The organism is Actinopolyspora xinjiangensis (assembly GCF_900104475.1).
GTDB classification, from domain to species: Bacteria; Actinomycetota; Actinomycetes; order Mycobacteriales; family Pseudonocardiaceae; genus Actinopolyspora; species Actinopolyspora xinjiangensis.
Window position 1 is genome coordinate 1 of record NZ_FNJR01000016.1, and the last position, 113,104, is coordinate 113,104.

Here is a 113,104-nt window from a genome sequence, read left to right on the forward strand (position 1 = left end):
GTGATCATGGTCTCCATCGCCACACGCGAACGCGGGTCCTGCGCCAGCATCGCGTCCAGGATCGCGTCACTGATCGAGTCGGCCATCTTGTCCGGGTGGCCCTCGGTCACGGACTCACTGGTGAACAACCTGCGGTTCATCTCAGTCACGGCTGATCTTCACCTCACTGCTTGTTGCTTCGATTATTCTTCGTACTCGACGGCCTGTCATGCCTTGGCGTGGATGATGCCCCAGGCAAGGTTCCCGCCATTTCCGCCCTGCACCCAGTTGCGCAGGCCGGTCTTCATGCGAGTCCGGTATTCCTCGCCGATGAAGTCGGCGAGTTCGTTCTCCCGGCTTTCCAGCACTTCCAGCACCCGGCCGTAGTGCAGCGGCAGGTACTCGCTGAGGTCCTCGAACTCGACGTTCTGCAGCCCGAGCCTGGCCAGCTCCTTGCGGTAGAAGCCGGGAGACCCGAGCGAATCCAGGTGCAACCGGTCCAGGATCGGCCCGAGAGCACTCTTGTCGGCCGAGTCGGCGGCCATAGGATCGGTGAACAGCACCGAGCCCTTGGGCTTGAGGACCCTGGAGATCTCCTCCATGACCCTGGTGCGGTCACCGCTGTGCAGGAAGGAGTCCTGCGACCAGACGATGTCGAAGGCATTGTCCTGGTAGGGAATGTCCTCGAACGATCCGTCGGCCACCTCGATTAGGTGATCGAGCCCCTCGGCACGGCTGATCTCACGGTTGCGCTGGTTCTCCACCTCACTGAGGTTGAGGCAGGTCACCTTGCAGCCGTAGGTGCGCGCCAGGTAGCGCGCGGCACCGCCGTAACCGGCACCCAGGTCCAGGATGGTGGTGTTGGCGTCGATGTCGACCTTGCTCGCCATCCGCTGGACCGTGCGCTCGCTCGCGGCGGCGATGTCCTCCTGCGGGGTCTGGTAGAGCCCGACGTGGATGTCGTTGCCCCCCCAGACGTGATAGTAGAAGTTGTCCGCGTCCTCGGAGTTGTAGTAGTCCCGCGCGGTGTGCACCGCGTTGGAGTACATGTCCAGGAACTCGTCCTCGGTACGGTAGGTCTTCTCCGCCACGTGGATGAAGAAGTCCGGCTCCGTGTCACCGTAGGTTTCCTGAAAGTCACCGTAGGTGTCAATCCGCTGGAAGCCGACCTCCCGCATGAGCCGCCGCATGTAGTCCTTCCGCAGCGGGTACATGTTCAGGAAGAATTCGGACTTGTCCGGGAAGGTGTACTTGAACCGTGCCAGACCGTCATCGATGTGGTCCGGCTCGGCGGAGACGTCCTCACCAGCGTAGTAATAGGTGTGCTTGCTGGAGAAACCGGTGTCCAGAATGGAATCGTAGTTACGCTGATCGATGATCAGAACACCGTCGTGCTTGAGCATCGCGTAGAACTCGGCCAGTGTCTTGCGGCGGTCCCGCTCCGAGAACAGGTGGGTAAAGGAGTTGCCCAGGCAAATGATCGCGTCGTATTCGCCGTGCACGTCGCGGTTGAGCCAGCGCCAGTCCGCGTTGACCACGCGCAGAATGTGGCCACCGTACTCCAGTCCGTTACTGAAGGCCTTGGCCAGCATCTGCGGGCTGCCGTCCGCGCTGACGGTCTCAAACCCCTCTTCGAGCAACCGGACCGAGTGAAAACCGGTCCCGGTGGCCGCGTCCAGCACGGTCTTGACACCGCGCGCACGCAATTGATCGATGAAGAAGGTCCCCTCGCTCTCGTAGCGGGCCTTCCAGTCGATCAGATCATCCCACTTGTCGACGAAACCGCCGACGTACTCCTGGGTGTAGTGATCAGTGTCGCGTACTTCCAACGGATTGTCGCCGAACGCCTGCTCCTCGAGGTGCACCGGGTCCTGATCGTTCGGCCCCTGGTCACCACGGGCAAGATCGTCCACGCTCTTGGTCATACTCAGCTCCCACTCGCGTTGGTCAAGCGCCACTGCATCGCTCGGAACCGCGGCGAATTCGCCGCCCCGAGCCCTCACGGGCGCGCCGGGTACCTCGCACAAGGGGCACACCGCACCGGTGCGGGCAGCCGGACAAACGGGCCGCGCACTGGCACCGGTCAGCACACTCGGTCGGCACCTTTGCCGCCCGATCCCGACGCAGATTCCGTACGCCGAGAACCCAACTTATTCGTATTCACGAGAAATGCAAGCACATTCAGCTGTGACCCTAATCATACAAATAGGATGATCGCGTGATTCGCGCGGTTACCCTGGGTAAAAAAATACACCCTCACCAGGAGTAATTCCGTTTTTCGACCCACGAGTCACGATCCGGCAAAGGCAATCACGCCAAAGATCCAGTATAATGCGCGTGCGCCACATACCACAGCCGGCGCGAACAATGCAAGGGTGCGATCCGATGAAATGAACAACTCGACCGCGGGGCGCGCCCATTCTCTATTCCCCTGTGCCCCTTCCATCGACGGCGGGGCTCTGGATGTTACGCCCTCCACCACGGCCGAGGTGTGATACCCCACTCACGAGCTAGAACGCCCCGTCGCCCCAGGTCAGTGCCATTTTTCGACAAGAATGATGATCAATACCTCATCGACTTGCCGAGCACGCTTCACCTGATCCGCGAAAACGGCCCTTTTTCCACTTTATTATTGTCGACAATCAGGATAATCGATTGTGCTGGATTCTTGTTCCGCCGTCCGGGGATCGTGCGGCCACGGGAAAGCGCCCCGACGGGCACCGAGCGAGCGGAGGTGACGCGTCCCGCCTCCGACAGCGGGCCCCACGCGGACAGCCCGAGAAACCCGGGCGGATCGACACCCGGTCTCGGCTCGCCCGAACGTGGAAGACCGCACCACCCTGCGGTCGCGCGAAAAGCAACGCCTGCCGCGATGCTCGCGGGGACCTCACGAGGGGCCGCGCCTGCCGCCGGTCCACAACCGCTCCACTTCGCCAGGACCTTTCGTCACCGCCTGCCGACTCGGCGCGTCTCGCACGGCTCGCCACGGAACACGGGACATACTGACGGTGTGACCTTCACCGGACCCACAGTGTTACGTCGGACGGAGCAATCTGGCGCACCAGTGTTGACGTGAGATGTGCTCTTGCTCATTAATGTTCGCTGATGGTGATTCAAGTCCGTTTGTGTTGCTATTTGTGGCCATATGTGCCCGCCTGTGACGGGCTGAGTATTCGCCGCGGACGCGGATCACCACATGCCGTGTGAGGAGGATCGATGCAGCCCCGACCATCGTGCCGCTCGCCGGTGCGGCACCTCGGTGCCCTCTCGATGGCCGCCGCGCTCGCGCTGGGTGCCGCACCGGCTGCGGCAGCTCACCCCGCGAAGAGGTGGGAACCCGTCGAGCCGCCGCTGGCCACCCCGTGGACGGAACAGGTGGGACCGAACAACGCGCTGCCCGAGTACCCCCGCCCTCAACTGAGACGACACCGGTGGAAGAACCTGAACGGGGAATGGGCGTACGCGGGCGGGACCACTCCTCCGGACCGGCAGCGGCGATTGGACGAGCGGATACTGGTCCCCTACCCGGTGGAGTCGGGACTGTCCGGCATCCAACGGCACGACGACCACATGCTCTACCGGCGAAGTTTCGAGCTGCCTTCGGACTGGCGCGACGACGAGCTCCTGCTGCACTTCGGCGCCGTCGACCAAGAGGCCACGGTCTGGGTCAACGGTGAACGCGTCGGCTCGCACCGGGGCGGTTACACCTCGTTCACGCTCGACGTCACCGACGCGCTGCGGCCTGGCTCTCGCCAACAGGTCACGGTGGCCGCCGAGGACATCAACGAACGGGGCGAGCATCCGATCGGCAAGCAGACCGACACCCCCGGAGGCATCTTCTACACCGGTTCCTCCGGGATCTGGCAGACCGTGTGGATCGAGCCGGTCTCGCGGACCCACTTGACGGAGCTGAACATCACGCCACGCCTGGACTCGGAGACCTTCCACCTCGCGCCGGAGATCAGCGGCCCGGACGCCGCCGCCGTGGAGACGGTGGTCTCACGCCCGAACGGTGAGGTGATGTCGACAACCACCACGGAGGTGGGGACGGCGGTCGAGGCGCCGGTTCCCTCTCCCAGGACGTGGAGCCCCGACGATCCCTACCTCTATGACCTGACCGTGCGTCTGCTGGACGCCGAGGGACGCGAACTCGACCGGGTCGACAGCTACGCGGGCATGCGCTCGACAGGGCTGGTCGAGGACTCGCGGGGCAGACAGCGCATCACCCTCAACGGGAAGATCCTGTTCCAGCAGGGGATGCTGGACCAGGGATTCTGGCCCGACGGGTTGCACACTCCGCCCACCGACGAAGCCATGCGCCACGACATCGAGCAGGCCAGACGGATGGGCTTCAACATGCTGCGCAAGCACATCAAGGTCGCTCCGAAACGCTGGTACTACTGGGCCGATCGGCTGGGCATCCTGGTCTGGCAGGACATGCCCTCCCTGACGGCCCGGATCGGGGGCACCAACGGCGCTCCCGCCGAGGAAGCGCGGACCAACTTCGAGGCCGAGACCAAGACCATCGTCGACCAGCTCGACAGCGTGACCTCGCTGGTGACCTGGGTCCCGTTCAACGAGGGCTGGGGCGAGTTCGACACCGCCAGGATCACAGAGAGGATCGAGCGGCTCGACCCGAGCAGGCTGGTCGACGCCTCCAGCGGAGTGAACTGCTGCGACTCACTGCCGGACACCGGGGCGGGCGACATCTACGACGACCACACCTACGTGGGCCCGGGAACACCGCAGGCTACCGCCGAGCGCGCGGCGGTCAACGGTGAGTACGGCGGTCTCGGCCTCGTCGAACGGGGACACCTGTGGCCGGGTGAACCGAGCGCCTACGAGATGATCGACAGCCCCGCGCTACTCACCGAACGCTACGGCCAGCTCAGCGAGGCCCTGATCGGCACGATCGAGCGCAACGGGCTCTCGGCCGCGATCTACACCCAGGTCTCCGACGTGGAGAACGAGGTCAACGGTCTGATGACCTACGACAGGAAGATCACCAAGCCGGATGTCGCCTCGGTTCGAGCGGACAACGAGGCGATCATCGACGCGGGTACCCCGTAACCCACTGATCACCGCACACCGGACGAACGAGCCGTGCCATGATCCACCCGGCGCGACGAACCGGGAAACGACGTCTCCCGATGCTCACGCCGTGCGGGTCCCAGCGACTGCGTTCCGCCGTCCAGCGGTTCACCGCCACAGGCGATGGGGCGATTCCGGCGGAGAACGAGTTCGGGCCCACGGGGCGGGAACGAGGATTCACGAGGAAAGGACTCCCATGAACGATGCCGGATTCACGGAGCGTGCCTGGAGCAGGCGCGGCGCGTTGACGACCCTCACCACTACGGCCGCCACCGCCGCGCTGGGCGCCACCGCCGAGGCACGATCTACCGGACACGGACACCGCCCTCCCCTGCACGACCGTGCCGAGCAGACCGCCAGCGGCAGGCTCTACGAACTCCGTTCGGGCCACCACCGCGCCGTGGTGGGCGGAGTGGCGGCGTCGCTGCTGTCCTGGCAGGTGGCGGGCACCGAGATGCTGCTGACCCACCCGCCGGAAGATGTCGGGGAGGGGTTCCAGGGCAAGACCATCCTGCCCTGGCCCAATCGGATCGACCAGGGCACCTACGAGTTCGACGGAGAGCGGTTCCAGGTGCCGATCAACGAACCTTCCAGGCAGTCGGCGCTGCACGGACTGATGAACTTCGTCGAGTGGGGACCGGTGCGCCACCGCTCCGACAGCGTGACACTGCGGTACCTGCTGCACCCGCAGTACGGCTACCCGTTCCGGATGGAGTTCCTGATCGAGTACACCCTCGACCGACACGGTCCACGGTGCACCCTCACCGCCGAGAACACCGGCGACACCCGGGCCCCTGTGGGCTGGGCCAATCACACCTACATAGCGGCCGGAGCGGGCGGTACCGACGGCATGGATCTCCGGTTACCCGCCAAGACCTACTATCGTACCAACGACCGGCTCATTCCGACGGGTACCGCTTCGGTCTCGGGCACCGAGTACGACTTCCGCGACGGTCGCACCATAGGTTCCACCAGGATGGACACCGCGTTCACCGACCTTTCCCGGAACAGGTGGGGTCACGCCACCGTCCGATTCGGAGGCACTCCCGGCCCCGACGTGCTGCTGTGGGTGGACGAGTCCTACGGCTACCTGCAGGTCTACACCGACGACTCTCCCAGTGAGCGGCGTCCGCAACCGGCCCGTTCGGGGATCACGGTGGAACCCAACACCTGCCCGCCGAACGCTTTCGTGACGGGTGAGTCCGTGCTCGTCCTGCGGCCGGGACAGCGACACACCGCGACGTGGGGACTGCGGGTGCTCGGCTGAGGCCGGAAACGCACCACCGGTCCCGCTGATGTACTCGGACGGGCGTGCGTGAGCCGGTGGCTCGGCGACGGCGCGCCCACCCCATAGCCCGGAGGGCGCGCGGTCGAGTCATCCCGCCGTGGCATCCCGGGCCGACGGCGAGATCACCCGAGCGGAGACGACACCGATCCCACGACGCGGTCCCTCTCCCGTCGGCCCGACCACAGCTCGGTCTCGTCCCACCGACTTCCAGGAAGGCTCCGGTCGCACATCAGCCTTCCAGGGGAGTACGGCCCCCACCCCCGACGGCCTGGAACGGGCAGCGGGGCGCTCCGGGTGCCCTGAGATCACCGGCAGCGATGATCAACTCGCTTGGTGGAATCGGCGAGAGCGCCCTCCGCCGCTGTTCCCACAGCACGGAAACAATTCTTCGCTGTCGTGCTGTTCACGATTGGACACCACTAGTACGACATTCGGTTCCCGACACGAATCGACACCGCGAAGAACGCACCAGCCGAATCGACGATTCCTCTCCGCTCACTTCTGGTATTTATTCGACGCGAGGCGGATACCGGTACCGTTGCCGAAGCGGGACGTGCCCCAGGGCGCGTCGGCCGTGCCATTCGAAGAACCGTTGCGCCGATGAGTTCCGGGAAACGAGAATCTTCCCGCTGAGCCGCTGAGCGGGCACTGGCCGAGGAACACTGTCCTGGAGCTGCTCCAGGGGCGCCTACAGCGTCAACGGCGCGTTCCCCACGGCACCGGGGAGCCTCATCACCTTCGCCGCGCCGGTGATCGCGACCTCAGCAGCGGATCCGGGAACCCCGCACGGCAAAGCACTCGATCACCCGAAGGAACCGGGAGGTTACGTGAAGGGCCTCGTGCCGGAGTGCCGCGCATCGCGTGCCCGCGCCTGTGGATGGTTCGCGTGCATCGGCCGCGCCTATGCTCTCCCGCAGCGGCACCGTGGTCTCCTCCCGGTCCTGCGCGAACGAGGTGTGCGCCGGCCGCGAGTGCTACCGCACGGGAAGAAGGCACAACGGATTCCCGCCGGATCTGCTGCGGCTCCCGGAAAAACGGGAAGCATGGGCCGCGGTTCCGGCACCATCGTCGTCACCGTCGGGGCGAACACTCCGAGACAGCAGGCAGTATTCTGGGAGTGGTGCGGAATTCTCGACGGCGCCGTGCTCGCGATGGAAATCCTGCTCGAGTTCTACCTCACGTCGAGAACGGCGAGACGTGGCAACGGCTGACCGAGAAAGATCGAGGTACGGCGCCGGGACCTTTCCTCACCGCACGAACGCGCACCGGCCGTGCTGCGCGGAAGGGGTGAGGGGGTCCGAGTTCCGCGCCGCCGCCCGTAGCATGGAGCGCTAACGCTCGGGAGTGGCCGAGACGATCCGAGGACGAGTTCACTTCCCAGAGAAGCGAGATCCGGAGCCTCCGGGGAGGAGTCCCCGGACCTCGGGCCTGGAAATCGGACGGGGGGCACGCCCCGGGATCCGTACTCACGTCCGTCCGGGTCTGTCAACCGGACCTCGGGTTGGACTCGCCGTTCGTTCGGTCTCACTCCCTCCGACAGCGGCGCGGCCGAACGAGGTGCTCGAACGACGCACTACCACGACGGGTCCCCCTCCGGGGGATCCAGCAGGCTGTGCCGCACCGCGAAAGTGGCCGCCTCCAGTCGGGAATGCACCCCCAGTTTGCTCAGTAGTGCCTGCACGTGGGTTCGCACCGTCGTGCTGGAAACCCCGAGTCGGTTGGCCATCGTGGTGGTGCGGGCCCCGGCGACGAGCAGCCGCAGGCAGTCGTGCTCCCGGGGAGTCAGCGACATCCGCAGCGGTGCCGGCGCACGTGCGGTCCTCGCGCTCGCGGTGCTCGCGCGACCGTCGGGGAAACGGGGAAGCCTGGTGACCGGTTCCCCCATGGCGGCCTTTCCCACAGCCTCAACCAGGGCGGTGACTCCGCACATCTTGGTGACGTAACCGATCGCTCCCGCTCGCATCGCACGACGCATGGCCGCGGCGTCGGAGTCGGCCGTGAGCAGCAGCACGCGCATTCGGGGTCCTCCGGCCGCCACGATCTCGTCCATACGTTCCAGTGAGTCACCGTCGGTGAAGAACCTCTCCAGCACGCAGACGTCGGGCTTGTTGCGTCGCACGCAGCGCACTGTCTCGGTGATGCTGTCCGCGGTGTCCAACACGTTGAGCCCCCGCTGTGGGAGCACGGTCACCAACGCGTCCACGAAAACGGCATGATCGTCCCCCAGCACCAGATCAGCCATCGTCCCCCCTAGTAGCCAACTCGTGAGACCGCCGGACCCGTGCACCGTCAACCCCGGAGTGTGATCACACCTCGCGGTCTCGAACCGAACGACGCGGACACGCCCCCCACGTGTCCACGGGAGTCCCGTTCGGCGGGGTCCGGAACGCCTCTCGTCAGGTCGTGCTCGAAAAAGCGCGACACTCGCCACACTGGTGTTATACCCGCCCCACCGGCAGCACGCACGTGCTGTCGCATTGACACAGCAAAGAGTAGTGGCCATTCATTCCCCGAGGTACACGGAGCGCAGCTCGCCCAGCACGGCGTCGATGCCGAACCTGTCACGTTCGACTCGGCGATGGCCCGCGCGTCCCATCCTGGTGCGCTTGGCGGGGTCGTCGAGCAGTGCGGCGACCGCTTCGGCCAGTAGGTCCGGACGCCGAGGCGGCACCAGCACGCCGGTCCGTCCCGTCGCGACGAGGTCGGGAACGGCGTTGACGGCCGTGGCCACGACCGGCAGGCCGCACAGCATCGCCTCGATGACCGCAAGTGGCAGTCCCTCGTACCTGCTGGGCAGCACGAACACGTCGAGCGCGGGAAGCAGCTCGATGACGTCCGAACGCTGGCCCGCCAACACGAAACGGTCACCGAGCCTGTCTCGTGCCAACCGCTCGACCTCTCGTTCACGTTCCCCCGTACCGATCCAGACCCCTCGGAAGTCCCGACGCGGCAATCTGGCCAGCGCGTCGACGAGGTCCTCGGGGGCCTTCTGGTAGGTCAGCCTGCCGACCGCACCCACGAGCAGGCAGTCCTCGTCGACACCGAGTTCGCGACGGGCACGTCGCCGATTCCCGGTGTCGGCGAGCGGGGCGTCGAGCGGGACCGGTACTCCGACCGCTCGGATCCGGTTCGGGGACGCCAGACGACGCCGGACGGCCTCCCCCGCCACCCCGTCCCCCACGCACAGCACATTGTCGGTGACCCTGCCCAGCAGGCGTTCGACAGCCACGTAGCAGCGCCGCTTTCCCCACCGCTGGAACCGGTGGAACGGGAACCCGTGGTAGGTGTGCACCACTCGCGGGACGGCCGACAGTCGTGCGGCCATCCTCCCGAGCGCCCCCGCCTTGGCGGTGTGCGTGTGGACGACGTCGAACCCGCCGCGGGAGAACAGCACGACGAGCCGGAACAACGCGAGCAGGTCCCACCAGGGCGTGATCGGCTTGCGCAGCGCCGGTTCCACGACGACTTCGACCCCGGCACGCTGCGCGCGTCGCACCAGTGGCCCGTGAGCGCCGGTGACGAGGGTGACGGAGCACGAGTCCTCTCGCAACGCGACCGCGCACCGCAGCACCACCACCCCTGCCCCACCTTCCAACCGCGTGATGACGGTGGCCACTCGCGGGGAAGCACTCATACCGTCTTTCGGGGCAACGCACGTACGGTGGCGCCCGAGGGCTCGGGCAGCGAGCCCGCCGACCGGGCGAGCATCACCGCTTCGAGCTGGCTGTGCACGTTGAGCTTGGTGAGGATGCCCCTGGTGTGCTTGCGAACCGTCTGAACCGAGATGAACAGCTCGGCGGCTATCTGCCAACCGCGCTTGCCTTCCGCCATGGCCGCCAGCACTTCCCGCTCGCGTTGGCTGAGAGCCGCCAGCGGGTCGTCATTCCGGGTGTCCGCGAGCCGGATGTCCTGACGCAGGGCGCGCAACACGGTACCGAGCACTTCAGGGGGATACCAGGCGTTTCCCCGAGCGACGTCCCTGATGATCCCGACCAGCTCGGTGACCCCGCGCTCCTTGGGCAGCCAGGCGGCCGTCCCCGCGCGCGCCGCCTCAACTGCGAGCTCCGGACTGGCCGTGGAGGCCAGCACCACGATCCGGACCGGGGGACAGCTCTCGTCGAGTCTTCGTAACGCTTCGTGAACACGGTCGCCCAGCACCGCGAGATCGATCACCATCACCTCCGGTCTGGCTCTGCTGATCCGCTCGACCAGCTCCGCGTCGGCGCGATCGGCGCTGTCGGCCACCCACAGGTCCGGCTCGGTACACAGGTACTGCGAGAGAGCCTCGACGAACATGCGCTGTTCGCCCACGAGCAACAGGCGCAGCATGATCCCCCCAGAACGACGAACGCTACTACCGCCCCATACCGGCGGATTCTCCAGCAGCTCCGCGCACCACGCAGCGCGGAGCCGCGTCGTGACGTGTTCCGCGCGAGTGCTCCGGAGAGCGAGAACCGGTCAGCCACCGGAGCCACCCGAGGTGGTCGCGTCGGGCTCGGTCGAGGGGGCCGACTCCACCGGCTCCGCCCCCCGCGCGCGGCGCCCCGGGCTTCGCCAGCGTCCCGTGGACCTGGTCAGCCAGGCCATCGGCAGGGTGTACAGCGACAGCGCGGCGTCCAGAAAACGCAACGCGAGGAAGAACGCACCGAAAGCGAGGAACCTGGCCCTGCGCTGCGCCACCGCCACCAACAGGGTCAGCAGCAGATCCACCGCCACCACCCCGAACAGCAGCGAGAAGAGACTCACGTACGTCGACAGGGCCTCGTGCAGTGGGCCCAACACCAGCAGCTCGGCCGTGGCCGGGACCAGCAGCGGAAGCAGCAGCACCACGAGAACCAACGGCAGCGCGACCATCAGCAGGCTGCTGGTCAGCAGTTCGAGCAACAACAGCGAGACCATGCAGGTGAACAGGTTGGCCCTGGGCCGGTGTCTGCGCACGGTCTGCCACCAGCCCAGCGCCCAGCGCCTGGTCTGGCGGACGTAGTCGCGCAGGTTGTCGGGGTCCTGGGTCACCGCCACCGCGGCAGGAGTGAAACCGACTTTGCCGAGACGCTTCTGGTACACCTCGAAGGTCATGTTGAAGTCCTCTATGACCAGCCCCGGTGGGTTCATCTCGATGTGCGGCAGCACGGAGGTGCGGTACATGCTGGCGAAACCGGGGACGATGTGCGTGGCGTTGCACTTGGGCCACGTCTGTCCGAATTTGAGCAGGTACTGGCCCAGCGCGTAGATCCGCTGTCTGTGGCAGACCAGCAACTTGCCCAACCAGGACATCCCCTGCCGATCCCAGTCGGTGCGCACGAAACCGGCGACCGCGACGATCCCGGGGTCGGTGAACAACGGCAGCGCCGCCCGGAAGTAGTTCCTGTCGAGCCGGGTGTCGGCGTCCAGCAGCAGCACGGCCGGATAGCGTTCGACGAGCCGGAAACGTTCGATCGCCTGCCGCAGCGCCCCGGCCTTGCCCACGTTGCTCCAGGTACTGATCACGTTCACTCCCGCACGCTCCGCGAGTTCGACGGTGCGGTCCGTCGAACCGTCCGAGACCACGTGCACATTGCCCGGCGGGACGAGCTCGGTGACCGACTCCAGGCTTTCGGTGATCACGAGCTCCTCGTTGTGGGCGGCCATGAGCACCGCGACACGGTCGGTGCCGAACGGGGCTTCGGCCGCCGGAGACCCCCCGGCGAGCTCGGTGTCAGTGGGAAAGCACCCGAATCCCCGCACCGGGCGTCGCGTGAGGAAGAGGTGCCGGCGCCGCGACCACCGCCGCGTCCGGCGGTACGCGGCGGCGCAGCTCGTCGCGGTAGCCCGGAGCAACCCCACACCTCCCCAGAGGATGAAGTTCGTCCCGAAAACCAGCACGGCTACAAGCCACCACGGAACCACCTGGTCACCTCCTCAGTGCCCCGACGGTGCCGACCCGCTCGGCCCGGGCCCGACCCGAGCGGTGCGCACGGGATCGCACGGACCGTCGTCATCCCCGCCGCCTGCCGGAACGGCGCGCCACCGGAAAGCTCTCGCGGAGTCGTGGCCAGGTGGCGGGATCGGCTGGGCCGTACATCCACAGGTAGACACCGCCGATGCCGGCCCGGTCGGCAACCTCGAACTTGGCTCGCGAACTGGCCGCGTTCTCGAACCACACCTCGTGCCGCGTCCCGTCCGAATCGGTGTAGGCAAACCACGGGCTCCGGCTGTCCTCGTCGAACCTGACGCGTACGTCGTGCCGTTGTGCGATGCGCGTGGCCTCACCCCAGGTCACCGGTTGCCCTTTTCCCTCCGACCAGTCATAGCCGTAGAGCGGGACACCGAGCACGATCTTGTCGGGGGGTATCGTTCCGCGCGCGTAGGCGAGTACGTCTCGGATCCAGTCCACCGGTGCCACGGGTCCCGGCGGGGAGGTCGACCAGTGCCGGTCGTATCCCATCAGGCGTACCTGGTCGGCGGCACGACCGATGGCCGCGTAGTCCTGCGCGGCGTTGCGTTCGTCGTAACCGCGTTCGCTGGCCTTGGCGAACAGCGCCACCGACAGGGTTCTGTCGTGGGCGTGCAGGGCATCGGCCAGTTCCCGGACCAGTGCGGTGAACTCCTCGCGGTCCTCGGCCCGGAGTTCCTCGTAGTCGATGTCGATGCCCGCGTAGTCGTTGGACAGTACGAGATCGACGATCTCGCGCACGTGCCGCTTCCGTCGTTCGGGGTCGTGCAGCAGGGGCGCGACCGAGTCGTAGGACCAGGCACCGTGAGTCATGTTCGCGATGCTGGGAGTGAACCGCAGCTCCGTGCCGCGCAGGGAGTTCATGGCCGCGCGGGTCCGGCCCGCTCGGTCGGACGGGATCTGGCTGACGACACGTCCCGCCGGGTCGAGTCCGTACATCCAGGGCGATACCTCGGTGAACGCCTCGGTATGACTCATCAGCGCCGAGGTGCCGTCCTCGAAGTTCCAGAACGGCAGGGCTGCCACCACCTCCCTGGACTCGGAGGCGGGACGCGGGACGGGATCGGGTCGCACGGAAAGCACCACCAGCACCAACGCCAGACAGAGCACCGTCGCGCCGGCCGCCAGGGCGAGGCGCCGCGTCCTGGCTCCGAACGGGGTGAACCGTCGCCGGGCTCCGGGTTTCTCACGCATGAGCGTGCCCCCATCCTCGTCTCAGCCGGTGTCCGTCCGGCCGGACGCCACGGTGGTGCCGCTCCTGTCCGCGCGGGTGTGCTCGTCCACGATCGACCTGATGATCGAGTCCAGGTCGTGTTCGGGGCGGAAACCGACCAGTTCCCTTGCCAGTGAACAGTCGGGAACCCGACGCAGCATGTCCTCGTAGCCGGATCCGTACACCGCCTCGTAGGGACGGTGCACGATGTCGCTGGGTGAACCGGTGGTCGCGATCACGCGGCGGGCCAGCTCCTCGATCGACACCTGTTCGGTGCTGCCGAGGTTCACCGCACGGCCTCGGGCGGGCTCGCTGCGCACCAGGGCGGCCAGCGCGGGAACCACGTCGTCCACGTGGCAGAAGCACCGAATCTGCTCGCCGGTTCCGAACACCGTCAGCGGATGCCCGCGAAGCGCCATGGACACGAAACGTGGCAACACCATGCCGTAACGACCGCTCTGTCCGGGCCCGACCGTGTTGAACAACCGCACGATGACGGCCCACAGGCCCTGTTCGTCGACGTAGGACCTGGTCATGCTCTCGTCGACGGCCTTGGCTTCCGAATAGGACCACCGGGACTTCAACGGCGAACCCACGATCCTGTCGTCCTCCTCGGTGAGGCCGATCTTGTCGTTCTTGCCGTAGATCTCGCTGGTGGAAGCGATCAGCACGCGGCTGCGGTTCCGGTGGGCGGCCCGCAGCACCTGGTGGGTGCCGTGGATGTTGGTGAGCAGGCTTTCCAGGGTGCGGTCGCGGATCACGAAGGCACCGACCGCCGCGGCCAGGTGAAACACCACGTCGCAGCCCTCGGCGGCACGCTCCACCGTGTCCTGCTCGACGACGCTGCCCCGAACCAGGCGCAGCCGTTCGTGCCGGGCCACGCCGGCCAGGTTCTCCCAGTCGCCGGTACTGCCGTCGTCCAGACCCACGACCGTCTCCCCTGCGGCGAGCAGGTGTCGTACCAGGTGCGAGCCCACGAAACCCGCGGCTCCGGTGACCAGCGCTCTCATCGCTTCACCCCCGAACCGGCGGTGTCCTCCAGGGTTCCGCGCTGCCGAGCACGTCGTCCGCCGCGCCGAGCGGCCAGCAGATCCTCGTAGAGCTGGTCGATGCGTTCGGTCACCGCGTCCATACCGTAGAGCTCCCGCAACGCGGGGACCTGAGCCCGAGGTCGGGCGGCGGCCAGCTCACCCCGCAGAGCGGTACGCAGCGAACCGACCTCGCCCGCAACCTCGAGCGCGCGGTCGGTGTCCACACCGTCCAGTGCCGGGCACGTGGTGTAGAGCGCCACCAGGCCGTTGGCCAGGGCCTCCAGCACGGACAACCCGAAGGTCTCCTGCTTGGAGCAGGCGACGAAAAGATCCAGCGCGGACAGCACAGCGGCCACGTCACTGCGCTTGCCCGCGAAGATCACGCGGCCCGAGACCCCGTGGGCCGCGGCCAGCTCCTCCAGCCGCTGCCGATCGGGACCGTCGCCCACCAGCAGCAGCCGGGTCCCCTCGTCCAGCAGCGGCGCGGCGGACTCGATCAGCAGGTCGAACCGCTTGTTCGGGTCGAGCCTGCCGAGCGCCCCCACCACCCGGTGCCGTTCGGAGAGGCCGAGTTCCTCCCTGGTCCGCGCACGGGCGGCCGGGTCGAAGGCCACCCTGTCGAAGTCGAGCCCGTTCGGAATGACACGGAGCTTGCGCTCCGGGACTCCCCAACGGCGCAACCGGGTGGCCACGGTGTCCGAGACCGCGATCGTGGTGTCGGAGAACAGGTCGCTGCCCAGGTACAGCATTCGCACGCCCGTGGTCATGCGCCTGCGTTCGAGGTGGGTCTCGCCGATGGAGTGCTCACTGGCGACCACCACGGGAACCCCGGCCAGCCGCGCCGCGACGCGCCCATAGACGCAGGATCGGTAGAGGTGGGTGTGCACGGCGTCGAACCCGCCGTCGCGCATCAGGGAGCGAAGCCGGAACAGCGCACCCAGCTCGGTGTTGCTGCTCATGCCGAGGTCGTGGACCGCGATCCCCGCCTCGGAGATCATCTTCGCGACCTCGCCCGCGTTGTACAGGGTCGCGACCTCGCAGTCGTGCCCGCTACGACGTACCAGCTCGTGGAGTTGCAGCTCGGCTCCGCCTATTCCCAGACCGGTGATCACGTGTAGGACTCGCACCATTCCCCCCTTGCCGGTTGTGCCGGGATCCGAGAACTCCCGTGAGCACGACACCGGCCGTGCGCACGAGGATCACCAGATCCAGCCACGGTGACCAGTACTCGACGTACTGGTTGTCGAAACGGGCCCGCTCGACGATCGAGGTGTCACCGTGCAGCCCGTGGACCTGCGCCCAGCCGGTGAGACCTCCCGCGACGCGGTGCCGGTCCGCGTAGCCCGGGATCGCGGCGGCGAACCGCACCGCGTAGTACGGCCGTTCGGGACGCGGTCCCACCAGGGACATCTCGCCCCGCAGCACGTTCCAGAACTGTGGTAACTCGTCGAGATGATTGCCGCGTAGCCAGTTACCCAGGCGATCGCACTGATGAGGGGGCGGCGTCCAGGCATCGTGCCCACTATCAGTCACGGTACGTAGTTTTGTCACGCGGGTAAGAGCACCTGCTCTGGTGATCCGCTCCTGCCGGAAGAACGCGGCCGGGTTCCGCGAACGCACCGCGAGGCTCAGCGGCAGCAGCACCGGCAGCGCCAGCAGCGCCAGCACCGGCGCGAGCAGCAGGTCGAACGTCCGCTTGGCGAGACGTCCCCCGGCCGCGCCCGCCCCCTGACGCAGCGGTAGCAGCGGTGTCCCCCACACTTCGTCCATCGAGGTCCGCGACGCGGCGAGTCCCAACCCGGGCAACCGGGGCAGGACGCAGATATCGATCTTCGGGGAACGACAGCGACGCACCACCTCGGTGATGCCGGGACTCGTCTCGTCGGTGCAGCACAGCAGCACGCGGGTCACGCGGTACCTCCGGACGACCTCGGCCAGCTCCGCCGGTGCCGCCAGCACCTCTTCCCCCGGCGTCTCCGCCGGGCCGCGGTGGTCGAGGAATCCCACGAACCGCAGCCCCGGGACGCGGTGTTCCGCCAAGGCGCGGGCCAGGTCCCGTGCGGCGCCGTCACGCCCGACGATCACCACCGACTCGACCAGCCTCCCCCTTCCGCGCGCGTGACGCAGCACCACCACGGTCAACAGCCTGCCGAGCAGCAGACCGGCCGCCGAGCAGCCTCCCAGCAGCAGCACCCGGGATGCCGGTACCCAGGCGAGCAACATCAGCAGAGGCAGCCCCGACGCGGCGACCAGGCTTCCGACCCGGTCGGAGACCCGCCCGCACAGCGGGAGCCGCTGTGCTCCGCGAACGGCCAGCACCAGCAGCACGGCGGGCACGTAGATCGCGGCGGCGGGGCCGGGAAAACCCAGCGCGAACGCCACCACGCAGAGCACGAGCAGGTCGGCCGAGGGGAACAGCCAGGTGAGCAGCGACGGCGTCCAGCTACCGGACGGCACTGCCGCCACTCCTGATCCCGCCGAGAGCTCGGCGGACCCGCCGGGACGGCGCGTCCCCCACGAAGCTGGCTCCCGCGGCAGGGGCACCGACCGGTGCGGTTCGCGGACCTGCTGCCAGTTCATCTGCCCACCCCCGGCAGCGCGAACGCGCGACGTTCCCTGGCGGGAGCGACCCGGCCCGTCACGGCCCGCGCCGCGTGGTCGGCGCCGTAGACGAACCGCATGACCGGACCGAACGTGGCGGCGACGGCGGGTCCGACGAAGAACAGCCCCGGCACGGTGGACTGGTAAGCGGCGTCGACCCTCGGTGCGCGGTCCAGCGTGCCCACCCTGCCGCGCAGCTCGGGGGCCAGGAAAGGCAACCGTCCCAGGTCCGGCCGATAGCCGGTGGCGCTGATGACGTGATCCAGCGAAAGCGTGGAGGTCTCCCCGCCGCGACGCAGTCCCAGTCGCACCCGGTCCCCCGTCGGGTCGGCCCAGTCCAGCTGCCGCTCCAGCAGCATCGGGATGCGTCCGTCCACGCGATCCCGCAGCCACCAGGCCCCGGCGGGACCCAGCGCCGTACGGGCCAGCCTCACCCTCGTCGCCACCGGCAGCCTGCGGAACAGCTCGGGGTGTTCGGAGTAGAACCACGTCGCCCAGCCGGTACCGAGTCCGGCCTCGGGTTCACGGAGTCTCCGGCGCAGTGACCTGTCCTCGGTGGGAGGCAGACCGTTCCACACGATGCGCCCCGAACGGGCGATGATCCGGACCGAGGCCCCGGACTCGCGCAGCAGGGCGGCGGTTTCCAGTGCGGACTGTCCGGACCCGACGACGGCCACCTCGCGGTCGCGGAAGACCCCCAGGTCCACGTGCGCGCTGCTGTGCGATGCCAGGTGGGCGGGTAGCTGGGCCAGCACGTCGGGCACCCGGGCGAAGTGCTCCACCCCGGTGGCGATCACGACGTTCCGGGCGGTGGCACTCCTGCCGTCGGTCAGCTCGAGCTCGTAGCGATCACCGACTCGGCGGACGTCGTCGACCAGCACCTGTTCCACGTCGGGTGCCTGGTTGCGCTCGAACCAGGTCCCGTACTCCAGGAAGGTGTCCAGCGAGACCGGGATCCCGATGTCGGCATAGGCCCGCCCCGTTTCCCGGCAGAACTTCTCGAGCGTGTGACTGGCGTGGGGGTCCGAGAGGCTGCAGGCGAATCCCTGCGACTTGAGGTACATCCCCCGTGGCATGGCGGTGCGCCACAGGTTGAGCGGCACGCCGAACTGCCGGTGGCTCACGCCGGCCGCTCGCAGGTGGGCCGCCAGCGACAGTCCGTACGGACCCGCTCCGACAATGGCGACGTCGACTGTTTCGTTCATCGTTGGACCCCCTCAACTCGGTACTCGGTTCGTCCGGTTCGGTGGCCGGGCCGAGGTCTCCTGCCGGTTCCCGGCACGTCCGGTGTGAAACTCGGGGGGACGTGCCCGCCGTGCCCGTCGTGGCAGCGGAATCCGGCGCGACAGCGCCCGCCACCCCATGCGCAGGCACATCAGCCCGAACGGAGCCAGGTCGTCCCGTGCGAACCAGGCCGGTTCCTCGGCGCCACGCAGCGAGTCGACCCACTCCCGGACTCCGAGGCGACCGCTGCGCCAACCGTCGAACGCGGCCAGCGGGTCGTAGTTCTCCACCACGAACCGGCGTTCGGGGCAACGGGCTATGTTCGGCACCCGCTGACCGGTCAGTTCGAGATAGGCGGCCACTGCCAGGTCGATTCCGGCCCAGTCGCTGAACAGCCGGAACTGGGCACCCAGCCGCGGGTTGCAGTCGAGCAGCTTGTAGCGGTCGTCCCTGGGGTCCCAACGCCAGTCCATGTCGACGATGCCGCGGAAACCGGTACTTCGCAGCAGCTCGATGGCGCTCCGCTCGATCTCGTCGTTGACCACCCAACGGCCGAAACTGGTCAGACCGGCCGAGGACGGGTAGGAACGTTCCTTGACCCCGGTGCACACCGGACTCCGCGCCGGTTCGTCGGCCAGGTAGCCGTGGAGGAACCAGTCCTGTCCCCGCCCCGGTTCTTCCGCGGCGCGGGGCAGGAACTCCTGCAGCACGATCGGTTGCCCCGCCGCACGATGCAGTTCGGCGAGCTGGTTCGGCGTGTGCACCAAGCTGGTGCTGGCCACTCGCGAACCCCGCCGAAGCCAGGGAGCGGCGAGCTTCGCCACCAGCGGATAACCGGCCGAGGCAGCGAACGCGCGCGCCCTGGGCCAGGTGGTGACCGTCTCGGTCACGGGGCCGGGTACACCGTGGGCACGGCAGAGCCGGTGCAGCGAGTCCTTGCCCGCCAGTTTCCTCGGCAGGTCGGCCGGGGGGCGCGGGAACAGCAGCCAGGGGTGCAGCTCGGCGGCGCGCTCGGCCAGCAGGATCGCTCCCGCGTCGTCGGTGGGCAACACCACGGTGGGGCCACCGAGCCGTTCGGCGATCCGCGCCAGCCCGTCCACGATGTCCGGTTCGGTGCCCGCACCGGCGCGCCACTGCCAGCGGCCGTGCAGGTAGCGGGAGTGAGCCGCGGGCGCGAGCGGATCCTCGCAGACACCGTAGACCGGCACACCCAGCCTTCCCAGGCCGCGAATGACCCCGAGGCCACCGTGGTGCAGCGGGTTGCTGTCCAGTTTGAGCACCACGGCGGGTGTGGTGGTGTCGAACGCCCCGGCCGCGGGCGAAGGTGTGTTCCGTGGACCGCGCACGGCGTCCTCCCTCACACGAGCCTGCGATGTGGTGCGTGTTCGAACCGGTAGGTGGCGTCGAGCACGAGCGGAAAACGGCCGACCCAGCGGTAGTCGAACTCCGGGTGGGGCGTGTGCACCAGCACGAGGTCCCACTCCCCTGCCGCCGGGCTCTCCCGGCTCGTCAGCTCGATGCCGTCGGGGAGCCGGACTCGCGGAACCAGCGGATCGTAGTAGCCGATCTCGGCCCCCAGGTCCGCGAGCCCGGCCAGGATGGGCAGCGCCGGCGACTCGCGCAAGTCGGCCACTCCGGCCTTGTAGCTGACCCCCACCACCAGGACGCGTGCGCGCTCCACACCGACCTCGGTCTCCTTCAGCAGTTCGGCGGCACGCGTGACCACCTGCTGCGGGCGGTCCCGGATCACGCGCATCACCTGTTCCAGCAGCGGAGCCGACCTTCCCTGACCACGCAGCTGCCACAGCAGGTAGTAGGGGTCGCAGGGAATGCAGTGGCCGCCCACCCCGGGGCCGGGGAAACCTCCGAGGAAACCGTACGGTTTGGTCCCCGCCGCCAGGGTCACCTCGATCGGATCCAGCTCCAGCTCGCGGCACACCTCGGCGAACTCGTTGGCCAGCGCGAGCGTGACGGCGCGGAATATGTTCTCGTACAGCTTGGTCAGCTCGGCGGCCTCCGGCGAGCTGACCAGGAACACGGACCCCGTTACCTGGTTGATCACCTCGGCGGCCAGGATCGAGCAGCGCCCGGTGACCCCTCCGACGACGCGCGGCGTGTCCTGTTGTCGGTGGTCGGGGTTTCCCGGGTCGATCCGCTCAGCGCTGAACGCCACGTGGACGTCCTGCCCCGGGGACAATCCGCGACGCCGCAGGGGTTCGACCAGCAGTTCGCGCGTGGTGCCCACGTACGTGGTCGAGGTCAGGATCACGGTTTGGCCGGGACGGGCGTGTTCGGCCACATCGGTGCAGGCGGCGCGCAGGGCCACCAGGTCGGGAGTGCCGTCCTCGCGCACCGGTGTGGGCACGCAGACGACGACCGCCTCCGTCTCACCGAGGGAACCGCTGTCCGAAGTGAGCCGGATTCCGCCCGTAGCGATCCCGTGGCGCAGTGCGTTCCGATCGGGCTCGGCCAGCTCGACCTCGCCGTCCAGTATGGTTCGCAGCCGTTCCGGGCTGGTGTCCACACCGATCACGTCGATCCCCTTGGCGTGGAACTCCACCACCGTCGGCAGTCCGACGTAACCCAGCCCGACCACCGCCACCGACCCCAGAGCGGAGGGCACCACGCCGTTGTCGGTGTCCCTGATCGACGAATAGCTCACGAGCCGGTCGTTGAACTCGTACTCCCGGCCGTTGACCGCCAGTGAGAGCGGAAGTTCCCCCACGGTTCCTCCCCGGATAGACGGTGCCGCATCGCTGCCGACGCGGTTCGACCATCCCACCGGAAGAGCCCGTTCTCCTCATCCGCAGTGGTGAAAAGCGTCTACCCCTTCGGGGGTGTGCCGCACCCGTTCACGGGGTTCTCGACCGCCGTCCCCGCCCCGCCGGTTCGACGGGTCGAAGGCGGTCGCGAGAAGCGTCCCGGGGTCACTGGACGGGGCGCAGGCGTGCGCGCCACCTCTTGGCTTCCAGCCGGAGCTCGTTGTCACGGTCTCCCACGTGGATGCGCGGTATGGCGAGTCCGCACGCCAGTGAGGCCGGACGCACCGCGCAGGCGTAGGAGTACCCGGCCTGGTCGACCTCCCGCATCGTCCGCCGGTCGAGGTCCCCGTAGGGATAGCAGAACCCCTCCACGGCGACCCCCAGCAGCTCGGTGAGTTCGGCGCGGCTGCGGTGCACCTCGTCGACCATCTCGGTGTGCGGGAGCTCGGACAACGGGCGGTGCAGCAGACCGTGCGAGCCGATCTCCATGCCCTGTCGCGCGACGCGTCGGACCTGTTCGGCGTTCATCAGGGACTTGCGCGGGCCGTCGCCGTCCCAGGCGTTGTACCCGCCGAGCCGGTGGGCGAGCACGAACACCGTGGCGGTGAAACCGTGCTCGCGCAGCGTCGCCACCACGGTGTCGTCGAAGTCGGCGTAGCCGTCGTCGAAGGTGAGTCCCACGAGTCCCCGGGCACGTCCCCGCCGGTGCGCGCGCAGCAGTTCCCCCATCCCCACACCGGTCCAGCCGCGCAGGCGCAGCCAGCGCAGCTGCCGCGCGAACCGCTCCGGACGCACCGTCACCCGGTAGGGATCGCTCACGTAGTCCTGCACGGAGTGATACATCAGCACCGGCGGTGCGCCGCCGGGCAACCGCTGATCAACACCCGCCAATTCCGAGCCGATCATCGTCCACCCCCGCTACGACCACTCGCGCGGAGTTGACGGTAACCGGTCCCCAGCCGGGACGAATCCCTCAAGGCGGGTATCGGGACTACCTCAGATTGTCCAGGTGTCGCGCCCGGTGAGCAGCTGTTGCAGGTCGGCGGGACGTTGCTGGGCGGCTTCGTCGAGCTGCTGCCTGGCCTGGTCGTCGTAGGTGGGGCGATCGACGGCGCGGAAGACGCCGGTCACGGTGGGGTCGAGGTCCTGGCCGCCGAGCCGTGAGAGAGCGAAAGCGTGGGAGGTGTCGGCACGCTGGGCGTCGTGCACCACCAGGTCCCGCTCGTCCACCTCGGCGAGCTTGGCCACCCGGAGCTCGCCCCGTTCGTCACGAACCACCCCGAAGCGCTCGTCCTCCGGTCCGAACGTGACGGGCTCGCCGTGTCGCAGCTGGATCAGCCTGCGCTGCTTCTCGTCGGCGTCCTTGAGCACGTCGAAGGCACCGTCGTTGAAGATGGGGCAGTTCTGGTAGATCTCCACCAACGCCGAACCGCGATGCTGGGCGGCGGCCCGCAGGGTCTCGGTCAGGTGCGCGCGGTCGGAGTCCAGGGTGCGGGCCACGAAGCCGGCCTCGGCCCCCAACGCGAGCGAGACCGGATTGAACGGGGTGTCCAGGGAACCGGCTGGGGTGGACTTGGTGACCATACCCTGGTCCGAGGTCGGTGAGTACTGCCCCTTGGTCAACCCGTAGATCCTGTTGTTGAACAGCAGGACGGTGATGTTGACGTTGCGCCGCAGCGCGTGGATCAGGTGGTTGCCGCCGATGGACAGTCCGTCACCGTCCCCGGTGACCACCCACACCGACAGGTCGGGGCGTGTGGTCGCCAGACCGGTGGCGATGGTCGGGGCCCGGCCGTGGATGGAGTGCATCCCGTAGGTGTTCATGTAGTACGGGAAGCGGGCCGAGCAGCCGATGCCGGAGACGAACACGGTGTTCTCCCGCTTGATGCCGAGTTCGGGAAGAAAACCACGAACGGCGGCCAGCACGGCGTAGTCACCGCATCCGGGGCACCAGCGGACCTCCTGGTCGCTGGTGAAGTCCTTGGCCGAGTACTCCTCGTCGGCGGCGGGTACCCCGGCCAGTCCACCCATCGTGGGAAGTCCCAGATTCGTCGTCACAGCTCGACTCCCTGCACCACATCGGACAGCACGTTTTCCAACTCCTCGGCCTGGAACGGCAATCCCGCCACCTTGGTGTAGGACTGGGCGTCCACCAGGTACCGCGACCGCAGCAACATCGCAAGCTGCCCCATGTTCATCTCCGGCACCACGACCCTGTCATAGCGGCGCAGCACCTCACCGAGATTGCCCGGCATGGGGTTGAGATGCCGCAGATGCGTCTGGGCGACCGGCATGCCGCGCGCCCGCAACCTGCGGCAAGCGGCACCGATCGGCCCGTAGGACGAGCCCCACCCGAGCACCAGGACCCGAGCGTCCCCGTCCGGGTCCTCGACCGGCACGTCGGGCACCTCGATGCCGTCGATCCTGCGCTGCCGGAGCCGCACCATCGCGTCGTGGTTGTCCGGGTCGTAGGAGATGCTGCCCTTGCCGTCCAGTTTCTCCAGTCCACCGACCCGGTGCTCCAGGCCGGGAGTACCGGGGACCGCCCACTCGCGCGCCAGGGTCCGCGGATCGCGTTGGTAGGGCCAGAACTCCTCGGAACCGTCCGGGGCGTTGGGGGAGTCGGCGAAACTCACGCGCAGGTCCGGGAGTTCGGAGACGTCCGGGATCAGCCAGGGCTCGGAACCGTTGGCGGTGGCTCCGTCCGACAACAGCAGCACCGGGGTGCGGTAGGTCAGCGCGATCCGCGCGGCGTCCATCGCGATGTCGAAGCAGTCCGCAGGGGAGCGCGGCGCCAGCACCGGCACCGGTGACTCTCCGTTACGCCCGTACAACGCCTGCAGCAGGTCGGCCTGTTCGGTCTTGGTGGGCAGTCCCGTCGAAGGGCCGCCGCGCTGGATGTCGCAGATCAGCATCGGCAGCTCCAGGGCCACCGCCAGCCCGATCGTCTCGGACTTCAGCGCCAGCCCGGGCCCGGAGGTGGTCGTCACCCCCAGGGAACCGCCGAAGGAGGCTCCCAACGCGGCTCCGACTCCCGCGATCTCGTCCTCGGCCTGGAAGGTGGTCACGCCGAAGTTCTTGTGCTTGGCCATCTCGTGCAGCACGTCCGAGGCCGGAGTGATCGGATAACTGCCGAGGAACACCGGCAGCTCGCTGCGCTGTCCCGCCGCCACCAGACCGTAGGCCAGGGCCAGGTTGCCGGTGACCTGCCGGTAGGTTCCTTCGGGCAGGCTGGCGGGCTCGACCTCGTAGGCCACGGCGAACGACTCCGTGGTCTCCCCGTAGTTCCATCCCGCCCGGAACGCCAGCAGGTTGGCCTCCGCCACCTGGGGCTTACCGGAGAACTTCTCGCGCAGGAAGCGCTCGGTGTTGTCGGTGGGACGGTGATACATCCAGGACAACAGCCCGAGCGCGAACATGTTCTTGCAGCGCTCGGCCTCCTTGCGGGTCAAGCCCGTCTCGGCCACGGCCCCCTTGGTGAGTTCACTCATCGCGACCCGGTGGACCGTGAACCGCTCCAGTTCGTCGGTCTCCAGCGGGGACTGCTCGTAGCCCACCTTCTTCAGGTTCCGCTTGGTGAACTCGTCGGTGTTGACCACCACGGTCGCTCCGGCCGGGAGATCACCGAGATTGGCCTTGAGCGCCGCCGGGTTCATCGCCACCAGCACGTCCGGCCGGTCACCCGGGGTGAGGATGTCGTAGTCGGCGAAGTGCAGCTGAAAGCTCGACACCCCCGGCAGGGTCCCGGCCGGGGCCCGGATCTCAGCCGGGTAGTTCGGCAGCGTCGCCAGATCGTTGCCGAACGCGGCCGCCTCCGAGGTGAACCGGTCGCCGGTCAACTGCATACCGTCACCGGAGTCCCCGGCGAACCGGATCACGACACGGTTCACCTTGCGCAGCGTGTCCGGCTGCTGCCCCTCAGGATCGGACTCCGTCCGCTGCCCGTTCGTCGCCACCACTTGACCAGTTCCCTTTCACCGTGCGAGGAAGCACCCATCGCGGAATGGGCCACTCGTCCACCGCCGCTGTTCGTACCGTGAACCGCGTCCGGCGATCAAGTCGCGGCCCGCCCGCAGCATACTCGTAGTACGACGAGTTCGGCAGTCGTCGTATTCCGTTCCGCAGCTGGCATTCCGCAGAGCGATCGGAAGAAAACCGCATTCGACGGAAGAATCGGAAACACCCCCGCACATCGCACGGACGTCCTCCACACGGCTGGGGAATCCCGACAAGCACCGCACCGACGTCCAGCACCCCTCGTCGTTGGCCGCTCGCCCGAGGAGGCCCGGAAAGAGCGGTTCCCCGGAGTAGATCTCGCTCATCGGAATTGAGGACGGCCACGCCGCGTCCCCGGAAACGAGGGCACGGGCACGGTCGCGCGTCTCCGGGGGGCGACGCGCCCCGCTTCCGGGCCGCCCGGGGGCCGCCCCGGTCGGCTGATCGCTGTGGGACACTCCGCGACCACGGCACTCACCGCCGAGCACGTCTCGAGGGGTGCACTCCACCACGGGGAAATTCCGGCGGAGACGGACATTCGCCGTCGGACTCGTCGTTTTCCGGGAAATTCCTGATCGCGGTTCCGAATTCCCGAAACAGCCACAAAACGATGAATGTGACTTCGGCCATATCGCGCTTCCACCGTTTTCGCGCCACGGTGCGGCACTCGCGATCTCCGCCCGGCAGGGGTGCTCGTACCGATTTTCCCACGATCCGGGAAGCGGCGCCGTCATTCCCGACTCGGGGGACGGTTTCGGAACTCCCCGACATCACTCCCCTCCCGGAGCGACCATGCCGTCGCGGAAGATGCGGGTGTACTGCTCGGCGATCCCCCGAACGCTCATGCGCCCGCTCGGGTTGTACCAACGTACCGAGGCGGAGACGGAGTCCCTGATGAAGCGGTGCGCCAGCCGAGGACTGAGCCCCGCTCGAAACACCCCGTTTCGTTGCCCCTGCCGCAGCACCCGGACCCAGATGCGCTCGAACTCCCGGTTCGCGGACTCGATGTAGCCGAACCTGTCGAACTCGGCGAGGCGCCCCGCCTCGTTGTGCAGGATCGCCATGGCCCAGCGGTGACGGTGCAGCGCCGCGAACGACTCGTGGATCAGCTCGCCCACCGTCGTATAAGGCTCGTAACCGGCCTCGACCACTCGCCGGAACCGCTCGAGCTGGGCACTCAGGTAGCCGCGCAGGATCTCGTCGACCATCGCCTCCTTCGACTCGAAGTGGTGGTAGAGACTGCCGGACAGGATCCCGGCCTCGTCGGCTATCTCACGCACCGTGGTGGCCGCGACTCCCCGAACCGCGAACATCTCCGCGGCTATGGACAGCAGCTCCGCCCTGCGCCCCGAACCGCGCTCTCCCCCGCTCACCCGATTCCCGCCGGTCATCACCGACATTGTCCGGCCTCGAACGCGAGTTCGCCGGGAGCACCGCCGATCCGCCCACAGCGCTCGGACCAGCCCGCCACGCTGTCCCGAACGGGTGCCTAAGCTGATCGAGGTCGAGCTCACCGGGAGGAGAGTCAGTAGTGCCCGCCTTCTTACCCGCCGTCGAACAGCACGACGTGCGACAGCGCACCGCGACCTCGGTCGCCCCGCTGGCGCGAGTGCCGGTACTGCTGCTCGCCGGCACCACCGCGGTGTTGTTGCTGCTGCTCAGCGGACGCTACGGCTATCTCTCCGACGAGCTGTACTTCCTCGCGGCGGGCAAGTACTACCTGGACTGGGGCTACATGGACCAGCAACCGCTGGTCCCGTTGCTGGCCCGGTGGGCCGATGCGGTGGCACCCGGGTCGCTACTGGTGTTCCGGTTCGTCCCTGCCCTGGTGACCGCCGCCGGAATCCTGCTCACCGCACTGATGGCCAGGGAGCTCGGTGGGGATCGCCGCGCGCAGACCCTGGCCGCCGCCGCCTACGCGGTCTCGCCGTGGCTGCTGCTCAGCGGGCACTGGTTGGCGGCGGCGACGCTGGCCCCGCTGGAGTGGGGACTGGTCCTGTGGCTGCTGATCCGCTGGACCCGCCTGCACCACACCGGTTCGGGCGGGGACCGGCTGCTGTGGGGCGCGAGCGCGGTCGTCGCCGTGGGGGTGCAGACCAAGTTCCAGGTGGTGCTGTTGTGCGTGGCCGTACTCTCGGCCGTTGCCGCCGTGGGACCGCGCCGGCTGCTGCGCCGTCCCGCACTGTGGGGCGGCGCGGGGCTCGTCCTGGGCACAGCCGTGCCGACCCTGCTGTGGCAGCACCGGAACGGATGGCCCGCCCTGGACATGGGGACAGTGGTGGCGGGCGAGACGCGGCGCTGGCTGTTCGTGCCGAACGCGCTGCTGTTCTCCGGCGTCGTGGTGGGAGCCGTGCTGTGCTGCTACGGCCTGTGGCAACTGCTGCGCGCTCCCGAACTGGCCCGGTACCGCTTCCTCGGTTGGACGGTGGTCGGCCTGGTGCTGTTCTTCGTCGTCGCCAGCGGCAGGCCGAACTATCCGGCGGGACTCTTCGGGATGCTGTTCGCGGCCGGGGCCGTCGGGCTCCAGCACCGCCGAGAACGGCGCGGGAAGAACCGCAGGCGGTGGATACCCTGGGTGGCCTACCCGTTGTCGGCGCTGCTGCCGATCGCACTGCTGCCGATCTACCCACTGCCGCTGCTGGCCGCCCACCCGGAACTGACCAACTACAGCAGGATGTACGAGACGGGCTGGCCGGAACTGGCGCGAACCACCGCGGCCGCCTACCGCGGGCTTCCCGCCGAACTCCGCGAGGACACCGTGGTGGTGGCGGAGAACTACCCGCTCGCGGCGGCACTGGACGTGCACGGGAGGGAGCTCGGGATACCCCGGGTCTACAGCCCGCACCGGGGCTACTGGTTCTTCGGCGCCCCGCCCGACTCGGCGAGGGCGGTGCTCTACGTCGGCATCGAGCAGCCGCTGGCGCCCTACTTCGGGGAACGTGAACAGCTGGACACCGTGCGCACCGAGCACGACGTGGTCAACATAGCGCGCGGCGTCGCCGTCACGCTCCACACGGAGCCCGAGCTGAGCTGGTCCGAACTCTGGCCCCGGATCCGGACCGCGTGATCCGGGGCGCCGCCCCGCCGACCGGCGCTCAGGCCACCACGGGCCTGCGGCAGACGTAGGTCCGGGCGGGCGGGACATTGCGCCACACGGTGCGTGTGGTGATCACCTCGTCGAACGCGTCCCCCAGTCGACTGCGGAACCGCCGGGCACCGGACATTCCGAGTGCGTGCGCATAGGCGATGGTGGTGAACCCGCCGCCCGGGGCGAGCACGGAGCCGACCTCGCGCAGGATCCGCCGCTGCGACTCGGCGGTGAACAGCGACCAGGGCAGTCCGCTGACCACCGCGTCCACCGAGTCAACCCCGTTCTCGGCGAGCAGTTCACCCAGCCGCATCGCGTCCCCCCGCACGACCTCCAGCCAGGGCGCTGTGCTGCGCAGGTGCTCGCACATACCGGGATCGACCTCCACGGCGATGTGGCGGCCTCCCTCGGGGACACGTTCGGCGATGGCCCCGCTGAGCGCGCCGGTTCCGGGCCCCAGTTCGACGACCACCGGTCGTTCGGTGCTCGGCACGATGGCGGCCATCTCCCTGGCCAGCACCGGCGAGCTGGGCAGGACGGCACCGACGGTGGAGGGTTCGCGCACCGCACGGGTCACGAAGGTGCGGTACTCGGACAGCATCGTGCTGCCGCGCGATACGAGCCCGGCGGCACCGGGGCGGGACTGCGAGGATCGTGTCAAGGGTGGCCTTCTCGTCCGGTTCGGTCCGTGCCGTGCCCACCGACCGTGACCGGCTCTTCGGTCATGGACCACGGCGCGAAGTCTGATTCCGAGCGTCGCTGGGGCGGGCAGTCGCCCCGAATCCGGAACGCACGCCCCACTCGATAACAGCCTAGCTGCCGGGGAGAACCGCTCCTCCCACGCCCGGCGACAACGCGCCCCTACCTCGCCTCGGCGTGCGGGGATCACACGGACGAGTCGGCGGCACGCAGCGCCTCGACCAGCGCGCGGGCACCTTCGACCGCTTCCTCTTCGGTGAGGCTCAACGGAGGCGCGACGCGCAGCACGTTGCCCTCCAGTCCCCCCTTGCCGATCAGCAGACCGCGCTCGCGCGCCCGTTCGGTGACCAAGGCCGCCGTCTCGGGAGCGGGACCGCCGTCGGAACGAACGAGCTCGACCCCGAGCATCAGCCCCTTACCCCGGATCCCGCCCACCGAGGCCAGGGACTCCGCCGCCCGGAGTTCGGCACGCAGCACCGCACCGACCCGCCGCGCGTTCCCCCGCAGATCGTGACGTTGGTGGTAGTCGAGGTTGGCCAGTGCACCGGCGGCCGTCAGCGGACTTCCCCCGAAAGTGGAGATCGAGTTCGCCGCCACGCTGTCCATGACCTCGCCCCGGGCGACGACCCCGGCTATCGGCAGACCGTTGCCGATGCCCTTGGCGAAGGTGACGACGTCCGGAGGCCCGTTGTCGGCGTGCGCCTGCCAGCCCCAGAAGTGCTCGCCGGTGCGTCCCCAACCGGTCTGCACCTCATCACTGACCCAGAGGATGCCGTGCCGGTCGAGCACTTCCCTGAAGCGCGCGAACAGGCCGTCGGGGGGAGCGGCGAAACCGCCGACGCCCTGGATCGGCTCGGCGATCAGACACGCCACGTTGCCGTGGAGCTGGTCGAGCGTGTCCTCCAGGTCGCGTACGCAGGCCTCGGTGAACTCCTCGTCGGTCAACCCCTCCAGCACGGTGCCGCGCCTGCGGCTGCCGTGGACGTAGCTGGTCTGCACCGGCGACAGGCTGCTCGGTGACCAGCTCCGGTTACCGGTCACGGCCAGCGAGGCGAACGAACGGCCGTGGTAGCTGTTGCGCAGCGCCAGGATCTGGTTGGAGGAACGGTAGCCCGTGGCCAGCAGCAGGGCGGTGTCGTTGGCCTCGGTTCCGCTGGTGGTGAAGAAGACCCTCGGGTCGTCCAGGCCCGACAGCTCGGCGATCCGCTCGGCCAGCTCCACCATCGGCCGGTTCAGGTACAACGTCGAGGAGTGCAGGATCCTGCCCGCCTGCTCGGACACCGCCTTGGTCACTTCCGGTACGGCGTGCCCGGTCATGGTCGTGAGGATACCGCCGAAGAAGTCGAGGTAGCGGTTGCCCTCGGCGTCCCACACGTGCCGGCCCGACCCGCTCTCGATGTCGATCGGCTCGGAGTACATGGTCGACAGCCAGGACGGCATCACGGCGGCACGTCGCCGCGTCAGCCGCGCGTGCTCCCCGCCGTCGTCGAAGCCAGCTTCGGTGCTCATCGTCGCTCCCATCCTCCGCGCCGCCGGTACGGCTGGCCGAACCACCTCTTCGGACCAGCGTGGTGTCGAACCTATGGGCGAAGCGGGGGCGGAGCAACACCGGGGCGGCGCGTCGAGCGGCCGGGAACGGCACGAGTTATTCGGGGGGTCGGCGCCTGCGGACCTCGTCCCGGGTGGCCCTGCGGACCTCGCGGTACATCGCACGGGTCTCGCGCCCGATCCCCGGCGGGTAGCCGTGCTTGATCACGCGGTGTTCGCAGCTCTCCCCCATGGCGCTGATCGAGTAGAACAGCCCCACGAGCAGGCCGAGCGTCAGGGAGGAAAGCCGGATGTGGAGCGGACCGGGCAGCAACAGCACCACCACGCAGAAGGGGGCGAGCTGTGTCAGCGCCCTGAGGAGATGGCGAAGCACCCAGGTACGACAGGTCACGTCGTGCAGCACCCACTCGGCCAGGTGAGCGGGTAGCCTGCCACCGAACGTGTACCAGACCCACTGCGGGGCGTTGGGTCGGTGCTTGCCCATCGCCCCGACGATAGCCCGCTCTCGAGGAAGCGCTCGTGACCGGAGGGGCGGGCACGAGCACCACCCCCGTTTTCCGGGGCCGTGAGAGGTGGTGTAAGCTGATCACAGTTCAGCAGGAAACGGGACGTGGCGCAGCTTGGTAGCGCACCTGACTGGGGGTCAGGGGGTCGTGGGTTCGAATCCCGCCGTCCCGACCAGCGGTGAGGCCCGCTGATCCGGCAAGTGGTGTCGGATCAGCGGGCTTTTTCGTTGCCTCCCGCCCACAGCGGTGTCGGTCCGGGCAGGCACGTCACGGTGTCCGGAACCCGCGGAAGGTCACCGGCTTGCGGATCACGAAGCCGAGCCGCTCGTAGAGCGCGACGGCACCGGTGTTGGACGCGACCGCGTGCAGGAACGGACGCTCGCCCCGGGACTCGATACGCACCACCAGCGCACGCACCAACCGGGCGGCGTAACCCCGCCCGCGCCCTTGGTTTCCAATCAACCTCGCAACACCCGACATGTGGGTAGGTGATGAAGCACAGGAGAGGCACTGTCGGGGACGCCCTAACGGCAAGAGGGCGCCCCCGGAGGTGAAGCAGAGGTTTCTCGGGCTGATAGACGAAGCATCAGTGAAGCCAGCCGCGTTGTCGGCATCAACCGCAGAACCGAACAAGAGTGGATCAGTGGGGGTAGTGAGCGCGTAAGGACTACGAAGCCGGGCCGAAATGCAGTTCTGACTGCGGTTCAGCCGCTCGTTGGCACGCGAGCCGGCGCATCCGGAGATCTTCAAGTGAGAAGACCGTCCCCTTCTTATCAGTGCAACCACGTCTTATTACTGTAGTCCGTATCATCGAAATCTTCATCGTCTTGCACGCCAGAAGCAGTTTCCCTCGAGAGATCCTTCCCTAGCTCCGAGAGTTGATTCTCACCAGCGCGCGCGAGCCTATCGAGCTCCTCGCTGTCCATCGAGGAAATTTCCATTGAAGCTTTTTCGACCTGAGAGTCCAGCACCCTTGAGAACAAGTCGGATTGACTTGCCTCACGCAGGCTTCGCTTTCCTGCGATAACCTCATCGGCCATTTCTTTAAATTCACTGTCGTTAGTCTTGTCACGAATAATTCGCAACGAATTCCTGAGGTGTCGCGACAGCCCGACATCACCGCGGGCTACGTCCATCATCGGCTCTTGGTCTTGACCTGACAACTCACACTCCAGGGTGATCGTAATCATTTTCAGGAAGTACGTGCTTCTCAATATCCTTGAGCGCTGAGGCGTAACCGGCGACCACACCTACGGTGGCTTGAACAGAATTCCATGCAACGGTGTGAGCCTGGAGTGCTTGCCCCGCCACTCCCATCGCTTTCGTCAAAGTAGCAGCAAACGCCGCTCCAGCAGCTACCGATCCGACCACGTTCCATCCGTTCAACGCTGCAGCAGCAAGTTCTAAACCCATTGCGATAGCATAGTCGAGAAGCATGTCCAAAAATCCTTTAATGGCCTTTGCTGTCTCGTACATTCCAGTGGCCATCTGATCGAACTGCTGACTCAGACCGTCAAGTGTCTCTTGTTGCTCCTTTACCGTTTTAGCCAGATCCTCAAAATAAGTTCTGGCCTGATCCGCAGCAACACCTTCCCAATCATGGGAAACATCCTGCATCGCATCATTAATCTCTTGGGCAAATTCAGCATTGAATTTTTTCAGATTTCCGAGTGCGATACCGGCTTGCTGAACAACCTCCCAGTCGCCGGAGAACTGCTCGGAAACCCACTCTCCAGGGTTAAACCCGAGCGCTAAATCAAAAGCTCTGCCGGTCCAGTATGAAACGCTTATGTACTGACTAGCACCTATGACGTTTTCCGCAAGATCAGGAATCGGGTCGGACGGTGTCGGTTCAGACAGGGCAGATGATGGTTCCCTAACCATAGAAGTGACCTCAGTCGGTTTTCCTGTAGGAGCTGTCCAGGCGTGCCGCCTCGCCCCGATCTGTCTGTTCATATAAATTAGCGGCCTTTTCTACCTGGGCAGCCGCAGAGCGTTGAACTTCCGCCAACCGCTGATAATTGCTGACCAATGACCGCTTAGCGTCTTCTGCGGCTTCAACCGCAGCGATAAACATCCTGCCTTCGGAGTACCCAAACGATAGCCATTCTTCACAATACGATTGAGCGATCCGAGAATCATCAACCAAGCTGTTCAATCTTTCACTGAACCCTTGAACACTTTCAGGGTTGACCCTAAAGTTCATAAACTTTCCCATGTTTCCTGCTGACAAGAAATATACATCATTGGCAACCTATCACACACCTGGTACTCTCCTACAGAGAACCCCACCAGGAAACAGTAACGGTTTGGTGACACCGGAGGAAAGATGGAGCGACGACAAGAAATAGCCTTGCCAGCGGATACAGTGGAAAAACCAGACAGTTTACCATCGTACTGCGTTCGGCATGGACGCCATATGGTCCAGCGGCGAGACTTTGTGCTCCAGTCACGCGCTAAGCCGCAAGGAAATCGTTTCATGAGCGCCAATCCTCTCGGCATGGCTGGCCGGCTGGGCGAAAAAGCAAGAAAAACGCAGATCATAGGAGTGCGGGACTGGCCACTCTGCGACCGGTGCATGCGAACGCGCAAGATCCTGTTCGTGCTTACGCAGCTCATGTTCTGGCCTGCTCTCGTGTTGATTCCCGGTGTACTCATCGCACGTCTTGTTATCGGCCACCCGAGCGGCGTGCTCGGCGGATTTCTAGGACTCGGATTCGTCCTGCTTTTCAGTTCACCTTTCGTTTTCTACGCAGCTTCCATGACTCGTTTGGTGCAAGCCCGTGCTTCCGAAGACGGAGCATCAGTAATCGTGAACCGACCTCATCGAAATTTTTCTGACGAGGCCGTGGACAGCTGATTGAAACAGAAAAAGAATAAACACTGACAACGCGCTGGCAACAGTGATCTACCGACTAACAGTCAAGGCTCACCCCACAGGACTGCACAGGTGTATTGGCACGATATCCTTCGAAGCGCTAAGTGAAACCGATCCGCACACAGATTCTGAGAAGGTTTCGGTGACGGCCACTACCAGTCATCATCTGGGACTGCGCTCCAAACACCTCCCATGACCACACAAAATACTCAAGGCAGGGCAAGGGAGAAGTTTCTGTACACCTTCGAATCGCCCTCCGCCCTGTCCAAGCCTCGGGAGACCCGATGCACTACTTCACAGGCTCTGCCCTGAGAGACAGTGAAAGAGTACAATGTTGGTGCACGCGACCAGCGACTGATTGATTCCATCCTGGATGGGATTCCGCTCCCGCCGCCGGATACTCAAAACCGAGAACATTGGATTGTCAGAGCTACTTGACAATTTAATTCCTGCTGTGCGCGCACTGGTTCTGGGTGCCCACCGATCCCCCTGACAAAACAAGGACCACGGGACGGAGGACGAGTGCGCGTCGATCGTCTGAGAACCATGACGCGCCAGGGCAGCGGGCTTCTTTCGTTGTTCTTATCCCCTCGGCGCTGGTGCCGATCCACCACGCTTCAGTACGTGGACAGTGCGTAGACCGCTGTTTTCCGAGTACTGACAGGGCTGTCCGGTTTCTCGTCTCGACCTCTGCTGACGATCGCCGATTCGGCGGCCAAACCGCGGAGCCCCCGGTGCCCCGGACCGCTCTCAGTAGCACTGGTTTCGGGAGCACGGCCCCTGGGCTGATGTTCCGCCGAGATACGACAAGGACTCACGGTGTCCGGAACCCGCGGAAGGTCACCGGCTTGCGGATCACGAAGCCGAGCCGCTCGTAGAGCGCGACGGCACCGGTGTTGGACGCGACCGCGTGCAGGAACGGACGCTCGCCCCGGGACTCGATACGCACCACCAGCGCACGCACCAACCGGGCGGCATAACCCCGCCCGCGCGCCTCGGGAGCGGTGCAGACCGCGCTGATCTCGGTCCAGCCCGGTGGGCGGAGCCGTTCGCCCGCCATCGCGACCAGAGCGCCGTTCTCCCGAACTCCCAGGTAGGTGCCGAGCTCGTGGGTCCGGGGCCGGAACGGCCCCGGAGCGGTCCGCGCGGTGAGGTCGAGCATCTCCGGAACGTCCTCGGCACCCAGCTGCAGCACGGCCGGGTCTCCTTCGGCACCAGCGCGCTCGACTCGACCGTCACCGGGCCGGATCATCTGGAGACCTTCCAGTGAGAAGACCGGCTCCCAGTCGGCGGGTGGAGCCGCCGGGCAGCTGAACATGTCGGCCAGTCCCTCGCGACCGAGCAACCGCGCCAGGTCCGCCCACGCCGCCTGCCCCGGATCGGGAGGTAACGCGCAGAAGGTGGCGACCTCCGGCTGGTAGGTGGCGGCCCGGCCGACTCGACGGGCCAGGTGCGCGTGATGCCCGCGCAGCGACTCACCGACCGGGTCGTCGAGTACCTCCGCGTCGTGGTCGACCATCGTGATGCCCCTCCTCAGTGTGAGCCGGGAACCCGCGGCCCCTTCCCCGGAGCATCCCACTGGGCGCTCCCCTCCCCTCCGGAGCCCCGGGAAGCTGGTCGTGGCGGAAATCGTCGTGCTGGGGGCGACGAATCGGAAGGGGTGAACACGACGACAGCCTGACCGGAGTGAACGACCTCACCCCCGATTCGCCGATGCCACCGCCCGTCCCACCCCACGAGATTGACTTCGAGTTCGATCGAAGTCCTAACCTCGGTCCGATTCCGTTCGAAGGAGCAGCGCATGACCACGAAGATCCGCCCACGACTGGACGATCCGGCAGCACGGGAAGTGGCCGAGCAGGCGGTGGAGCGATTCACCGCCCAGCTGCAGCGGGGCCTGGACACCTACGACGCCGAGCTCTACGACAGCGACTTCGCGGCGGACGTGCTGTGGGGCAGTCCCTACGGGGAGACCCTGGACGATGCCGAGGAGCTGCTCGACACGCATCGCGTGCTCATGGCGACGGAGGCGGCGCCACCCTCGCGGTTCGAGGTCGTGCGGGTCACCGCTCCGGCTCCCGGCGTGGCGATCGCGCACATCCGCCGCCGGGCGCTCGACGAGACGGGCTTCTCCGAGATGGCGCTGTACACCCTGATCGAACGGGACGGGCGGTGGTGGCTGGCCGCCGCGCAGAACACGCCGATCGTCGAGCCGCACGCCTGAGCAATCACCGCACTCCGACCGAGGGAACGGACAACCGCGCGGTCACGACCGCTGTGGACCGAACAGCGATTTTCCGAAAGGTTCCCTGCGGCTGTCCGACCCCAGGTGAATACCGGTGAACGCGTCGTCGAGCACGAATCCGCGGCGACGACGCGTTACTCCGGGCGACGCCGCATCGGCTCACGTATCCGACAACCAGACCAGTCGGAGCTCGCGAGCCATCCCCAACACCTCGCACGCGCTCTCGGCGGAGCCGAAACTTCCCCGCATCCGCCCCGACGCGCCGAACACTTCGGCGTGCTCCTCCAGGGCGATCCCCCACGCGAAGATCTCGGCGTCGCCACGCTCCCCCATCTCCTCGACCAGCGCGAACACGCGCGGCGCCTGCTCGCGAACAAAGCTCTCCACCAGCGCGGCGAACTCGGCTTCGTCTCCCAGCGGCTCAGCCGGTGCGTGCTCCGCCGCGAGGATCTCGTTGTCGCTCATGACTACCTCCTGACCTGAGAAGTCTTCTGACGTGCACCGAAGCGGACGGTGATCACCGCTTCGGTTGTTGTTAACTATATTTTTTGAGTTAACATCATGCGATCACTCGATCGAGTACTACCGCGATCGGGCAGACTACGGGGCGGTGAAGCACATCGGAGGAGTCAGCGAGTGACGGAGACATCGAGCCCGACCGTGTGGCGACGGTGGCTGGCCTTCGAACTGGTCCGACTCCGCAGAGAGAACGGTCTCGAACAGAAGGACGTGGCCAAGGCACTACGCTGCACCAAAGCGAAGGTTTCCTACATCGAGACCGCCGAACGCCCCGTCGTGCTCCGGGACCTGGAAGAGGTCCTGCTTCCGCTCTACGGAGTTCCGGAGGAACGCTGGCCGACTTACCTCGAAGCTGCCAGTAACTCCCGCCGGAAAGGTTGGTGGGAAAGCTACGGCTCGGAGACGTTGCCCGACTGGTTCTCACTGTTCGTCGGGCTCGAACAGGGCGCTTCCCGGATACGAACCTACGAGGCCCAGCTCGTGCCCGGACTTTTGCAAACCAGCGATTACGCGAATGCACTGCTACGCCGCAGTACGATGGAGCGCAGTGAGCACGAGCTGGAAACCTCGGCCCGGTTTCGGCTGTCTCGCCAGTCGGTCTTCGGTCGCGAGAACCCGCCACGTCTGTGGGCAATATTGGACGAAGCCGTCCTGCGACGCCTCGTAGGCAGCCGGGAGACCATGCGATTCCAGCTCGAACGTCTCGCGAACGCCACCCGTGATCCCAAGATCACCATCCAGGTGGTTCCTTTCACCACTGGAGCGCATCCGGGCATGACAGGCCCCTTCACCATGTTGGGGTTCCCCTGGGAACACGACCCCGGCGTGGTTTTCCTGGAATACCGTTCGGGTGCGCTCTACCTCGAGGAAGCTCATGCGATCGAAAGTCACACCGTGGCTTTCGAACATCTCTGCGCTCTCGCTCTACCGCCGGACGAATCGATCAGCATGATCCGAACCATCGCGAAGGAGTTCTCGGATGACGAGCACTGAGTTATTCGACGTGGATTCATTGTATTGGCGTAGGTCGAGCCGCAGCTCGGACCAGGGCGGCAACTGCGTCGAGGTCGCCTACCCGACCGGCGGCGTGGCGATGCGGGACTCGAAGAACCCGCACGGCGGCGTGCTGGTCTTCGACCGCTCGCACTGGAACAGCTTCCTGGACACCGTGCGGCGGGGAGCGCTGGAGCGCGGCTGAGAGCGGGAACCGGTTCTGGTTGGATCGGGGCATGGCGACCGAGAACGAACCGGTGCTCGAATTCGCCTCCGGCGAGGAGTGGCGGGACTGGTTGGCGGACAACCACGCGGACTCCACGGGAGTGTGGCTGCGCATCGCGAAGAAGAACGCGGCGACGAACTCCGTCTCCTACGCGCGAGCCCTGGACGAGGCGCTGTGCTTCGGCTGGATCGACGCTGTCAAGCGCTCCTACGACGACAGCTCCTGGTTGCAGCGCTTCACCCCTCGCAAACCTCGGAGCAAGTGGTCGCGGATCAACCGGGACAATGCGGAGCGCCTCATCGCGGAAGGACGGATGCGCGAGCCCGGACACCGCCAGGTCGAGAGGGCCGAGCAGGAGGGCAGGTGGCAGGCGGCCCACGAACCGCAGCGCACGGCCACGGTTCCCGACGACCTGCGGCGTGAGCTGGACGCCGACCCGACGGCCGGGGAGTTCTTCGACAACCTCGACAGCCAGAACCGGTACGCGATCCTGCACCGGGTGGCCGAGGCCAAGCGCGCCGACACCCGCGCTCGCCGGATCTCGCGGTTCGTCGCCATGCCGGCCGAGCACCGCGGGTTGCGCTGAACCAGACCGCCCCACCCCCTTCCGCGTGGTTCCGGGGCCGCCGATCAAGCCAACGAGTCGTCGTAGGACGCCGTCAGCGAGCTGTCCGCCGCGTCACCGGTGTTGACCACTCCTCGCGGCTCCATGAGAACCGCGTGCACCTCTCCCTCGGCCACGGGGCAGTGCTCCACACCGCGAGGAACGACGTACAACTGCCCGGGGCGTAGTCGAACGTCGCCGTCGGGCAGCTGAATGGTCAGTTCGCCGTCGACGACCAGGAACAGCTCGTCGGTGTCCTCGTGGGAGTGCCAGACGAACTCGCCCTGGACCTTGACCACCTTGATCTCGTAGTCGTTGAGCCGTGCCACGACCTTGGGCGCCCAGTGCTCGGCGACCCGGGACAGCTTCTCGGCGATATCCACCGGTTGATCGCTCATGCCCGGAGTCTGGCACGGCGACCCCGTCGGATCGAGCGGTTTCGGACGAGCGCCACCGCACGACTCGTGAGCACGGGGACGGCGAGCTCCGCTACAGGACCAGACGTTTCGGCTGCGAGGGCACCACCGGCCGAATACGGTTGTCGCGTGACGGTCTGGATCTGCGGCACCTGCGGCGTGGAGCACCCCGACTCCGAACGACCACCGGAGTCGACCTGTGTGATCTGCACCGACGAGCGGCAGTGGGTCCCCGAGTCGGGGCAGTGGTGAACCACGGCGGCCGAACTCGCCGCCGGTGGTCGACAGCTGCGGCACGAGCGCCCGGAACCGAACATTCACCGCTTCCGCAGGGAACCCGTCTTCGCCATCGGGCAGTGGACGTACCTGGTGCGTACGCGGGAGGGCAACCTGCTGTGGGACCCGCCGAACCACCTCGACCGGGCGTTGCTCGACAGGAGCGAGGAGCTCGGCGGCATAACGGTCGTCGTGGCCAGCCACCCCCACATGTACGGCACGCAGGTGGGGCTGAGCCACCTGTTCGACCAACCGCCGGTGCTGGTGCACGCGGCGGACGAGCGATGGGTCCGCCGCCCCGACCCGGTGATCAGGCAGTGGCGGGACACCGAACGAGTGCTGCCTGGGGTGACCCTGGTCGAGACGGGAGGACACTTCCCGGGGTCCGCCGTGGCCCACGTCGCCGACGGCGGCGAGGGCACGGGCAGCCTGCTGGTCGGTGACACCGTGATGCCCGTGGCCGCCACGGGACGGGTGACGTTCATGCGCAGCTACCCCAACCAGATCCCGCTGTCGGCGCGGCTGGTGCGGCGGATAGTCGAGCGGCTCGAACCGTACGAATTCGAAAGGCTGCACGCCCTGACGGGCAGAACGATGCACGGCGACGCGAAAAACGCGGTGCGCCGTTCGGCGGCGCGCTATGTCGAATGGGTCAACGGCGCGTACGACCACCTTGGCTAGGCACGCCCCACCGGTTAGGTTCACCGGAACACGGCTCCTCGCCCGCGGCATCCGGCGGCAGTGCTCTTGAGCAGCGGGAACAGTATCGATCCGCTCCACGGCAGCTCGTGACGACCCTCTTCGTGCGACTGCGGACGCACATTTTTTCCGGACACAGAAAAAACCGAGCCGATCCCGAATCAGCCCGGCTGTCACATATCGCCAATAATCGGAACAACGTCCTCACCCGAACGGGCTATTAAGCACATTGGGAATCTGTCACTAGAGTGATTACTCATCAGTAGCACGAAACACGGAGCAAGAACCGTGTTCACGAACCGGTTCTCCTCGCCTCCGTTCCACGAGGGAGGGTTATGCCGAGACTGGCCAACAGTACCGAGTCCACCAGACTGTGGGCAGCACTCCCCGACAATCTCGCGACCCTGCTGCGCCCCGAGATCCCGAGCCTGGCGACTCAGATCCTCACCGAGATCCAACGGCGGATCCCCGAGTACGCCCGCCCGATGGACCAGCACTACGTGCACGCCATACGACGCGGTATAGAGGAGGCGCTGACCAGGTTCGTCGACCGGATCGCCGAACCCGGCACACCGCCGCGGCGCTGCGCCGAGGTGCACCGCGCACTGGGCAAGGCCGAGATGCGGGAGGGGCGCAGCCTCGACAGCCTGCAGGCCGCCTACCGGATAGGTGCCCGGCTGGCCTGGCGACGGGTCGCGGGCATCGGCGAGCGGGTGCGCCTGGCACCGCGCACCACGCTGCTGCTCGGTGAGGCGATCTTCGCGCACATCGACGAACTGACGGCCCTGGCGGTGGAAGGCTACGCCGCCGCGCAGGCACGCGCGGCCGGAACCCTGGCACGCAGGCGCAGACGGCTGCTGGAACTGTTGGTCTCGGAGCCGCAACCCGCACAACGGGCCATCGAGGAGTCCGCGGTCACCGCGCAGTGGCACCTTCCGCGCCAGGTGACCGTGGCGGCGCTGGAGCGGTACGACGAGCCCCACACCGGAACCAGCAACCCGCTGTCGCGCTGGAACGCCCTGGTCGATCTGGAGTGCGTCGAGCCGCACGTGCTGTTGCCCAGCGACCACGGGGAACCGGACGAGATCGACTGGGAGACGGAACTGGCCGGATGGCGGGTGGTGGTCGGTTCACCGGTCCCGCTCGACCAGGCGGGCAAATCGCTGCGCTGGTGCCGCAGGATGATGGGACTGATCCGCTCGGGTGTGTGGCCGGACCAGCACGTCAATCGCTGCCACGAAGACCTCTCCAGCATCCTGCTGCTGCAGGACGAACACCTGATCAAGGAGCTGGCCAGGCAACGACTGTCCCCCCTGAACGGACTGCGCCCGAAACAACGCGCCCGACTGGCCGCCACCCTGCTGAGCTGGCTGCAGACCCGCGGCGGAGCTCCCGAGATCGCCCAGCGGCTGCGGGTGCATCCGCAGACGGTTCGCTACCGGTTGCGACAGCTCGACGAGCTGTTCGGCGAGGCACTGCACGACCCGGAGTCGCGCTTCGACATGGAGATAGTGCTACGAGCCTCGAACATGCTCTCCGGTGACACCGAGGACTGGCTGGCCGACTGAGCGAAGCTTTCCGGCCGACTCGCCCGGGAAAAGGTGGGCGCGACCCCGACGAGCTCCACATACCGGGCGGACTCGCGGACCGGGGGCGACTTCCCGCGAAACCGTCGGACGTTCGTCGAGGATCCGCGCGGCGAGGCCGCCGGGGTCCCGCCCGCTTCCGAGCGGCGGTTCGGAGACGGCCGGGACCTCCGGAGGCGACAACGGGTCACGGCGGCGGGGTCACAGCGGCATCGTGCCGTGCTTCTTCGGCGGGGACTCCTCCCGTTTGGCCTCGAGCATCCGCAACGCCTCGACCAATCGTTCACGTGTCCGGGACGGTCTGATCACCGAATCCACGTAGCCGCGCTCGGCGGCCACGTAGGGGGTCGTCATGGTGGCGCGGTACTCCGCCACGAGTTTCGCCCGCACCGTGTCGCGGACCCCGTTGGCTGCGGCCTCGGACAACTCGTCGCGGTGCAGCAGCTCGACCGCCCCCTCCGCGCCCATGACCGCTATCTCGGCGGTGGGCCAGGCCAGGTTGACGTCGGCGCCGAGGTGCTTGGACCCCATCACGGCGTACCCACCACCGTAGGCCTTCCTGGTCACCACGGTGACCTTGGGAACGGTGGCCTCCGAATAGGCGTAGATCAGCTTGGCGCCGCGTCTGATGACACCCCGCTGCTCCTGCTCCCTGCCGGGGAGGTAGCCGGGGACGTCGGCGAAGGTGAGCAGGGGGATGTTGAACGCGTCGCAGAACCGCACGAAACGCGCGGCCTTCTCGGAGGCGTCGATGTCGATTATCCCCGACTGCCACAGCGGCTGGTTGGCGACCACGCCCACGCTGTACCCTCCCAGCCTGCCGAAACCGCACAGGATGTTGGGCGCGAACGCGGAGTGCACCTCCAGCAAATCTCCCTCGTCGAGCACGGCCGCGAGTACCCGCCGCATGTCGTAGGACCGATTGGGGGAGTCGGGCACCACGGCGTCGAGGTCGGCGGCGGGAACGGTCGTCTCCGCTGCCGGGCACTCGGGCGGGGCGGTCAGGTTGTTGGGGGGCAGAAAAGTCAGCAGGGCGCGGACCCAGTCGAACGCGTCGGCCTCGTCCGAGGCGACGTAGTGGGCGTTGCCGGAGACGCTACCGTTGACCTCCGCCCCGCCGAGCTCCTCGGCCGAGACGCTCTCCCCCGTCACGGAGCGGACCACGTCGGGGCCGGTGACGAACATGCGCGAGGTCCGGTCCACCATCACGGTGAAATCGGTCAGTGCGGGCGTGTAAACGGCGCCACCGGCGCATGGCCCCATGATCACCGATATCTGGGGCACCACGCCGGACGCCTTGGAGTTGCGTCTGCTCAGTTCCGCGTAGTAGGCGAGCGAGACTACCCCCTCCTGGATCCGCGCCCCACCGGAGTCGTTGATGCCGATGACGGGGCAGCCCGCTTTCATGGCCATGTCCATGATCCTGAGGACCTTCTCCCCGAAGACCTCTCCCATGCTTCCGCCGAAAGTGGTGAAGTCGTGCGAGAAGAGGCAGACCCGCCTGCCGTCCACCGTGGCGTACCCGGTCACCACGCCGTCGCCGTGGGGAGGGTTCCCCTCGGCGCCGAACGAGGCGCCGCGACGCAGCGCGAACTCGCCCACCTCGACGAACGAACCCTCGTCCACCAGCATCCTGACGCGTTCCCGGGCGGTGTGCTTGCCCCTGGGATGCTGCTTGGCCGCCGCCGCCTCGTCGGTCTCGGAGACCGCTTCGGCGCGCCTGCGTTCCAGATCGTCGATACGTTCCGCCGTGCCGCGGGGTTCGTCGGCCATCGTGGATCACTCCCTGCCTTCTCCGCTGTCGCCGGTGCCGAGCAGTCGGCCGAGGTGATCGCCCACGACGTCGACGTGGGGTGGGTCGATCATCGAGAGGTGGTCACCGGGCACCCGCACGACCTCCAGGTCGTCGACGAACTCGTCCCAGCCGAGCGCGTCGTCCGTACGCAGGTAGCGGGGGTCGAGCGCGGTGGTGGTGCTTTCGGCCTCCTCGGCGCGGTAGAGCACCACGGGGCCTTCGTAGCGGCCGGGCTCGTAGCGCTCCGCGATCCTGGCGTCCACGTAGGAGGTGTACTGGTGCCGCAGCACCCCCTCCCCGATGCCGAGTTCCTCGTCCGCCAACGCCGTCATGACGCGCCGCATCTGCTCGTGCTCGTCGAACTCGGCCAGTTCCTCGGTCGAGACCGGGAGCGGAACCCCGTAGGTGTGCTCGATGTGCTCGACGAACCGGCGGAAACGCCCGGTGACCAGTTCCCCCTCGGAGAGCTCCGGGGCGGGCAGCGGCAGGATGGAGTCGATGAGCACCACCGCTTCCACCTCGGCTCCCCGGTCGGCCAGCTGCCGTGCCGTCTCGAACGCCAGGCACCCGCCGAAGGACCAGCCTCCCAGGCGGTAGGGCCCCTCAGGTTGGATCTCACGGATCAGACTCGTGTAGTGGGCGGCCTTCTCCGGAACGGTGTCGTACTGGTCCAGCCGCTCCATGCCGTAGCAGGGCTGCTCCTCGCCGAGCCGCTCGACCAGGGGTTGGTACACGCTGGTGGGTCCACCCGCCGGGTGAAACAGGAACAACGGGGTGGCACTCCCACCTGCGCGGAGCGTGCGGACGGGCCCCTCGGAGGTCTCGAACGGCTCACGGACGAGGTCCGCCATCCGTTCGATCGTGGGTCGCTCGAACAGTCCGGGGATCTCGGTGCCGAGTCGTTCCCGGACGGCCGAGGCGACCTTCTCCGCCAGGACCTCGTCACCGCCCAGCCGGTAGAAGTCCCACTCGACCCCCACGTGCTCCAGTCCCAGCACTTCACGCCACAGGTGTGCCAGCCAGCGTTCGGTGGCGTCCCTCGGTCCGACCTCGCGCCGGGGCGGTGTCTCGGCGGAAGGCGTGGACGGTGGAGCGCCGTCGATTCCGAGAGCGGTGAGCAGTCGCGCCGCCAGCTCGCTCGTGCTGCACCCGCGCAGCAGCACGGCCGGGGCGACGCTGGTGCCGAACTCGCGCTCCACCGCGTTGCGCGCCCGCATGGCCATCAGCGAGTCGAGCCCGAACGAGGTGAGCGGACGTTCGGGGTCCACCTCGTCCGCCGCCGTGCCGATGATCTCCCCGAGCAGCTGTGACAGAGTCGAGGTCACCGTGCGCAGCGCCTCCTCCGGTTCGAGCTCGCGCAGCCGTTCCGGATCCACCCCCTCCGCCGGAGCGGACCGCTCTCCCACCACGTGCCGGAAGAACGGGCGCGCGGTCAGCTCCGGAAACATCCGGCCCGCCTGGTGCGCGTCGAGCCAGGCGATTCCCGTCACCGGTTCGTCCGCCCCCAGCACCGCCTCGAACGCCTCGGTCCCGGTTTCGGTGGACAACGGCCGCAGCACACCGGTGAACGTCTCGCTGGCCGCCCCCGCCTCGCCCCACACTCCCCACTGCACACTGGTCCCCGGCAGGCCCAGTTCACGACGCCACCGCACCAGGTCGTCCAGCGCCGCGTTGGCGGTGGCGTAGGCGGCCTGCCCCGGCGACCCGAGCAGCGCCGCGGCCGAGGAGAAGGCGACCCACCAGTCCGGGGCGAATCGCAGAGTGGCCTCGTGCAGCCGCAGGCCGCCCCGGACCTTGGCGTGCCAGACCCGTTCCACGGCCTCCTCGGTCGTCCCGGTGAAGGGACCGTCCTCCAGCGCCCCCGCCGCGTGCAGCACGCCCCCAAGCTCGGTTCCACCCGAGGTGGCGGCGTTCACCAGCCGTTCGGCCGTTCCCCGCTTCCCGATGTCGCCGGTCACCACGAGCACCTCGGTCCCGGACCGGCGGAGCCGTTCGATGTCGTCCTCGACGGCCCCGGAGGGATCACTCCTGCCGTTGAGCACCACGCGCGCGGCGCCTCGTTCGGCCAGCCACCTGGCGAAGGTGTAGCCGAGTCCGCCCAGCCCACCGGTGATGACGTAGGCCTCCGGGCGCACCGCGGTGGTGGTCTCCGCCCGTTCCAGCGGGACCCGGCGCAGTCTGGCCACTCGGCGACGTGGCCCGTCCCGGTGAACATCGTCTTCGGGGGTGTCGGCGCACAACTCGTCGGCCAACGAGTCCGCATCCGCCCCCTCCAGCAGCGAGACGCGTGCACAGGGATGTTCGAACGTCAGTACCCGGACCAGCGCCCGCAGTTCAGCACCGGCGGGCGAAGGGCTGACCAACCACAACCTGGCGGGAGGACCGTCGTGCTCGGCCAGCACGCGCAGCAACCCGGCCAGTCGCGGCAGCCGCCGCCGGGCCGCCGCGAACCGTTCGTCGAGGCTCTCCGACGCCCTTTCGACGGCGACCACCACCCCGGCGGGAGCGGTGGCTTCGCGCAGGAACCGCTCCAGCTCGTCGAACCGCTCCGGCAGCCCGCCGTCCTCGCCCAGCGCGGCGCGGACGACTCGCCGTCCACGACCTCGCAGCCGTTCGGCCAGCTCGGCGGACTCGCCGAACAGCAACCAGTCACCGTCCCCCCGGGGCGCGTCCGGTACGGAGGAGTCCTCCCAGCAGAGCCGCAGCCCCGCTCCGGACGAGTCGCGCGGTACCGGAGTGGCGCCCATGCGACGGGCTCTGACCAGGCCGATCCGCAGCACCGCACGGTCGTGCTCGTCGGTGACCAACAACGATCCGGTCACCTCCGGCCCGGTCGAAGTCGTGGCCAGCGCACCGTGGCAACGAACCCGGGAGGGTACCCGGCGGAACAGCCGCACTTCCCGCAACTCCACGGGCACGAAGAGCTCGACCCCCGCGGGTCCGTTCGTCCCGATCGCCGCGGCGACCAGGGTCTGCAGGCAGCCGTCGGTGAGCACCGGATGCGCGAGGAACTCCAGCGCGCTGCCCGCCTCGGCGGGCAACGCGAGTTCCGCCACCGCCGTGCCCTCCCCCGCACTCACCCGCCGCACGGGACGGAAGGCCGGACCGTACTCCTGCCCGGCCGCGCGCAGCGCGGGGTACAACCGCACTGGTTCGGTCCCGTCCCGACCGGACTCACCCCCCCGGACGAGCTCTTCGTACGCGGGTTCGTCGGAGGGGACGAGCGCCACCTCGGCGACGGCGTGGCGGTGCCAACCGCCCGTGGTGGACCGGCTGTGCAGCTCGACGGTCGCCCCGGATTCATGGGGCGTCGCCACCGTGGTGACCGTCAGCTCCGGGGCGAGCACGAGCATGTCCCGCAGTTCGAGCCCGCCGACCGCCAGGCGGTCCGGCTCGACGCACAACGCCCGGCCCGCGGCGGCCAGCGCCATCTCCAGACAGGCGGTACCGGCCAGGACCGGTGTGTCGTGCACCCGGTGGTCACCCAGCCAGGGAAGCGAGTTCGTCCCGATCTCGCCCTGCCAGGCGTGCCGCCCGTCCGGCAGTTCCACGTGGTGCCCCAGCAGCCTGTGCTCCCCCGACGCCGAACTCGTCCTGTCCACGGGGATCCAGTACCGCTCGTGCTGCCAGGCCGGCAGCGGCAGCTCGGCGATCTCGCCCGTCGGGTACCCGAGCGGTTCGGGGATCCGTCCGTTGACGTACAGCCGGGCGAGGTTCTCGCGGAAGGTGGCCGTCTCGTCGCTGTCCCGCCGGGAGGTGAACACCAGTACCGGTTCCAGCGCCCCGGCGTCGAGGACCGACTCCTCGATCCCGCCCGTGACTATCGGGTGCGGGGACACCTCGACGAAGGTGTCGAATCCGTCGGCCACCGCCGCTCGCACTGCCCGGTCCAGCAGCACCGGGCGGCGCAGGTTCCGCGCCCAGTAGTCGGCGTCGAACGTCGGGCCGTGCGTCGGGTCCCGCTCGACCGTGCTGTACACGGTGGTTCGCGGAACGGCGGGCGCGAGGTCGGCGAGCTCGGCACGCAACCTGTCCAGCAGTGGATCGACGGCGGCGGTGTGCCCCGCCCCGGAGACGTCGAGCACCCGGGCCACGCGGTCGTGGCGTCGGAAGTGCCCGGCCATCAGCTCGACCTCGTCGGCCGGACCGGCCACCGTGCACCGCCGGGAGGAGGTGTGCACGGCCACCACCACGCCGGGGAACCAGTCGGACAGTTCGTCGATCTCCTCCGGCGAGCCCTCCAGCACCGCCATCGCTCCCCCGCCGGAGGACTCCATCTCGGACAGCAGCCCGGTGCGGGTCGCCATGACCCGCAACCCGGTCCCGTGGTCCAGGGCTCCGGCGACCACGGCGGCGGCCACTTCACCCATGGAGTGCCCGATGACGGCTCCCGGGCTCGCTCCCCGGGAACGCCACAGCTCCGCGAGCGCGAGCTGGGTACCGAACAGTCCGAGCTGGGTCCGGTACAGCCCGTGCAGCTCCTCGCCCGCCGCCAGCGTCTCGTACAGCGAGAATCCGGCCACGGCGCGGAACTCGGTGTCGTTCCGCCGCAGCGACTCCGCGAAGGCGGGTTCGTCGCGCAGCAGTTCGCGGCACATCCCCGGCCACTGCGAGCCGTAGCCGGAGAACACCCACACCGGGCCGCTGTCTCCCCCCACGTGACCACGCACCACTCCGGAGGCGGTGTCCCCGGTGGCGAGCGCGTCCAGCCCCTCCGCGAGGTGCGCGCGGTCCCGCCCCACCACCGCACCGCGTCGCCACCGCCGGCCGCGGTGACGCAGCAGAGTGTGGGCGATGTCGGTGAGGGGCGTGTCGTCCTGCCCCGGGTCCCGCAGCCGTTCGGCCAGCCGTGCCGCCGTCTGCCGCAGCCGGGATTCCGTGTCGCCGGACAGGAACAGCGTGTGCGGCCCGGTGTCCTCCGCCGCACCGTCGGGTGCTTCCGGCCAGGACTCCAGAACCACGTGCGCGTTGGTCCCCCCGAAGCCGAAACCGGACACCCCCGCACGGGCGACGCCGGAGTACTCCGGCCAGCCACGGGGCGAATCCACCACCCGGAGCCTCTCCCGCTCGAAGGAGATGTGGGGATTGGGGGTGCGGTAGTGCGGTGTGGCTGGCAGCCGACCGTGCCGCATCGCCAGCACGACCTTGATGATTCCGGCGATGCCCGCCGCGGCCTCCAGATGCCCCAGGTTGGACTTGACCGAACCGAGCAGCAGTGGCCGGTCGGACGTGCGCCCGCCCCCCAACACGGTTCCCAGGGCGGACGCCTCGATGGGATCTCCCAGCAGGGTTCCCGTCCCGTGGGCCTCCACGTAGTCCACCACTCCCGGGTCGAGCTCGGCGGCGGCGTAGGCCGAACGCAGCAGCTCCACCTGGGCGGAAGGGTTCGGTGCCATCAGCCCGTTGGAACGACCGTCCGAGTTGACCGCTGAGCCGCGGATGACCGCGTGCACCCGGTCGCCGTCCCGGTTGGCCTCGGACAGCGGCTTGAGCACGACGACGCCGCACCCCTCGCCCCGGACTATGCCGTCGGCGGCCGCGTCGAAGGGTTTGCACCGCCCGTCGGCCGCGAGCGCGCCGGCGCTGTGGAAGTTGGCCGTGACCGCCGGGGACAGCAGGAGGTTGACCCCGCCTGCCAGGGCGGTGCGACTCTCCCCCGAGCGCAGGCTCGCGCACGCCTGGTGCAGCGCGACCAGCGAGGAGGAGCACGCGGTGTCCACGGCCATGCTCGGCCCGCGCAGGTCCAGCAGATACGACAGGCGGTTGGCGATCACGCTCATGGCACCGCCCGTACCGGTCCACGCGTCGACCGAACCGAGGTCCCTGGTGGTCAGATGGCTGTACTCCGTCGAGGAAGCACCGACGAAGACGCCGGTGTCCGAACCGCGCAACCGTTCGGGCACCACCCCCGCGTGCTCCAGCGCTTCCCAGCTCACTTCGAGCAGCAGCCGCTGCTGCGGGTCCATGACCTCGGCCTCGCGCGGGGAGATCTCGAAGAACTCCGCGTCGAAGGCGGCGACATCGTCCAGGTACCCGCCGGAGGTGGGAAGCTCGTCCAACACGATCCCCTGCCCGGGGGCGAAGTCCCGCCAGCGCTCCGGAGGGACCGTTCCGATGGCGTCGGTGCCGGAACACAACAGCTCCCAGAAGCGTTCCGGGCCGGTCGCTCCCGGGAATCGGCAGCCGAGGCCGATGACGGCGATCGGTTCACCGGGGTCGGGGCCGGGCGCGGTGGAGGTGCTGGACCCGGTTCCGGTGAGCGCCTCGGTCAACCGCTCGATCGTCGGGAACTCCCACAGCAGCGTGGTGGGAAGCGACCTGCCCAGCAGGGTTTCCAGTTCACCGGACAACTCCACGACGTCGCGAGAGGAGAGTCCGAACTCGTCGAACGGTCTGTCGGTTTCGACGTGCGTGGGATTCAGGCCGGCGCGTTCGGCGATGCGGTGTATCAGCCACTCGCCGAGCTCCGAGTGCTCAGTCATGTGTGTTCTCCGGTCCCAACTCGCCGTCCAGGTAGTACTGCCTGCAGGCGGAGCGCGCCACCTTGCCGCTCGAGGTCCTTGGAACGGTGTCCGGTTCGAGCAGCAACACCTCGTGCACCCGCACGCCGTGCGCGGCGGCGATCTCGCCGCGCAGGGCAGCGCTGATTTCCGGGGAATCCCGTTGTTCGGGCGGCAGCGAGCGAGAGTACTCGGCGGCCACCACCACTCGTTCGGTCTCGTCGACGGTGACGGCGAACACCGCCGTGTGGTGTTTGCGCACCGCTGGATGCAGCTCCACCGTCTGTTCGAGGTCCTGCGGGTAGTGGTTCCGACCGTCGAGGACGATCAGGTCCTTGATCCTTCCCGTCACGAACAGTTCGTCGTCGTAGCGCACGCCGAGGTCCCCGGTGCGCAGCCACCCCGTTTCCGGCAGTTCCCCGGAACCGCGCAGTCTGGCCCGGAAGGCCTCGGCCTCCTCCGAGCCTGTCCGGTTCCAGTAGCCCTGGCCGGTGTTGGGGCCGTGCACCCAGATCTCCCCCACGGTCGTGTCGGGGAGTCTGTGGTGCGACTCGGGGTCGACTATCGCTACCCGCTGCCCGAGCGGCCGACCGCAGGAGACCAGCGTGCTCGACATGGCGTTTCCCGCCGCGGCCACCGCGATGCCCTTCCCGAGGGAGTCCCGGTCGAACCGAACGCCGCGAGGCGGGGAACCGGCCGGGGTGGTGGAAACGAACACCGTCGCCTCCGCGAGCCCGAACGAGGAGCGGTGCGCCTCCGGACGCAGACCACAGGGTTCGAAGGCCCGGTTGAACCGCTCCACCGTCGACGGCAGCACCGGCTCGCTGCCGTTGATCATCGAGATCACTCGGTCCAACCTCGTGCGGGCCTTCTCGCGCTCGGTCACCCTGGCCGCGGTGTAGTCGAAGGCGAAGTTGGGGGCGGCCGTGATGCAGCGCGGGTTCGCCGAGAGCTGGTGCAACCAGCGCACCGGCCGCCGCAGGAACGCGGTGGGATCCATGAGCACGGACCTGATTCCGCCCACCACGGGCGCCGCCACGGAGAGCACCAGCCCCATGTCGTGGAACAACGGCAACCAGCTGACGGTGGCGCCGCCCTCGACGCGGTCACCGAAGTAGGCGGACAGGGCTTGCCGAGCGTTGGCGACCACATTGGCGTGGGTGATCCGCACGCCGGCTGGTACCCGGGTGGAACCGGAAGTGTACTGCAGGTAGGCGACGTCGTCAGCCGACACCGGGGCGGGAAGTCGCTCGGGGAGCCAGTCCCGCTGAGAGGCGTCGACCGCCAGGCATTCGGGTGGTGCACCGCCGCCACGCCGCCCGGTCACCTCGCGGACTCGGTCGAGCACCTCCTCGGTGGTGAGCACACCCGCCGGTTCGCAGTCGTCGAGCACGGCTTCGAGCCTGCCCCGCTGACCGGGCATGTCGGGCTGGAACAGCGGGACGGCTATCGCCCCGGCCCGGATGGCTCCCAGGAAACCGACCACGTAGTCGATCCCCTGCGGAGCGAGGATCGCCACCCGCTCCCCCGGTCCGCAGTGGTGTGCGGTCCAGGACGCCACCGCACGGACCCGACGGTGCAGTTCGGCGACGGTCAGCGACCTGGCCAGGCCGTCCCCGCTCGCCTCGTAGTCGACGAAGGTGATCGCGGTGGCGTCCGGTCGCTCCCTCGCGGAGCGATCCAGGCACTCGGTCAGGCTCTGCCCACCGCTCTGCGACGCGAACTCCGCGGTCGTTGATTCCATAAGACCTTCCCACGCTGCGGAGGAACTCGACCCCGAAAGCGAACAACACGAAAAACCGAGAATTCCGAATCCCAAGACGGACGGAATTTTTCACTCCGCGCGTCCGATGTGTCAAGACGACCGCGAATCAAGGAATTCAGCGAGGACACAACGCGCATTCGGATGCGTACGACCGAGGATCTTGTTGTCACGCGAATGACAACTCCAACGGAATCCCGACCAACGGTGAAATCAGGGGCTTTCGAGAGGGGACGGACGGAACCGGACCGCTCCCGAGAGTGACCCGCCGGGTGGAGCGAACCGATCCCGAACGGCTCGGCCACACTTCGCCGGCCCCACCGCCCAGCGGTCGATCGCCCCACGCGGACGTCCCGAGAAGTGATCCGCGCGGACGACGAACTCGCCCCGCCGGGGGAGCGAGCACAAGACTTCACCGGCCGGTTCCACCCAGGAGCCCAGCTCGTCCCCGGCCGCCGGGAGACCATCGGCCTCCGGAGAAACCGGACAACCGAACGGAAAAGGAACCGAGTTGCCGAACTCCGCGGCAGCTTCCTTCGAAAAGCTAAACAACCCTACGAGCGTGCGAGCCCCGACACTTTTTCGCGATCGCGGAGCGGCGCCGCCACCAGAAAACCAGATTCCACCAGAAAGCCGTGCTGCCGTTCGGGGAGGAATTCCTCGAACGCCCGACGGGCGAGCGGAGCAGCGATCACGGTGAGGTGTTTCGCCCACCGGGGCCGCCGGGATCACTCTCCCCCGTTCGGCGGCACCGGTCCCGCGAAGTCGGCCCGCCGGACCCGGAACACCTGCAACAGCAGGCCGTAGTACTTGGTGGTCTCCCCGACCCACTCCATGCCGAGCTTGCGCGCGGTGGCGACCGCACGCGCGTTGGAGGAGCGCGCGACCGCGAAGATCTCGTCGACGTCCTGGGTGAACGCCCAGCCGAGCAGGGCGCGCGCCCCTTCGGTGGCGTAGCCCTTCCCCCACTCGTGTTGGCTCACCTGCCAGCGAATCTCGATGTCCTCCTCGTAAGGGGGCAGCAGGCGCAGTGCGAGCCCCCCGACGAGCACGTTGTCCGAGCGCCGCACCATCGCCCACCGACCGGTCGGCGGAGCCAGGTTGGGAGCGGACTCCACCCACGCCTCCAGCACCGACCGCATCGCGTTCGGATCGGTCACTCGCTGCATCATGGGGGCCAACCACATGGCGACCTCGGGGTTGCCGTAGATGCGGAAGGCCGCCTCGGCGTCGTCGACGCTCCAGTCACGTATCAGCAGCCGCTCGGTGGTCAACGAGAGTGGCGCCATAGGGCCACGTTACCCCCTCACGTCCTGGTCGGCCGGTTCGCACGGCGTGGCGGGGCCCAGTGCGCACCGGCACGCTTCCCACGCGGCCGTGTTTCGGGAGCGCCGCGAGCCGGCCGGGGAATCCTCCGCCCCGTCCCCGCTCCCTCACCCGACCACGTGTCCGGTCCACGCGTGGAACGCCCGCGCCCGCCTTCGAGAAACTCCAATAGAATCGCCGCCGACGACACGCCTCAACCACGCGAAGGATTCCGGGTGACTTCAACCGCGAGAACGGAGCCCACGACCGACGCCGACCTTCCACGCGAGCGGATTCCACCGAGACTGCTCGATGCCGCCCGCTCCGCGACGGGCTTCATGCCCGAGGACGAGGGTCTGGCGCTGTTCGACGCGGCCGTGGAGCACCTGGCCGACGGAGTGGCCGTGGAGATCGGCACCTACTGCGGCAAGTCGGCGATCTACCTGGGAGCCGCTGCCGCCGCGACGGGGGGCGTGGTGGTGACGGTGGACCACCACCGCGGCTCCGAGGAGCACCAGCCGGGCTGGGAGTACCACGACCCTGAACTCGTGGACCCGAACGACGACCGGCTGGACACCCTGGGGCGTTTCCGCAGGACCATCGCCGACGCGGGGCTGGAGAACCGGGTCATGGCGGTAGTGGGGGACTCGACGACGCTCGCCTCGATCTGGCGTACCCCGGTGGCGTTGCTGTTCATCGACGGCGGGCACACCGACGAAGCGGCCGGAGCCGACTTCGAGGGCTGGGCCCACTGGGTGCGGCACGGCGGGGTGCTGGTGCTGCACGACGTCTTCCCCGATCCCGCCGACGGCGGGCAGGCACCGTACCGGGTCTACCGCCGGGCCATCGACAGCGGCGAGTTCCGCGAGCTGTCGGTCACCGGCTCGCTACGGGTGTTGCGGCGCGTCGGTGGTGACGTCGGCCTCGACTAGACAACCGCACTCGGTGCCCTCCTCACCAAGCAGCCCGCGCGGCAGTCGTTCCCCCCGGAACACGCCGCTGCCCGGTGTGGTCCGGGAGAGCGCGTCGGCCGCCAGCACCACGGCGGCCGCGGTCCAGGTGGTGTGTTCCACGGGCCAGTTCTTGCCATCGGGGTAGACGAAACCGGTCCAGTAGGAACCGTCGGTATCACGCAGGTGCTGCACGTCCCGCAGCAGCCGCACGGCGTCGGCGTGCCACCCGACCGCGTCCAGGCTCAGCACGAGTTCGCACGTCTCAGCGCCCGTGACCCACGGGTGGTCCACCACGCAGCGCGCTCCGAGTCCGTGGACGACGAACTCGGGCCACCGGGCGCGCAAACGCTCGCGGGCGGCCTCCCCCTGGAGGGCTCCCCCGAGGACGGGGTAGTACCAGTCCATGGAGTAGCGGTCCTTGAGCGTGAAGGCCTCCGGGTGCGCACGGAGCACGTGCCCGAGCCTCCCCAGCGCCATCTCCCAGCTCGGCTGAGGGGAGCCCACCTCCTCGGCCAGCGCCAGCGCGCAGCGCAGGCTGTGGTGGACGCTGGAACACCCGGTCAGCAGCGATTCCGGCAACGCGACCCCGTCGTCCCCACCGACTGCCCAGCGAATCTCGCCCCGGGCCACCTGGGCCGAGAGCACGAAGTCGATCCCGGCGCGCACGGTGGGCCACAGCCGCTCGGCGAAGTCCCTGTCCCCGGTGATCAGGAAATGGTGCCAGACCCCGACGGCGAGGTAGGCACAGAAGTTGGTGTCAGCCCCGTGGTCCTCGATCCATCCGTCCCGGAACCGCATCGGCCAGGAACCGTCGGCACGTTGGTTGCGGGCGGACCACTCGTAGGCACGTTCGGCCGCGGCGAGGCGTCCCCCCGCCGAAAGCGCCATGGCCGACTCCACGTGGTCCCAGGGATCGACGTGCCCGCCGGGGTACCAGGGGATCGCGCCGGAAGGTTCCTGGACTGCGAGCACGGAATCGACGGTGGCGGTCACCTCGGTCGCCGACAGCACCCCGTCGACCGCCGGGACCTCAGGCAACGGTCGCCCCTGGCTTGTAGAGGTAGGTGACGATGCTCTTGCCCAGCAACGGGTTGAGCGCCCGCTCCAGACTCCTGGTGATCCAGGGTGCCTTGAGCATGTCCCACACCAGCAGGCGGTGGTACAGCCGGGGCAGCGGATGGTCGGAGCGGTTAACCCCCACGGCGCACTTCAGCCACCAGTAGGGCGAGTGCAGGGCGTGGGCGTAGTGGTGGTGCACCGGCCGCAGCCCGGCGGCCCGCAACCTGCCGAACAGCTGCCGCCTGTCGTAGATCCGGACGTGGCCGCCCTCGACACGGTGGTACTCCTCGGAGAGCGCCCAGCAGATCCGCTCGGGGAACCGGCTGGGGACGGTGACCGACACCCGTCCGCCCGGTTTGAGGACCCGCACCAACTCATGCATCGCCTTGTCGTCCTCGGGAATGTGCTCCATCACCTCCGAGGCGATCACGTGGTCGAAGGACTCGTCCGGAAACGGCAGATCGAGCACGTCGCCCCGAACGGTGGTGGCCTCGGCGCCCTCCGGCACCTCCCCCGCCTGCTCCATGGCGGTGAACATGGCGGACACGTCGGCCAGCTCGGCTTCGTCGTGGTCGAAGGCCACCACGCGAAGCCCTCGCCGGTACAGCTCGAAGGCGTGGCGCCCCGCGCCACACCCCAGATCCAGCACCCGCTGACCGGCTCGTACCCCGAGCGTGTCGAAATCCACCGTCAGCAACGCTTCACCGCCCTTTCCTGCTTGCTTCGATCGCCTCGGCGTAGCAGTCGACCGTGGCCGCGGCCACCGAGGACCAGCTGTAGTGCGTGAGCACCCGCTGCCTGCCCGCCGCCCCCAGCGCGGCTCTGCGTTCGGGGGCGTCGAACAGCGCTCCCAGCCCGGCGGCGAGTGCTTCGGCGTCACCGGGCGGCACGAGTTCGGCGGTGGTGCCGTCGGCCCCCACCACTTCGGGAATGGCGCCCGCCCTGCTGGCCACCAGTGGTGTACCGCAGGCCATGGCCTCCACGGTCGGCAGCGAGAAGCCCTCGTACAGCGAGGGGACGCAGGCGATCTCGGCGGAGCCGAACAGCTCGGCCAGTCGCTCGTCGGTGAGCCCGCTGACGGTACGGACCACGTCCCCGATGGCCAGTTCCTCGATCAGCCGTTCGGTGGGGCCACCCGGGGTAGGCCTGGCGACCAGCACCAGTTCCACGGCTCGTTCGGTACGCAGTTTGGCCACCGCCTCCAGCAGGGTGCCTATCCCCTTCATCGGGGTGTCGGCGCTGGCCATGGCCACGATCCGGCCCGGTACCCTGGGTCGAGTGGGAGGCCGGAAGACCTCGGGGTCCACCCCCAACGGAACGATCCGCAGGTTTCGACGGTCGACGGCGAAGTCGCGCACGATGTCATCGGCCGAGGACTCGGAGACCGTCAGCACGCGTGGTATCCGCCGAGCCACTCGCCGCTGCATCCGCAGGAACCCGTACCAGCGGCGGACACCGAGCTTGCGCCACCCCCGGGCGGCGGCCAGCTCCACGCGGCGGTCGTGGGTGATGGGGTGGTGCACGGTGGACACCAGTGGAATTCCGGCCCGGCGCAGCCCGAGCAGGCCGTAACCGAGGGACTGGTTGTCGTGCACGACGTCGAACTCGTCGGCCCGGGCGCGCAGTATCCGCGCGGCACGCAGACTGAACGTGAGCGGTTCGGGAAACCCCGCCGACCACATGATCCCCAGTTCGGCAAGGTCGAGCGGACCGCGCAGTTCCCGGGGGTGCGGGGTGCGGAACGGGTCCGGCTCGCGGTAGAGATCGAGGCTGGGAACGCGGGTCAATCGCACTCCCTCGTCCAGCTCCGGGTAGGGCTGCCCCGAGAAGACCTCGACCTCGTGGCCCAGTTCGGCGAGCCCGCTGCTGAGACGGCGCACGTAGATCCCCTGTCCACCGCTGTGCGGCTTGCTTCGGTAGGACAGCAGCGCAATTCGCACGACTCACCTCACGCTATTCGGAGCAGCGCGGAACGAACGGGCCGAACATGGTTCGGTTCCGGCTCCGCGCAAGCTTACCCGGTGGTAACTCGAACCGGTCACCCTCCTCGGCGCAACGCCGGAAGCAAAACCGAAACTGCTGTGTACAGCATATTGGAGAGACGGTCAGGAGTCTCCGAACACGAACGCGGGGGCGCCCACCCTCGGGTGGGCGCCCCCGCGTCACCGGCCGCCCGTCATCGGGCGCGGGGTGGACCTCACTGGGCGAGTTCGAGCAGATCGGACCCGCTGCCCTGGAACAGGTTCCTGTCCACCGGGCCGGTTATGCCGGGCACGGTCCCCTTGTTGGTGTACTGCCAGAACGAGTAGGCGTTCCAACCGCCGAACACGCTCGGCTGGGGGACCCCGTAGGAAGCCAGCCAGAGCGGGTGCTCGGAGAACGCCTGCGAACCCGCCATGCAGTTGCTCCAGAACGAGGGGCTGGCGTAGACGATGGCCTCGTCCCCTGTCTTGGACTTGACACGATCCAGGAAGCTCTGCGTCCAGGCGTGCATCTGCCCCGAGGTCTTGCCGTAGCAACCACCGGTGTTGGGCGAGACCTCCAGGTCCAGCACCGGAGGCAGGGTGCGCCCGTCGTTGGTGTTCCCCATGGTGTTCAGCAGCCGGTCCGCCTGTGCGACAGCGGAGCCGGTCGGCCTGCCGAAGTGGTAGGCGCCGGCGAGCATGCCCGCGTTCTTGGCACCGTTGAACTGCTGCTGAAACATCGGATTGGTGAAGTTCCCACCGTCGGTGGCCAGCACGAAGGCGTAGTGCTCACCCGAGGCGGCCACCCGGTTCCAGTCGATGGGGCCGTTGTGATTGGAGACGTCGATGCCGTGCGCGTTCGGCGGTATGTCGACCTCGGGCTTCGACGAGGAGCTCCGCTGACCCGGGGCGTTCCCGGACTCGAGGGACGCGCCCGGCGCCCGGCCCTGTTCGTCACCGGGCGAGGAGTCCCGCCCTGTTCCACCCTGCCCGGACTGCGCCTGGTCGGGGGAACGCAGCTCGACGGTGTGGGCGGCGGGGGTCGTCCGCTCGCCGGTGTCGGGACCGGCAGTACCGACGATGATCGCCAGCACACCGAACGCGGCGACAGCCGCGGTCAGCTGCACCGAACGACTGCGCACCGAAGCACGGTGCCGAGCTGAGCTCTCCGGCAGCTTCGCGCGCAGTTCGGCCATCCGGGGTTCGAGCTCGGCGCGGATCCGCCGCGCCGTGGGGGCGAGGCGCCGTCGGACGCGTTCGACCACCGGTGAGAGCCGCTGCCACACGCGCCGCACAGCCGGATCGATTCGGCGCTTCGCGCTCTCGATGGCGGGAATCAGCCGCTCGTGCGCGCGCCGCGCGTAGGGGGCCGCCCGACGCACCACGCGTTCGGCCAACGCGGTCAGCGTGGCCAGTACCCGCCGCAACCACCGAACGATCCGGTCGGTGGTTCGACGCGCGACTGGGCGCAGCCGGTCGGCGGTGTCACGCGCGAACCGCTCGGTTCCACGCGCGGCGCGCTGCCAACCAGTGGAAGCACCCGGTGCGTTCGGGGGGCGCTCCGGGTTCGCTCGACGCTCGGTGGCGTCTGCCGACTCGGAAGAGCCGACCGGTTCACGGGGGTCTTCTTCGGGGTTGTATTGGCCGGGGGTATTCACGAGTCCCCAGACTCCCAGCACTCAGCGTGCACGTAACCACCGGAAAACACGTACACGACTACCTAGATTGCCCCCGTAGGTAGTACCCGGCGAGCCGATACGTCACTCGCTGTATTCAATTGTGCCCGCCGCGTCGAAAACACGTCGCCACGGAACGGCGGCAACGAGGTCCGAACCACACCGCGACAAGCCTATCCCCCGCCGCCAGAGTTCCGAAGCGCCGGTGATCCATGTCGCACCGGCTGCCATCCTGGGGGTATGAGCAACGAGCGCAACGTCCTCGGCGAGCCCCTCGAAGAGTGCGGAACCGATCCCCTGACCGGCTTCTACCGTGACGGTTGCTGCGCGAGCGGACCGGAGGACACCGGAAACCACTCGGTGTGCGCGGTGGTCACCAAGGAGTTCCTGGAACAGCAACGCGAGTCGGGCAACGACCTCACGGCCGCGCTGCCCCAGTTCGGCTTCCCCGGCCTGCAGCCGGGCGACCGCTGGTGCGTCTGCGCCTCCCGTTGGCTGGAAGCGTACCGCGCCGGGGTGGCCCCTCCCGTCGTACTGGCGGCCACGCACGAACGCGCCGTCGAGGTCGTCGCGTTGGAGGTACTGCGCGAGCACGCCGTCGACGTCCCCGCGGACCCGAGCGCGTTGAGCTGAGTCCCACGCAAGCGGGAGGCCCGGGGAGGCCACGCCCACAACGGCCGTCGCGCACGGGCACTCGAAGGTCCCTCGACCTGGAAGGGAGCACCGAACGATGCGGGACCGATCACGCGGACTCGTCCTGGTCCGGCACGCCAAGTCGGATCGCACCGTCGCAGGTGCCGACCACGATCGACCGCTCGCCGCCCGTGGTCGGAACGAGGCCCCGTTGGCGGGTGAATGGCTGCGCGAGCACGAAAAGCCTGTCGACCTCGTTCGCTGCTCCACGGCGACGCGGGCACGGCAGACCGGAGAACTGCTGCTTCCGGAGCTCACGGGGCCCCCGAGGGTCGAACACGACCCTCGGCTCTACGGCGCTGGAGCCGGGGAGCTGCTCGAGGTGGTGCGCGACCTCCCCGCCGGGGACCACCTCGCGCTGCTGATCGCGCACAACCCCGGGCTGGAGGAACTGGTCGCACTGCTGAGCGGCACGGCCGTCGAGCTCAAGACATCGGGCATCGCCGTGCTGCGCGCCTCCGGCGAGTGGAGCGAGGCGAGCGGAGGCTGGGCCCGGCTGGAGACGCACGTGACACCGCGGCGATCGGAAACGTCCTGAGCCACCACCGCGCCCAGCGAAGCCGAGCCCTGCGTCCGGGGCCGCCGGTCATCGGGTCGGCGGGCGAGCCATCGCATCGAACGTCGTCCCACCGACGCGGTGGCCGTTCCGGGTCACCGCGAGAGGTGGTGGCGGGGCAGTTCCTCGACACGAGGACGGTATCGCCCCGTACCGGCCTCACCCAGGTGTGGAACGGTCGATCCGCGACGGTGTCCCGTCGGCGACACGCGCTCGCCGCTCCCTTCCGCACCCTCGCTGCACCGCGGCGTGCTCGCCCTGTCCCCGGTTCCGAGCACGAACCGGCGCACCAGGACCGTTCCGGCCGTTGAGCACGCGCCCCTCGAAACATCGACAGCTCCGAATCCGCCGGGGCGGGCTCACCGAACGCACCGGCGAGCACACCCCGGCATCCGAGCACGGCAGCCGAACACCGATCGCACCGCTGGTCGCACGTGCCCGGTGCCCGTTCCGGAAGTACCGCGAGCGGGCACCGCACACCGTGCGAGCCGAGTCATCACACCGGCTTTCCTCACGAGGGCCCGGCATCACCCCGTCGGGACAGCCCGGAAGGGCTGTTCCGCGGCGGGCGGGTACTGGACCGCTCAGCTCGTCCCGCCCTGCGTGCCGGAAACACCGGACAGCACCGTGTCCTCCTCGTCCGCCGGAGCATCCGAGTCCTGGGCGACCGCACGCTGCCTGGGCAGTTCCACCGGTTCGTCCCGGACTTCTTCCGAGGTGTCCTCCTCGGTTCCCACCAGGGCGTAGGCATCGGCCTGCTCGGACTCTGTCCCGTTCATCGAAGCGGCCAGGAACGGCTCCGCCTCGTTGAGCAGTTGCTGCCCCGCTCTGACCTGCTCGGCCATGTTGCGGCGCAGCGCCCGCATGGCCTCGACCTGCTCGTTGGCCCGCTTGGTCCGCCGTTCCGCCTCGGCCGCCGCCTCACTGATCCGACGCTCTGCCTCCTGCCTGCTGGCGCGGTCACGTTCGGCCAGTTCCCGCATGGCCTCCTGGCGACGTGCCGCCATCGAGATCTCGAAGTCGCGCTCGATCTCGTTGCGTCGCTGTTCGGCCTCCCGGTCCAGCCTGCGTCGGTGCTGCTCGGCCTCGTCGGCCATTCGCTCGATCTCACGACTGGTCTGTTCCAGGGCCTGCTGTCGCTGGTCCTGCGCCTGCTGACGCCACTCGTCGGCCTCGGCCACCAGGCTCTCGTACCTGGCACGCAGCTCGGAAGCGGCCTGCTCCGAACGCGACCACTCGTGCTCGGCGGTCGCGCGGGCCGAGGCGATGATCTCGGCGGCCTCGTCGTTGGCGAGTTGCACCATCCGACGTAACCGGTCCGAGAGCGCCGTTTCCTCGACCGGTGTACGGCAGACGTCGTCCAGTTGCCTGCGCAGCGAGTCGATCTCGGCACGCGCCTGTTCGAGCTGCGCGTTGAGATCCGAGACCTGACTGAGCGCGGAATCGCGGTCCTCGGTCAGCATCCGGACCTCGGCCTCGGTCTGCTGAATGTAGAACTGCACCTGTGAACGTCGGAATCCTCGCCACACGACATCGAAGTCCGACTTCAGCGGCACGAGCTCACGGCTGTCATTGTGCCCCACGGTCTCACCCCATCCCTGATCACTCAGTGGTTGCATGCGGTTGGAGCGAGCCACGCCCCCGACGCGGCAGTTTCCGTTGTACACCCGAAATGCGTCCCGCGATGTCCGCCGGTCGACTGAACCACGGACGGTTCACATCGCACTGTGCACACGGTGTCGAACGAATCGCTTCCGGACATTGTCCACACCAACGAGCGACACAATCAACGGCCGGGACGAAAAAACGAGTAACCCTCCGATGTCGTGTCGGACAATACGAGGCAACCGGATCAGTCGGAACAGTTGCCGTCGACGGCACGCCGGAAGATCATCTCGATCTCATCGCGATCGGGTAGCGGTTCGCGAACGACCCCCTGCCACAGCAGACCACAGAACACGGCCGCGAGCATCTTGCCCGACACCTCGTCGGTGTAGGCGGTGAAAAGGTCCCGCAACGCCGCGTCCCACTCGGTGCTGGCGGAACGCAGAGCCGGTCGGTGCAGCGCGGCGACGTAGAGTTCGTGCTCCACCACGGTACGTTTCCGCTCGGGGCCGAGATAGCGCAACACCAGGTCGGTCAGCAACGCGGGCAGATCGACACCGGAGTCCATTCCCTCCGCCCACTCGCGCAGCTCCGCGACGTTGTCCTGGGCCGCCTGGCGCAGCGCCATCGCGAGCAGGTCGTCCAGTGTGGCGAAGTGGTAGGTGGTGGAGCCGAGCGGAACGCCCGCGGCGGCGGCCACGGCACGATGGGTGACCTTCTCGATGCCACGTTCGGCGACAACGCTGATCGCCGCCCTGGCGATCCGTTCCCGCCGCCCCGGGTCCTTGCGCGAGCCGCCGTTCCTGCCCCGCCGCTCATCGGCCGCCGTGCGGAGCGACTCGGAGTCCGTCGTGGTCATCGCCTGTCGTGCGCCCTCCGTCGGTTCGATCACAGCCGGTGCCGCCGGAACACCTCGGCGGTTCCAACCCTTCGAGCGATCCACACCTTGCCACGAACCGCGGGGGAAGCGATGCGACCTACCTCACGAAATCCACTTATTGCCTGGTCATGACCCTGTCAAAGATGAACCGGCCCACCGGCGGAACAAGTATGTGTACATCTGTACACAAAAACTGCTAGAGTCTGGCCCCGGCAGTCGTCGAGACACGTGCCGCCCGGTCCGCCGGACGCACTACCACGAGAACGGTGACCGCACCGGACAATCGCACCACGACGAGAACTGCCCGCCGATCCCGGCGCGACGGACACGCGACGGTCGGGCCCCGCCCGATCCGATGACTCCGCCCGGCGTTCCCCCACGGGTCCCGGCGGCCGGGTGAAGCACGGTCCGGTGAACAAGTAAGCAGCCTCGACAGGGAAACTCACTATGTCGCAGACCCACGCCCCGCCGAACGAGTCGGTCAGCACACGAACAGGAGATCCGAAGGCCTCGGGAACCCTGTTCATCGATGGTGTGTGGCAGGCGGCCTCGGCCGGGGGAACCCGCGAGATCCGCTGCCCCGCCGACGGCTCCCCGGTCATCACGGTCTCGGAGGGGGATCGCACCGACACCGAGCGTGCGATCGCGGCGGCCAGGACCGCTTTCGACGAGGGAACGTGGTCGGCGACCTCACCCTGGGAACGCGGGGACCTGCTGCTTCGGGTGAGCGACATCCTGGTGCGCGACCGGGAGGAGTTCGCACGGGCCGAATCGCTGGACACCGGCAAGCGGCTGGTCGAAAGCGGTTACGACATGGACGACATCGCCGCGTGCTTCCGCTACTACGGCAAGATCGCCGGAACCGACGCCGGACACGTCGTCAACACCGGCTCCACCGAGGCCATCAGCAGGGTCGACTACGAACCCGTCGGCGTGTGCGGCCTGATCACTCCTTGGAACTTCCCGCTGCTGCAGGTGGCCTGGAAGGTCGCTCCCGCGCTCGCGGCGGGCAACACCTTCGTGCTCAAGCCGAGCGAACTGACCCCGAGCACCGCGATGCTGCTGATGCGCGCCCTCCGGGAGGCGGGAATGCCGGCGGGAGTGGGCAACCTGGTACTCGGCAGCGGTGCCGAGACCGGGGCGCCGCTGGCCGAGCACCCCGACGTCGACCTGGTCTCGTTCACCGGCGGCCTGCAGACCGGACGGATCATCGCCGCCTCGGCTGCCGCGACCGTGAAACGAGTCGCCCTCGAACTGGGCGGGAAGAACCCGAACGTCGTGTTCGCCGACGCGGACTTCGAGACCGCCGTGGACTACGCGTTGACCGCCATCTTCCTGCACTCCGGCCAGGTCTGCTCCGCGGGCGCCCGGCTGATCGTGCAGGACGAGATCCATGACGCCCTGGTCGACGAGATCGTGCGGCGCGCCGAACTGATCAAGCTCGGCGGCCCCTTCGACGAGACGGCCGAGACCGGACCGTTGATCTCGGCCGAGCACCGCGCCAAGGTCGAGGACTACGTGGCGCGTTCGACCGCGGAAGGGGCGGTGCTGCGCACCGGCGGAGCACGGCCGAAGGACACCGAGCTGGAGTCCGGTTACTTCTACCTTCCCACCGTGCTCGACGAGGTGCGGCAGGGTTCGACCGCCGTGACCGAGGAATCCTTCGGTCCGGTACTGACCGTGGAACGGTTCCACGACGAGAACGACGCCGTGCGCATCGCGAACGAGACGCACTACGGACTGGCCGGTGCGGTGTTCACCTCGGACGTGAGCAAGGCGCAGCGAGTGGCCGGGAAACTGCGGCACGGCACCGTGTGGATCAACGACTTCCACCCCTACCTGCCACAGGCCGAGTGGGGCGGTTTCAAGCAGTCCGGCATCGGGCGGGAGCTCGGCGGCGGCGGACTCCGGGAGTACCAGGAGGCCAAGCACGTCTACCAGAACCTCCGCCCCGGTCCGCAGTACTGGTTCGCCGGACCTGAATCGAACGCGTGAGGTCCGGCCAGGCCTCTGCCCCCGGCGGGCGAACAACGGACCGCGAGCCCACGGTTCGCCCGCCGGCCCGCAACCACTTCGAGTCCCGACGCCGACGCCCGTGGCGCTGCCCGCCGAGGGCCCACCGGTGAGTTCCGGGCCTTCCGCGGCTGTTCCGCCCCGGAGGAACCACGGCGGCGCGCACAGAACAGGAGAGCAATGATGAGCGATGAGGCGACCGCTTTCGACTACGTCGTCGTGGGTGGCGGCAGTGGAGGTGCCGCACTCGCCGCACGACTGTCGGAGGATCCGGAGGTCACGGTGTGCCTGCTGGAAGCGGGCCCCACCGACGAGGACAAGCGCGAGGTCCTGGAGCTGAAGCAGTGGATGTCGCTGTTGGAGTCCGGCTTCGACTGGGACTACCCGATCGAGCCGCAGGAGAGCGGCAACTCGTTCATGCGGCACGCACGGGCGAAGGTGCTCGGCGGCTGCTCCTCGCACAACTCCTGCATCGCCTTCTGGGCTCCGGCCGAGGACCTCGACGAGTGGGAGTCGATGGGTGCCACGGGCTGGGGCGCCGCGGACGTCTTCCCGCTGTACCGCAGGTTGGAGAACAACGAGTCGCCGGGAGAGCACCACGGCCACGAGGGGCCCGTGCGGCTACGCAACGTCCCGCCGCACGACCCCTGCGGCAGTGCGCTGCTGCGGGCCTGTGAGCAGACCGGCATCCCGATCACGGAGTTCAACTCCGGCCGGACGGTCACCCACGGTGCCAACTGGTTCCAGATCAACGCCCGCGAGGACGGCACGCGGGCGTCCTCCTCGGTGTCGTACCTGCATCCGATCATGGGCAATCGCCCGAACCTGCACGTGCGTACCGACGCCAGGGCGAAGCAGGTGGTCTTCGACGGGAACCGCGCCACCGGCGTGGACTACCTGGCCCCCGACGGCCTCCGAACCAAGCGGGTCACCGCCCGCCGGGAGGTCGTGCTGAGCTCCGGGGCCATCGACACCCCGAAACTGCTGATGCTGTCCGGTATCGGTCCGGCCGAGCACCTGCGTTCGGTCGGGGTGGACGTGCTGGTCGACTCACCCGGAGTGGGGTCCAATCTGCAGGACCACCCCGAGGGAGTCATCGGCTGGGACGCGGCCAAACCCATGGTGCGGGACTCCACCCAGTGGTGGGAGATCGGCATCTTCACGACCACCGAGCCCGGGCTGGACCGGCCCGACCTGATGTTCCACTTCGGTTCGGTGCCGTTCGACATGCACACCGTGCGCCAGGGCTACCCCAGCACCGAGAACGGGTTCTGCCTGACGCCGAACGTGACGCGGAGTCGCTCGGTGGGAACGGTGCGGCTGCGCAGCAGGGACTTCCGGGACAAGCCGGCCGTGGACCCCCGGTACTTCACGGATCCGCACGACATCCGGGTGATGACTCACGGCATCAAGCTGGCACGCGAGATCGTGGGACAGCCCGCGATGCGCGAGTGGGCGGGGGCCGAGCTGCACCCCGGCCCGGACGTGCGCTCCGACGACGAGATCGCCGACTATCTCCGTGCCACGCACAACACGGTGTACCACCCGGCGGCCTCGGTTCCGATGGGGGACGACCCGAACGCGCCGTTGGACGCCCGGCTGCGGGTGAAGGGCGTGCACGGTCTGCGGGTGGCCGACGCGTCGGCGATGCCCTTCCTGGTGGCGGTCAACCCGAACATCACCACCATGGCGATCGGCGAGAAATGTTCCGACATGCTCAAGGAGGACGCCGCCTGACGCCACTTCCGGTCCGACCGGAAACGAAACTGGAGGGCTTTCCGCGGAAAGCCCTCCAGTTTTTTCGTGTCAGCTGATGTCAGTGGTGGTCAGCACAGGGTTGGGGGACGGATAGCAACTAGTGGGGACGTCGATGCTTCCGAGAATCGAGGAGACCTGTGCGTTGAACGTGAGTCCCGGATTGTCGTAGCTGTCACCGTAGAGGTGGGTCTCGATCGCACCGGAATCGCCCGCCTGCAGCGTGGCGGTCACGGTGGGCAGCTCGAACTCCGCCCCACCGGAAATCGGCCCGGAAACGTGCAGCGTGGCGATCCCGTCGCTGACGTCGATCGTGGGTGCCGGACTGCCGAGGTTGGAGCCACCGCTCTGGGTGGTCGAGACGTGGGTGGAGTTCTCCGGGATCGGCAGCTTGAGGTCCAGGTCGCCGATCTGCTCCACTCCGAAACCGTTGACCTCCGTGGGCACGGTGTTGACGGCCGGATCGATGACGATCTGGAACTGCTCGCCCGGAGCGACACTGGCCGGAGCCGTGACCTCCGAATCCTGCTGGTAGCTGAATTCCTGCGCGCCGAGCGGGGACTCGCCGGAGCACTCGAAGTTGTGCGAGAAGCTTTCCGCAGCGGCGGGCTGGGCGAAAGCCACCACGGGGGCGATGGCGAAAGCAGCCGCCGCCAATAAGCGCGCTCCGCCCGAACGAATCGACGTTGCCATTGGTACCACCTCGAAAATTGTTGTCGAACACGTGGATTCCGTCTGGAATACCGCGCGGCAACCAAAGTATCTACCGACCAGTAGGCCTTTTCGTCAATAACGCTTCCCACATCCATCGAAAGACAGATCCGAAACAAAATACGACTCGTGATAACCCCAAAGAAAAGATTTCGCCGAAAAACAGCAGTAACCCGCCGAGCGGAGTCACACTTTCAGCGGATAGTCAACACGCACAGTTCACATACTCCGCCATTCGAGGGATCTTCGTTTTTCCCCCGTTCGCGTGTGATCCACGTTACCGAGACATCGGATGAGGCCACGTTCCGAAGTCGCTACCCTCGACACGACGGAACACTTCGTTGAGGCTGCGCTCTGGTCAGCATACCGGCTAGTCGGTATGCTCCGCACCATGCGGACGGAACCCGCCATAACCACCGTGGTCTTCGACTACGGCGGAGTGCTGACCACACCGGGACGGACTGCCGTCGAGTCCTGGACACGCGCCGAGGGGATCCGGCCGGAGAGCTTCTCCGCCGTCCTGAAGGAGTGGGTCGGGCACGACGCCCCGGAGAACACCCCGATCCACCGGCTCGAGACGGGCGAGCTTCCCCTGGAGGAGTTCGACAGGATACTCGCCGAGCGACTGCGGCGGCATGACGGACGTCCGGTCGCGGCCGAGGGCCTGCTCTCCCGGATGTTCTCGTTCATGCAACCGGACGAGGAGATGATGCGGCTGGTCACGACGCTGCGCCGCTCGGGCAGGCGAACGGGCCTGCTGTCCAACAGCTGGGGCAACAGCTATCCGTGGCGACGACTGAGCGGAATGTTCGACCACGTGGTCGTCTCGGGCGAGATCGGTATGCGCAAACCGGACCCCAGGATCTATCGACTGACGCTGGAACGACTGGAGGTGGCACCCGAGCGGGCACTGTTCGTCGACGACGTCAGGGCCAACGTCGCCACCGCCGAGGAGCTCGGCATGCGCACGATCCTGCACCGGGACGCGACAAGCACCCGCGCCCGGCTCACCGAGCTCGTCCCCGACCTCGACAACGCCGACCAACAGGAGTGAGCATGGCCGACGGCACGACAGCACAGCCACCGCCGGGGCTGGACCTCGACCGGCTGCGCGCCTACCTGGAGCGGGAACACCCCGGCCTGGTCGACGGCGAACTGTCCGGAGAGCTGATCCAGGGCGGACGCTCCAACCTCACCTACGTGATCGGCGACGGTACACGGCGCTGGGTGCTGCGGCGCCCACCACTGGGACACGTGCTGGCCACCGCGCACGACATGAGCCGCGAGTACCGGGTGCTCAGCGCGCTGGCCGACACCGACGTACCGGTGCCGCGCACCTACCTGCTCTGCGAGGACGAGCAGGTGCTCGGCGCGCCGTTCTTCATCATGGACCTGGTCGCCGGTACGGCCTACCGCAGTGAGGAGCAGACCCGGGAGCTGAGCACCGAACAGCGCCGGGACCTGGCGATGCGACTGGTCGAAGTCCTGGCGCGGCTGCACGCGGTGGACCCCGACTCGGTCGGACTCGGCGACTTCGGCAAGCCCGACGGCTTCCTGGAGCGTCAGCTCCGCCGCTGGAGCAAACAGCTGGCCGCCTCACAGCAGCGGGAACTGCGCGGGGTCACCGAACTGCGGGACCGACTGGCCGCGGGAGTACCCACGAACGGCAGGGTCGCGATCGTGCACGGTGACTACAGGTTGGACAACGTGCTGGTCGACCAGAACTGCGACATTCGGGCGGTGCTGGACTGGGAGATGGCCACGCTCGGTGATCCACTCACCGACCTGGGACTGCTGGTCGTCTACTGGGAGGGCTTCAGCGGAATAGCGGACAACCCCGTCGCCAAGGGGGTGGGACCGGAATTCGGCTTCCCCGGTGCGCGCGAGATGTTGCGGCACTACGCCGAGCTCAACCGGATCGACACCTCCGAACTCGACTGGTACGTGGCTTTCGGGTTCTTCAAGATCGCGGTGATCCTGGAGGGAATCCACTACCGGTTCACGCAGAACCAGACCGTCGGCGAAGGCTTCGAACACGTCGGAGCACTGGTCGAACCGTTGATCGAGCAGGGACTCGCGAACATTCCGGAGAAATGAATGGATTTCACTTTTGATGAGCGGACCGAGAGCCTCCGCTCGGAGATCAATTCCTTCATGGACAGCCACATTCACCCGGCCGAGGAGGAATTCGAGCGGCAGACGAGCGGGAGCGACGACCCCTGGTCGGTGCCACCGGTCGTCGAGGACCTCAAGCGGGAGGCACGTAGCCGCGGCCTCTGGAACCTGTTCCTGCCCGGCGACCACGGTGCCGGACTGACCAATCTGCAGTACGCCCCGCTCGCCGAGATCACGGGGCGTAGCCCGCACCTGGCCCCGCCCGCCATGAACTGTGCGGCTCCGGACACGGGAAACATGGAAGTACTCGCCATGTTCGGCGACCAACGGCAGCGCGAGGAGTGGTTGGAACCGCTGCTGCGCGGCGAGATCCGCTCCGCGTTCTGCATGACCGAACCCGACGTCGCCTCCTCGGACGCGAACAACATCGCCACTCGCATCCGCAGGGAGGGCGACGAGTACGTCATCACCGGACGCAAGTGGTGGTCGTCCGGGGCGATGAACCCGAACTGCCGCGTGCTGATCGTCATGGGCAAGACGGACCCGGAGGCCGAGCGGCACCGGCAGCAGAGCATGATCCTCGTTCCGGTGGACACTCCGGGAGTCCAGATCCGGCGCGGCATGCACGTGTTCGGCTACACCGACGGTGACCACGGCGGCCACGCCGAGATCGACTTCAACGAGGTCCGAGTCCCGGCGGCCAACATCATCTCCGGGGAGGGCGAGGGCTTCGCCATCGCCCAGGCCAGGTTGGGGCCGGGACGCATCCACCACTGCATGCGGGCCATCGGCATGGCCGAGCGCGCACTGGAGCTGATGTGCCGTCGGGTCACCGATCGCGAGGCGTTCGGACGTCCGCTGGCCGACCAGGGCGTGGTCCAGCACTGGATCGCCGAGGCCCGGGTGCGGATCGAGTCGGTCCGCCTGCTGGTGCTGAAAACGGCCTGGTTGATGGACACCGTCGGCAACCAAGGTGCGCACACCGAGATCCAAGCGATCAAGGTGGCCGTACCGGAGATGGCGACCACCGTGATCGACCGTGCCATTCAGGCGCACGGGGGTGCCGGGGTCAGCCAGGACACCCCGCTGGCCAACCTGTACGCGCACGCCAGGACGCTGCACCTGGTCGACGGCCCGGACGAGGTGCACCGCCGCTCGCTGGCGCGCCGCGAACTCAAGCGGTACCGGTGACCGATCACGTCCCTCTCGAAACACGCTCCCGACGGAGAGCACCCCGACGCGGGGAACGCGGCGGCACCGCGTGTGGCCGTGCCGTCGTGCCCGCCGGAACCACAGCAGGAAACGATCAGGAGGAGCCGAACATGCCCGTGTTCAGCAGTGCCGAGGAACTGCACGCCGCCAACGGCACCGATCTCGGAAGCAGCCAGTGGTGGACGGTCACCCAGGAGATGATCGACAAGTTCGCCGAGGCGACGGGGGATCACCAGTGGATCCATGTCGATTCCGAACGGGCGGCGGCCGGCCCGTTCGGAACCACGATCGCACACGGTTTCCTGACTCTGAGCATGCTCAGCGCGCTCAACGCCGAGATCTACGGTGTGCGGGGAGCTCGCATGGTGATCAACTACGGATTGAACAAGGTTCGTTTCCCGAGTCCGGTCAAGGTGAACAGCCGCGTGCGCGCGCACTCCCGCCTCGCCGACGTCGCCGAATCCGGTGACGCGCTGCAACTCACCATGAGCACCACGGTGGAGATAGACGGCGAGGAGAAACCGGCCTGCGTCGCCGAGGTGCTCTCTCGCGTGATGTTCTGATCACCCGTCCGAGGCCCCGGTGGTCCCCACTGGGAACCGGGACGGTGCCGGGGCGGTCCCCGGCACGGACGACCAGCGCCCCGGACGGCTTCCGCCCCTGGGGGTGGAAGCCGTCCGGCCGGGAACGGTCCCGGTCGGAGCGCTCACGCGTTGACGTAGACCACCCTCCCGACGGTGTGCCCGTCGGCGACTCGTTGGGTGGCCCCGGGCAGTTCCGAGAGGGCGACTCGCTCGCTGACCAGTGGCGACACTCCCCCCGTGTCCGCCATCCGGCACAGCTCGTCGTGGGCCCGGCGGACGGCAGCGGGGTCACGCTCGTTGTAGAGCCCCCAGTGCAGCCCCACGATCGAGTAGTTCTTGATCAACGCGTGGTTCAGTCCCGGGGTGGGGATGGTGCCACCGGCGAACCCGACGATCAGGATGCGCCCCTCGAAGGCGACGCACTTGGTGGAGCGCTCGTAGGTCTCACCGCCGACCGGATCGTAGATCACGTCGGCCCCTCTTCCACCGGTCCTCTCCTTGACCACGCTCACGAAGTCCTCGGTGTGCCGGTCCACGACCACGTCGGCCCCGAGCTCGCGGGCCACCTCGGCCTTCTCCGGGCCTCCTACGACGCCGATCACGGTGGCTCCGGCCGCCTTTCCGAGCTGTATCGCGGCGCTGCCCACGCCACCGGAGGCGGCGTGCACGAGCAGCGTCTCCCCTTCCCGCAGCGCGGCACGTCGGTGCAGGCCGAACCATCCGGTCTGGTACCCGATGAACAACGAGGCGGCCTCGGCGTCGGAAAGGGCAGCGGGTGCGGGGAAGGTACGCGCGGCATCCATGAGGGCGTACTCGGCGAACCCGCCGGCGGGGACGGCACCGGCCCCGATGACCCGTTCACCCGTTCCCAGCCCAGTGACCCCGGAACCGACCTCGACGATCTCACCACAGAGCTCGACGCCCGGAGTGAAAGGCATCTCCGGTTTGACCTGGTACTGACCCCGACACATCAACGCGTCGGGAAAGTTGACCGGGCAGGCGGAGACCCGGACCAGCACCTGGTCGGGCCCCGGCTCCGGGGTGGGTGACTCGACGAGCTCGAGCACGTCGCGTGGATCGCCCAGCTCTGAGACTCTGAGTGACTGCACTGATCACACCTCCAGTGTTGCCCCCGGTCGGAAACGACCGGGAGGGATGGTCGGAACTCCTGGAACCGCCTGCGAAACGGTTCCAGGTGGACCGTCGTTCGACATCGAGCTCGCCCGCGGGCAGGGGCGCTGCCCGGCTGGAGCCGATGCGGGAGTCCTCGCGACGACGCGAAGCCACCGGTGGCGATACGGGCCGGGTGTCCTGAACGCACGGCCCCCACGCCGCGTGTCGGACGCCGCTGCCAGAACCGAGGCACCGACCGGTCGGTATGCCGCAGCCGTACTGCCACTTCCGGAAGCGGCCCCGGACTCAGGGTCGCAGTGCGTCCAGCAGCAGATCGGCGAACTGCTCGCCCACCTGCTGCCCACTCATCGGCCCGTCCCTGCGGTACCAGGTGCCCAGGTGGTGCACGGCGCCGAAGAAGAAATCCACCACGAGTTCGGGGGAACGGTCAGTGCGGAACACTCCGGCCCGTTGCCCCTCCTCGATCAGTTGCCTCACCCTTTCGTGATAGCGCCGGCGTTGCGCACGCACCTCGGCCTGCTTGTCCGGGTGCAGCAGGTGCATGGAGCGGAAGAAGATCACGGTGTCGTCCAGGTAAGCGACCGTGGTCACCACGACGTCCGCGGCCACCGCCCTGAGTCGCCGCTCGACGGATTCCGAGCTGTCCGCGGCCTGCTCCATCCGGGCCATCTGAACCCGCAGCACGCGAGCGTAGATCTCGTAGAGCAGGTCGTCCTTGGAGCCGAAGTAGTGGTACATGGCCCCCTTCGTGACGCCTGCCGCGTCCACGATCTGCTGCACCGAGGTCGTCTCGAAGCCCTGCTCGGCGAACAGCCGGGTGGCCGCGCTCAGCAACCGCTGCGGCACCGGCTCCTGACCGCTGCGTTCCGTTCGCTCGGCGGTGCCGCTTTCCTCGGTGAACGAGCTCGGTGCCATCTCTTCCTCCCATGACTGGTGCCACTCGGCACCCCAGGGTACCGACCGGTCGGTCCCCACTGCTCAACTCGACAGGCCCGTCGCGGGCGCGGCGGCTCCGGCCCGGCTCTCGGTTCCGGCCGCATGGGGGTTCACGCCCCGTCCCGTCCCCCGGGCCGGCCGAGCCCCGCTCCCGATGCCCCGTCGAAACCATCCGGGGTTCAGGACTGCTCGAGCTGGCCGCGCAGCGAACGCATCCCGGCCAACCAGCGGTCCGGATCACTCGCACGCTGTGCGTAGCGCTTGGCCACCTCTGGGTGCGGCAGGATCAGGAACTCACCACCCAGCGAATCGGCGACCATCTCCGCGACCTCCGCGGGCTCGACGGCATCGGCGTCGAGCAGTCGCCGACCGGTTCCGCCGCTGTTGGCGAGCATGCCGGTCCGCACTCCCTGCGGGCACAACGCCTGCACCGCGATTCCGCGATCGCCGTAGGTCACCGACAACCACTCGGCGAAGCCGAGGGAGGCGTGCTTGGTGACCGAGTAGGGCGCGGCACCGAGCATGGTGAGCAACCCCGCCGCCGAGACCGTGGCCAGAAAGTGTCCACCACCGGTCTCCAGCCAGTGCGGCAGCACCGCCCGCGCCGCCCGCACGTGCGACATGACGTTGAGCTGCCACGCCCGGTCCCAGTCCTCGTCCGGGGCTTCCGGACCACCGGCGGTGGCGACACCGGCGTTGGCGCAGAACAGATCTATCCTGCCGTGGGCCTCCAATGCCCCCTCGACGAGCTCACGCGCCCCCGAGTCGCTGGCGGCGTCGCCCGGCACGGCGGTGCCGCCGATCTCAGCGGCCACGTCTCGCGCCGCCTCGGCGTCGATGTCGTTGACGACCACGCTCGCGCCCCGCGAGGCGAACTCACGCCCCATGGAAGCGCCTATACCGTTACCCGCACCGGTGATCACGGCCACGGAGCCGGCGAGCCGCATGACGGACCTCCTGTCCCTGTTGTTACGAAACCGACTGGCGAGCGGGGCGCCGGCACCGGACGAGGTCCGGCACCGAGCACCCGGCGGCGGCGACACGAACGGCCACCGTCACCTCGCCTCACGTCCGTCGGCGGACTCACATCCCTCCGGTGAGTGACACCCCGCCGTCCAGGGTCAGGATCTGGCCGGTGACCCAGGAAGCCTCGTCCGAGAGCAGATAGGCGGCGGCCCCGGCGATGTCGGAGGGAACCCCCAACCTGCGCATCGGGTACTGCCCCGCCACCTCGTCCTCGTTGTCCTGGTAGAGCGCGGTGGCGAACTGCGTTTTGACCACGGCGGGGGCGACCGCGTTCACCCGCACCCCCGGACCGAGTTCGACGGCCAGTTCACGGGTGATGTGGCTGAGCATCGCCTTGGTGGCTCCGTAGTAACCGATCCCGGGAGCCGGGTTCGACCCCGCCAGCGAGGTGACGTTGAGCACCGCTCCGCCGTTGGTCGACATCCACTCGCGGTGGACCAGCTGCGTCCACGCCAACGAGGCCAGCACGTTGACCTCGAAGGTCTTGCGGGCTATGCCGTGGTCGAGTTCGATCAGCGGTCCGTAAGCGGGATTGATGCCGGTGTTGTTGACCAGCATGTCCACTCGCCCGAAGGTCTCCAGGGTGCGGCTGACCGCATCGGCCTGGTGCTCGGCGTCGTCGGCCTTGCCCGCCACGGCGAGCGCGTGCTCGGCGCCCCCGAGACTCTCGACCGCCTCTTCCAGGGATTCGGGCTTGCGGGCGGTGAGGCACACCTTCGCCCCCTCCGACACCAACCGCTGCGCGATGCCGAAACCGATTCCCCTACTGGCTCCGGTGACGATCGCCACTCGACCGTCGAACCGCTTGCTCATGCGTTTCCTCTCCGTTGTCGTTCGTCGTTCAGCCACGCGCCTCGTCCCGAAGCCGCCGCCGGAGGATCTTGCCGGTGGCGGTCTTGGGCAGCTCTTCGAGCAGTTCCACCTCGCGCGGGTACTTGTAGGCCGCCAACCGCTGCTTACAGTGTTCGGCGAGTTCCTCGGCCGTCGCGGTTCGCCCGGGAACCAGGCTGACGTAGGCCCGGACCGTCTCACCCCGGTAGGAGTCGGGCACTCCCACCACGGCCGCTTCCCGGACGGAAGGGTGGGAGTAGAGCACGTCCTCGACCTCTCTCGGCCAGATCTTGAACCCGGAAGCGTTGATCATGTCCTTCTTCCGGTCGACGACGTAGAACCAGCCCTGTTCGTCCATGAACCCCACGTCCCCGGTGTGCAGTCTGCCCTCCGGCAGCGCCACCTCGGTCTGCTCCGGCCGGTTCCAGTAGGAAGGCACCACCATCGGTCCCTCCACGACGATCTCGCCTACCGACCGCACCGGGAGATCCACTCCGTCGTCGTCCACCACGCGCAGGACGCAGTTGAACGTCGGGACACCGACGCTGATCGTTCCGGTCTCCTCGTCCACCGGTGCCTCCAGGTGTGGTGGCACGGAGGTCGCCGTGGCCGTGGTCTCGGTGAGCCCGTAGCCGTTGCGGATGTAGAGGCCGAACTCCGCGCGGAAGCGCTCGACCATGGCCGAAGGCAGCGGCGCACCACCCGCGTAGACCTGTTCGAACGACCGGAAGTCGTCGGCGCTGACCTCGGGGTGGTTCATCAGCGCCGTGTAGGCCGTGGACGGGCCGATCATGTACCGCGGCCGCCACCGGCGCAGGGCCCGCAGCACCACCGACGGCTCGAATCGGTAGACGAGGTCGAGACGGCCTCCCAGCGCCAGCACCGCGCCGAACTGACACACCAGGCCGGTTATGTGGAACAGCGGTGCCAGGGCGATCATACCGCTGCCCTCTTCGCTTCCCGCGCGCCGCGTGAACGCCTGTGTGTTGAAGCTGAGGTTGCGGTGGGTGTTCGTCGCTCCCTTCGGGGCGCCGCCGGTTCCCGAAGTGTAGGTCAGCAGTGCTATGTCGTCCGGGTGCACCCGGATGGCCGGTGGTGTGGCCGTACGCCGGGCGGCCGCCGTTTCCAGGAGGTCGTCGGTCTCCTCCGGGCGGTCGCGCTCCAGCGAACACAGCGGGGTTCCCTCGTGTTCGGCGGCCAGGTCCAGCTCACTGGTGGTGAGCGCGACCGTGACGCCGTTGGCGGAGGCCACTTCCCCCAGCACGTCGTGCCACCCCCGCTCCGAGGAGACCACGGCGACGGGTTGGGCGTCTCCCAGGACGGTGGTCAGTTCGTGGGAGCGGTACATGGGATTGAGCGGAACCACGATGCCACCCAGCTTCCAGCCGGCCAGCACGGCGACGGCGAACTGGGGAACGTTCTGCAGGTACACCGCGAGGCGGTCTCCGCCACCGAACCCCTTGTCGACGAGGTGGTGGGCCACGCCGTTGGCGAGCTCGTCCAGCTCACGATAAGTGATCTCGGTGCCGAAGTAGGTCAGCGCGACCCGCTCGGGAAACCGCGAACGAGTGTCCGCCAGGACGGACAGCATGTCCTCGTACGGCGGCGTGATGTCGGCGGGCTCGTTCTCGGCGTAGCGATCCAGCCAGGGGCGTTGGTCATAGACACTGGACATGAACACACCTCCGCAAGACCGACCAGTCGGTACGCCCAGTAGACTGATTACACCCGCCCACGTCAACCCACCCCCGGAACTCGGCGGAAAACCGAACGACTCTTGACGAGATCCATTGGTCTAGTCCAACTTCGGTTACTCGACCCGCAACGCCGGAGGTTCCGATGCACATCCGCCGCATCACCGCCGCCATAGCCGCGATCGCCGTCCCCCTGACCATGGGCGTGGGCCCGGTCGCGGCGGCACCCGACAACGGAGAGAACGAAACCCGCCCGAGCACCACCGCCGGCAGCGCCGCGTTGCCCGAACACCAGCTGACCGGCTACTGGCAGAACTTCGTCAACAACGCCGAGCCGCTGCGCGTGAACGATGTCCCGGACAACTACGACCTGGTCGCGCTCGCGTTCGCGCAGTCGGACGCTACCCGGCCGGGCGCCGTGAAGTTCAACGTCGATCCGGAACTCTCCGCGGCACTGGGCGGTTACTCCGACGCGGAGCTCAAGGCCGACATCGCCGCGAAGCAGAGCCAGGGCACCGATTTCGTGATGTCCATCGGCGGCGCCAAGGGTTCGCTGAACCTGAGCACCGAGCGACGTGTGAACAACTTCGTGGACTCGATGACCGCGATCATCGAGGACTACGGCCTGAACGGCCTCGACATCGACCTGGAACACAGTTTCGACACCGCCGGACTCACCAGCGCCGTACGTCAGCTCCGGGCCCACTTCGGTCAGGACTTCCTGCTGACCATGGCGCCGCAGACGTTGTACGTACAGCCAGGCGGCTCGTACATGCAACTGATCGACAACCTCAGCGACATCATCACCACGGTGCACACCCAGTACTACAACTCGGGTTCGATGCTCGGTTGTGACCAGCGGGTCTACAGCCAGGGATCGGTGGACTTCATCACCGCCCAGGCGTGCATCCTGCTGGACAAGCTCCGCCCCGACCAGGTCGCACTGGGACTGCCCGCGTCCCCCTCCGCAGCGGGCAGTGGCCACGTCGCGCCCTCGGTGGTGACCGACGCCCTGGACTGCCTGGCCTCGGCGACCAACTGCGGCAGGTTCACCCCCGAGCGACCCCACCCGTCGATCAGCGGCGTGATGACCTGGTCGATCAACTGGGACGTCAGCAACGGCACCGCCTTCTCCGACACGGTCGGCGCACACCTGGACACCCTGCCCTGACCTTCGCGGCGGACGCGGGCCCGTGAAGGCGATATCCGCCCAGACACACCGGCGCGACCGAGCCCGGCACGGGCCCGTGGCCACGGAACAGCGACCGCACGACCGCCATCCGCTCGAAGCGGGTTCGCGATCCCTCCAACACATTCCCGGACACGGTGTCCCGCTGAAAGTGGACGACCCGAAGCCGCGATCGGTGGAAAGTCGTCCACTTTTCTGCGCCTTTTCGAGGATTGATTACACAAAGCGATATATTAACTACTGAATGTGATTCTTCTGGTAACCCGCACGCTGGCGCACACAATCTCGCGCTCAGCGGTTAAGCTGGGACCATGACAGTCGCGCTGGAGACCGTGCTCGCCAGAGCCGGTTTGAAGGTGACCGCGCACGAATTCCTCGTACTGGTCGAGGACGCGGCCAAGAGGCTCACGCCGCCGGAGGCTGACCCCAGCGCGCACTTCGACGAATCGGAACAGGCCGCGCTCACCGAAACCGGCCTGGACCTGTCACCCCTGGACGAGCGGGAGACCGACCCCCGGGCCCGCGCGGTGGCGGAGCAGACCGTGCTGCGCGACACCGCGCTGTCGGTGGGGCAGGCCGCGGAACTCGTAGGAGTGGACAGCAGCCGCATCAGGCACCGCGTGGCCTCCAGGAGGCTGATCGGCTGGAAGGACCGCGGGGGCTGGCGACTGCCTGCCTGGCAGTTCACCGAGGACGACGTACTACCCGGGCTGGAAACGGTGCTGGCCGCCATGCCGAGTGATCAACCCGCCCTGGTCCTGGCCAACTTCATGACCACTCCGCAGGAGGACCTGGAACTGGGCGACCGCCCCGTGAGCCCGCGTGACTGGCTCATGGCGCGCGGCAACCCGCAGCGGGTCGCCGAACTGGCCTCGGTCATCGGAACTCCCGCCTAGTCGCCGACGGACACAGGACCACGAATGGCTCGGCTACCACAGCCGCCCGCCCCCGCGGTGCTGCAGGCGATACTTCGCCGTACCGAGGACGTCGTCGCGCTTCCCGCCGGTACCCGCCTCGTGCGAATCTTCGCTTCGGGCGGTAATCACCCACAGCAGTGGAACAGTTTCCGCTACGCCGGTCCGCTGCCGCACGCGAGGTTCGATCCGCACCCACCGACCCCGCAGGGTGGACCCACCGTCACGCGGGAGCACGGTGTGCTGTACTTCTCGCTGGCGGTGCAGACCTGTATCGCCGAGGTATTCCAAGCTACGTCCACAGTAGACCGCAGAACCCGGGCTCCACAGCTGGTGATATTCCGGCCACGTCGGACGGTCCGGCTGCTCGACCTCTCCGGACTGTGGCCGACCAGGGCCGGCGCCTCCCAAGCGATCAGTAACGGGACCAAGGAACGCACCCAGTCCTGGGCCCGCTCCATCCGGGCGGCCTACCCGGAGCTGGACGGGCTCTGGTACCGGTCCTCGATGGACGCGGGCCAACCATCGGTGTGCCTGTGGGACCCACCGGCCGCGACGGTGCTGCCGGAGGCCCCCGACCTGTTGCTGCCGCTGGAGCACTCCGGCCTCGACCTGCCGCTCGGACGCGTGTGCGGGGAGCTCGGCTACACTTTGCTGAGCTAGAACGTCGGCGCCGGCTGTTCACCGGACCGCATCACTCACGTACCGCGCACACCTAGCGGCGACAAGTCCCGGAAACCGGCGAGCCCTGGCCGGCGGGTCCCACGGGGCGCGTTCACCGACGACCCGCCCGCCAAAACGCGCGAACCACGCCGGGAGCACTCAGCTCGTCCCGGCGTTCTCCGTGTTCACGGCATCCCGCTGCTGCCGCCGGGACTTGAGCAGACTGGCCACGGCGGTTACGAACAGCACGAAGGCGATCACACCGAGGGACAGGAAGTTGCCTATCTCGAACCAATGGGGGATCAGCGCGTACTCGTGCAGCGCGTGCACGACCAACTTGAACCCGATGAACGCCAGGATCACCGAGAGCCCGACGGACAGGTAGACCAGCCTGTCCACGAGATCGCCGAGCAGGAAGTACAGCTGGCGCAGCCCCATCAACGCGAAGGCGTTGGCGGCGAACACCAGGAAGGGCTCCTGCGTGATCCCGAAGATCGCGGGAATCGAGTCCACGGCGAACATGACATCGGCGCTGCCGATCGCCACGATCACGATGAACATCGGTGTCAACCAGCGCTTGCCCTCGACCTTGACCGACATCCTGGTGCCGTGGAACTGTTCGGTAACCGGGTAGGCCTTGCGAACCCACCGCACGACCGCGTTCTCCGCCTCCTCGCTCTCCCCCTTGTCGCGGAGCATGCTGATCGCCGTCCAGAGCAGAAAGGCGCCGAAGACGAAGAACACCCACACGAAGCGGGAGATCAACTGAGCACCGATGGCGATGAACAGACCTCGGAACAGCAGTGCGAGCACGATGCCGATGAGCAGCACCCGGTGCTGGTGGATCGAGGGGACCGCGAAACTGGACATGATCACCATGAAGATGAACAGATTGTCCACACTCAGCGAGTACTCCACCACGTAACCCGTGAAGTACTCGACCGCGAAGTGATCGCCCCCGAACCACCACACTCCCAGGCCGAACAGGATCGCGCAGGCGACGTAGAAGACCACCCACCGCGCTGCCTCACCGGCCTTGACCTCGTGGGGCTTGCGATCCACGATCACCAGGTCCAGCAACAACAGCACGGCCAGCCCGCCCAGGGTCGCCAGCCACACCCACCAGGGAACACCGAGAGTGTCCTGCTGACTCCGCTGCGTCGCTTCCGTCAGCACGTTCGTTCCGACGCGCATCGATCACCTCCGGTACAGGGCTGATGCCGGGGACCGGAGGTCTCTCCCACCGACTGAGCCGGCCGACGGCACCGGGAACGAGCGGCCGGACCAGCCGGAGATCGATCCGTGATGACGACACCGTCGCGACAGGAATACTCCCCTCCACAACCTCGTGAATTGTCACCCACGCCCGAAAACGGACGCCATCCGGGGTGCCACGGCGGTCAGCCGGAAGACGACAGGCGACGCATCGACACCAACTGTGGCCAAAGTCACCACCGAGTGGTTGAATGAGGGCGCTGGCACGAGGATGTCCCGAGGCGGGAGACGATCCGCCTAGCGGGTCGCGCGACGCTCGTGCCGATGCCCACCGCGGCAGTGGGAGGAGGTGCCGCTTCCTCGGGGGTTCGTCCCCCGGTGAACGGCTCGTCCCGTCACCGGAACGTCCCGGCGACGGCCCGTGTGGAATATTCCCATCGCGATGCGATTGCGTCCCGATATCCGATTCATAGCTTCTTTCGCTCGTAGCCGATCGAGCTGCCCCGCGAAACGATCCGTTGCCCTAGAGTCACCCGCGTGTTCCCGTCCCGCCGGTATGTCCCGAACTTCGCGCTGCTGCCGATCCTGCTGGTCGCCCTGATCGTGGCAGCCACCGCGATGTGGTTCTCCGAACAGGATCCGGCCGACAGCCCTCCCCGGGTCGACACCCGGGACGCGCGCATCGACGTGCTGGACGGACCGGGACAGCGGAAACGGGTCCAACTCGACCTGAGGCTCTTCGTCCCCGAACGCACCCCCGCCCCGGCAGTGGTGCTGGCGCACGGCTTCGACGGAGACAAGACCGAACTCGCGGTACCGGCGCGGCGGCTGGCCGCGCGCGGCTTCACCGTGCTGACCTACTCGGCCCGGGGCTTCGGCCACAGCACCGGCAGGGTCGCGCTGAACGCACCGGACTACGAAGTGACCGACGCCCGCCGAATACTGGACTGGCTCGCCCGCCAACCCGAGGTCACCACCCAGGGCCAGGACGACCCGCTCGTCGGGGTCGGCGGAGTCTCCTACGGCGGCGCCCTGAGCATGTTGCTGGCGGGCAACGACGACCGAGTCGACGCGATCGCCCCGCTGACGACCTACAACGACCTGCGCACGGCGATGCTTCCCAATGACGCCTCCACCGAGCCGATCTCGACCACCACAGCCGCGCGGGGCGGTGACGCGGACCGGGGAGTGTTCCGCCGGGCGTGGGCACGCTCACTGTTCCGGATGGCCACCCGCCCGCAGGTAGAGCGGAACACCTCGTCGAAACCGGACACCTCGTCGACCGCACCGCCCCCGCCCGAGGAGCCCCCAGACACAGGTGATCAGTCATTGACCTGCGGAAACCTCACCATCAGGGTGTGCCGAGCCTACACCGAACTGGCCCGAACCGGGCAGGCCGGACAAGAGACGCTCGACCTACTCGAAGCGGCATCCCCCAGCAGCGTGACGAGTAACATCGACATCCCCACCCTGCTGGTACAGCGTCAGCGCGGCACGCTGTTCGGCCTGGAACAGGCCGACGCGAACGCACGGCAGATCAACGAGGCGGGCGGCACGGTGCGAATGCTCTGGCTGGAGGGCGGTGACCGCGAAGAGCTGCCAGCTTCCGTCTGGGGAAAGGTGGCGGACTGGTTCTCCCACTACCTGCACGACTCCGATTCCCCCCGCCCACCCGCTCCGGACATCGGATTCGAGTACCAACTGGTCGACCGGCTCGCCTCGGAACGTTCCCCACCGACGACTTGGCGGGCCGACGGATATCCGGGCCTGGAGGCGGGTGAGGTGGCTCGCTTCGAGCTCCCGTTGCGGGGCTCCCCCACCAGTGTGATCAATCCGCCGGGTAACGGCGCGGACACCACCAGCTCCTCCGGGAACACCGCCGCCGGAGAGCGAGCGGTCGGAACCGTCGAGGCGCCCCGAAGCCCTCGGCTCAGCAGGCAAGGAACCAGCTCGGCCCAGGTCGCGGTGTTCGAAACCGCACAGGTCGAACGCGCCACGCGGATCACCGGACTACCGAGGACCCGACTCTCGGTGGCCTCGGTTCCCGGACAGCCTGGCGATTCCCAGGCCGTGTTGTTCGCCAGGCTGCTCGACGTCGGCCCCGACGGTTCCCGCGCTCCTGTCGGTGACGGAAGCTCACCGCTCCGGGTGACTCGGTTGCCCGAGGACGGAACAGCGGTTCAGGTGGACGTCGCCCTCCCCGCCACGATGCACACCCTCCAGCCAGGACACCGACTGGAGCTGCGGGTGAGCACCACCGACGGCGCCTACGCCGGCCCCCGTGACACCGCGGTTCATCGGGTCGCCCTGGCCGGCGGGAAAAGCGTCTCGCTGCCTTCGGTCTCGGCCTCTCCGGTCGAGGAGACCTCGGTTCCGCTGGGTGCGCTGATCGGTATCGCGGCGTTCGTGGTGTTGCTCGTGGTGGCCGGAGTGCTGGCGATCCGGTTCGAGCGGTCACGGCGAAAACCACCGACCCCGGAACTCGCCGACCTCCCGCTCGCGGTGGAGGACGTGAGCAAGTCCTATCCCGGCCGCCCGGACGCGATACACGACCTGTCACTGCGGGTCGAGACCGGTCAGGTAGTCGGGCTGCTCGGACCGAACGGCGCGGGCAAGACCAGCCTGCTCCGCATGGTGCTCGGCATGACCAGAGCCGACACGGGCCGCATTCACCTGTTCGGTCACCTGGTGGCACCCAGCGCGCCCGTGCTGTCACGCGTGGGCGGCCTCGTGGAGTCGCCGGGCCTGCTGCCGCATCTGACGGGTCTGGAGAACCTGCGCAGCTACTGGCGAGCGACCGGCAGGCCGATGGAGCAGGCACGACTGGACGAAGTGGTGCGGATAGCCGCACTGGGTTCGGCGGCCGACCGCAAGGTGCGTACTTACGGCCCGGGCATGCGGCAGCGGGTGGCCCTGGCCCAGGCCATGCTGGGGCTGCCGGATCTGCTCGTGCTCGACGAGCCGATGAACGCGTTGGACCCCGCGCACACGCAACGGATGCGCGAGGTGATCCGGGAGTACGCGAGGACCGGGCGCACCGTCCTGCTGTCGAGCCACCTGCTCAGCGAGGTCGAGCAGACCTGTACACACGTGATCGTGATGCGCGAAGGACGCCGGGTGGCGGGCGGAACGGTGGACGAGATCACCGCGGGGGAATCGCTGATCGCCTTCCACGTCGATCAGCCGGACCTCGCCGCACGGACCCTGCGCTGTCTGGAGGGGATCGGCAGCGTGCGGACCGTGGGTGAGGTGGTCTACGCCGAGCTCGCCGGGCACTCGACGGCGACGGCGGTCAACGTACTGGTCGCCTCCGACATCTCCATCAAGCGCGTGGGCCCTCACCGCAAGCTCGAGGACGCGTTTCTGGAACTGGTCGGAGAGGACCACTGATGCAGCACGAGCGGGACCACTCGACCGAACGTGCCGTTGAACTGGCCACACCCACGAAGCGAACCGCCGACGGCAGCGCGCCGGGTTACCGTGCCAACCGCACCCTGCCGCTGAACGTGGAGCTCCGCAGGCAACTGGCACGCGGCCGCAGCAAGTTGGTGCTGGGGTGCCTGGTAGCGCTGCCGCTGCTGCTGATCGGCACCTTCGCCCTGAGCGATGACGAGCCCTCCTCGGCCCCACCCACGGACTACGGTGATCTGGCCACCACCACCGGACCGAACTTCGCGGTGTTCACACTGCTGCTGTGCACGCCCCTGCTGCTGGTGCTGCTCGTGGCACTGTTCTTCGGCGACGCGATCGCGGGCGAGTCCTCCTGGGCGAGCCTTCGTTACCTGGTCGCCATCCCGGTTCCCAGACATCGGCTGTTGCGGCAGAAAGGGCTGGTCGCCGGCCTGCTTTCCTGCCTGAGCCTGCTCGTGCTCACCGGTGCGGCGCTGGCGCTGGGCACTCTCTGGTACGGCGGCGGCGGGCTGCGGACGCCGCACGAGGGAGTGCTGCACCCTCCGTGGAACGTACTGGTTCTGCTGGCGATCTGCGGCTACCTGGCGATTCACCTGACCTGGGTGGCCAGCCTGGCGCTGCTGTTCAGCGTGATGACCGACAACCCGCTGGCAGCGGTGGGCGCGACGCTGGGAGTCTCGATCCTCTCGCAGATCCTGGACGAGATCCCCCGCCTGGACCGATTCCGCATCCTACTCCCCAGTCACCACGCCACCGCGTGGACGGACCTGCTGGACACCCACGTGGACTGGACCGACATGGCGAGCGGCACGCTGTCCGCCACCGCCTACGCGGCGGTGTTCGTCACCGCCGCGCTGGTGCGATTCCACAGGGCCGACATCACCGGCTGATCCCATCGGATCGTCGAAAATCCCGGTCGCGGCGTCGTCCGCACGGTGTGCGGAAGCCGTCCCGCTCCCCTTGCCCGGTGACTGACCGGCGCTGGAGTGGGCCGAGGAACGTCCGCCGGGAGCGGGGAACTCCGGTCAGTGGTGTGTGACGTCCTCGTTCTCGGCCGCTCCCCAACCGTGCCAACGGTCCACGTCGATCCAGGCGCTGATTCGGGCACGGTCACGCACGTGGTACGGCCCTCCGGTGTAGTGCCGGGCGATCCGGTCGATGTCGGAGAGCCCGGGGTCGTCCAGCAGGGCGGTGACACGTCCCTGGAGGCTGACGTGGGTGTACCAGTTCTCGGAGGCGAGCACGGTCAACGAGACCCTCGGTTCGGCGCGCATGTACTCCAACCGCTTCCGGCCCTCGTCCATGTTGACGAGGATCCGGCCGTTGTCCAAGAGGTACCAGGTAGCCACCGACACCGGTTGGCCGTCGGGCCGCATCGTGGTTATCACCGAGGGGTTCGGGGCCGAAAGCAGTTTCATGACCCGCTCGGGAAACGGGGGCTTCGCCACGGACCGACACCTCGCTGCTCGAAGAGTTCCTGCGGTAGCACCGCCATCCTAGCGGGGTTTCCCCGTTCGGTCGGCTCGACACGGCGCTGCCGGTGCGGAGGGGAACACCGCCATCCGGGGGAGTGCCACGGCCGCGACCACCGGCCTTCCGGAGTAGTCTCGGCGGCGATGGAGATATTCCACCTGCGTTACTTTCTCGCGGTCGCGGAGAATCTCAGTTTCTCGCGTGCGGCGCGGCAGCTGCACATGGCCACCTCACCGCTGAGTCAGCGAATCCGCGACCTGGAGCGAGAGTTGGACGTGACGCTGTTCGAACGCGATTCGCACAACGTGGCGCTGACCGAGGCGGGAAACCAGCTGTTGCCGGTCGCCCAGGACGTGCTGAACCGGTTCGACGACATTCCCGGGCGGATGCGCCGCATGGTCGTCAACACCGTTCCCACGGTGTTCATCGGCATAGCGCCGGGACTGCACTCGTGGGTCCGCGAGCGGATCGGCGAGTTGGAGCGTCGCTGTGCGACCAGCCACAACGTCAAACGATGGCCCGCCAACACCGACAGCCTGGTGCGTTCGGTCCGCCGGGGTGAGCTCGACATGGCACTGGTGCACCTGCCGGTCCACGCGGTGGGGCTCGAGGTCCGGGAGGTGATGCGGGAACCGCTCGGCGCCGTGCTTCCCCGGAAGGAGTTCGGTGACCACACCAGTGTTTCGCTCGCGGAACTGGCCGACTATTCCTACGTGGTTCCGGCTCCGGATACCGCACCGGTGTATTTCGAACAGCTGGAAAGGCGATTGGACAAAGCCGGAATAAAGAAAAGAATTCACCTCAGTACGGGTGACTACTCGGGCATCGGAGAACTGGTCGGCAACGGTTCGGCTTTCGCCATTTCCATGCTCGACCCGGAGAGCAGTATGCACAAGTACCGCACGGGAGAGCAGATCGTCCTCCCGTTCGAGGACTTCTCCCCTGCCCTGTCCACCGGCCTGGTGTGGCGTTGTGACCGGGATGAACGGGACTCCGGGCTATACGAAGCGCTCGAGGCCGCCAGGAAAGTCCTCCCCGACGAGAACTGTTCCGAAACCGCGGGACGACAGAAAGCGACACGCTGACCCTTTCCGGACATTCGACCACGAAAGGCGTGACCACAGCGGTCACGCCATTTTTCGCGAATTGATCGCGCGAATCGTTTGAAACCGAACCAGTACGCTCGTACTGTCGCTAGTGAGGTTAAGTAATTTCCCTGCTCTACAGGAGCATTCATGTGGCAGACGACCGCTCACGAGGCGGGAACCAACGAGAATGTCACCCCCGGGCCGCTGCACGGTGTCCGGATAGTCGACATGTCCACCGTCGTGATGGGACCGTACGCGGCACAGATACTGGGAGATCTCGGTGCCGACGTCGTCAGGATCGAGTCGCCGCGGGACAGCGCGCGGCTCGGTACGACCTACCGCTCGCCGGGGATGACCCCGCTGTACCTCAACGTCAACCGGAACAAGCGCAGCGTCGAGCTCGACCTCAAGGACGAGGAGGGACGTCGGCGCGCTCTCGAACTGATCGACGGGGCCGACCTGCTGATCACCAACATGCGGGCCGGTGCGCTGCGACGGCTGGGGATGGACTACGAATCGCTCGCGGAGCGGAACCCGGCCCTGGTCTACGCCCACGCCCAGGGATTCCGCCCGGACTCCGACAGAGCCGAGCTCGCCGCCTACGACGAGACGGTGCAGGCGGCCTCCGGCATGATCGACATGGCCCACCGCGCCGACGACCTCGGCGTACCAGCCGTGCTGCCCAGCATCCTCGCGGACAAGATCACCGCGCTGACCATCGCCTACTCGACGACGGCGGCACTGCTGCACCAGCGCGCCACCGGTGAGGGCCAGCGGGTGGAGGTCCCGATGGCCGACACCCTGATCTCGTTCAACATGGTCGAGCACTTGCAGGGCCACACCTTCGATCCGCCACTCGGCCCCACCGGCTTCCCGAACTCCCTCAACGAGGGGCACCGGGCACGCCCCAGCAGGGACGGATTCGTCATGATCATCCCGTACACCCCGCAGAACTTCCGAGACCTCTTCGCGGCCGCCGGACGCCCCGACCTGGCCGAGGACCCGCGAGTGAACGGGGAGTTCATCGACGTGCGCCGGGACGGGCCCGATCTGGCCGCGCTGATCGAATCGGTGACCCCCGAACTGAGCACCTCGGAATGGATCGAGGTGGGCACCAAGCACAGCATCCCGGTGGCGCCGGTGCTGCGCATGGAGGAGGCCACCGCGGACCCCTACGTGCGGGAGGGGCACCTGCTGGACGTGGCTTACCACCCGACAGAGGGAAGCTACCGGCAGATCGGCGTGCCGACGACGTTCTCCCGTACCCCGGCGTCGATCCGCAGGCACGCTCCCCGTCCCGGCCAGCACACCGCCGAGGTACTCGGCGGTTCTCGGCCGTCGACTGATTCCGAGGAGTGATCATGACACCAGGAGAACCTCCCGTGGTGCGTACCGACATCCACGAACGCACCCTCGTTATGACCATCGACCGCCCCGGAGCCCGCAACGCGGTCGACTCCCGGGTGGCCCGCGAACTCGCGGACGCCGTTCGGCGCCTGGAGGAGGACCCGGGACTGCGCGTCGGCATCCTCACCGGAGCCGAGGGCGTGTTCAGCGCGGGCATGGACCTCAAGGCAGCGGCCAACGGCGACTCGGTCGAGGTCGAAGGAGCGGGCTTCGCGGGGCTCACCGAGCGGGAACCGGGCAAGCCGCTGATCGCGGCGGTCGAAGGATACGCGATGGGCGGCGGCTTCGAGATGGCCCTGGCCTGCGACCTCGTCGTGGCGGGCACGAACGCGAAGTTCGCCCTTCCCGAGGTCAAGCGCGGGCTGATCGCGGGCGGCGGCGGTGCCGCGCGCCTGCCGAGCAGGATTCCCTACCACCTGGCCATGGAACTGATACTGACCGGCGACCCGATCACGGCGGAACGCGCGGCCGAACTCGGGCTGGTCAACCGGGTGACGACGGACGGGGCTGCCGAGCAGGAAGCACTCGACCTGGCGGCGCGGCTGGCCGAGAACGCACCCCTGGCCGTGTCCGCCGCCAAGCGGATCTCCCGCCTGGCGGCGGACGAGTCCGAGCGGCGGGCCCTCGAAGCACAACGCGGGGAGATCCGCGAGCTGCTGCGGTCCGAGGACTTCGCAGAAGGGGCCAGCGCGTTCGCGGAACGCCGGGCACCGAGCTGGTCCGCACGGTGAGGAGGACGAGATGCGCGCCGAACAAGTGCGCCAGGCACTGACCACACCGCTGACCAACCCGGCCTTCGCGGCCACCGTCCCCAGGTTCACCGACCGGGAGTACCTCAACATCGTCTACCGCACCGATCCCGAGGCACTGCGTGCCGTCGTACCGGAGCCCCTGGAGATCGAGGAGCCGCTGGTGCGCTTCGAGATCATGCGGATGAACGAGGTCACCTCGTTCGGACCCTACACCGAGGCGGGGCAGGCGATACCCGTGCGGTTCGGTGACGAGCACGGTGAGTACCTGCACGCCATGTACCTGGACAACTTCCCGGCCACCGCTTCGGGACGCGAACTCAGTGCCTACCCCAAGGTGCTGGCCGCACCACGGCTGCGCACCGAGCACGCTGCTCTGGTGGGCACGCTGGATTACGGTAACGAGCGAGTGGCCACGGCCACCATGGGATACAAGCACCACGCGCTGCCGGTCGAGCAGGCCACGCGACAGATCACGGTCCCCACCTACATGCTGGACATCCTGCCTGGCCGTGATCGCGAACCACGAGTGTGCGAGCTGGTCCGGACCGAGATCACCGATATCACAGTCACCCAGGCGTGGACCGCACCGGCGCGGTTGCAGCTCTTCGAACACGCACTGGCACCACTGGCCGACCTGCCGGTGCGGGAGGTGGTCTCGGCCAGTCACATCCTCGCCGACCTGACGTTGGGACCCGCTGTACCGGTCCACGACTACCTGGCTTCGGCGTGACCCGCGGAAAGGAGTGGATCATGACAGAACACGGCGATCACCGCTTCGAAACCGCGGCGGTGCTGGGCGCCGGAACCATCGGGCTGGCTTGGGCCGGGTTGTTCGCCGCTCACGGCATGCGGGTACGGCTCTCCGACCCCAGGTCGGACCTGCGGCACACGCTCGACGAAACCCTTCCTCTACTCACCCACGGTCTACCCGGTGAACCGGATCCGGCGCTGCTGCGGGAACGCATCGAGCTCGGCGACGACACGGCCTGGGCGGTGTCGGGAGCTGACCTGGTGCAGGAGAACGGTCCCGAACGGCTGGAGTTCAAGCGGGAACTGTTCGCAGCGGCAGCCCGGGCCGCGCCGGAGCACGCGGTACTGGCCTCCTCGAGCTCCGGCCTGCTGCCGTCCAGCATGGCCGAGCCGCTTCCGGAGGATGCGGCGGCACGACTCCTGGTCGCCCACCCGTTCAACCCGCCGCACGTAGTGCCGCTGGTCGAGCTGGTGCCGGGTGAGCGCACCTCGGAGGAGGTCGTCGACACCGCGCTCGGGTTCTACACCGAGCTGGGCAAAACGCCGGTGCGGCTGCACCGGGAAGTGCCCGGCTTCGTCGCCAACCGACTGCAGAGCGCGGTGATGGCCGAATCGTTCGGTCTCGTCCTCCGCGGTGTGATCGGCGTCGAGGAACTGGACACGGTCATGAAGAACTCGCTCGGCGGCCGGTGGGCGACGGTGGGACCGTTCGAGAGCTTCCATCTCGGCGGAGGCGGCGAGGGCATTCGGCACATGATCGAGCACCTGGGCAGGGGCATGGCCGAACGCTGGAAGGACCTCAGCGCCCCGGAACTCACCGAGAACGCGGTCGAGACCCTGGTGCGGCAGACGGAGAGCGCCTACGGAACCGGCACCGAGGCCTACCTGGCCAGGAGCCGGGCGAGGGACGACAAACAACTCGCGGTGAACGAAGCGGTGCGCGACGCCGGGACGGCGGATCGGACCGCTCGGAGAGGCACGAGCTCCACTCTCGGTTCCGACCACTCGCAGGAGTGACCCCCGACCGGGAGCCGCTCGCAACACCACCCACGAGAACCATCACAGTAGGAGACGGGTGATCACCATGGCCAAGACAGCCAACACCGATTCCGACTTCTTCGGTTTCGAGGAACTGCTCACCGAGCAGGAGCGCAACGAGTTGGCGCGGATCCGCGAAGTCCTGCGGAGCGAGATCAAACCGATCGCCAACCAGGCATGGGACCGAGCGGAGTTCCCGTTCGAGGCCATCGAGACCTTCGCCAAGCTCGGCATCGCGGGGTTCCAGTTCCCCGAGTACGGCGACGGGTCCGCTCGCCGGCCGCTGTTCAACGGATTCCTGAGCGTCGAGCTCAACAAGGTGGACCCCTCGCTGGCCGTGGCCTCCGGGGTACACACCGGGCTGGCGATGGGTAGCATCTACGGTGGCGGTGATCAACGCCAGCGGGATCGCTGGATGCCGGACATGGTGGCTTGGAACAAGATCGGGGCGTTCGGGCTGACCGAGCCCGAGGGGGGCTCCGACGTGGCGGGGGGAATGCGCACCACCGCCCGCCGTGAGGGCGACGAGTGGGTGCTCAACGGGGCCAAGCGCTGGATCGGCAACGGCACGTTCGCCGACCTGGTGGTCATCTGGGCGCGCGACGAGGCCGACGGCAGTGTCAAGGGCTTCGTGGTCGAGAAGGGCATGCCGGGATTCCAAGCGAGCAAGATCGAGGGCAAGATCGCGCTGCGCTCGGTGCAGAACGCGGACCTGTCGCTGGAGAACGTGCGCGTGCCGGAGGACAACCGGCTGCAGAACATCGAGAACTTCCGCGACACCGCGAAGGTACTGGCCAAGACCCGGGGGAACGTGGCCTGGCAGGCGCTCGGAGTGGCCGTGCGCGCTTACGAGCTGGCCCGGGAGTACGCGGTGACCCGCGAGCAGTTCGGCAAGCCCATCGGAGGATTCCAGCTCGTCCAGGATCTGCTGGTCAAGATGCTGGGCAACATAACGGCCATGTTCGGGATGGTCACCCGGCTCGCCCAGAAGATGGCGGACGGCACGGCGGGGCCCGACCACGCCGCGCTGGCCAAGAGTTTCACCACGACCAGGATGCGCGAGTGCGTCTCCTGGGCACGCGAGTTGTTCGGCGGCAACGGGATCGTGCTGGACTACGAGGTGGCCAAGTTCTTCGCCGACGCGGAGGCCGTCTACTCCTTCGAGGGCAGCAGGGAGATGAACACACTGATCGTGGGCAAGTCGATCACCGGTCAGAGCGCCTTCGCCTGACGTACCGAGCGGAACCGCGGGGTGGGTGGGCCCCTGCTCACCCGCCCCGCGCCGTTCAGCTCACCCCGGCCTCGTCCATGGCCCGGAGTTCCTTCTTGAGGTCGTTTATCTCGTCGCGCAGCCGGGCGGCCAGCTCGAACTGCAGTTCCCTGGCCGCGTTCATCATCTGGTCGTTGAGCTGCTGCACCAGATCGGCCAGCTCCGCACGTGGCATCGACTTGGTGTCACGATCCTTGAGCACGCCGGAGCTGGTGCTCGCCGAGGTCTCCCCGCCGGGCTTCTTGCCCCGCGAGGCGTTGCGCGCCGAACCGCCCTCCGCAACGGTCTCCTCGGTGTCCTCCGACTCCGAGTACACCCGGTCGAGAATGTCGGCGACCTGCTTGCGCAGCGGCTGCGGGTCGATGCCGTGCTCGGTGTTGTAGGCGATCTGCTTGGCCCGCCTGCGGTTGGTCTCGTCGATGGCGCGACGCATCGATTCGGTGACCTCGTCGGCGTACATGTGCACCTGCCCGGAAACGTTACGGGCAGCTCGGCCGATGGTCTGCACCAGACTGGTCTCGGAGCGCAGGAAGCCCTCCTTGTCGGCGTCCAGGATCGAGACCAGCGACACCTCGGGGAGGTCCAGTCCCTCCCGCAGCAGGTTGATGCCGACCAGCACGTCGTACTCCCCCAGCCGGAGCTGGCGCAGCAGCTCGACCCGGCGCAGCGTGTCGACCTCAGAGTGCAGATAGCGCACCCGGATGCCCAGTTCGAGCAGGTAGTCGGTGAGGTCCTCGGCCATCTTCTTGGTCAACGTGGTGACCAGCACCCGTTCGTCCTGGTCGGCGCGTTGCCGCACTTCGGCCACGAGGTCGTCGATCTGCCCCTCGGTCGGTTTGACGACCACTTCGGGGTCGACCAGTCCGGTGGGACGGATGACCTGCTCGGTGAACTCGCCACCGGAACGCTGCATCTCGTAGGAGCCCGGGGTCGCCGACAGATACACCGACTGGCCGATGCGATCGGCGAACTCCTCCCATTTGAGCGGCCTGTTGTCCAGCGCGCTGGGAAGCCGGAACCCGTGGTCGACCAGGGTGCGTTTACGTGACGCGTCGCCTTCGAACATGCCGCCTATCTGCGGGACCGTCACATGGGACTCGTCGATGACCAGCAGGAAGTCCTCGGGGAAGTAGTCGAGCAGCGTGGCCGGGGCCGAACCGGGCTCACGGCCGTCGATGTGGCGCGAGTAGTTCTCGATGCCGGAGCAGAACCCGACCTGCCGCATCATCTCGATGTCGTACTGGGTGCGCATCCGCAGCCGTTGCGCCTCGAGCAGTTTGTTCTGCCGCTCCAGCTTGCCGAGCTGCTCGGTCAGCTCCTCCTCGATACCGCGGATCGCCTGCTCCATCCGCTCCGGCCCCGCCACGTAGTGCGTGGCCGGGAAGATCCGCAGGTCGTTCACCTCGTGCACCACGTCGCCGGTCAGCGGATGCAGGTAGTAGAGCCTGTCGATCTCGTCGCCGAAGAACTCGACGCGCACCGCGAGCTCCTCGTAAGCCGGGATGACCTCCACGGTGTCCCCGCGAACCCGGAAGGTGCCGCGCTGGAAGGCCAGGTCGTTGCGCTGGTACTGCACGTCTACCAGCGCGCGCAGCAGCACGTCGCGGTCGATCTCCCCGCCGACCGCGAGCGCGATCGAGCGGTCCAGGTACGACTGCGGGGTCCCCAGACCGTAGATGCACGACACCGAGGAGACCACCACGCAGTCCCGCCTGCTGAGCAGGTTGGAGGTCGCCGAGTGCCGCAACCGCTCGACGTCCTCGTTGACCGAGGAGTCCTTCTCGATGTAGGTGTCGGTCTGCGGTACGTAGGCCTCCGGCTGGTAGTAGTCGTAGTAGCTGACGAAGTACTCCACGGCGTTCTCCGGGAAGAAGCCGCGCAGCTCGTTGGCCATCTGGGCGGCCAGCGTCTTGTTAGGCTCCATCACCAGGGTCGGACGCTGCACCCGTTCGATCAGCCACGCGGTGGTCGCGGACTTGCCGGTACCAGTGGCTCCCAGCAGCACCACGTCGGTCTCCCCGGAGTTGATCCGGCGTTCGAGCTCATCGATCGCCTCCGGCTGGTCACCGGCGGGCTCGTAGTCACTGACGACCCGGAACCGTCCGTCCTTGCGCGGGATGTCACCGACCGGGCGGAATTCGGAGTGCGCCAGCACGGGGTACTCAGTCGCGAATGCCACTCCCCCAGCTTACGAGCCGAGTACGACATCACGCCGCCGCCGTGGGATCGTTCTCGGACGAGGACAGCGACCCCTTCGAACTCGTAGAGTGGCGCTGTGACGACGCAATGGGAGATCGCCGCGAACCTCGGACTGCCGATCCACCCCCCGAAGGTGGAGATCTTCGACCTGACCGACCGGACGAACACCGACGCCAAGCGACAGGTGCGGCCGGTGGACGAGTACCGGGTGGAACCGTGCGGGCTCTACATGGCGCGCCCCATGATCGACCACCCCAGCCTGGACTACCTCGAGTCATGGCTGCTGCCCGAGCTGGGGCTGCGGATCAGCGATTACCGCTGTCGCCCCGGACACGTCGGGAGCCAGGACTTCTACCTCGACATCGCGCTGATAGAGCCCGGTGAGCACCGCTGGCGCACCGTCGATCTCTACCTGGACGTCGCCGTCACGCAGCGGGAACGAGCGCGGGTACTGGACAGCGACGAGTTCGTCACCGCGCTGCGGGCCGAACTGCTGGACGACGAGACCGCCCGGCGGGCGATGGACACCACTCACCTCGTGGTGGACGGACTTGCGCGGTGCGACTACGACCTTCCTGCCTGGCTGCGGACCTTCGGAATCGAGCTGGACTGGCGCCACGTGAGATGACCGAAATCGGTCGTCCCCACCACACGCCGGGCACGTTGCGCAACCGCCGGATTTCCGAACCACCCAAACATAACCCTACCGTGACTTATACAACACTCAAAAGTTACGTAACGGATTCATATTGTTGATCATTTCACAGTTTTTCCGGGGTTATGGTCGAACTCGTGGGTTCGGTGATCACTCCTCAGCACGTGGACGTCGTCGATGTCGCCGATGCGCGGCGACACCTGGGCTCCGGGGCCACCCAGCAGCTGGACCACTGCCGGCTGGAACGGTGGGGACTGTGCCTGGAACGCGGCACCCCCGACGACCCGGTGCACAGCGGTGAAGTGATCTGGCTGCTCCCCGAGCTGGGGCTGAGACTGACGCGCTACCGACCGCGCAACAGGCACGCCCGGCCGGACGGCAGCCTGCTCAGCGCGGTGCTGATAGACCGGGACGCCCGTTGCTGGATAACCACCGACCTGCTGCTCGGGTTGGAAGTACCGGAGCACGGCGCCGCCAGGATCGTCAACTCCGAGGAGTTCGCCACCGCCGTCAGCGACGGGCTGCTCACCCCCGAGGAAGCCGACCTGGCGGTGTGCACGGTGCACCGCACCTACGAAGAGGTCCGCCTGCACCGCGACGTCGAACAATGGCTGGCTCACCGGGGAGTGTTCGCCGTTCCGTAGATCGGGGTGCCACTCCCCACCCGGAGGCGGTGCTCACACCCGTGGTGGCCGCCAGCCCGACTCGGCGGCCCACCGTTCGGCACGGGGTAGCGCGCTTTCGAACCAGGGCTGCTTGGCCTCGATGTAACGACCCGGGTCGGGGTCCGAACCGAACCGCACGGCGAGATCACGTTTGAGCGCCGCGTACTCCTGGCGAGCCTCGTCGTCGGCACGCAACCAGGCCGTGCACAACAGCGCGAACCGCCAGTTCGCCGCGCCGGCCACCCGCAGGTGCAGGTTCACCCGCTGCCCGGGGTCGGCCGAGACGTGAGTCCGCTTGCGCCACTGCTCCGGATCGGAGGCCACGTCGTGCGCCTCGTCCGCGTCGGCACCCGACAGCACGGGCAGGCCCGCCTCGGCCAGTGGGACCGCGAGCTCGTCGGCCTCGGAAAGGTCGCGGACGGTCAGCTGCAGGTCGATCACATCCCTGCCGGGCAGCCCCGGGACCGAGGTCGAACCGATGTGGTCCACCCTCGGGGCACGGTCACCGAGCGCCCTGTCGATCCTCGCCAGCAGCCTGCGCGCCCGCCGTGGCCACTCCGGATCCGGCTCGACGACCCTCGGCCAGCCGAGCGGCCACGGGCTGTGGGAACGGAGGTTCGCCTCGAAGGGAACGAGCCGCTCCCGCCAGAGCTCGTCGACGGCGGCGTGCAGCCGTTCCAGCTCGCCGTCGTTGTCCAACCAGACGTCGGCGGCTTCCCGACGCCGTTCCTCGCTCGCCTGTGCCTCGATCCGAGCCCGGGCGTTCCCCTCCGGCAGCCCACGCGCCACGAGCCGTTGGACGCGCTGTTCGACCGGAGCGTCGACGACGATCACCAAGTGGTAATCCGCCTGGTAGTCGTTCTCCACGAGCAGTGGGACGTCGTGTACCACGACCGCGTCGGCACCGGTTTCGGCCACCAGCTCCGAGGTACGTGCGGCGACCCTGGGGTGGACGATGCCGTTCAGATCACGTCTGGCCTCCTCGTCGGCGAAGACGAGACGCGCCATAGCGGCCCGGTCCAACGCCCCGTCGTCGTCGAGCACCTCTGTCCCGAACCGGGCCACTATCTCGGCCAGTCCCTCGGTCCCGGGTTCGACCACCTCCCTGGAGACCCGGTCGGCATCGATCACCACGGCTCCCAGCCGCGCCAGCCGTTCGGCGACCGTCGACTTACCCGAACCGATTCCTCCGGTGAGGCCAACACGCAACATCCACATCATCCTGCCAGGCGCCTCCCGCCGAACCGAGACCGTCCACGCCCCGCAGGAGGAGATGTGATCGAAACCTCGCCCGATCCAGGCGCACGGGAAGGCGGAGAATGAACGACGGCCCCGCCCCCGCTCGTGCGGGGACGGGGCCGTCGCGAAGGTGTCAGCCGTCAGTCGGCCGAACGTCACGCACCGCCGGAGAGCTTCTCGCGAAGAGCGGCCAGCTGGGCGTCACTGGCCATCGCGCTCGGCTCCTGCTCTTCCTCCTCGGCGGCGCCACCGGAGGTGTAGTTGCCCTCCTGCTGCTGCTCCTCGTCGCCACCGGCGGCGGCCGCCGCCGCGTCCGCCTCCGCGGCCTTGGCGACCTGGCGCATGTGGGCCTCGTAGCGCTCCAGGGCCTCGGCGTACTGCCGCTCCCACTCCTCGCGCTGGGCCTCGTAGCCTTCCCGCCACTCCTGGGTCTCCGGGTCGAAGCCCTCGGGGTAGATGTAGTTGCCGTCGTTGTCGTACTCGGCGGCCATGCCGTACTGCGTCGGGTCGAACTCCGAGTCCGGCGTGAAGCCCTCGTTGGCCTGCTTCAGCGAGAGCGAGATGCGCCTGCGCTCCAGGTCGATGTCGATGACCTTGACCATGACCTCGTCGCCGACCTGCGCGACCTGCTCGGGGATGTCGACGTGGCGCTCGGCCAGCTCGGAGATGTGCACCAGACCCTCGATGCCCTCGTCGACACGGACGAACGCGCCGAAGGGCACGAGCTTGGTGACCTTGCCCGGCACGATCTGGCCGATCGCGTGCGTACGGGCGAACTGGCGCCACGGGTCCTCCTGGGTCGCCTTCAGCGACAGCGAGACCCGCTCCCGGTCCATGTCCACGTCGAGGACCTCGACGGTGACTTCCTGGCCGACCTCGACGACCTCACTGGGGTGATCGATGTGCTTCCAGGAGAGTTCCGAGACGTGGACCAGTCCGTCGACCCCACCCAGATCGACGAACGCACCGAAGTTGACGATGGAGGAAACGACGCCCTTGCGGACCTGGCCGTTCTGCAGCTGGTTGAGGAACTCACTGCGCACGGCGGACTGGGTCTGCTCCAGCCAGGCACGACGGGAGAGAACGACGTTGTTGCGGTTCTTGTCCAGCTCGATAATCTTGGCCTCGAGCTCCCGACCCACGTAGGGCTGCAGGTCGCGGACGCGCCGCATCTCCACCAGCGAGGCGGGCAGGAAGCCTCGCAGGCCGATGTCGAGGATGAGACCGCCCTTGACGACCTCGATGACGGAGCCGCGCACCGGCTCGTCCTTCTCCTTGAGGTCCTCGATCGTTCCCCAGGCACGTTCGTACTGCGCGCGCTTCTTCGACAGGATGAGGCGGCCTTCCTTGTCCTCCTTCTGCAGGACAAGAGCCTCGACAAAGTCGCCGACGGCCACGACCTCGGCGGGGTCGACATCGTGCTTGATCGAAAGCTCCCGGGAGGGAATGACCCCCTCGGTCTTGTAGCCGATGTCGAGCAGGACCTCGTCCTTGTCGACCTTGACGATAGTGCCTTCGACGATGTCCCCATCGTTGAAGTACTTGATGGTCTGGTCGACGGCGGCGAGGAAGTCCTCCTCCGTCCCGACGTCGTTCACTGCGACCTGCGGCTTGGTGGCGGCTGCAGTCGGGACGGTGGTGGTGTCGGTGGACATCAGGTGGGTTGCTCCGGTACGGATAGATCGGTTGTCGGGTCTCTAGGTTCTCATGCACCCGGATCGGCTCCGCACGGACCACCCCCATCGCGGCCACGGCGCCCTCCGACGACGGAAACCGCCGTCCCCGAACACCGGACGTCGCCTTCCTGCCGGAAGCCGCAGCTTCCGGCGGGAAGCAGCACGGCCGGTGGCTTCCCGCGCGGCTTTTCCTCGAGAATGACCGCCTCGAGAACGCGTCACGAGGAGCGATCCGACCACGCGAAAACGGGCGACTCCGGCGCCGTGCGTGAACACGGGCCCTGACGGAGACAGACCCCTGGTGCGAGCGATAGCGTACCCGTCTCGGCGATCGTGGGGCAAATCGCCCGGCGGTCTCCGGGAAGGTCGAACACGGCACACACCCACAGCACACGAGCCCCAGGAGGAGACGACGGTGACGAATCCCGCATTCGAACCGACGGGTGAAACGGCGGAGTCGCAGCACAGCAACGCCGAACGAATTCTCGGGACGATCGGGGTGGCCAACCGTGCCGCGGGCGGAACCGAGTCACGTTCGGCCAGCAAGCTCTGGTGGGACGCCGACGCGGACGACTACCAGGCCGAGCACGGCCCGTTCCTGGGAGACACCGAATTCGTGTGGTGCCCGGAACGACTCCTGGAGCGAGAGGCCAACCTGCTCGGCGACGTCGAAGGGGCACGGGTGCTGGAGATCGGCTGCGGTGCCGCCTCCTGTTCCCGGTGGCTGGCCGAGCGGGGAGCCCACCCGGTGGGGCTGGACATCTCCGGCGGGATGCTGGGGCACGCCCGCGCGGGCAACGAACGCAGCGGGATCCACATACCGCTGGTGCAGGGCAGTGCCGACATGCTGCCGTTCGCCACCGACTCGTTCGATCTCGCCTGTTCCGCGTTCGGCGGCGTACCGTTCGTGGCCGACTCCGGGGCCGTCATGCGTGAGGTCGCGCGCTTGTTGCGCCCGGGCGGACTGTGGGTGTTCGCGGTCACGCACCCGATTCGCTGGGTCTTCCCGGACGACCCCGGCCCCGAGGGACTCACCGCCGTGGGCTCGTACTTCGACCGCAGTCCGTACGTGGAGATCAACGGCACGGGCAGGGCGACCTACGTCGAGCACCACCGCACGCTCGGCGACTACGTGACCCAGATCAACGAGGCCGGGTTCCGACTCCACGACCTCATCGAACCCGAGTGGCCGGACGACCTCACCGAGACCTGGGGACAGTGGAGCCCGCTGCGCGGCAGAACCCTGCCCGGCACCGCTATCTTCCGGTGCGGACTCGTGGCGTAGTCGACGCGGCGGAAGAGCCTGCCCGGGGGCGCCCCGGGTCCGCCCGGCGCACCAGCCGGCGGGTGAAGAACCGTTCGACATCGGCCCCCGCGACTCGATCACCTCCGCGCGCCGCGAACCGGGACGAGCTCGACGAACGGGTGCCACACGAGCGGGAGACTCCGCACAGGAAGCAAGGCAGTGTCTTGACCAGCGCTCAGCAACTACTGGAAATCCAGCAGGCACGATTCCGCCGGATGGACCCGGCGCTGCCGGACGCCTATCCGCTACCGCGCGGCGGCGAACCGGTGATGGCCCGACTCGGGGACGGCGAGCCGGTCGCCGGGCTGACGGCCCACACGAGTCAGCCACCGGCGTCGCCGGCGAGCCTGTGGTCGACCAGGGAGACCTACGAACTGTTCCCGCTGCTGGGCGAGGCCCCGCGGGAGGGCATGGACGTCCTGTTGCACGCCTTCCGGCGGCAACTCGAGCGGCTACGAGCACCGGAATCGGATTCCTCGTGCCTGGTCACCTGGCCCAGCAGGGATGTCGGGGCGAGCCGCGCGCTGCTGGACCACGGTTTCGTTCCGCTCTCGTGCCTGGCGATACGCACACCCGCCGTCACGATAGATACGGAACTGTCTGGTACCGTAAAAATGCGCCGGGCGGAACCCGCCGACGTGGACAGTGTCGTGGAGTTGGCGATGCTCGAGCTCGAGTACGCCAGCCTCGTCGGTGCCTCCGTCCCGCGCTCCGGAGCGGCCGACCTCAAACGCCACGCCGTCAGGGTCCGGCTGCGCACGAAGAGCGGGCCGCGCGGCATCCGCCGCGGGGACGGCGCACCACAGGGCGACCCGGTCTGGTTGGCCGAGCGGAACGGAAAGCCGGTCGGACTTGCCGAATGTGGCTGGGTCGACACCGACAACCACCACAGTGGACACCGGCTCGGCAACGGGCTCTGGGGTTACGTCAACTGCCTCTCGGTGCGCGAGGAAGAGCGGGGCATCGGCATCGGACGAGAACTGATGTCGCGGGTCCACGAGGACTTCGCCGCCGCGGGCGCGGTGGGCAGCTACCTCTACTACAACCCGGCGAACCCGTTGTCCCCGGTGTTCTGGCACCGCCAGGGCTACCGCCCCCTGTGGACGCTCTGGGAGATCCGACCGGCAACCGCGCTTCGCTGAGGCGTCGAGGGTGCCGGTCGCGGACGCGAAAGGCACACCGAGCCGTGGAGATCGTGGCAGTGGGCGCCGGGGTGACCGGGCCGCACGGGACACTACTCGAACCGACCTCCCTTCGGGCACGCTCGGGGGAACTGCTGTTGGCGACCGGCCCGCCGAGATCGGGACGCACCGCACTCGCACTGCTTCTCGCGGGCCGGCTGCGCCCCGGCACGGGAACGGTGCTGCGAAACGGGAAACGCGACCCCACAGAGCTTCGCCGCACCGTGGCCGTAGTCGACGCCCCCGGCATCACCGAACCGGAAGGCAGCATCGAGCTGCGCGAGGTGATCGCCGAAGGACTCGGGATCGCCGGACGCCCCTTCGGCGCCAGAGCGGTAAGAACCTGGCTCGCCGAGCGCGGGCTGCGACAGCAGGCGGGGGTCAGGTTCGAACAGCTCGCCCCGCACTACCGCACCTGGGTGCTGCTGGACCTGGCTCGCGCGAGGCGCGAGGTCGAGACGCTGGTCCTGGACTGCCCGGACCGGCACGGCGGCGAGGCGTCACGTTGGCACGCCGTGGCCCGCGAGGCCGCGAACCACGGATACGCCGTAGTCGCGTTGTGCTCGCCGCACACCGCCGTGGAACTGGGCGAGGTACCGGCACGGATCGGCGAGCACAACGGCGTCTCCCCACCGGAAGAACAGGCCGAAACGACCACGCCGTCAGTCGCCGACTCCGGCTCGTTGTGAGGAAACCAGCATGACCACGTTCCGCCTGGCACGAACCGAACTACGCCGGTTGACCTCCGGAAAGTTACCCAAACTGGCGCTGGTGGCGGTCACGCTCGTGCCACTGCTTTACGGCGCGATGTACATCTACGCCAACCTCAATCCCTACGATCGCTTCTCCTCCGTTCCCGCCGCTGTCGTCGTCGATGACGAGGGGGCCGACAAGGACGACGGCGGCAGGCTCACCGCGGGCGAGAAGGTCTACGACCGTCTCATCGAGTCCGGCGACTTCGACTGGCACCGGGTGAGCGAGCGGCGGGCCACCACCGGAGTCTCGGAAGGGGACTACGCGTTCGCGCTGATGATCCCCGAAGGATTCTCACGTGCGCTGCTCTCGCCCGGCGACTTCGACCCGGAGCAAGCGCGACTGCGGCTGGTGACCAACGACGCGAACAACTACCTGGTCGGCACAGTCGCCGACCGGGTGGCCACCAGGGTGAAGCAGTCCGTGGCCTCCGATGCCAGCAGCGACGCGGCTCGTGAACTGTTGCTGGGGCTGAGCACGGTGCACGACCGCACGGCGCAGGCCGCCGACGGGGCGGGAGACCTCGCTAACGGGGCCGGGGATCTCGATTCCGGGCTGGACGACGCCGCTCGGGGTGCCGAACAGTTGTCGTCGGGCACTCACGAGCTAGTCACCTCGCAGCGGAAACTCGCCGACGGCGCCGCGAAGCTGGCCGAGGGTTCGGGCCAGGTCGCCGAGGGCAACAAGCGACTCCACGAGGGCTTGGGCGAGCTGCGCGAGAAGACGGCCGACCTACCCGCCAAGAGCGAACAACTCGCCGACGGCGCCGAACGGGTCGCCGAGGGCAACGCCGAGCTGGCCGCCACGGCCGAGCGTCTCGGCGGTTTCTCGCAACACGTCGTGGACAAGCTGGACGACGCCAACCAGAAGATCGCCGCCAAGCTGCGCGCGCTCGGCCTCGACGAGCGGGAGATCGAGCGGATCACCAGCACGCTGGACGAGCTGAACCAGCCGGTCGACGACACCAACAAACGAATACAGCACGAGGTGAAACGCGTGACCCGGCTCTCCGACGGCGCCGAACGCGTGGCGGAGGGGGCCCGTCAGCTCGCCGACCAGGCCCCGGAGATGACCAACGGGATCGACAAGCTCCACACCGCGTCGGGACGCGTCTCGAAGGGGGCTGACGAACTCGACCAGGGGATGGAAAAGCTGGCCGCGAACCAGCGACGAGCCGTCTCCGGAACCGAGCGGCTGGCCACCGGTGCCGACGACCTCGCCGACGGAACGAGCCGACTCTCCAACGGGTCGGAGAAACTGGCCGACGGATCGACCGAGCTGGCCGGAAAGCTCAACAACGGGGTCGACGAGATCCCGAACCCGGACGACTCGGCCCGCGAGGCCACCGCCGAAACCATCGGCGACCCCGTCGCGGTGCGCGATCAGGCACAGACCAGCGCGGGCAGTTACGGGGCGGGACTGGCCCCGTACTTCATGGGACTGGCGCTGTGGATAGGCGGGTTCGTGCTGTTCCTGCTGATGCGGCCACTGTCCAACCGTGCGCTGGCGGGCGGGGTGGCCCCGTGGCGCATCGCGATCGGCGGGTGGCTGCCCGCCGCCGTGGTGGGAACCGTGCAGGCGGTGCTGCTCTACCTCGTCGTGACCTTCGGAGTGGGGATCTGGCCCGCCAAACCGGTGACGACGCTAGTCTTCCTGGTGCTGACCTCGCTGGCGTTCACGGCCGTGGTGCACTCGCTCAACGCCGCTTTCGGGCCGCGCGGCAAGTTCCTGGCACTGGTTTTCCTGGTGCTGCAGCTGGTCAGCGCGGGCGGAACGTTCCCGTGGCAGACGACCCCGGAGGCGCTGCACCCGCTGCACCATGTGCTGCCGCTGAGCTACGTGGTGGACGGGCTACGGCAGCTGCTCTACGGCGGGCAGCTCGACAACGCGGCACACGCGGCGCTGGTGATGGGCAGCTATCTGCTGGGCGGACTGCTGCTGAGCACAGCCGCCGCGGCGCGGCAACGAGTGTGGACGGCCAAACGGCTCCGGCCGGAGCTGTCCCTCTGAGCGCGGAACGGAACGGTCGTGGATGGAACCGGCCGTCGAGCCGTGTTCCCACCGCGGGCGGTGGCCCCTCGAGGGGCCACCGCCCGCGGGTGTCACTGTTCGGGGCCCATCTCGGGATCGTCGTAACGGGCGATCTCGATCAGGTTCCCGTCCGGGTCACGCAGGTACAGCGAGGTTATGGGCCCGTTGGTTCCGGTGCGAACCACGGGGCCCGCCTCGATCCGCACATCGTTGGCGCGGAGATGCTCCTGGACGTCCCCGAGCGCGTCGCCGGTGACCAGGCACAGATTCGCCGATCCGGGGACCGGGTGTGTGGCGGTGGGGTCCACCAGCTCGCTGGCGGCGTGCAGTTTGATGGTCTGCTGTCCGAAACGCACCGCGCGCCGTTCCTCCTGGAACGTCACGGGCTCCATACCGAGAATGTTCTCGTAGAAGTCCAACGCACGCTCGACATCGGCCACGGTAAGCACCAGGTGGTCCAGTCTGTCGACGCTGATCATGATCCTCCTTCGCCGACGCCAGGCACACTCCCCCAACACCACGCGTCGACACCGCGGTTTCTCGTGTCGTCCAATTACGTCGGCTCCCCGGCGATTCGAATCCCCTGACCGAGTGAGGCAGGCGGAACCCCCGACGGAGCCGGTACCGCCGACGCATCGATGAATCCTGGGCAGCCTAACGGCAGCCGTTGATCGCCGGAGCAGCAGGCTGGCACGGTTCAGCGCGCCTCAGGCAACACCGCGGGCGCCGGGGCCGCCTTCCCGCACCGGGGAACGGCCGACCCCGCGCCGGACTCCCCGACGCTCAGTGCGCCGCCGCGTCCCAGGAAACCCCGGTACCGACCGAGACCTCCAGCGGGACGTCGAGCTCGGCCGCCGAGCTCATCTGCCCGCGCACCAGGCGGTCCACGGCCTCCGTCTCGCCCTCGGCCACCTCGATGATCAATTCGTCGTGCACCTGCAACAACATGCGAGAGGCCAGCCCCTCCTCCGTCAGCGCGCGGTGCACACCGAGCATGGCCACCTTGATGATGTCGGCCGCGCTGCCCTGGATCGGTGCGTTGAGCGCCATGCGCTCGGCCATCTCGCGACGCTGCCGATTGTCGCTGGTCAGGTCGGGAAGGTACCGGCGACGCCCCAGGATCGTGGAGGTGTAGCCGTCCTTGCGCGCGCGTTCGACGATCTCGTGCAGGTAGTCGCGCACCCGCCCGAACCGCGCGAAGTAGGCCTCCATCTGCTGCTTGGACTCCTCGTTGGAGATCTGCAGCTGTTGGGCCAACCCGTACGCGGACAGCCCGTACGCCAAGCCGTAGGACATCGCCTTCACTCGGCGCCGCAGCTCGTGGTCGACCTCACCGATGGGAACCCCGAAGGCCTGCGCCGCGACGTAGTTGTGCAGGTCCTCACCGGTGCGGAAGGCCTCGATGAGCCCTTCGTCACCGGAGAGGTGCGCCATGATCCGCATCTCGATCTGGCTGTAGTCGGCCGTCAGCAGCGTCTCGTAGTCCTGCCCCACCACGAACACCTCGCGGATCCGACGCCCCTCGTCGGTACGGACCGGGATGTTCTGCAGGTTGGGTTCGGTCGACGAGAGCCGCCCGGTCGAGGCGATCATCTGGTTCAACGTGGTGTGGATTCTGCCGTCGGAGGTGACCGCCTTGTCCAGTCCTTCGACCGTGGTCTTGAGTTTGGTGGCGTCGCGATGCTCCAACAGGTGTCGCAGGAAAGGATGCTCCGTCTTCTCGTAGAGACCCTGCAACGCCTCGGCATCGGTGGTGTAGCCCGTCTTGGTGCGCTTGGTCTTGGGCATGCCCAGCTCGTCGAACAGCACTGTCTGCAGCTGTTTCGGCGAGCCGAGATTTATCTCCCTGCCGATCACGGCGTAGGCGTCCTCGGCGGCCTGCTTGACCCGTGCGGAGAACCGGGAGCCCAGTTCGCTCAGCCGGTCCCGGTCGACCGCGATCCCCGCCTCCTCCAGATCGGCCAGCACCAGCAACAGCGGCAGTTCCAGGTCAGTGAGCAAACCGTGGTTCTCGATGGCACGCAGCTGCTCGTCCAGCGCATCGGCGAGTTCCAGGACCGCCTTGGCGCGGGTCAGCTCGGCGGCAGCGGCGTTCTCCTTGACCTGTTGCTCGTCCTCGAGCAGCGAGAGCTGACCACCGCCGGTGGCCGGCTCCGCGTTCAGATCACGCTGCAGGTAACGCACCACCAGGTCGGGCAGGTCGAAGGAACGCTGGCCGGGGCGGACCAGGTAGGCGGCCAGCGCCGTGTCGCTGGTGAGCCCGGCGAGCGACCAACCGCGCTCGCGGAGCGCGTGCAGCGCCGCCTTGACGTCGTGGGCCGCCTTGGGAACGCCGGAATCGGCCAGCCACTCCGCGAACGCGCTGTCGTCATCCGAGGTCAGCGCCGCGGTGTCCACGTAGATCCCGGCACCGGAGGCACTGACCACGGCCACGCCCTCCAGATCACCACTGTTTTGCGCCCAGCGCCCGACACAGGCCAGGCCCACACGCGAACCGTCGCGCGCGTGACGGTCCAGCCAGGAGCGCAGTTCACCCGGTTTCGCGATCCCCCCGGACACCTCGAACCCCTCGACGACCTCGGGCTCGGCCGTGGACAACGTGGCGAACAGCCGGTCCCGCAGTACACGGAACTCCAGGTCGTCGAACACTCGGTGCACCGCGTCCCGGTCCCACTGGCCCATCCGCAGGTCCTCGGGCGCGAACTCGAGCGAGACATCGGTGACCAGCTGGGTCAGTTGCCGGTTGAGCAGCACCTGGGCGATGTTGGCGCGCAGCTTCTCCCCTGCCTTGCCCTTGACCTCGTCGGCCCTGTCGACGAGGTCATCCAACGAGCCGAACTGCTGTATCCACTTGGTAACAGTTTTCTCCCCCACACCGTCGATCTTGGGGAGGTTGTCGGAAGGATCACCGCGCAGCGCGGCGAAGTCGGGGTACTGCACGGGGGTGAGTCCGTACTTCTCCTCGACCGCCTCAGGGGTGAAGCGGGTCATCTCGGAGACTCCCTTGCTGGGATAGAGCACGGTCACGTCCTGGCTCACCAGTTGCAGCACGTCCCGGTCGCCGGTACAGATGCTGACCTCGAAACCGGCCTCGACGGCCTGGCTCGCCAGAGTCGCGACAACGTCGTCGGCCTCATAGTTCTCCCTGCTCAACACCGGTATGTTGAGGGCACCGAGCACTTCCTGGATCAGGCTCACCTGACCGCGGAACTCCTCGGGGGTGGCCCCCCGGTTGGCCTTGTAGTCGGGATAGGTCTCGGACCGGAAAGTCTGCCGCGACACGTCGAAAGCCACCCCGAGGTGCGTGGGCTGCTCGTCCCGTAGCAGGTTGATCAGCATCGAGGTGAAACCGTAGACCGCGTTGGTGTGCTGTCCGGTACCCGTTTGGAAGTTCTCCTTGGGCAATGCGTAGAACGCTCGGTAGGCCATGGAGTGGCCGTCGATCAGCAGCAGGCGTCGGTGCTCGGATGCCATCACGGCATGCGAGTCTAGGCTTATCCCCCGACAAGGGTCGCGTGCAGGGCAGGAGTTTGAACAGTGACCGAAAACACGAATACCACGGCGCTGAACGGCGCGGAAGACCTGGAAGCGGTATCGGCTGTCCCTGCCGAGGAACAACTCGGGCACCGGATGGGCATAACGGTGACCGAGTATGCCCCCGATCGTGTGGTCGGAACCATGCCGGTTGCAGGCAACCGCCAGCCGTACGGGCTGCTGCACGGGGGCGCCAACGCGGTGTTGGCCGAACAGCTCGGCTCCATCGCCGCGGCGCTGCACGCGGGCGCGGACCGAATCGCCGTGGGGCTGGAACTCTCGTGCACCCACCACCGCGCGGCCACCGAAGGAAGCGTCACCGGAGTGGCGACTCCGTTGCACCGGGGGCGCGGCACGGCCACGTTCGAGATCGTCATCACAGACGAGAACGACAAGCGTACCTGTTCGGCCCGGCTGACCTGCGTGCTGCGGGAGAAACCGCCGGCGAACTGAACAGCTGGCACGGAAAACGCTCCGCCGTGGTCCGGTAGTCGCCGACGTCGAGCCCAGCGACTTCCCGCTTCAGGAGAGGTCGCCTGGTCCGCCGTGAGGACCGGGCGACCGCGCCTCGGCCGGTAGCTACTCCGGTTGCTCCATGCTGTCGAGCACCGCCTGGGCCACCGCCTTCATGGTGGTTCGCCGGTCCATGGCGGTTCGCTGCAGCCAGCGGAACGACTCGGGCTCGGACATGTCGTGGTTGCTCATCAACAGGCCCTTGGCCCGCTCGATCGTCTTCCGCGACTCCAAGCGCTCGGAGAGGTTGGCCGCCTCGGCCTCCAGCGCCTGCACCTCGGTGAACCTGGAGACGGCGAGTTCGATGGCCGGAACCAGGTCCCGCTTGGCGAAGGGTTTGACCAGGTAGGCCATGGCTCCGGCGTCCTTGGCCCGCTCCACGAGGTCGCGCTGGCTGAATGCGGTGAGGATCACCACGGGGGCGATCCGCTCACCCGCGATGGAGGACGCGGCCTCGATGCCGTCCATCTTCGGCATCTTGACATCCAGGATCACCAGGTCGGGACGCAGCTCCTCCGCGAGACGAACAGCCTCCTCACCGTCACCGGCCTCACCGACGACCTCATATCCCTCCTCACGAAGCATTTCCACCAGATCAAGCCTGATCAGCGCCTCGTCCTCGGCCACGAGTACGCGGTGCCGAGCAGCGTTCGACGCACTCGCCGCGTTCGGGTCCTCGGCAGCCGGCGTGGTCACCGGGTCCTCCTGGATGAGTCTCGGGTCTGCCGGTGCGGTCGCACCGGAGACTGCAGCTTATCGTCCTGCGCACTCCCTCCTGAGCGGCAGGGGCAGCGCTGGCCGGGCTCACCTCCCGGAGCGAACCCGGCCGGCGAGGTGAGCGCGGCACCGTTGTCGTGGCCCTGTCGGACGGCTGAGCCACGACAACGGTGCCTGAGGGGCGCACACCCCCACTGTCGAGGGATGATCACCCCTGTCGTATGCTGTTCCCAACGGCGGCCCCCGTAGCCCAATCGGCAGAGGCGGCGGACTCAAAATCCGTGTAGTGTCCGTTCGAGTCGGACCGGGGGCACCCTTCCTAGCAGCCGAAACCGGCCGCTGCGCTGGGGCGACGCGAGCAGCGGCCGATCACGGGATCTGCGACTGTGCCCGGCTCGGTGCGGAGCTGTGCGAGTGTTCGCGGCGAATACACGGCGAAGTTTTTCGCCTTATGTATCGCCCGGCTCCTCCAGGAGCTTTTGGATCCGGTTTCGTGCCGCTTTTTCCTGCCCCGTGAGTACCTTGGCGTAGATCTGCAGCAGCACGTTGACGCTGTGTCCGGCCCATTCGGCGACTTGGGTGGGTGGTACTCCGGCGGCCAGCCAGGTGGACACGGCGGCGTGCCGCAGGTCGTAGGGACGTTTCGCCAGCGGAGAGGCGAATTCGGCCGGAGTGAGTGCGGCTTTGCGGGCGCGTTCCCAGGCGTGCCCGTAGGTGCTTTGCGAGAGCTCTCCACCGCGCAGTCCGTAGAACAGCTGCCCGCTGGGCTTGGGTGGGTAGGCCCGCATGTGCTCCCGTAGGAGTTTCACCAGCGGTGGGGGGCAGGGCACCGGCCGGGTGTCTCCCCTGCCGCGGTGTTTGAGCTGGCGTCGGTCCCGGCGCCTGCCGGTGCTGCTCCAGCGCGCCCCGGTCTCCGGGGCCGACTCCGACAGCAACAGCTCGCCCCAGGCACCCTCGGGTTCGCACCACTCCCCCGTGTCGGGGTCGGCTACCAGCTCGGGCAGGGTCACGTCCTGGCGGTGCAGATTGACCGCCTCGCCGGGCCGGGCGGCGGCGTAGTACATCACCCCGAACAAAGCCACCAGCCGCGGACCGCTCGGCCCCTGCTGCCGGACGGCGTCCAGCAGTTTGCGTGCCTGCTGGTGGTTGACCACGGTGCGCTTGTCGATCGCTTGAACCGCCTTCGGCGGCGACCACTTCAGTTCCGGCAGCCGGTTGCGGTCCAGCAGCCCGCGTTCGACGGCGTAGTCGAGCGCGTTGTGCAGCACCGCCCGCTTGCGGCTGACCACCGAGGCAGCCGAGGGCTTGCCGTCCAGCCGGGTGGCGATCAGTCCCAGCACCTCACGCAGCACCGCGGGCTCGGCCAACACGCTGACCGGCTTGGTGTGGGAAGCCAGCCACGTCAACGCCGCCCGCACCCGCTGGGGCTGCTCGACCGTATCCCTGCGCTCCCGGTTGAACGCCCACCCGAACAACGCCTCCCGCAGCGTCCTGTCATCGGGCCTGCCCCGCTCGGTGGCCAGCAACGCCGGGGTGACCGTGGTCAACGTCTCCGCGATACCCTTCCGCGAATTCCCCGACTGCTCCGGCCACTTCATATCCACATAAGCACACGCGAAATCGAACCACGACATCTCTTCGACGGTGCGGCTCATCGACACCGGCAGACCGGTATCAAGCCGGAACGCTTCACCCTTACGCTGCGCGGAAACCAGTTCGGAACGGAAGCTGTCCGCAAGGGCCTTGGTTTTGAAACTGCCCCGATGTTCCTGACTACCCGTGGACCAACGAACCCGGTAGGTGGTCCCCCGCTTGCCGTTGTAACGACTGATCTTCCAGATCCGCACGTCATAGGTCGTCTCGATCATGCGGCGCCCTCCTCCAGCGTGTCGAACCAATGAGGAACGAGAACTGAACGAGGCGGCACCGCCTCGTTTCGAACCCAAGCATCGACGCCACTCTCGAATGGGTGAGACGCGATGTCGGATCGTCCAGCGGACAAGCACCTCAGGAAGTGTCTTGGCGGTTGTCGAGTCTGGATTCAGACGGTTCACAGGACCGACGATCTCTCCGCAGCCGTGTGGACCAGCATCAGCTAACCGAAGCACTCGTGGAGTGCTACCAGAATTCGCACACGGAGAAGAGAATCCACTCCACACACGTCGGAAGCTCCAACACCATCAACAGCGTGCTCACCCACCCGAACTGGCTGGATCTCGCTTTGCCGATGGAGGCAGTCACGCGGCGGCCACGAGCATCGCCCGCTCGTTGGGAACCACAGCGTGCCGCAAGTCCTCAGCACGGTTCGCGACAGCTCGAACGTGCAACCACAGACGGCCCAACGGCTTCACGAAAGACTCGGCGACCTCGACAGCACGCTGAACAAGCTCCACGCGTGCTTACGCTCCCCTGCTCGGAGTCGCGATGATGCCCCTGCACGAGGGCCGTACCGATGCCTGCCCACAGCATAATGGGCAGACATTTGAGCTCCGGGTCTCAAACGCGACTCAAGGGCTTGTTTGTCTGAATCTCTCCCTCAGCCCTGTGAATCGGCCGCATCACCTGTCCCGGCTGTCACGTGTCGAGTCGACTCCCGCGAGTGCGTCAACAACAGGGCGATGGAACACTTGCGCTCAGGATGTGCTCCAAGCTCAGGGACTGCCCTGGTACTCGGTTACACGCGCGCGTTCAGCAGCGGCGAGGTCGAAGTCGATACTGGATTCATCCGGCCAGTGCAGTTTCGCCTTGGTGATCTTCAGTTTGGGGCACTGCTGTCCGGTCGCTCGCCACAGTACCTCGGGCCGATGGTCACCGTTCGCGCAGAGTAATGCGACCTGGGAACGGGACCAGGCCAGCGACAGCTCGTGTTCGGCGTCGCGTACTGCGTCCGCGAACGAGAGTGCCGCGCACGAGGGGGAATTGCCATGAACTGTGGTCTTGCTCTTTGTCCGCGACCGGAACTGAATACCAATGTCTTCCAACATACCGAGGACGACGATGACCGGGAAGACGAGGATCGCGTAAGGCACCAGTATCACCGTACGCAGGAAACGCTTCACCTTGTTGCTTGCGCGAGGCGTGCCGTCCGTTCTCCGGTCAGGCACCCGGTAGACCACGGAGCGAGCGGAGAAGTGCACCACCGAGGTGGTCTCGCCGGCGAGTTGGGCCGCCACGCGACGGACCTGCTCGCGATGCTGTTCGGAAACCGGTGTATTCGTCGCACGTCCCATATCAACCGCTGAGCGGCTCCCATCCAAACGAGTCGAAGATGTCCAGCGCCAACGTGCAGACGTGTTCCCAGTCCTGGAACGAGTTGGTCATGACGGAGACTACGGCGATCGTCGTCCCGTCCGGGTCCGGAACCCACGCTGTCAGTTGCCGTGTAAGTACGTGGATGGGCTCCTCATCCACGACCAACGCGTTCTCCTCTTCGGTGACCGTCACGACGGCCGGTCCCACCGGCAGCCGGATCTCCTCGAAAGTACTGTCCGCGGATGCCCTGTGGAGTTCGAGGAGATCTGCGACGGCTTCGCTCTTGCGGTGGTGGTCCGATGGCATCGCGATCCCGGTCAGTGTCACCATGATGGGCCGCATCGATCATCCGGTGACTTGTAGAAGGCGATCGCGGAGTAGTCGACCCCGGCATCCCCCATCACTGATCCCAATTGGGCGAAGGATGCTGCCGCGGCAATCGAGCTGTCATCTGTTTCGGACAACCCGAACCGTTTCGCCACGAAGAATGCCAGGGACTTGAACTCTTCGGACCACCTGATGGTCACAGCACGATCACAGTAGCAAGCTCCGCGGGTTCTGGTGGCCGATACACGGACAGTCCGAGCCGAGCGTCAGCAACGTCGCAGTTCACGGGCAGAATCGCGGAACCACTCAACCTCCGTGCGGTGTCCGTTCGAGTCGAACCGGGGGGCATCCCGCGACCACCACCCGAAACCGGTCGCCGCACTGGGACGATGCCAACGGCGGCCGTTCTCGGTTCCCGCGGTCGCATCCGGCCCGGTTCGCCTCCCCGCGGATGTTCACGGCGAAGACCCGGCGAAGTCTCCCGAGCTGTGTATCAGTTCTCGGCCAGCGGCCTCTCCGCCTGCCGTGCGGCGCCACCTCTGGCGCGCCGATCCGCGCCGGGTCGCTCCGGCACAACAGCACGAGCGCCGTTCCCGCGACTTCGGTCTCCCCTGGTCGATCTCACCGCCTCCCGGGAGCAGAGTCCGCTCTTGCACTCCCGCCGTCGGTGTCGCGGCGAACCTCCCTCCTCCCAACTGGACAGCACCGATCCCTGCGGGACGATGCACGTGATCGTCCGGCTTCACGACTTTCCGAACGCACGACACGCGGACGGACCAACGGGAGTTTCCGAGCCGAGGCCGCCGAGGCGACCTAGAATCCCCTCCGACACGGCCCGACCACCGCCAGGAGGGATCTCGTGAGCCACGATCCCGCTCCACAGCGAGCACAACAACCGGAACAGCCCCGCCTGATGCGGTCGGAAGGTGCTCGACGTTCGGAAGTCGCGCCGATCGAGTTGTTTTTCGACCTGGTCTACGTCTTCGCGATCATTCAGGTCTCGCACACGCTGCTGGCTCACCTCAGCTGGTTGGGTGTGCTGGAGGTGGCCCTGCTGTTCGGGGCGGTGTGGTGGGCCTGGAACTACTCGGCCTGGGCGATGAACTGGCTGGATCCCGGCAGCGGGCTCGTGCGGGTCCTCAACGGCTTGCTGATGCTCGCAGCGCTGGGCATGTCACTCGGGCTGCCGCACGCCTTCGCCGAGGACGGCCTGTTGTTCGCGACCTGCTATGTGGCCGCCCAGGTCGGACGAGCGGCATTCATGGCCGTGGCGCTGCGTGGGCACGTGCTGGCGAAGAACTACACGAACCTGCTCGCCTGGAGCACCTCAGCGGGTGTGCTATGGATCGTGGGAGCGTTTCTCGACCCCACGGCACGACTGGTCGTCTGGCTGGTCGCGTTGGTCGTGGACGTGGCGGCCCCTCGATTCGAGTTCCGCTTCCCCGGCCTGGGCTCGGCACCAATGCACACCTGGCCCACCGACCCCGAACACCTCGCCGAACGCAACCGGGCAGTGTTCATCATCGCGCTCGGCGAATCCATCCTGATCATGGGTTTCACGCTCTCCGAGCTCGACCCGATCACCTCCCGCGCCGTCGTGGCCACACTGCTCGGGTTCGTCGGTCTGTTCGTGCTGTGGTGGGCCTACTTCGCGCTGGCGGGCCCCGACACCCAGGCCAGCAGGGGTGACGCGAGCACCAGGGCGTTGCGCTCGGCGTTCGCCTACG

General features: G+C 67.7%; 94 protein-coding genes, 2 tRNA genes and 1 pseudogene. 42 read left to right on the plus strand and 55 right to left on the minus strand.

Features of this window, described 5'->3' with window-relative positions; translation table 11 throughout:
• A partial coding sequence (locus BLQ75_RS20285) for an S-adenosylmethionine synthetase N-terminal domain-containing protein (protein ID WP_244515809.1) occupies positions 1 to 140 on the minus strand: 140 nt, incomplete at its 3' end.
• Positions 141 to 206: 66 nt separating this feature from the next.
• On the minus strand, positions 207 to 1,904 hold the full coding sequence (locus tag BLQ75_RS20290) for a glycine/sarcosine N-methyltransferase (RefSeq protein ID WP_092604278.1): 1,698 nt from the start codon (positions 1,902 to 1,904) through the stop codon (positions 207 to 209).
• 1,291 nt (positions 1,905 to 3,195) lie between these two features.
• Between BLQ75_RS20290 and BLQ75_RS20295 the strand changes: the two genes are divergently transcribed.
• The 3 genes from BLQ75_RS20295 (at position 3,196) to BLQ75_RS23635 (ending at position 7,569) form a co-directional block, all read left to right on the plus strand.
• Positions 3,196 to 5,049 (plus strand): glycoside hydrolase family 2 protein, encoded by a 1,854-nt coding sequence (locus BLQ75_RS20295; protein WP_092604279.1) that lies wholly within the window; start codon positions 3,196 to 3,198, stop codon positions 5,047 to 5,049.
• Between the two features lie 217 nt (positions 5,050 to 5,266).
• Positions 5,267 to 6,337: an aldose 1-epimerase family protein gene (locus BLQ75_RS20300; RefSeq protein ID WP_092604280.1), complete on the plus strand. Its 1,071-nt coding sequence runs from the start codon at positions 5,267 to 5,269 to the stop codon at positions 6,335 to 6,337.
• A gap of 1,064 nt (positions 6,338 to 7,401) precedes the next feature.
• On the plus strand, positions 7,402 to 7,569 hold the full coding sequence (locus tag BLQ75_RS23635) for a hypothetical protein (RefSeq protein WP_170837597.1): 168 nt from the start codon (positions 7,402 to 7,404) through the stop codon (positions 7,567 to 7,569).
• A 362-nt stretch (positions 7,570 to 7,931) separates the two neighbouring features.
• Here the strand turns inward: BLQ75_RS23635 and BLQ75_RS20305 are convergent, their stop codons facing one another.
• The 15 genes from BLQ75_RS20305 to BLQ75_RS20375 form a co-directional block, all read right to left on the minus strand.
• Positions 7,932 to 8,600 (minus strand): response regulator transcription factor, encoded by a 669-nt coding sequence (locus tag BLQ75_RS20305; protein WP_092604281.1) that lies wholly within the window; start codon positions 8,598 to 8,600, stop codon positions 7,932 to 7,934.
• Between the two features lie 261 nt (positions 8,601 to 8,861).
• Positions 8,862 to 9,992: a glycosyltransferase family 4 protein gene (locus tag BLQ75_RS20310; RefSeq protein WP_092604282.1), complete on the minus strand. Its 1,131-nt coding sequence runs from the start codon at positions 9,990 to 9,992 to the stop codon at positions 8,862 to 8,864.
• Positions 9,989 to 10,687 (minus strand): response regulator transcription factor, encoded by a 699-nt coding sequence (locus BLQ75_RS20315; protein ID WP_092604283.1) that lies wholly within the window; start codon positions 10,685 to 10,687, stop codon positions 9,989 to 9,991. The genes BLQ75_RS20310 and BLQ75_RS20315 overlap by 4 nt, the downstream gene beginning before the upstream one ends.
• A gap of 129 nt (positions 10,688 to 10,816) precedes the next feature.
• Positions 10,817 to 12,244 (minus strand): glycosyltransferase family 2 protein, encoded by a 1,428-nt coding sequence (locus tag BLQ75_RS20320; RefSeq protein ID WP_092604284.1) that lies wholly within the window; start codon positions 12,242 to 12,244, stop codon positions 10,817 to 10,819.
• 88 nt (positions 12,245 to 12,332) lie between these two features.
• Positions 12,333 to 13,484 (minus strand): glycosyl hydrolase family 18 protein, encoded by a 1,152-nt coding sequence (locus tag BLQ75_RS20325; protein ID WP_092604285.1) that lies wholly within the window; start codon positions 13,482 to 13,484, stop codon positions 12,333 to 12,335.
• Between the two features lie 21 nt (positions 13,485 to 13,505).
• A complete protein-coding gene (locus BLQ75_RS20330; protein ID WP_092604286.1) occupies positions 13,506 to 14,513 on the minus strand; it encodes an NAD-dependent epimerase/dehydratase family protein in 1,008 nt (335 codons plus the stop codon).
• Positions 14,510 to 15,664 (minus strand): glycosyltransferase, encoded by a 1,155-nt coding sequence (locus BLQ75_RS20335; RefSeq protein ID WP_425286475.1) that lies wholly within the window; start codon positions 15,662 to 15,664, stop codon positions 14,510 to 14,512. Before BLQ75_RS20335 ends, BLQ75_RS20330 begins: the two co-directional genes overlap by 4 nt.
• Positions 15,585 to 17,114 (minus strand): sugar transferase, encoded by a 1,530-nt coding sequence (locus BLQ75_RS20340; protein WP_092604288.1) that lies wholly within the window; start codon positions 17,112 to 17,114, stop codon positions 15,585 to 15,587. The genes BLQ75_RS20335 and BLQ75_RS20340 overlap by 80 nt, the downstream gene beginning before the upstream one ends.
• Positions 17,111 to 18,340, minus strand: a complete 1,230-nt coding sequence (locus BLQ75_RS20345) for an FAD-dependent oxidoreductase (protein ID WP_092604289.1) — start codon at positions 18,338 to 18,340, stop codon at positions 17,111 to 17,113. The genes BLQ75_RS20340 and BLQ75_RS20345 overlap by 4 nt, the downstream gene beginning before the upstream one ends.
• Before the next feature lie 12 nt (positions 18,341 to 18,352).
• On the minus strand, positions 18,353 to 19,705 hold the full coding sequence (locus tag BLQ75_RS20350; protein WP_244515791.1) for a carboxylate--amine ligase: 1,353 nt from the start codon (positions 19,703 to 19,705) through the stop codon (positions 18,353 to 18,355).
• Positions 19,706 to 19,716: 11 nt separating this feature from the next.
• A complete protein-coding gene (locus BLQ75_RS20355; RefSeq protein WP_092604290.1) occupies positions 19,717 to 21,084 on the minus strand; it encodes a nucleotide sugar dehydrogenase in 1,368 nt (455 codons plus the stop codon).
• A gap of 202 nt (positions 21,085 to 21,286) precedes the next feature.
• Positions 21,287 to 22,027 (minus strand): polysaccharide deacetylase family protein, encoded by a 741-nt coding sequence (locus BLQ75_RS20360; protein WP_092604291.1) that lies wholly within the window; start codon positions 22,025 to 22,027, stop codon positions 21,287 to 21,289.
• A 90-nt stretch (positions 22,028 to 22,117) separates the two neighbouring features.
• Positions 22,118 to 23,152 carry a 2-oxoacid:ferredoxin oxidoreductase subunit beta gene (locus BLQ75_RS20365; protein WP_092604344.1) on the minus strand — a complete coding sequence of 345 codons (1,035 nt, stop codon included), beginning with the start codon at positions 23,150 to 23,152 and terminating at the stop codon, positions 22,118 to 22,120.
• Between the two features lie 23 nt (positions 23,153 to 23,175).
• The gene (locus tag BLQ75_RS20370) at positions 23,176 to 25,080 is read right to left on the minus strand and encodes a 2-oxoacid:acceptor oxidoreductase subunit alpha (RefSeq protein WP_092604292.1); all 1,905 of its coding nucleotides are present in this window, start codon (positions 25,078 to 25,080) and stop codon (positions 23,176 to 23,178) included.
• Between the two features lie 807 nt (positions 25,081 to 25,887).
• Positions 25,888 to 26,508, minus strand: coding sequence for a TetR/AcrR family transcriptional regulator (locus BLQ75_RS20375; protein WP_092604345.1), 621 nt, complete (start codon positions 26,506 to 26,508; stop codon positions 25,888 to 25,890).
• A 140-nt stretch (positions 26,509 to 26,648) separates the two neighbouring features.
• Here BLQ75_RS20375 and BLQ75_RS20380 point away from each other — a divergent pair, with 140 nt between their 5' ends.
• Positions 26,649 to 28,184, plus strand: a complete 1,536-nt coding sequence (locus BLQ75_RS20380) for an ArnT family glycosyltransferase (RefSeq protein ID WP_170837598.1) — start codon at positions 26,649 to 26,651, stop codon at positions 28,182 to 28,184.
• Positions 28,185 to 28,212: 28 nt separating this feature from the next.
• Here the strand turns inward: BLQ75_RS20380 and BLQ75_RS20385 are convergent, their stop codons facing one another.
• The 3 genes from BLQ75_RS20385 to BLQ75_RS20395 all read right to left on the minus strand — a co-directional run bounded on the left by BLQ75_RS20385 (position 28,213) and on the right by BLQ75_RS20395 (position 30,936).
• Positions 28,213 to 28,806 (minus strand): class I SAM-dependent methyltransferase, encoded by a 594-nt coding sequence (locus BLQ75_RS20385; protein WP_092604347.1) that lies wholly within the window; start codon positions 28,804 to 28,806, stop codon positions 28,213 to 28,215.
• A 284-nt stretch (positions 28,807 to 29,090) separates the two neighbouring features.
• A complete protein-coding gene (locus BLQ75_RS20390; RefSeq protein WP_092604293.1) occupies positions 29,091 to 30,413 on the minus strand; it encodes an aspartate aminotransferase family protein in 1,323 nt (440 codons plus the stop codon).
• Between the two features lie 136 nt (positions 30,414 to 30,549).
• On the minus strand, positions 30,550 to 30,936 hold the full coding sequence (locus tag BLQ75_RS20395; RefSeq protein ID WP_092604294.1) for a DUF5313 family protein: 387 nt from the start codon (positions 30,934 to 30,936) through the stop codon (positions 30,550 to 30,552).
• 120 nt (positions 30,937 to 31,056) lie between these two features.
• Between BLQ75_RS20395 and BLQ75_RS20400 the strand changes: the two genes are divergently transcribed.
• Positions 31,057 to 31,133 (plus strand) — tRNA-Pro (locus tag BLQ75_RS20400).
• A gap of 92 nt (positions 31,134 to 31,225) precedes the next feature.
• On the opposite strand, the pseudogene BLQ75_RS20405 reads toward BLQ75_RS20400, so the two are convergent.
• The 4 genes and pseudogenes from BLQ75_RS20405 to BLQ75_RS20415 form a co-directional block, all read right to left on the minus strand.
• Positions 31,226 to 31,408, minus strand: a pseudogene (locus BLQ75_RS20405) (GNAT family N-acetyltransferase); the annotation flags it as partial.
• A gap of 323 nt (positions 31,409 to 31,731) precedes the next feature.
• The gene (locus tag BLQ75_RS23165) at positions 31,732 to 32,148 is read right to left on the minus strand and encodes a hypothetical protein (protein WP_139183050.1); all 417 of its coding nucleotides are present in this window, start codon (positions 32,146 to 32,148) and stop codon (positions 31,732 to 31,734) included.
• On the minus strand, positions 32,123 to 32,842 hold the full coding sequence (locus tag BLQ75_RS20410; RefSeq protein WP_092604296.1) for a hypothetical protein: 720 nt from the start codon (positions 32,840 to 32,842) through the stop codon (positions 32,123 to 32,125). Before BLQ75_RS20410 ends, BLQ75_RS23165 begins: the two co-directional genes overlap by 26 nt.
• A 10-nt stretch (positions 32,843 to 32,852) precedes the next feature.
• A complete protein-coding gene (locus tag BLQ75_RS20415) occupies positions 32,853 to 33,176 on the minus strand; it encodes a type VII secretion target (RefSeq protein ID WP_244515794.1) in 324 nt (107 codons plus the stop codon).
• 261 nt (positions 33,177 to 33,437) lie between these two features.
• Here BLQ75_RS20415 and BLQ75_RS23170 point away from each other — a divergent pair, with 261 nt between their 5' ends.
• Positions 33,438 to 33,818, plus strand: a complete 381-nt coding sequence (locus BLQ75_RS23170) for a hypothetical protein (RefSeq protein WP_139183051.1) — start codon at positions 33,438 to 33,440, stop codon at positions 33,816 to 33,818.
• 832 nt (positions 33,819 to 34,650) lie between these two features.
• Here BLQ75_RS23170 and BLQ75_RS20420 read toward each other — a convergent pair.
• Positions 34,651 to 35,355: a GNAT family N-acetyltransferase gene (locus BLQ75_RS20420; protein WP_092604298.1), complete on the minus strand. Its 705-nt coding sequence runs from the start codon at positions 35,353 to 35,355 to the stop codon at positions 34,651 to 34,653.
• A 282-nt stretch (positions 35,356 to 35,637) separates the two neighbouring features.
• On the opposite strand from BLQ75_RS20420, the gene BLQ75_RS20425 reads away from it, so the two are divergent.
• Positions 35,638 to 36,060 (plus strand): Cif family virulence factor, encoded by a 423-nt coding sequence (locus BLQ75_RS20425; RefSeq protein ID WP_092604299.1) that lies wholly within the window; start codon positions 35,638 to 35,640, stop codon positions 36,058 to 36,060.
• A gap of 180 nt (positions 36,061 to 36,240) precedes the next feature.
• Here the strand turns inward: BLQ75_RS20425 and BLQ75_RS20430 are convergent, their stop codons facing one another.
• Positions 36,241 to 36,546, minus strand: a complete 306-nt coding sequence (locus BLQ75_RS20430; protein ID WP_092604300.1) for a hypothetical protein — start codon at positions 36,544 to 36,546, stop codon at positions 36,241 to 36,243.
• Between the two features lie 171 nt (positions 36,547 to 36,717).
• Between BLQ75_RS20430 and BLQ75_RS20435 the strand changes: the two genes are divergently transcribed.
• From BLQ75_RS20435 to BLQ75_RS20445, 3 genes are read left to right on the plus strand one after another with little or no spacing between them, the layout of a single operon-like run.
• Positions 36,718 to 37,593, plus strand: coding sequence for a helix-turn-helix domain-containing protein (locus BLQ75_RS20435; protein WP_092604301.1), 876 nt, complete (start codon positions 36,718 to 36,720; stop codon positions 37,591 to 37,593).
• Positions 37,580 to 37,798 carry a DUF397 domain-containing protein gene (locus tag BLQ75_RS20440; RefSeq protein WP_092604302.1) on the plus strand — a complete coding sequence of 73 codons (219 nt, stop codon included), beginning with the start codon at positions 37,580 to 37,582 and terminating at the stop codon, positions 37,796 to 37,798. The genes BLQ75_RS20435 and BLQ75_RS20440 overlap by 14 nt, the downstream gene beginning before the upstream one ends.
• Positions 37,799 to 37,829: 31 nt before the next feature.
• Entirely contained in the window at positions 37,830 to 38,405 is a 576-nt protein-coding gene (locus BLQ75_RS20445) for a YdeI/OmpD-associated family protein (RefSeq protein WP_092604303.1), read from the plus strand.
• 44 nt (positions 38,406 to 38,449) lie between these two features.
• Here the strand turns inward: BLQ75_RS20445 and BLQ75_RS20450 are convergent, their stop codons facing one another.
• Positions 38,450 to 38,821 carry a cupin domain-containing protein gene (locus BLQ75_RS20450; RefSeq protein ID WP_092604304.1) on the minus strand — a complete coding sequence of 124 codons (372 nt, stop codon included), beginning with the start codon at positions 38,819 to 38,821 and terminating at the stop codon, positions 38,450 to 38,452.
• Positions 38,822 to 38,968: 147 nt separating this feature from the next.
• Here BLQ75_RS20450 and BLQ75_RS24535 point away from each other — a divergent pair, with 147 nt between their 5' ends.
• The 3 genes from BLQ75_RS24535 (at position 38,969) to BLQ75_RS20460 (ending at position 41,382) form a co-directional block, all read left to right on the plus strand.
• Complete coding sequence (locus tag BLQ75_RS24535; protein WP_280137862.1) at positions 38,969 to 39,091, plus strand: hypothetical protein; 123 nt, start codon at positions 38,969 to 38,971, stop codon at positions 39,089 to 39,091.
• A 114-nt stretch (positions 39,092 to 39,205) separates the two neighbouring features.
• Entirely contained in the window at positions 39,206 to 39,796 is a 591-nt protein-coding gene (locus tag BLQ75_RS20455) for an MBL fold metallo-hydrolase (protein WP_280137863.1), read from the plus strand.
• A 353-nt stretch (positions 39,797 to 40,149) separates the two neighbouring features.
• Complete coding sequence (locus tag BLQ75_RS20460) at positions 40,150 to 41,382, plus strand: PucR-like N-terminal domain-containing protein (protein WP_092604305.1); 1,233 nt, start codon at positions 40,150 to 40,152, stop codon at positions 41,380 to 41,382.
• A gap of 219 nt (positions 41,383 to 41,601) precedes the next feature.
• Here the strand turns inward: BLQ75_RS20460 and BLQ75_RS20465 are convergent, their stop codons facing one another.
• The 5 genes from BLQ75_RS20465 to BLQ75_RS20480 form a co-directional block, all read right to left on the minus strand.
• Positions 41,602 to 43,173: an acyl-CoA carboxylase subunit beta gene (locus BLQ75_RS20465; RefSeq protein WP_092604306.1), complete on the minus strand. Its 1,572-nt coding sequence runs from the start codon at positions 43,171 to 43,173 to the stop codon at positions 41,602 to 41,604.
• Between the two features lie 6 nt (positions 43,174 to 43,179).
• Positions 43,180 to 49,677 (minus strand): type I polyketide synthase, encoded by a 6,498-nt coding sequence (locus BLQ75_RS20470; RefSeq protein ID WP_092604307.1) that lies wholly within the window; start codon positions 49,675 to 49,677, stop codon positions 43,180 to 43,182.
• On the minus strand, positions 49,670 to 51,439 hold the full coding sequence (locus tag BLQ75_RS20475) for a fatty acyl-AMP ligase (protein ID WP_092604308.1): 1,770 nt from the start codon (positions 51,437 to 51,439) through the stop codon (positions 49,670 to 49,672). The genes BLQ75_RS20470 and BLQ75_RS20475 overlap by 8 nt, the downstream gene beginning before the upstream one ends.
• Before the next feature lie 572 nt (positions 51,440 to 52,011).
• Positions 52,012 to 52,152: a hypothetical protein gene (locus BLQ75_RS23640; protein ID WP_170837600.1), complete on the minus strand. Its 141-nt coding sequence runs from the start codon at positions 52,150 to 52,152 to the stop codon at positions 52,012 to 52,014.
• A gap of 33 nt (positions 52,153 to 52,185) precedes the next feature.
• Positions 52,186 to 52,746, minus strand: a complete 561-nt coding sequence (locus tag BLQ75_RS20480; RefSeq protein WP_092604309.1) for a GNAT family N-acetyltransferase — start codon at positions 52,744 to 52,746, stop codon at positions 52,186 to 52,188.
• A 354-nt stretch (positions 52,747 to 53,100) separates the two neighbouring features.
• Between BLQ75_RS20480 and BLQ75_RS20485 the strand changes: the two genes are divergently transcribed.
• A complete protein-coding gene (locus BLQ75_RS20485; RefSeq protein WP_092604348.1) occupies positions 53,101 to 53,694 on the plus strand; it encodes a class I SAM-dependent methyltransferase in 594 nt (197 codons plus the stop codon).
• Here the strand turns inward: BLQ75_RS20485 and BLQ75_RS20490 are convergent.
• The 4 genes from BLQ75_RS20490 to BLQ75_RS20505 all read right to left on the minus strand — a co-directional run bounded on the left by BLQ75_RS20490 (position 53,650) and on the right by BLQ75_RS20505 (position 58,165).
• On the minus strand, positions 53,650 to 54,753 hold the full coding sequence (locus tag BLQ75_RS20490; protein WP_092604310.1) for a glucosidase family protein: 1,104 nt from the start codon (positions 54,751 to 54,753) through the stop codon (positions 53,650 to 53,652). The two genes, BLQ75_RS20485 and BLQ75_RS20490, sit on opposite strands and share 45 nt — an antisense overlap.
• Positions 54,746 to 55,471, minus strand: coding sequence for a class I SAM-dependent methyltransferase (locus BLQ75_RS20495; protein WP_092604311.1), 726 nt, complete (start codon positions 55,469 to 55,471; stop codon positions 54,746 to 54,748). The genes BLQ75_RS20490 and BLQ75_RS20495 overlap by 8 nt, the downstream gene beginning before the upstream one ends.
• A gap of 4 nt (positions 55,472 to 55,475) precedes the next feature.
• Positions 55,476 to 56,714 carry a glycosyltransferase family 4 protein gene (locus BLQ75_RS20500; protein WP_092604312.1) on the minus strand — a complete coding sequence of 413 codons (1,239 nt, stop codon included), beginning with the start codon at positions 56,712 to 56,714 and terminating at the stop codon, positions 55,476 to 55,478.
• Positions 56,715 to 56,971: 257 nt separating this feature from the next.
• Positions 56,972 to 58,165: a GH25 family lysozyme gene (locus BLQ75_RS20505; RefSeq protein ID WP_244515797.1), complete on the minus strand. Its 1,194-nt coding sequence runs from the start codon at positions 58,163 to 58,165 to the stop codon at positions 56,972 to 56,974.
• A 489-nt stretch (positions 58,166 to 58,654) separates the two neighbouring features.
• Here BLQ75_RS20505 and BLQ75_RS20510 point away from each other — a divergent pair, with 489 nt between their 5' ends.
• Together BLQ75_RS20510 and BLQ75_RS20515 are read left to right on the plus strand one after the other, a co-directional pair.
• The gene (locus BLQ75_RS20510) at positions 58,655 to 59,047 is read left to right on the plus strand and encodes a DUF2237 family protein (RefSeq protein ID WP_043571790.1); all 393 of its coding nucleotides are present in this window, start codon (positions 58,655 to 58,657) and stop codon (positions 59,045 to 59,047) included.
• A 97-nt stretch (positions 59,048 to 59,144) separates the two neighbouring features.
• The gene (locus tag BLQ75_RS20515) at positions 59,145 to 59,645 is read left to right on the plus strand and encodes a SixA phosphatase family protein (protein WP_092604313.1); all 501 of its coding nucleotides are present in this window, start codon (positions 59,145 to 59,147) and stop codon (positions 59,643 to 59,645) included.
• 602 nt (positions 59,646 to 60,247) lie between these two features.
• Here the strand turns inward: BLQ75_RS20515 and BLQ75_RS20520 are convergent.
• Both BLQ75_RS20520 and BLQ75_RS20525 read right to left on the minus strand, forming a co-directional pair.
• Positions 60,248 to 61,282 carry a coiled-coil domain-containing protein gene (locus BLQ75_RS20520; RefSeq protein WP_244515798.1) on the minus strand — a complete coding sequence of 345 codons (1,035 nt, stop codon included), beginning with the start codon at positions 61,280 to 61,282 and terminating at the stop codon, positions 60,248 to 60,250.
• A 233-nt stretch (positions 61,283 to 61,515) separates the two neighbouring features.
• Positions 61,516 to 62,127, minus strand: a complete 612-nt coding sequence (locus tag BLQ75_RS20525) for a TetR/AcrR family transcriptional regulator (protein WP_092604351.1) — start codon at positions 62,125 to 62,127, stop codon at positions 61,516 to 61,518.
• Between the two features lie 468 nt (positions 62,128 to 62,595).
• Here BLQ75_RS20525 and BLQ75_RS20530 point away from each other — a divergent pair, with 468 nt between their 5' ends.
• Both BLQ75_RS20530 and BLQ75_RS20535 read left to right on the plus strand, forming a co-directional pair.
• Complete coding sequence (locus BLQ75_RS20530) at positions 62,596 to 64,143, plus strand: aldehyde dehydrogenase family protein (protein ID WP_092604314.1); 1,548 nt, start codon at positions 62,596 to 62,598, stop codon at positions 64,141 to 64,143.
• A gap of 201 nt (positions 64,144 to 64,344) precedes the next feature.
• Entirely contained in the window at positions 64,345 to 65,898 is a 1,554-nt protein-coding gene (locus BLQ75_RS20535; protein WP_092604352.1) for a GMC family oxidoreductase, read from the plus strand.
• 69 nt (positions 65,899 to 65,967) lie between these two features.
• Here BLQ75_RS20535 and BLQ75_RS20540 read toward each other — a convergent pair whose 3' ends face one another.
• Complete coding sequence (locus tag BLQ75_RS20540) at positions 65,968 to 66,609, minus strand: cyclase (protein WP_170837601.1); 642 nt, start codon at positions 66,607 to 66,609, stop codon at positions 65,968 to 65,970.
• Positions 66,610 to 67,018: 409 nt separating this feature from the next.
• On the opposite strand from BLQ75_RS20540, the gene BLQ75_RS20545 reads away from it, so the two are divergent.
• The 4 genes from BLQ75_RS20545 to BLQ75_RS20560 all read left to right on the plus strand — a co-directional run bounded on the left by BLQ75_RS20545 (position 67,019) and on the right by BLQ75_RS20560 (position 70,517).
• Positions 67,019 to 67,681 (plus strand): HAD family hydrolase, encoded by a 663-nt coding sequence (locus BLQ75_RS20545; RefSeq protein WP_092604353.1) that lies wholly within the window; start codon positions 67,019 to 67,021, stop codon positions 67,679 to 67,681.
• Positions 67,682 to 67,683: 2 nt separating this feature from the next.
• Positions 67,684 to 68,724, plus strand: coding sequence for a phosphotransferase family protein (locus BLQ75_RS20550; RefSeq protein WP_092604316.1), 1,041 nt, complete (start codon positions 67,684 to 67,686; stop codon positions 68,722 to 68,724).
• Positions 68,725 to 69,933, plus strand: coding sequence for an acyl-CoA dehydrogenase family protein (locus tag BLQ75_RS20555; RefSeq protein WP_092604317.1), 1,209 nt, complete (start codon positions 68,725 to 68,727; stop codon positions 69,931 to 69,933).
• A 131-nt stretch (positions 69,934 to 70,064) separates the two neighbouring features.
• Positions 70,065 to 70,517, plus strand: a complete 453-nt coding sequence (locus tag BLQ75_RS20560; protein ID WP_092604318.1) for a MaoC family dehydratase — start codon at positions 70,065 to 70,067, stop codon at positions 70,515 to 70,517.
• A 143-nt stretch (positions 70,518 to 70,660) separates the two neighbouring features.
• On the opposite strand, the gene BLQ75_RS20565 is transcribed toward BLQ75_RS20560, so the two are convergent.
• The 5 genes from BLQ75_RS20565 to BLQ75_RS20585 all read right to left on the minus strand — a co-directional run bounded on the left by BLQ75_RS20565 (position 70,661) and on the right by BLQ75_RS20585 (position 76,140).
• Positions 70,661 to 71,647: an NADPH:quinone oxidoreductase family protein gene (locus BLQ75_RS20565; RefSeq protein ID WP_092604319.1), complete on the minus strand. Its 987-nt coding sequence runs from the start codon at positions 71,645 to 71,647 to the stop codon at positions 70,661 to 70,663.
• A gap of 310 nt (positions 71,648 to 71,957) precedes the next feature.
• A complete protein-coding gene (locus BLQ75_RS20570; protein WP_244515800.1) occupies positions 71,958 to 72,587 on the minus strand; it encodes a TetR/AcrR family transcriptional regulator in 630 nt (209 codons plus the stop codon).
• 200 nt (positions 72,588 to 72,787) lie between these two features.
• Entirely contained in the window at positions 72,788 to 73,555 is a 768-nt protein-coding gene (locus BLQ75_RS20575; RefSeq protein ID WP_092604320.1) for an SDR family oxidoreductase, read from the minus strand.
• A 136-nt stretch (positions 73,556 to 73,691) separates the two neighbouring features.
• On the minus strand, positions 73,692 to 74,447 hold the full coding sequence (locus BLQ75_RS20580) for an SDR family oxidoreductase (protein ID WP_092604321.1): 756 nt from the start codon (positions 74,445 to 74,447) through the stop codon (positions 73,692 to 73,694).
• A gap of 28 nt (positions 74,448 to 74,475) precedes the next feature.
• Positions 74,476 to 76,140 (minus strand): class I adenylate-forming enzyme family protein, encoded by a 1,665-nt coding sequence (locus BLQ75_RS20585; RefSeq protein WP_092604322.1) that lies wholly within the window; start codon positions 76,138 to 76,140, stop codon positions 74,476 to 74,478.
• Positions 76,141 to 76,304: 164 nt separating this feature from the next.
• On the opposite strand from BLQ75_RS20585, the gene BLQ75_RS20590 reads away from it, so the two are divergent.
• The 3 genes from BLQ75_RS20590 to BLQ75_RS20600 all read left to right on the plus strand — a co-directional run bounded on the left by BLQ75_RS20590 (position 76,305) and on the right by BLQ75_RS20600 (position 78,925).
• The gene (locus BLQ75_RS20590) at positions 76,305 to 77,330 is read left to right on the plus strand and encodes a chitinase (protein ID WP_092604323.1); all 1,026 of its coding nucleotides are present in this window, start codon (positions 76,305 to 76,307) and stop codon (positions 77,328 to 77,330) included.
• Positions 77,331 to 77,659: 329 nt separating this feature from the next.
• Positions 77,660 to 78,244 (plus strand): DNA-binding protein, encoded by a 585-nt coding sequence (locus BLQ75_RS20595; RefSeq protein ID WP_092604324.1) that lies wholly within the window; start codon positions 77,660 to 77,662, stop codon positions 78,242 to 78,244.
• Between the two features lie 24 nt (positions 78,245 to 78,268).
• Positions 78,269 to 78,925 carry an RES family NAD+ phosphorylase gene (locus tag BLQ75_RS20600; protein ID WP_170837602.1) on the plus strand — a complete coding sequence of 219 codons (657 nt, stop codon included), beginning with the start codon at positions 78,269 to 78,271 and terminating at the stop codon, positions 78,923 to 78,925.
• Positions 78,926 to 79,084: 159 nt separating this feature from the next.
• On the opposite strand, the gene BLQ75_RS20605 is transcribed toward BLQ75_RS20600, so the two are convergent.
• On the minus strand, positions 79,085 to 80,119 hold the full coding sequence (locus tag BLQ75_RS20605; protein ID WP_092604325.1) for a TerC family protein: 1,035 nt from the start codon (positions 80,117 to 80,119) through the stop codon (positions 79,085 to 79,087).
• A 558-nt stretch (positions 80,120 to 80,677) separates the two neighbouring features.
• Here BLQ75_RS20605 and BLQ75_RS20610 point away from each other — a divergent pair.
• Together BLQ75_RS20610 and BLQ75_RS20615 are read left to right on the plus strand one after the other, a co-directional pair.
• Positions 80,678 to 83,530 carry an alpha/beta fold hydrolase gene (locus BLQ75_RS20610; RefSeq protein ID WP_244515802.1) on the plus strand — a complete coding sequence of 951 codons (2,853 nt, stop codon included), beginning with the start codon at positions 80,678 to 80,680 and terminating at the stop codon, positions 83,528 to 83,530.
• Positions 83,530 to 84,441 (plus strand): ABC transporter permease subunit, encoded by a 912-nt coding sequence (locus BLQ75_RS20615; RefSeq protein ID WP_092604326.1) that lies wholly within the window; start codon positions 83,530 to 83,532, stop codon positions 84,439 to 84,441. The genes BLQ75_RS20610 and BLQ75_RS20615 overlap by 1 nt, the downstream gene beginning before the upstream one ends.
• A gap of 135 nt (positions 84,442 to 84,576) precedes the next feature.
• On the opposite strand, the gene BLQ75_RS20620 is transcribed toward BLQ75_RS20615, so the two are convergent.
• A complete protein-coding gene (locus BLQ75_RS20620; protein ID WP_092604327.1) occupies positions 84,577 to 84,999 on the minus strand; it encodes a PPOX class F420-dependent oxidoreductase in 423 nt (140 codons plus the stop codon).
• A 168-nt stretch (positions 85,000 to 85,167) separates the two neighbouring features.
• Between BLQ75_RS20620 and BLQ75_RS20625 the strand changes: the two genes are divergently transcribed.
• The 6 genes from BLQ75_RS20625 (at position 85,168) to BLQ75_RS20650 (ending at position 91,290) form a co-directional block, all read left to right on the plus strand.
• Positions 85,168 to 86,109: a LysR family transcriptional regulator gene (locus tag BLQ75_RS20625; RefSeq protein WP_092604328.1), complete on the plus strand. Its 942-nt coding sequence runs from the start codon at positions 85,168 to 85,170 to the stop codon at positions 86,107 to 86,109.
• 150 nt (positions 86,110 to 86,259) lie between these two features.
• Positions 86,260 to 87,471 carry a CaiB/BaiF CoA transferase family protein gene (locus BLQ75_RS20630; RefSeq protein ID WP_092604329.1) on the plus strand — a complete coding sequence of 404 codons (1,212 nt, stop codon included), beginning with the start codon at positions 86,260 to 86,262 and terminating at the stop codon, positions 87,469 to 87,471.
• A gap of 2 nt (positions 87,472 to 87,473) precedes the next feature.
• Positions 87,474 to 88,250 (plus strand): crotonase/enoyl-CoA hydratase family protein, encoded by a 777-nt coding sequence (locus tag BLQ75_RS20635; RefSeq protein ID WP_092604330.1) that lies wholly within the window; start codon positions 87,474 to 87,476, stop codon positions 88,248 to 88,250.
• Positions 88,251 to 88,260: 10 nt separating this feature from the next.
• Positions 88,261 to 89,001 (plus strand): acetoacetate decarboxylase, encoded by a 741-nt coding sequence (locus BLQ75_RS20640; RefSeq protein WP_092604331.1) that lies wholly within the window; start codon positions 88,261 to 88,263, stop codon positions 88,999 to 89,001.
• Between the two features lie 20 nt (positions 89,002 to 89,021).
• Entirely contained in the window at positions 89,022 to 90,038 is a 1,017-nt protein-coding gene (locus BLQ75_RS20645) for a 3-hydroxyacyl-CoA dehydrogenase NAD-binding domain-containing protein (RefSeq protein WP_170837603.1), read from the plus strand.
• Positions 90,039 to 90,105: 67 nt separating this feature from the next.
• Positions 90,106 to 91,290, plus strand: a complete 1,185-nt coding sequence (locus tag BLQ75_RS20650) for an acyl-CoA dehydrogenase family protein (protein WP_092604358.1) — start codon at positions 90,106 to 90,108, stop codon at positions 91,288 to 91,290.
• Positions 91,291 to 91,345: 55 nt separating this feature from the next.
• On the opposite strand, the gene uvrB is transcribed toward BLQ75_RS20650, so the two are convergent.
• Positions 91,346 to 93,508, minus strand: a complete 2,163-nt coding sequence (uvrB, locus tag BLQ75_RS20655; RefSeq protein WP_092604332.1) for an excinuclease ABC subunit UvrB — start codon at positions 93,506 to 93,508, stop codon at positions 91,346 to 91,348.
• Between the two features lie 96 nt (positions 93,509 to 93,604).
• Here uvrB and BLQ75_RS20660 point away from each other — a divergent pair, with 96 nt between their 5' ends.
• Together BLQ75_RS20660 and BLQ75_RS20665 are read left to right on the plus strand one after the other, a co-directional pair.
• On the plus strand, positions 93,605 to 94,156 hold the full coding sequence (locus BLQ75_RS20660) for a ribonuclease FAU-1 family protein (RefSeq protein ID WP_092604333.1): 552 nt from the start codon (positions 93,605 to 93,607) through the stop codon (positions 94,154 to 94,156).
• 152 nt (positions 94,157 to 94,308) lie between these two features.
• A complete protein-coding gene (locus BLQ75_RS20665; RefSeq protein WP_244515804.1) occupies positions 94,309 to 94,827 on the plus strand; it encodes a ribonuclease FAU-1 family protein in 519 nt (172 codons plus the stop codon).
• Between the two features lie 33 nt (positions 94,828 to 94,860).
• Here BLQ75_RS20665 and coaE read toward each other — a convergent pair whose 3' ends face one another.
• Positions 94,861 to 96,060 carry a dephospho-CoA kinase gene (coaE, locus tag BLQ75_RS20670; RefSeq protein ID WP_092604360.1) on the minus strand — a complete coding sequence of 400 codons (1,200 nt, stop codon included), beginning with the start codon at positions 96,058 to 96,060 and terminating at the stop codon, positions 94,861 to 94,863.
• A gap of 182 nt (positions 96,061 to 96,242) precedes the next feature.
• On the minus strand, positions 96,243 to 97,742 hold the full coding sequence (rpsA, locus tag BLQ75_RS20675; RefSeq protein ID WP_092604334.1) for a 30S ribosomal protein S1: 1,500 nt from the start codon (positions 97,740 to 97,742) through the stop codon (positions 96,243 to 96,245).
• A 436-nt stretch (positions 97,743 to 98,178) separates the two neighbouring features.
• On the opposite strand from rpsA, the gene BLQ75_RS20680 reads away from it, so the two are divergent.
• From BLQ75_RS20680 to BLQ75_RS20695, 4 genes are all read left to right on the plus strand, one after another.
• Positions 98,179 to 99,048, plus strand: coding sequence for a class I SAM-dependent methyltransferase (locus BLQ75_RS20680; RefSeq protein ID WP_092604335.1), 870 nt, complete (start codon positions 98,179 to 98,181; stop codon positions 99,046 to 99,048).
• A gap of 185 nt (positions 99,049 to 99,233) precedes the next feature.
• The gene (locus BLQ75_RS20685) at positions 99,234 to 100,211 is read left to right on the plus strand and encodes a GNAT family N-acetyltransferase (RefSeq protein WP_092604336.1); all 978 of its coding nucleotides are present in this window, start codon (positions 99,234 to 99,236) and stop codon (positions 100,209 to 100,211) included.
• A gap of 53 nt (positions 100,212 to 100,264) precedes the next feature.
• The gene (locus tag BLQ75_RS20690) at positions 100,265 to 100,939 is read left to right on the plus strand and encodes a hypothetical protein (protein WP_211481511.1); all 675 of its coding nucleotides are present in this window, start codon (positions 100,265 to 100,267) and stop codon (positions 100,937 to 100,939) included.
• Between the two features lie 10 nt (positions 100,940 to 100,949).
• Complete coding sequence (locus tag BLQ75_RS20695) at positions 100,950 to 103,013, plus strand: YhgE/Pip domain-containing protein (protein WP_092604337.1); 2,064 nt, start codon at positions 100,950 to 100,952, stop codon at positions 103,011 to 103,013.
• A 92-nt stretch (positions 103,014 to 103,105) separates the two neighbouring features.
• On the opposite strand, the gene BLQ75_RS20700 is transcribed toward BLQ75_RS20695, so the two are convergent.
• Both BLQ75_RS20700 and polA read right to left on the minus strand, forming a co-directional pair.
• The gene (locus BLQ75_RS20700; protein WP_092604338.1) at positions 103,106 to 103,513 is read right to left on the minus strand and encodes a VOC family protein; all 408 of its coding nucleotides are present in this window, start codon (positions 103,511 to 103,513) and stop codon (positions 103,106 to 103,108) included.
• Positions 103,514 to 103,817: 304 nt separating this feature from the next.
• Entirely contained in the window at positions 103,818 to 106,508 is a 2,691-nt protein-coding gene (polA, locus tag BLQ75_RS20705; RefSeq protein WP_092604339.1) for a DNA polymerase I, read from the minus strand.
• A 63-nt stretch (positions 106,509 to 106,571) separates the two neighbouring features.
• Between polA and BLQ75_RS20710 the strand changes: the two genes are divergently transcribed.
• A complete protein-coding gene (locus BLQ75_RS20710; protein ID WP_244515805.1) occupies positions 106,572 to 107,021 on the plus strand; it encodes a PaaI family thioesterase in 450 nt (149 codons plus the stop codon).
• Positions 107,022 to 107,147: 126 nt separating this feature from the next.
• Here BLQ75_RS20710 and BLQ75_RS20715 read toward each other — a convergent pair whose 3' ends face one another.
• Entirely contained in the window at positions 107,148 to 107,777 is a 630-nt protein-coding gene (locus tag BLQ75_RS20715) for an ANTAR domain-containing response regulator (protein WP_043571831.1), read from the minus strand.
• A gap of 260 nt (positions 107,778 to 108,037) precedes the next feature.
• Here BLQ75_RS20715 and BLQ75_RS20720 point away from each other — a divergent pair.
• Positions 108,038 to 108,111: transfer RNA gene (locus BLQ75_RS20720), tRNA-Leu, on the plus strand.
• A gap of 136 nt (positions 108,112 to 108,247) precedes the next feature.
• On the opposite strand, the gene BLQ75_RS20725 is transcribed toward BLQ75_RS20720, so the two are convergent.
• The 3 genes from BLQ75_RS20725 to BLQ75_RS20740 all read right to left on the minus strand — a co-directional run bounded on the left by BLQ75_RS20725 (position 108,248) and on the right by BLQ75_RS20740 (position 111,392).
• The gene (locus BLQ75_RS20725; RefSeq protein ID WP_092604340.1) at positions 108,248 to 109,666 is read right to left on the minus strand and encodes a tyrosine-type recombinase/integrase; all 1,419 of its coding nucleotides are present in this window, start codon (positions 109,664 to 109,666) and stop codon (positions 108,248 to 108,250) included.
• A gap of 783 nt (positions 109,667 to 110,449) precedes the next feature.
• Positions 110,450 to 110,971 (minus strand): hypothetical protein, encoded by a 522-nt coding sequence (locus tag BLQ75_RS20735; protein ID WP_170837604.1) that lies wholly within the window; start codon positions 110,969 to 110,971, stop codon positions 110,450 to 110,452.
• Positions 110,972 to 111,029: 58 nt separating this feature from the next.
• Positions 111,030 to 111,392 carry a hypothetical protein gene (locus BLQ75_RS20740; protein ID WP_092604342.1) on the minus strand — a complete coding sequence of 121 codons (363 nt, stop codon included), beginning with the start codon at positions 111,390 to 111,392 and terminating at the stop codon, positions 111,030 to 111,032.
• A gap of 844 nt (positions 111,393 to 112,236) precedes the next feature.
• On the opposite strand from BLQ75_RS20740, the gene BLQ75_RS20745 reads away from it, so the two are divergent.
• On the plus strand, positions 112,237 to 113,104 hold an 868-nt coding region (locus tag BLQ75_RS20745; RefSeq protein WP_244515807.1), incomplete at its 3' end, for a low temperature requirement protein A.

Coding starts and splice junctions, on each gene's coding strand:
- BLQ75_RS20450 (WP_092604304.1), bottom strand. CDS start 38,821: ATGAGCGATCAACCGGTGGATATCGCCGAGAAGCTGTCCCGGGTCGCC.
- BLQ75_RS20560 (WP_092604318.1), top strand. CDS start 70,065: ATGCCCGTGTTCAGCAGTGCCGAGGAACTGCACGCCGCCAACGGCACC.
- BLQ75_RS20575 (WP_092604320.1), bottom strand. CDS start 73,555: ATGCGGCTCGCCGGCTCCGTGGCCGTGATCACCGGTGCGGGTAACGGT.
- BLQ75_RS20520 (WP_244515798.1), bottom strand. CDS start 61,282: ATGCAACCACTGAGTGATCAGGGATGGGGTGAGACCGTGGGGCACAAT.
- BLQ75_RS20300 (WP_092604280.1), top strand. CDS start 5,267: ATGAACGATGCCGGATTCACGGAGCGTGCCTGGAGCAGGCGCGGCGCG.
- BLQ75_RS20615 (WP_092604326.1), top strand. CDS start 83,530: ATGCAGCACGAGCGGGACCACTCGACCGAACGTGCCGTTGAACTGGCC.
- BLQ75_RS20315 (WP_092604283.1), bottom strand. CDS start 10,687: ATGCTGCGCCTGTTGCTCGTGGGCGAACAGCGCATGTTCGTCGAGGCT.
- BLQ75_RS20645 (WP_170837603.1), top strand. CDS start 89,022: ATGACAGAACACGGCGATCACCGCTTCGAAACCGCGGCGGTGCTGGGC.
- BLQ75_RS20695 (WP_092604337.1), top strand. CDS start 100,950: ATGACCACGTTCCGCCTGGCACGAACCGAACTACGCCGGTTGACCTCC.
- BLQ75_RS20420 (WP_092604298.1), bottom strand. CDS start 35,355: ATGGTCGACCACGACGCGGAGGTACTCGACGACCCGGTCGGTGAGTCG.
- BLQ75_RS20340 (WP_092604288.1), bottom strand. CDS start 17,114: ATGAACTGGCAGCAGGTCCGCGAACCGCACCGGTCGGTGCCCCTGCCG.
- BLQ75_RS20335 (WP_425286475.1), bottom strand. CDS start 15,664: ATGGTGCGAGTCCTACACGTGATCACCGGTCTGGGAATAGGCGGAGCC.
- BLQ75_RS20460 (WP_092604305.1), top strand. CDS start 40,150: ATGCCGAGACTGGCCAACAGTACCGAGTCCACCAGACTGTGGGCAGCA.
- BLQ75_RS20555 (WP_092604317.1), top strand. CDS start 68,725: ATGGATTTCACTTTTGATGAGCGGACCGAGAGCCTCCGCTCGGAGATC.
- BLQ75_RS20590 (WP_092604323.1), top strand. CDS start 76,305: ATGCACATCCGCCGCATCACCGCCGCCATAGCCGCGATCGCCGTCCCC.
- BLQ75_RS20650 (WP_092604358.1), top strand. CDS start 90,106: ATGGCCAAGACAGCCAACACCGATTCCGACTTCTTCGGTTTCGAGGAA.
- BLQ75_RS20580 (WP_092604321.1), bottom strand. CDS start 74,447: ATGAGCAAGCGGTTCGACGGTCGAGTGGCGATCGTCACCGGAGCCAGT.
- BLQ75_RS20550 (WP_092604316.1), top strand. CDS start 67,684: ATGGCCGACGGCACGACAGCACAGCCACCGCCGGGGCTGGACCTCGAC.
- BLQ75_RS20395 (WP_092604294.1), bottom strand. CDS start 30,936: ATGGGCAAGCACCGACCCAACGCCCCGCAGTGGGTCTGGTACACGTTC.
- BLQ75_RS20740 (WP_092604342.1), bottom strand. CDS start 111,392: ATGCGGCCCATCATGGTGACACTGACCGGGATCGCGATGCCATCGGAC.
- BLQ75_RS20535 (WP_092604352.1), top strand. CDS start 64,345: ATGAGCGATGAGGCGACCGCTTTCGACTACGTCGTCGTGGGTGGCGGC.
- BLQ75_RS20295 (WP_092604279.1), top strand. CDS start 3,196: ATGCAGCCCCGACCATCGTGCCGCTCGCCGGTGCGGCACCTCGGTGCC.
- BLQ75_RS20630 (WP_092604329.1), top strand. CDS start 86,260: ATGTGGCAGACGACCGCTCACGAGGCGGGAACCAACGAGAATGTCACC.
- BLQ75_RS20410 (WP_092604296.1), bottom strand. CDS start 32,842: ATGGTTAGGGAACCATCATCTGCCCTGTCTGAACCGACACCGTCCGAC.
- BLQ75_RS23165 (WP_139183050.1), bottom strand. CDS start 32,148: ATGATTACGATCACCCTGGAGTGTGAGTTGTCAGGTCAAGACCAAGAG.
- BLQ75_RS20305 (WP_092604281.1), bottom strand. CDS start 8,600: ATGGCTGATCTGGTGCTGGGGGACGATCATGCCGTTTTCGTGGACGCG.
- BLQ75_RS20470 (WP_092604307.1), bottom strand. CDS start 49,677: ATGACTGAGCACTCGGAGCTCGGCGAGTGGCTGATACACCGCATCGCC.
- BLQ75_RS20640 (WP_092604331.1), top strand. CDS start 88,261: ATGCGCGCCGAACAAGTGCGCCAGGCACTGACCACACCGCTGACCAAC.
- BLQ75_RS20585 (WP_092604322.1), bottom strand. CDS start 76,140: ATGTCCAGTGTCTATGACCAACGCCCCTGGCTGGATCGCTACGCCGAG.
- BLQ75_RS20475 (WP_092604308.1), bottom strand. CDS start 51,439: ATGGAATCAACGACCGCGGAGTTCGCGTCGCAGAGCGGTGGGCAGAGC.
- BLQ75_RS20530 (WP_092604314.1), top strand. CDS start 62,596: ATGTCGCAGACCCACGCCCCGCCGAACGAGTCGGTCAGCACACGAACA.
- BLQ75_RS20345 (WP_092604289.1), bottom strand. CDS start 18,340: ATGAACGAAACAGTCGACGTCGCCATTGTCGGAGCGGGTCCGTACGGA.
- BLQ75_RS20600 (WP_170837602.1), top strand. CDS start 78,269: ATGGCTCGGCTACCACAGCCGCCCGCCCCCGCGGTGCTGCAGGCGATA.
- BLQ75_RS20485 (WP_092604348.1), top strand. CDS start 53,101: ATGCCCGAGGACGAGGGTCTGGCGCTGTTCGACGCGGCCGTGGAGCAC.
- BLQ75_RS20290 (WP_092604278.1), bottom strand. CDS start 1,904: ATGACCAAGAGCGTGGACGATCTTGCCCGTGGTGACCAGGGGCCGAAC.
- BLQ75_RS20510 (WP_043571790.1), top strand. CDS start 58,655: ATGAGCAACGAGCGCAACGTCCTCGGCGAGCCCCTCGAAGAGTGCGGA.
- BLQ75_RS20425 (WP_092604299.1), top strand. CDS start 35,638: ATGACCACGAAGATCCGCCCACGACTGGACGATCCGGCAGCACGGGAA.
- BLQ75_RS20465 (WP_092604306.1), bottom strand. CDS start 43,173: ATGGCCGACGAACCCCGCGGCACGGCGGAACGTATCGACGATCTGGAA.
- BLQ75_RS20665 (WP_244515804.1), top strand. CDS start 94,309: ATGGTCGAACTCGTGGGTTCGGTGATCACTCCTCAGCACGTGGACGTC.
- BLQ75_RS20605 (WP_092604325.1), bottom strand. CDS start 80,119: ATGCGCGTCGGAACGAACGTGCTGACGGAAGCGACGCAGCGGAGTCAG.
- BLQ75_RS23635 (WP_170837597.1), top strand. CDS start 7,402: ATGGGCCGCGGTTCCGGCACCATCGTCGTCACCGTCGGGGCGAACACT.
- BLQ75_RS20325 (WP_092604285.1), bottom strand. CDS start 13,484: ATGCGTGAGAAACCCGGAGCCCGGCGACGGTTCACCCCGTTCGGAGCC.
- BLQ75_RS20365 (WP_092604344.1), bottom strand. CDS start 23,152: ATGGGTGGACTGGCCGGGGTACCCGCCGCCGACGAGGAGTACTCGGCC.
- BLQ75_RS23170 (WP_139183051.1), top strand. CDS start 33,438: ATGAGCGCCAATCCTCTCGGCATGGCTGGCCGGCTGGGCGAAAAAGCA.
- BLQ75_RS20635 (WP_092604330.1), top strand. CDS start 87,474: ATGACACCAGGAGAACCTCCCGTGGTGCGTACCGACATCCACGAACGC.
- BLQ75_RS20360 (WP_092604291.1), bottom strand. CDS start 22,027: ATGATCGGCTCGGAATTGGCGGGTGTTGATCAGCGGTTGCCCGGCGGC.
- BLQ75_RS20375 (WP_092604345.1), bottom strand. CDS start 26,508: ATGACCGGCGGGAATCGGGTGAGCGGGGGAGAGCGCGGTTCGGGGCGC.
- BLQ75_RS20540 (WP_170837601.1), bottom strand. CDS start 66,609: ATGGCAACGTCGATTCGTTCGGGCGGAGCGCGCTTATTGGCGGCGGCT.
- BLQ75_RS20440 (WP_092604302.1), top strand. CDS start 37,580: ATGACGAGCACTGAGTTATTCGACGTGGATTCATTGTATTGGCGTAGG.
- BLQ75_RS20545 (WP_092604353.1), top strand. CDS start 67,019: ATGCGGACGGAACCCGCCATAACCACCGTGGTCTTCGACTACGGCGGA.
- rpsA (WP_092604334.1), bottom strand. CDS start 97,742: ATGTCCACCGACACCACCACCGTCCCGACTGCAGCCGCCACCAAGCCG.
- BLQ75_RS20625 (WP_092604328.1), top strand. CDS start 85,168: ATGGAGATATTCCACCTGCGTTACTTTCTCGCGGTCGCGGAGAATCTC.
- BLQ75_RS20445 (WP_092604303.1), top strand. CDS start 37,830: ATGGCGACCGAGAACGAACCGGTGCTCGAATTCGCCTCCGGCGAGGAG.
- BLQ75_RS20595 (WP_092604324.1), top strand. CDS start 77,660: ATGACAGTCGCGCTGGAGACCGTGCTCGCCAGAGCCGGTTTGAAGGTG.
- BLQ75_RS20515 (WP_092604313.1), top strand. CDS start 59,145: ATGCGGGACCGATCACGCGGACTCGTCCTGGTCCGGCACGCCAAGTCG.
- BLQ75_RS20700 (WP_092604338.1), bottom strand. CDS start 103,513: ATGATCAGCGTCGACAGACTGGACCACCTGGTGCTTACCGTGGCCGAT.
- BLQ75_RS20415 (WP_244515794.1), bottom strand. CDS start 33,176: ATGGGAAAGTTTATGAACTTTAGGGTCAACCCTGAAAGTGTTCAAGGG.
- BLQ75_RS20390 (WP_092604293.1), bottom strand. CDS start 30,413: ATGAGCACCGAAGCTGGCTTCGACGACGGCGGGGAGCACGCGCGGCTG.
- polA (WP_092604339.1), bottom strand. CDS start 106,508: ATGGCATCCGAGCACCGACGCCTGCTGCTGATCGACGGCCACTCCATG.
- coaE (WP_092604360.1), bottom strand. CDS start 96,060: ATGTTGCGTGTTGGCCTCACCGGAGGAATCGGTTCGGGTAAGTCGACG.
- BLQ75_RS20330 (WP_092604286.1), bottom strand. CDS start 14,513: ATGAGAGCGCTGGTCACCGGAGCCGCGGGTTTCGTGGGCTCGCACCTG.
- BLQ75_RS20430 (WP_092604300.1), bottom strand. CDS start 36,546: ATGAGCGACAACGAGATCCTCGCGGCGGAGCACGCACCGGCTGAGCCG.
- BLQ75_RS20310 (WP_092604282.1), bottom strand. CDS start 9,992: ATGAGTGCTTCCCCGCGAGTGGCCACCGTCATCACGCGGTTGGAAGGT.
- BLQ75_RS20725 (WP_092604340.1), bottom strand. CDS start 109,666: ATGATCGAGACGACCTATGACGTGCGGATCTGGAAGATCAGTCGTTAC.
- BLQ75_RS20570 (WP_244515800.1), bottom strand. CDS start 72,587: ATGGCACCGAGCTCGTTCACCGAGGAAAGCGGCACCGCCGAGCGAACG.
- BLQ75_RS20480 (WP_092604309.1), bottom strand. CDS start 52,746: ATGGCGCCACTCTCGTTGACCACCGAGCGGCTGCTGATACGTGACTGG.
- BLQ75_RS20525 (WP_092604351.1), bottom strand. CDS start 62,127: ATGACCACGACGGACTCCGAGTCGCTCCGCACGGCGGCCGATGAGCGG.
- BLQ75_RS20385 (WP_092604347.1), bottom strand. CDS start 28,806: ATGCTGTCCGAGTACCGCACCTTCGTGACCCGTGCGGTGCGCGAACCC.